The sequence below is a fragment of the Meridianimaribacter flavus genome (assembly GCF_004366715.1).
Classification (GTDB): domain Bacteria; phylum Bacteroidota; class Bacteroidia; order Flavobacteriales; family Flavobacteriaceae; genus Gaetbulibacter_B; species Gaetbulibacter_B jejuensis.
In genome coordinates, this window is the sequence record NZ_SOQZ01000001.1 from 57672 (window position 1) to 173014 (window position 115343).

Annotated in this window: 99 protein-coding genes and 2 tRNA genes (2 of these 101 cut by a window edge); 57 read left to right on the forward strand and 44 right to left on the reverse strand. The window is 32.9% G+C overall.

Annotated features, from left to right (window positions below; genetic code table 11):
- From A8975_RS00280 to A8975_RS00295, 4 genes are all read right to left on the reverse strand, one after another.
- Nucleotides 1–450: the 5' portion of an IPExxxVDY family protein gene (locus tag A8975_RS00280; protein ID WP_131506464.1), read on the reverse strand. 30 nt of this gene lie to the left of the window's left edge; only the first 450 of its 480 coding nucleotides appear in the window; the start codon lies at nt 448–450; its stop codon lies off the left edge, out of view.
- A gap of 115 nt (nt 451–565) precedes the next feature.
- Complete coding sequence (gene rnc / locus A8975_RS00285; RefSeq protein WP_129759884.1) at nt 566–1312, reverse strand: ribonuclease III; 747 nt, start codon at nt 1310–1312, stop codon at nt 566–568.
- Nucleotides 1313–1319: 7 nt separating this feature from the next.
- A complete protein-coding gene (fabF, locus tag A8975_RS00290; protein WP_129759883.1) occupies nt 1320–2570 on the reverse strand; it encodes a beta-ketoacyl-ACP synthase II in 1251 nt (416 codons plus the stop codon).
- Between the two features lie 13 nt (nt 2571–2583).
- The gene (locus tag A8975_RS00295; protein WP_008269813.1) at nt 2584–2817 is read right to left on the reverse strand and encodes an acyl carrier protein; all 234 of its coding nucleotides are present in this window, start codon (nt 2815–2817) and stop codon (nt 2584–2586) included.
- Between the two features lie 184 nt (nt 2818–3001).
- Between A8975_RS00295 and purN the strand changes: the two genes are divergently transcribed.
- The 5 genes from purN to A8975_RS00320 are packed head-to-tail and all read left to right on the forward strand — an operon-like array spanning nt 3002 to nt 7862.
- Complete coding sequence (gene purN, locus A8975_RS00300) at nt 3002–3568, forward strand: phosphoribosylglycinamide formyltransferase (protein WP_134198273.1); 567 nt, start codon at nt 3002–3004, stop codon at nt 3566–3568.
- A gap of 10 nt (nt 3569–3578) precedes the next feature.
- Nucleotides 3579–4274 (forward strand): cyclase family protein, encoded by a 696-nt coding sequence (locus A8975_RS00305; RefSeq protein WP_134198274.1) that lies wholly within the window; start codon nt 3579–3581, stop codon nt 4272–4274.
- 6 nt (nt 4275–4280) lie between these two features.
- On the forward strand, nt 4281–4922 hold the full coding sequence (locus tag A8975_RS00310) for a viroplasmin family protein (RefSeq protein WP_134198275.1): 642 nt from the start codon (nt 4281–4283) through the stop codon (nt 4920–4922).
- Nucleotides 4923–4978: 56 nt separating this feature from the next.
- Nucleotides 4979–5905 carry a PfkB family carbohydrate kinase gene (locus A8975_RS00315; RefSeq protein WP_134198276.1) on the forward strand — a complete coding sequence of 309 codons (927 nt, stop codon included), beginning with the start codon at nt 4979–4981 and terminating at the stop codon, nt 5903–5905.
- A 58-nt stretch (nt 5906–5963) separates the two neighbouring features.
- Nucleotides 5964–7862 (forward strand): amidophosphoribosyltransferase, encoded by a 1899-nt coding sequence (locus A8975_RS00320; RefSeq protein ID WP_131506459.1) that lies wholly within the window; start codon nt 5964–5966, stop codon nt 7860–7862.
- A gap of 707 nt (nt 7863–8569) precedes the next feature.
- Here the strand turns inward: A8975_RS00320 and A8975_RS00325 are convergent.
- Nucleotides 8570–9178, reverse strand: coding sequence for a superoxide dismutase (locus A8975_RS00325; RefSeq protein WP_131506458.1), 609 nt, complete (start codon nt 9176–9178; stop codon nt 8570–8572).
- Between the two features lie 132 nt (nt 9179–9310).
- Here A8975_RS00325 and A8975_RS00330 point away from each other — a divergent pair, with 132 nt between their 5' ends.
- From A8975_RS00330 to A8975_RS00345, 4 genes are all read left to right on the forward strand, one after another.
- Nucleotides 9311–12457 carry a UvrD-helicase domain-containing protein gene (locus tag A8975_RS00330; RefSeq protein WP_134198277.1) on the forward strand — a complete coding sequence of 1049 codons (3147 nt, stop codon included), beginning with the start codon at nt 9311–9313 and terminating at the stop codon, nt 12455–12457.
- Between the two features lie 24 nt (nt 12458–12481).
- On the forward strand, nt 12482–13675 hold the full coding sequence (gene kbl, locus A8975_RS00335) for a glycine C-acetyltransferase (RefSeq protein ID WP_131506456.1): 1194 nt from the start codon (nt 12482–12484) through the stop codon (nt 13673–13675).
- Between the two features lie 124 nt (nt 13676–13799).
- The gene (locus tag A8975_RS00340; RefSeq protein ID WP_134198278.1) at nt 13800–15161 is read left to right on the forward strand and encodes an OmpA family protein; all 1362 of its coding nucleotides are present in this window, start codon (nt 13800–13802) and stop codon (nt 15159–15161) included.
- Between the two features lie 72 nt (nt 15162–15233).
- Complete coding sequence (locus tag A8975_RS00345; RefSeq protein WP_134198279.1) at nt 15234–17975, forward strand: PD-(D/E)XK nuclease family protein; 2742 nt, start codon at nt 15234–15236, stop codon at nt 17973–17975.
- A gap of 7 nt (nt 17976–17982) precedes the next feature.
- Here A8975_RS00345 and A8975_RS00350 read toward each other — a convergent pair whose 3' ends face one another.
- Nucleotides 17983–20328 (reverse strand): hybrid sensor histidine kinase/response regulator, encoded by a 2346-nt coding sequence (locus A8975_RS00350; RefSeq protein WP_134198280.1) that lies wholly within the window; start codon nt 20326–20328, stop codon nt 17983–17985.
- 184 nt (nt 20329–20512) lie between these two features.
- Nucleotides 20513–21310 carry a universal stress protein gene (locus A8975_RS00355; RefSeq protein WP_134198281.1) on the reverse strand — a complete coding sequence of 266 codons (798 nt, stop codon included), beginning with the start codon at nt 21308–21310 and terminating at the stop codon, nt 20513–20515.
- 47 nt (nt 21311–21357) lie between these two features.
- Between A8975_RS00355 and A8975_RS00360 the strand changes: the two genes are divergently transcribed.
- Both A8975_RS00360 and A8975_RS00365 read left to right on the forward strand, forming a co-directional pair.
- A complete protein-coding gene (locus A8975_RS00360) occupies nt 21358–21858 on the forward strand; it encodes a GNAT family N-acetyltransferase (RefSeq protein WP_134198282.1) in 501 nt (166 codons plus the stop codon).
- Nucleotides 21855–23189, forward strand: a complete 1335-nt coding sequence (locus tag A8975_RS00365; protein WP_134198283.1) for an MATE family efflux transporter — start codon at nt 21855–21857, stop codon at nt 23187–23189. The genes A8975_RS00360 and A8975_RS00365 overlap by 4 nt, the downstream gene beginning before the upstream one ends.
- A gap of 112 nt (nt 23190–23301) precedes the next feature.
- Here the strand turns inward: A8975_RS00365 and A8975_RS00370 are convergent, their stop codons facing one another.
- Entirely contained in the window at nt 23302–23961 is a 660-nt protein-coding gene (locus A8975_RS00370) for a 2OG-Fe(II) oxygenase (protein WP_134198284.1), read from the reverse strand.
- An 85-nt stretch (nt 23962–24046) separates the two neighbouring features.
- Between A8975_RS00370 and A8975_RS00375 the strand changes: the two genes are divergently transcribed.
- The 3 genes from A8975_RS00375 to A8975_RS00385 are packed head-to-tail and all read left to right on the forward strand — an operon-like array spanning nt 24047 to nt 25701.
- Nucleotides 24047–24496 (forward strand): 6-pyruvoyl trahydropterin synthase family protein, encoded by a 450-nt coding sequence (locus A8975_RS00375; RefSeq protein WP_134198285.1) that lies wholly within the window; start codon nt 24047–24049, stop codon nt 24494–24496.
- Nucleotides 24497–24937 (forward strand): DinB family protein, encoded by a 441-nt coding sequence (locus A8975_RS00380; protein WP_134198286.1) that lies wholly within the window; start codon nt 24497–24499, stop codon nt 24935–24937. It begins immediately after the preceding gene.
- Nucleotides 24934–25701 carry a UDP-2,3-diacylglucosamine diphosphatase gene (locus tag A8975_RS00385; RefSeq protein WP_129759862.1) on the forward strand — a complete coding sequence of 256 codons (768 nt, stop codon included), beginning with the start codon at nt 24934–24936 and terminating at the stop codon, nt 25699–25701. Before A8975_RS00380 ends, A8975_RS00385 begins: the two co-directional genes overlap by 4 nt.
- 92 nt (nt 25702–25793) lie before the next feature.
- Here A8975_RS00385 and A8975_RS00390 read toward each other — a convergent pair whose 3' ends face one another.
- The 5 genes from A8975_RS00390 to A8975_RS00410 all read right to left on the reverse strand — a co-directional run bounded on the left by A8975_RS00390 (nt 25794) and on the right by A8975_RS00410 (nt 30954).
- Nucleotides 25794–27080 (reverse strand): MFS transporter, encoded by a 1287-nt coding sequence (locus A8975_RS00390; protein ID WP_134198287.1) that lies wholly within the window; start codon nt 27078–27080, stop codon nt 25794–25796.
- 110 nt (nt 27081–27190) lie between these two features.
- Complete coding sequence (locus tag A8975_RS00395) at nt 27191–27550, reverse strand: hypothetical protein (protein WP_134198288.1); 360 nt, start codon at nt 27548–27550, stop codon at nt 27191–27193.
- A gap of 58 nt (nt 27551–27608) precedes the next feature.
- Nucleotides 27609–28730: an OmpA family protein gene (locus A8975_RS00400; protein ID WP_134198289.1), complete on the reverse strand. Its 1122-nt coding sequence runs from the start codon at nt 28728–28730 to the stop codon at nt 27609–27611.
- Between the two features lie 110 nt (nt 28731–28840).
- Nucleotides 28841–30529, reverse strand: a complete 1689-nt coding sequence (gene recJ, locus A8975_RS00405) for a single-stranded-DNA-specific exonuclease RecJ (RefSeq protein WP_134198290.1) — start codon at nt 30527–30529, stop codon at nt 28841–28843.
- Between the two features lie 2 nt (nt 30530–30531).
- Nucleotides 30532–30954, reverse strand: a complete 423-nt coding sequence (locus A8975_RS00410; RefSeq protein WP_129759857.1) for an OsmC family protein — start codon at nt 30952–30954, stop codon at nt 30532–30534.
- A gap of 133 nt (nt 30955–31087) precedes the next feature.
- Here A8975_RS00410 and A8975_RS00415 point away from each other — a divergent pair, with 133 nt between their 5' ends.
- From A8975_RS00415 to A8975_RS00425, 3 genes are read left to right on the forward strand one after another with little or no spacing between them, the layout of a single operon-like run.
- Nucleotides 31088–31678 carry a carboxymuconolactone decarboxylase family protein gene (locus A8975_RS00415; protein ID WP_134198291.1) on the forward strand — a complete coding sequence of 197 codons (591 nt, stop codon included), beginning with the start codon at nt 31088–31090 and terminating at the stop codon, nt 31676–31678.
- A gap of 9 nt (nt 31679–31687) precedes the next feature.
- Nucleotides 31688–32200, forward strand: coding sequence for a hypothetical protein (locus A8975_RS00420; RefSeq protein ID WP_134198292.1), 513 nt, complete (start codon nt 31688–31690; stop codon nt 32198–32200).
- Between the two features lie 11 nt (nt 32201–32211).
- Nucleotides 32212–32979, forward strand: a complete 768-nt coding sequence (locus A8975_RS00425; protein ID WP_134198293.1) for a toxin-antitoxin system YwqK family antitoxin — start codon at nt 32212–32214, stop codon at nt 32977–32979.
- 432 nt (nt 32980–33411) lie between these two features.
- Here the strand turns inward: A8975_RS00425 and A8975_RS00430 are convergent, their stop codons facing one another.
- Together A8975_RS00430 and rsmI are read right to left on the reverse strand one after the other, a co-directional pair.
- Nucleotides 33412–33981, reverse strand: a complete 570-nt coding sequence (locus A8975_RS00430; protein ID WP_134198294.1) for a uracil-DNA glycosylase family protein — start codon at nt 33979–33981, stop codon at nt 33412–33414.
- Between the two features lie 41 nt (nt 33982–34022).
- Nucleotides 34023–34694, reverse strand: coding sequence for a 16S rRNA (cytidine(1402)-2'-O)-methyltransferase (gene rsmI, locus A8975_RS00435; protein ID WP_134198295.1), 672 nt, complete (start codon nt 34692–34694; stop codon nt 34023–34025).
- A 115-nt stretch (nt 34695–34809) separates the two neighbouring features.
- On the opposite strand from rsmI, the gene A8975_RS00440 reads away from it, so the two are divergent.
- Nucleotides 34810–38175, forward strand: a complete 3366-nt coding sequence (locus A8975_RS00440; protein ID WP_166667425.1) for a gliding motility-associated C-terminal domain-containing protein — start codon at nt 34810–34812, stop codon at nt 38173–38175.
- Here A8975_RS00440 and A8975_RS00445 read toward each other — a convergent pair.
- Nucleotides 38172–38906, reverse strand: coding sequence for a hypothetical protein (locus tag A8975_RS00445; protein WP_129759850.1), 735 nt, complete (start codon nt 38904–38906; stop codon nt 38172–38174). The two genes, A8975_RS00440 and A8975_RS00445, sit on opposite strands and share 4 nt — an antisense overlap.
- A 102-nt stretch (nt 38907–39008) precedes the next feature.
- Between A8975_RS00445 and A8975_RS00450 the strand changes: the two genes are divergently transcribed.
- From A8975_RS00450 to A8975_RS00490, 9 genes are all read left to right on the forward strand, one after another.
- Complete coding sequence (locus A8975_RS00450; RefSeq protein WP_129759849.1) at nt 39009–39656, forward strand: thymidine kinase; 648 nt, start codon at nt 39009–39011, stop codon at nt 39654–39656.
- A complete protein-coding gene (gene alr, locus A8975_RS00455; RefSeq protein WP_134198297.1) occupies nt 39649–40755 on the forward strand; it encodes an alanine racemase in 1107 nt (368 codons plus the stop codon). The genes A8975_RS00450 and alr overlap by 8 nt, the downstream gene beginning before the upstream one ends.
- A 63-nt stretch (nt 40756–40818) precedes the next feature.
- Entirely contained in the window at nt 40819–41220 is a 402-nt protein-coding gene (gene mscL / locus A8975_RS00460) for a large-conductance mechanosensitive channel protein MscL (RefSeq protein ID WP_129759847.1), read from the forward strand.
- Nucleotides 41221–41356: 136 nt separating this feature from the next.
- Nucleotides 41357–42346, forward strand: coding sequence for an aspartate-semialdehyde dehydrogenase (locus A8975_RS00465; RefSeq protein WP_131506437.1), 990 nt, complete (start codon nt 41357–41359; stop codon nt 42344–42346).
- 106 nt (nt 42347–42452) lie between these two features.
- Nucleotides 42453–43559, forward strand: coding sequence for a hypothetical protein (locus A8975_RS00470; protein ID WP_134198298.1), 1107 nt, complete (start codon nt 42453–42455; stop codon nt 43557–43559).
- A 24-nt stretch (nt 43560–43583) separates the two neighbouring features.
- Nucleotides 43584–45683 carry an FG-GAP-like repeat-containing protein gene (locus tag A8975_RS00475; protein WP_134198299.1) on the forward strand — a complete coding sequence of 700 codons (2100 nt, stop codon included), beginning with the start codon at nt 43584–43586 and terminating at the stop codon, nt 45681–45683.
- Nucleotides 45684–45768: 85 nt separating this feature from the next.
- Nucleotides 45769–47124: an Ig-like domain-containing protein gene (locus A8975_RS00480; protein ID WP_134198300.1), complete on the forward strand. Its 1356-nt coding sequence runs from the start codon at nt 45769–45771 to the stop codon at nt 47122–47124.
- Nucleotides 47125–47142: 18 nt separating this feature from the next.
- Nucleotides 47143–49545, forward strand: coding sequence for an FG-GAP-like repeat-containing protein (locus A8975_RS00485; protein WP_134198301.1), 2403 nt, complete (start codon nt 47143–47145; stop codon nt 49543–49545).
- Between the two features lie 70 nt (nt 49546–49615).
- Entirely contained in the window at nt 49616–50533 is a 918-nt protein-coding gene (locus tag A8975_RS00490; RefSeq protein ID WP_134198302.1) for an ABC transporter ATP-binding protein, read from the forward strand.
- Here A8975_RS00490 and A8975_RS00495 read toward each other — a convergent pair.
- The 8 genes from A8975_RS00495 to pdxA all read right to left on the reverse strand — a co-directional run bounded on the left by A8975_RS00495 (nt 50520) and on the right by pdxA (nt 57294).
- The gene (locus A8975_RS00495; protein ID WP_134198303.1) at nt 50520–50969 is read right to left on the reverse strand and encodes a GreA/GreB family elongation factor; all 450 of its coding nucleotides are present in this window, start codon (nt 50967–50969) and stop codon (nt 50520–50522) included. The genes A8975_RS00490 and A8975_RS00495 overlap by 14 nt on opposite strands.
- Nucleotides 50970–52082: an NAD(P)/FAD-dependent oxidoreductase gene (locus tag A8975_RS00500; protein WP_134198304.1), complete on the reverse strand. Its 1113-nt coding sequence runs from the start codon at nt 52080–52082 to the stop codon at nt 50970–50972.
- A 194-nt stretch (nt 52083–52276) separates the two neighbouring features.
- Nucleotides 52277–53629: an acetyl-CoA carboxylase biotin carboxylase subunit gene (accC, locus tag A8975_RS00505; RefSeq protein ID WP_131506429.1), complete on the reverse strand. Its 1353-nt coding sequence runs from the start codon at nt 53627–53629 to the stop codon at nt 52277–52279.
- Between the two features lie 91 nt (nt 53630–53720).
- Nucleotides 53721–54209 (reverse strand): acetyl-CoA carboxylase biotin carboxyl carrier protein, encoded by a 489-nt coding sequence (gene accB / locus A8975_RS00510; protein WP_131506428.1) that lies wholly within the window; start codon nt 54207–54209, stop codon nt 53721–53723.
- A gap of 37 nt (nt 54210–54246) precedes the next feature.
- Nucleotides 54247–55242: a beta-ketoacyl-ACP synthase III gene (locus A8975_RS00515; RefSeq protein ID WP_134198305.1), complete on the reverse strand. Its 996-nt coding sequence runs from the start codon at nt 55240–55242 to the stop codon at nt 54247–54249.
- A 181-nt stretch (nt 55243–55423) separates the two neighbouring features.
- On the reverse strand, nt 55424–55627 hold the full coding sequence (gene rpmF / locus A8975_RS00520) for a 50S ribosomal protein L32 (RefSeq protein ID WP_129759835.1): 204 nt from the start codon (nt 55625–55627) through the stop codon (nt 55424–55426).
- An 8-nt stretch (nt 55628–55635) separates the two neighbouring features.
- The gene (locus tag A8975_RS00525; RefSeq protein WP_129759834.1) at nt 55636–56175 is read right to left on the reverse strand and encodes a YceD family protein; all 540 of its coding nucleotides are present in this window, start codon (nt 56173–56175) and stop codon (nt 55636–55638) included.
- Between the two features lie 72 nt (nt 56176–56247).
- The gene (gene pdxA / locus A8975_RS00530; RefSeq protein WP_134198306.1) at nt 56248–57294 is read right to left on the reverse strand and encodes a 4-hydroxythreonine-4-phosphate dehydrogenase PdxA; all 1047 of its coding nucleotides are present in this window, start codon (nt 57292–57294) and stop codon (nt 56248–56250) included.
- A 59-nt stretch (nt 57295–57353) separates the two neighbouring features.
- On the opposite strand from pdxA, the gene A8975_RS00535 reads away from it, so the two are divergent.
- A complete protein-coding gene (locus tag A8975_RS00535) occupies nt 57354–57947 on the forward strand; it encodes a riboflavin synthase (protein WP_134198307.1) in 594 nt (197 codons plus the stop codon).
- On the opposite strand, the gene A8975_RS00540 is transcribed toward A8975_RS00535, so the two are convergent.
- Nucleotides 57948–58139 (reverse strand): PID-CTERM protein-sorting domain-containing protein, encoded by a 192-nt coding sequence (locus A8975_RS00540; protein WP_129759831.1) that lies wholly within the window; start codon nt 58137–58139, stop codon nt 57948–57950.
- Nucleotides 58140–58758: 619 nt separating this feature from the next.
- Here A8975_RS00540 and A8975_RS00545 point away from each other — a divergent pair.
- Entirely contained in the window at nt 58759–60585 is a 1827-nt protein-coding gene (locus A8975_RS00545) for a sodium:solute symporter family protein (RefSeq protein ID WP_134198308.1), read from the forward strand.
- Here A8975_RS00545 and A8975_RS00550 read toward each other — a convergent pair whose 3' ends face one another.
- The 6 genes from A8975_RS00550 to mce form a co-directional block, all read right to left on the reverse strand.
- Complete coding sequence (locus A8975_RS00550) at nt 60586–62556, reverse strand: hypothetical protein (RefSeq protein WP_134198309.1); 1971 nt, start codon at nt 62554–62556, stop codon at nt 60586–60588.
- Nucleotides 62557–62559: 3 nt separating this feature from the next.
- A complete protein-coding gene (locus A8975_RS00555) occupies nt 62560–63570 on the reverse strand; it encodes an AAA family ATPase (RefSeq protein WP_134198310.1) in 1011 nt (336 codons plus the stop codon).
- A 9-nt stretch (nt 63571–63579) separates the two neighbouring features.
- The gene (locus A8975_RS00560; protein WP_134198311.1) at nt 63580–66240 is read right to left on the reverse strand and encodes a transglutaminase-like domain-containing protein; all 2661 of its coding nucleotides are present in this window, start codon (nt 66238–66240) and stop codon (nt 63580–63582) included.
- Complete coding sequence (locus tag A8975_RS00565) at nt 66237–67475, reverse strand: DUF58 domain-containing protein (protein ID WP_134198312.1); 1239 nt, start codon at nt 67473–67475, stop codon at nt 66237–66239. The genes A8975_RS00560 and A8975_RS00565 overlap by 4 nt, the downstream gene beginning before the upstream one ends.
- A gap of 279 nt (nt 67476–67754) precedes the next feature.
- Nucleotides 67755–67828, reverse strand: a tRNA-Ile gene (locus A8975_RS00570).
- An 82-nt stretch (nt 67829–67910) separates the two neighbouring features.
- On the reverse strand, nt 67911–68315 hold the full coding sequence (gene mce, locus A8975_RS00575; RefSeq protein WP_134198313.1) for a methylmalonyl-CoA epimerase: 405 nt from the start codon (nt 68313–68315) through the stop codon (nt 67911–67913).
- An 82-nt stretch (nt 68316–68397) separates the two neighbouring features.
- On the opposite strand from mce, the gene rbfA reads away from it, so the two are divergent.
- Nucleotides 68398–68790, forward strand: coding sequence for a 30S ribosome-binding factor RbfA (gene rbfA, locus A8975_RS00580; RefSeq protein WP_129759824.1), 393 nt, complete (start codon nt 68398–68400; stop codon nt 68788–68790).
- Entirely contained in the window at nt 68791–69993 is a 1203-nt protein-coding gene (locus A8975_RS00585; protein WP_134198314.1) for an ABC transporter permease, read from the forward strand.
- A 13-nt stretch (nt 69994–70006) separates the two neighbouring features.
- Here the strand turns inward: A8975_RS00585 and dusB are convergent, their stop codons facing one another.
- Nucleotides 70007–70999, reverse strand: coding sequence for a tRNA dihydrouridine synthase DusB (dusB, locus tag A8975_RS00590; RefSeq protein ID WP_134198315.1), 993 nt, complete (start codon nt 70997–70999; stop codon nt 70007–70009).
- A gap of 1 nt (nt 71000) precedes the next feature.
- A complete protein-coding gene (locus A8975_RS00595; protein ID WP_134198316.1) occupies nt 71001–72227 on the reverse strand; it encodes a M28 family peptidase in 1227 nt (408 codons plus the stop codon).
- A 41-nt stretch (nt 72228–72268) separates the two neighbouring features.
- On the opposite strand from A8975_RS00595, the gene A8975_RS00600 reads away from it, so the two are divergent.
- The gene (locus tag A8975_RS00600; protein WP_134198317.1) at nt 72269–73384 is read left to right on the forward strand and encodes a TolB family protein; all 1116 of its coding nucleotides are present in this window, start codon (nt 72269–72271) and stop codon (nt 73382–73384) included.
- On the opposite strand, the gene A8975_RS00605 is transcribed toward A8975_RS00600, so the two are convergent.
- Nucleotides 73381–75798, reverse strand: a complete 2418-nt coding sequence (locus A8975_RS00605) for an outer membrane beta-barrel family protein (protein ID WP_243832925.1) — start codon at nt 75796–75798, stop codon at nt 73381–73383. The two genes, A8975_RS00600 and A8975_RS00605, sit on opposite strands and share 4 nt — an antisense overlap.
- Nucleotides 75799–75939: 141 nt before the next feature.
- Here A8975_RS00605 and lepA point away from each other — a divergent pair, with 141 nt between their 5' ends.
- Entirely contained in the window at nt 75940–77736 is a 1797-nt protein-coding gene (lepA, locus tag A8975_RS00610) for a translation elongation factor 4 (protein WP_134198319.1), read from the forward strand.
- On the opposite strand, the gene A8975_RS00615 is transcribed toward lepA, so the two are convergent.
- The gene (locus A8975_RS00615) at nt 77733–79553 is read right to left on the reverse strand and encodes a cation:proton antiporter (protein ID WP_131506414.1); all 1821 of its coding nucleotides are present in this window, start codon (nt 79551–79553) and stop codon (nt 77733–77735) included. The two genes, lepA and A8975_RS00615, sit on opposite strands and share 4 nt — an antisense overlap.
- A gap of 146 nt (nt 79554–79699) precedes the next feature.
- Here A8975_RS00615 and A8975_RS00620 point away from each other — a divergent pair, with 146 nt between their 5' ends.
- From A8975_RS00620 to A8975_RS00640, 5 genes are all read left to right on the forward strand, one after another.
- Nucleotides 79700–80557, forward strand: coding sequence for an MBL fold metallo-hydrolase (locus A8975_RS00620; protein ID WP_131506413.1), 858 nt, complete (start codon nt 79700–79702; stop codon nt 80555–80557).
- An 18-nt stretch (nt 80558–80575) separates the two neighbouring features.
- Entirely contained in the window at nt 80576–82180 is a 1605-nt protein-coding gene (locus A8975_RS00625) for a S8 family peptidase (RefSeq protein WP_134198320.1), read from the forward strand.
- A gap of 3 nt (nt 82181–82183) precedes the next feature.
- On the forward strand, nt 82184–82558 hold the full coding sequence (gene rnpA, locus A8975_RS00630) for a ribonuclease P protein component (RefSeq protein ID WP_134198321.1): 375 nt from the start codon (nt 82184–82186) through the stop codon (nt 82556–82558).
- A 7-nt stretch (nt 82559–82565) separates the two neighbouring features.
- Nucleotides 82566–84200 (forward strand): S41 family peptidase, encoded by a 1635-nt coding sequence (locus A8975_RS00635; protein WP_134198322.1) that lies wholly within the window; start codon nt 82566–82568, stop codon nt 84198–84200.
- A 68-nt stretch (nt 84201–84268) separates the two neighbouring features.
- Nucleotides 84269–85108, forward strand: a complete 840-nt coding sequence (locus A8975_RS00640; protein ID WP_131506409.1) for an OmpA family protein — start codon at nt 84269–84271, stop codon at nt 85106–85108.
- On the opposite strand, the gene A8975_RS00645 is transcribed toward A8975_RS00640, so the two are convergent.
- Genes A8975_RS00645 through rpiB form a run of 3 tightly spaced genes read right to left on the reverse strand, consistent with a single transcriptional unit; the run spans nt 85109 to nt 86926 of the window.
- The gene (locus A8975_RS00645; protein WP_134198323.1) at nt 85109–85555 is read right to left on the reverse strand and encodes a GNAT family N-acetyltransferase; all 447 of its coding nucleotides are present in this window, start codon (nt 85553–85555) and stop codon (nt 85109–85111) included.
- Nucleotides 85555–86466: a cation diffusion facilitator family transporter gene (locus tag A8975_RS00650; protein WP_134198324.1), complete on the reverse strand. Its 912-nt coding sequence runs from the start codon at nt 86464–86466 to the stop codon at nt 85555–85557. Before A8975_RS00650 ends, A8975_RS00645 begins: the two co-directional genes overlap by 1 nt.
- 25 nt (nt 86467–86491) lie before the next feature.
- Nucleotides 86492–86926: a ribose 5-phosphate isomerase B gene (gene rpiB / locus A8975_RS00655; RefSeq protein WP_134198325.1), complete on the reverse strand. Its 435-nt coding sequence runs from the start codon at nt 86924–86926 to the stop codon at nt 86492–86494.
- Nucleotides 86927–87811: 885 nt separating this feature from the next.
- On the opposite strand from rpiB, the gene rnr reads away from it, so the two are divergent.
- The 4 genes from rnr (at nt 87812) to A8975_RS00675 (ending at nt 91786) form a co-directional block, all read left to right on the forward strand.
- A complete protein-coding gene (gene rnr, locus A8975_RS00660) occupies nt 87812–90001 on the forward strand; it encodes a ribonuclease R (RefSeq protein ID WP_134198326.1) in 2190 nt (729 codons plus the stop codon).
- A gap of 1 nt (nt 90002) precedes the next feature.
- On the forward strand, nt 90003–90302 hold the full coding sequence (locus A8975_RS00665) for a heavy metal-binding domain-containing protein (protein WP_131506405.1): 300 nt from the start codon (nt 90003–90005) through the stop codon (nt 90300–90302).
- An 89-nt stretch (nt 90303–90391) separates the two neighbouring features.
- Entirely contained in the window at nt 90392–91066 is a 675-nt protein-coding gene (locus A8975_RS00670) for a head GIN domain-containing protein (RefSeq protein WP_134198327.1), read from the forward strand.
- A 45-nt stretch (nt 91067–91111) separates the two neighbouring features.
- On the forward strand, nt 91112–91786 hold the full coding sequence (locus A8975_RS00675) for a LysE family translocator (RefSeq protein WP_129759806.1): 675 nt from the start codon (nt 91112–91114) through the stop codon (nt 91784–91786).
- Nucleotides 91787–91821: 35 nt separating this feature from the next.
- On the opposite strand, the gene A8975_RS00680 is transcribed toward A8975_RS00675, so the two are convergent.
- Nucleotides 91822–91892: transfer RNA gene (locus tag A8975_RS00680), tRNA-Cys, on the reverse strand.
- Between the two features lie 91 nt (nt 91893–91983).
- Nucleotides 91984–92349: a dihydroneopterin aldolase gene (gene folB / locus A8975_RS00685; RefSeq protein WP_134198328.1), complete on the reverse strand. Its 366-nt coding sequence runs from the start codon at nt 92347–92349 to the stop codon at nt 91984–91986.
- 84 nt (nt 92350–92433) lie between these two features.
- Between folB and A8975_RS00690 the strand changes: the two genes are divergently transcribed.
- From A8975_RS00690 to A8975_RS00705, 4 genes are all read left to right on the forward strand, one after another.
- Entirely contained in the window at nt 92434–94431 is a 1998-nt protein-coding gene (locus tag A8975_RS00690; RefSeq protein ID WP_134198329.1) for a glutamine--tRNA ligase/YqeY domain fusion protein, read from the forward strand.
- 68 nt (nt 94432–94499) lie between these two features.
- Nucleotides 94500–94982, forward strand: a complete 483-nt coding sequence (locus A8975_RS00695) for a DUF1761 domain-containing protein (RefSeq protein ID WP_134198330.1) — start codon at nt 94500–94502, stop codon at nt 94980–94982.
- Between the two features lie 62 nt (nt 94983–95044).
- Nucleotides 95045–96199 (forward strand): GNAT family N-acetyltransferase, encoded by a 1155-nt coding sequence (locus A8975_RS00700; RefSeq protein ID WP_134198331.1) that lies wholly within the window; start codon nt 95045–95047, stop codon nt 96197–96199.
- 54 nt (nt 96200–96253) lie between these two features.
- Entirely contained in the window at nt 96254–96460 is a 207-nt protein-coding gene (locus tag A8975_RS00705) for a hypothetical protein (RefSeq protein WP_131506399.1), read from the forward strand.
- A 31-nt stretch (nt 96461–96491) separates the two neighbouring features.
- Here the strand turns inward: A8975_RS00705 and A8975_RS00710 are convergent, their stop codons facing one another.
- Nucleotides 96492–97421 carry an SPFH domain-containing protein gene (locus A8975_RS00710; protein WP_129759800.1) on the reverse strand — a complete coding sequence of 310 codons (930 nt, stop codon included), beginning with the start codon at nt 97419–97421 and terminating at the stop codon, nt 96492–96494.
- A 137-nt stretch (nt 97422–97558) separates the two neighbouring features.
- On the opposite strand from A8975_RS00710, the gene A8975_RS00715 reads away from it, so the two are divergent.
- On the forward strand, nt 97559–98242 hold the full coding sequence (locus tag A8975_RS00715) for a hypothetical protein (RefSeq protein WP_134198332.1): 684 nt from the start codon (nt 97559–97561) through the stop codon (nt 98240–98242).
- A 48-nt stretch (nt 98243–98290) separates the two neighbouring features.
- Here the strand turns inward: A8975_RS00715 and gltX are convergent, their stop codons facing one another.
- A complete protein-coding gene (gene gltX, locus A8975_RS00720) occupies nt 98291–99805 on the reverse strand; it encodes a glutamate--tRNA ligase (protein WP_134198333.1) in 1515 nt (504 codons plus the stop codon).
- A gap of 52 nt (nt 99806–99857) precedes the next feature.
- The gene (locus A8975_RS00725) at nt 99858–100901 is read right to left on the reverse strand and encodes an alkane 1-monooxygenase (protein WP_134198334.1); all 1044 of its coding nucleotides are present in this window, start codon (nt 100899–100901) and stop codon (nt 99858–99860) included.
- 119 nt (nt 100902–101020) lie between these two features.
- Between A8975_RS00725 and A8975_RS00730 the strand changes: the two genes are divergently transcribed.
- The 9 genes from A8975_RS00730 to A8975_RS00770 all read left to right on the forward strand — a co-directional run bounded on the left by A8975_RS00730 (nt 101021) and on the right by A8975_RS00770 (nt 113304).
- On the forward strand, nt 101021–104425 hold the full coding sequence (locus A8975_RS00730) for a DUF4175 family protein (RefSeq protein ID WP_134198335.1): 3405 nt from the start codon (nt 101021–101023) through the stop codon (nt 104423–104425).
- Nucleotides 104418–104837, forward strand: coding sequence for an rRNA maturation RNase YbeY (gene ybeY, locus A8975_RS00735; protein ID WP_134198336.1), 420 nt, complete (start codon nt 104418–104420; stop codon nt 104835–104837). Before A8975_RS00730 ends, ybeY begins: the two co-directional genes overlap by 8 nt.
- 63 nt (nt 104838–104900) lie before the next feature.
- Complete coding sequence (gene mnmG / locus A8975_RS00740) at nt 104901–106778, forward strand: tRNA uridine-5-carboxymethylaminomethyl(34) synthesis enzyme MnmG (protein ID WP_134198337.1); 1878 nt, start codon at nt 104901–104903, stop codon at nt 106776–106778.
- Between the two features lies 1 nt (nt 106779).
- A complete protein-coding gene (locus A8975_RS00745; protein WP_134198338.1) occupies nt 106780–107244 on the forward strand; it encodes a hypothetical protein in 465 nt (154 codons plus the stop codon).
- A gap of 71 nt (nt 107245–107315) precedes the next feature.
- Entirely contained in the window at nt 107316–108167 is an 852-nt protein-coding gene (locus A8975_RS00750) for a class I SAM-dependent methyltransferase (RefSeq protein ID WP_134198339.1), read from the forward strand.
- Between the two features lie 217 nt (nt 108168–108384).
- Nucleotides 108385–108900: an OmpH family outer membrane protein gene (locus A8975_RS00755; protein ID WP_134198340.1), complete on the forward strand. Its 516-nt coding sequence runs from the start codon at nt 108385–108387 to the stop codon at nt 108898–108900.
- A gap of 87 nt (nt 108901–108987) precedes the next feature.
- Complete coding sequence (locus tag A8975_RS00760) at nt 108988–109881, forward strand: LytTR family DNA-binding domain-containing protein (RefSeq protein ID WP_134198341.1); 894 nt, start codon at nt 108988–108990, stop codon at nt 109879–109881.
- 200 nt (nt 109882–110081) lie between these two features.
- A complete protein-coding gene (locus A8975_RS00765) occupies nt 110082–112457 on the forward strand; it encodes a TonB-dependent receptor (RefSeq protein ID WP_129759790.1) in 2376 nt (791 codons plus the stop codon).
- A gap of 4 nt (nt 112458–112461) precedes the next feature.
- Complete coding sequence (locus A8975_RS00770) at nt 112462–113304, forward strand: DUF4249 family protein (RefSeq protein WP_134198342.1); 843 nt, start codon at nt 112462–112464, stop codon at nt 113302–113304.
- A gap of 17 nt (nt 113305–113321) precedes the next feature.
- On the opposite strand, the gene A8975_RS00775 is transcribed toward A8975_RS00770, so the two are convergent.
- Nucleotides 113322–114476: an ATP-binding protein gene (locus A8975_RS00775; RefSeq protein WP_134198343.1), complete on the reverse strand. Its 1155-nt coding sequence runs from the start codon at nt 114474–114476 to the stop codon at nt 113322–113324.
- Between the two features lie 122 nt (nt 114477–114598).
- Here A8975_RS00775 and A8975_RS00780 point away from each other — a divergent pair, with 122 nt between their 5' ends.
- Nucleotides 114599–115343, forward strand: the 5' portion of a protein-coding gene (locus A8975_RS00780; RefSeq protein WP_134198344.1) for a phosphoglycerate kinase. The gene runs 443 nt beyond the window's last position; only the first 745 of its 1188 coding nucleotides appear in the window; it begins with the start codon at nt 114599–114601; the stop codon falls past the right edge of the window.

Genomic DNA, 115343 nt, shown 5'->3' on the forward strand with positions numbered 1-115343 from the left:
TTGTTCTACATCTACACTGTAAGCTGTAATAACTTGTGGTATAGACTGTATTTTATTGAGAATTATTTTCTCGTTTAAATATTGGGTGTCATTATCTATTTTAAACAGATAGTCAACGTTTTTCAATTCTGGTAATAGGTGATATGTTTTTAAGACTTTGCCTTGAGCTTCAAATAAAGATCCTGTACTTTGCAGGCTGTCTTCTTCTTTTTTACACACATTGGACATAAGGTTCCAAGTAGTGTATTGTTCTTTGTCTTCCCACTCATAAATAGAGTAAGATGCCGAAAAATACTTGTAGTCTAAATCTTGTGGTTTACGCTCTAAATTTATCTCTAAATTTTTATTAAGAAGATAAGCCAATCTATAATCTTCCAGTCTGCAATGAATAGCTAAAAGCGTGAAAGAAGCATCATAGAAATCGTCAACAAGTAATTTATGCAATGCCATAATTAATCAACTATACGCTGTAAATATAGTATAATATAATAATTAAAAAATGAAGTTAACATTAATCTTATCAAGACCTGTTAACGAAAACGTTTGAATTTTTACAAGCGTCTAATTATTCGTTAAAAAATTTGGTAATTTTATTTTGAAACGCAAAAAAAGCACGTTTTGAAGCCTTTTCTTCGGCTTTCTTTTTTGAAGTTGCTCTTGCCTTTGCCACCACTTTATCGTCTATAGATAATTTAACCGAAAAGTGTTTTAGGTTATCGTTTCCTGTATCTTCATACACATTGTAGTCAAAGGTCTTTTTTTCTTTTTGGCACCACTCAATAAGTAAGCTTTTGTAGCTAATAACCTTACCTTCTAGGGTTTCAATATCAACATGCGGATTAATTACTCTTTTAAAAATAAATTTTTCGCAGTATCTATAACCTCTGTCTAAAAATATGGCTCCAACTAAGGCTTCAAAAAGATTACCATGAATGTTATTACCAAAATTGGATTTTGAAATTTTGCTTTCTACAAAGTCAATTAAATTAAGCTCTTTACCCAATTCGTTAAGGTGTTCTCTACTTACAATTTTAGAACGCATTTTTGTAAGATAGCCTTCATCTCCATGAGGAACTTCGCTAAAAAGATAAGCTGCTATTACTGAGCTTAACATGGCATCGCCAACAAACTCTAGTCTTTCATAGTTAATTGCATTTCCTTTTTTGTCCTTTATATTCATAGAACGATGGGTAAATGCAGTAATGTAGTAGTTCTTGTTTTTGGGTTTAAACCCTAGAATATTTTTTAGTTGCAAAAAAAAATTCCCGTTATCGTTAGAACGGGAATTTAATATGTTACGAATGTAATTCATTCAGGAATTAATCTAATTTTTTAAATAATACACAAGCATTGTGACCTCCAAATCCAAATGTATTACTCATAGCAACTTTAACGTCTCTTTTTTGAGCTTTATTTAATGTTAAATTTAATTCAGGATCAATAGTTTCATCTACTACTTCGTGGTTTATTGTTGGAGGCACTACACCATGTTCTATTGCTAAAATAGCAGCAATAGACTCTATAGCTCCTGCAGCTCCAAGTAAATGTCCAGTCATGGACTTAGTAGAGTTAATATTGATGTGTTTTGCGTGGTCACCAAACACTTCCGAAATCGCTTTAAGTTCAGCAACATCTCCAAGAGGTGTTGATGTACCATGCGTGTTGATATGGTCAACTTCTTCAGGGTTTATACCAGCATTATCTAAACAATTTCTCATTACAGCCATTACACCTATACCTTCAGGGTGAGGAGCTGTCATATGATGCGCATCTGAAGACAATCCGCCTCCAATAACTTCAGCATATATTTTTGCACCTCTTGCTTTAGCATGCTCGTACTCTTCAAGAATTATTGCTCCTGCACCTTCTCCTAATACAAAACCATCTCTGGTTGCGTCAAAAGGTCTTGAAGCGGTTTCAGGACTTTCGTTTCTTGTTGATAATGCATGCATAGCATTAAAACCACCCATTCCAGCAATGGTTACTGCTGCTTCACTACCACCTGTTACTATAACATCACAGTGCCCTAAACGAATATAGTTTAAAGCATCAATCATAGCATTGGCAGAGGATGCACAGGCAGATACTGTTGTGTAATTAGGACCCATAAATCCATGTTTAATAGATATGTTTCCTGGAGCAATATCTGCAATCATTTTTGGGATGAAAAATGGATTAAATCTTGGTGTTCCATCTCCAGCCGCAAAGTTTAGTACTTCGTCCTGGAATGTTTCCAAACCTCCAATACCTGCTCCCCAAATAACTCCAACTTTCAATTTATCAACAGCCTCAAGATCTAGTTTCGCATCTGCAATAGCTTCATCAGAAGCTACCATTGCATATTGCGTAAATCTGTCCATCTTTCTAGCTTCTTTTCTGTCAAGAAAATCGGTAGCGTTAAAGTTTTTTAATTCGCAAGCGAATTTGGTTTTGAACTTTTCAGTATCAAAATATGTTATAGGTGCTGCACCACTTTTTCCTTGTAATAAGCCTTCCCAATATTGATCTTTGGTATTGCCTATAGGAGTAAGTGCACCTAACCCAGTAACTACAACTCGCCTTAATTCCATAAATTAACGTGAATTATTTTGCTTCTTCTATATATGAGATAGCTTGACCAACTGTTGCAATGTTCTCAGCTTGATCATCTGGAATTTGGATATCAAATTCCTTTTCGAATTCCATAATTAATTCTACAGTGTCTAATGAATCTGCTCCTAAATCGTTTGTGAAGCTTGCTTCAGTTACAACTTCGTTCTCATCAACACCTAATTTGTCTACGATAATCGCTTTTACTCTTGATGCAATGTCTGACATAATTTTTAAATTTTAAGTTTTAATTAGAGCGCAAAAATAAAAAAACTTTATTTAATACACATCTTTACTTTAAAAATGTGAATGTAATTTACTAAAATTACTTTTAAGTATTTCTATTTTGGCTTCTAATTGTTAATAATTATTCTTTTTTTTGTTTCGAATAATCCTAACATTATATCTGTAAATGAAACGTATTGTAATTTTTGCGTCCGGAAGTGGAACCAATGCTGAAAATTTAATTAAGTTTTTTCACAACAGAGATAATGCGTCTGTTATTCAGGTGTTGACCAACAATCCTCATGCCAAAGTACTAGAACGCGCAAAAAACCTGAACGTTAGCGCTTTATCATTCAACAGAGTTGCTTTCTCAAAAACCAATGATGTCCTAAACATCCTAAAAGCTGCTCAACCAGACTTAATAATACTAGCTGGTTTTTTATGGAAGTTTCCTGAGCATATTTTACAACATTTCCCTAATAAAGTCATTAATATTCATCCTGCTTTATTACCTAAATATGGAGGAAAAGGTATGTACGGTATGCACGTTCATGAAGCTGTTGTAGCAAATAACGAAACCGAAACTGGTATTACCATTCATTATGTTAACGAAAACTATGATGAAGGTGCTATTATTTTTCAGGCTAAATGTAGCGTAGAATCGTCTGATACTGCTGAAGCTGTAGCGGCAAAAATTCATGAGCTTGAAATGGAGTATTTTCCAAAAGTAGTTGAAGACTTATTAAAGTCATAATACTAAGGCAATGACTGAAATTATAGATTTAAGCCAAGACATTTATGAAGGTATGCCTGTTTATAAAGATTTGCCTCAAGTAAAAATGTCTGTTCATAACACCCACGAAGATTGGGATGGCGATTTTGATTCTAAAACCAAAACGCCTGCTGTACATAAACTAGAATTAGGCGAGCATACAGGCACTCATGTTGACGCTTTAAACCACATGGCAAAACAATATAAAGGTCAGTCTATCGACACAATGCCTTTATCAATGTTTTATACAGAAGGAATTTGCTTAGACCTTTCTCACAAATCTTTTAGAGAATTAATTGAAATAAGCGATTTGGAAACCGCTTGTAAAAAGCAAGATGTAAGCATTAAAAAAAATGATACTGTATTAATTTATACAGACCATTATAGAAAAGCATTTGGAACGGAAAACTGGAGCAAAGGACCAGGAATTAGTGCAGAAGCAGCCAGATGGTTGGGAAATCAAAAAATTGCTGCTTTTGGAGTGGAAACAATGTCTCCAGGTGTTTCAGGAATTTCAAACAAAGAAGTACATCATATTTGTGGTGAATTAGGATTTACGCACTATGAAAACATGGTTAATTTATATAAGTTAATAGGAAGAAAAAGATTTCGTTTTATTGCCTTACCTTTAAAGATTAAAGGAGGAACAGGTTCTCCTGTAAGAGCTGTTGCTGTTTTTGAAAATTAGTAGTTCATGTCCAAAAAAAAGAAAAAATACTACACAGTTTGGAAAGGCCATCACACAGGTGTTTTTGAATCTTGGGATGATTGCAAAGCTCAAATAAAAGATTTTCAAGGTGCTCAATACAAATCGTTTCCCACATTTGAAGCCGCTAAAAAGGCTTTAAAAAGTAATTATTTTGACTACGTAGGGAAAAACAAAACATTTAAAAGCGAACTTTCTGAAGCACAGTTAAAAAAAATAGGTCAGCCTAATTACAACTCAATCTCTGTTGATGCAGCTTCCAGCGGAAACCCTGGAAAAATGGAATATAGAGGTGTAGACACCAAAACAAAAAAGCAACTCTTTATTCAAGGTCCTTTTGAAGAAGGCACAAATAATATTGGTGAATTTTTAGCCATTGTTCATGGTTTAGCTCTGCTAAAAAAGAAAAACAGTAATTGCTTAATATATACCGATTCTAAAACTGCAATGAGTTGGGTAAAAAAGAAAACCTGTAATACCAAACTAGAGCGCAATGATAAAAACAAGGTACTCTTTGAACTTGTTGACAGAGCAGTAAACTGGTTAAAAAATAATACTTACACTACCGTAATTGTAAAATGGGAAACCAAAGCTTGGGGAGAAATTCCTGCAGATTTCGGCAGAAAATAATATTCGTTATTTAGAGCTTAAAACCCTATCTTTGCACAAAATTTTGAAATCTCTTTATGAGCAAATTAGTAATCGTAGGTACTGTAGCTTTTGATGCTATTGAAACACCTTTCGGAAAAACCGATAAGATATTGGGAGGAGCAGCAACTTTTATAGGTTTGTCTGCTTCACAGTTTAATGTAGATTCTGCAATTGTATCGGTTGTTGGAGGAGATTTTCCTCAAGAATATTTAGATTTATTATCTGAAAAAAATATTGATATTTCAGGAATAGAAATCATAAAAGACGGTAAAACGTTCTTTTGGAGTGGTCGCTACCATAACGACATGAACTCTAGAGATACCTTAGCAACTGAGCTTAATGTATTAGCTGATTTCAATCCTGTTGTACCACAAGATTATAAAGACGCTGAAATTGTAATGCTTGGTAACTTACACCCAATAGTACAATCTAGTGTTTTGGATCAAATGACTAAAAAGCCAAAACTGGCTATTTTAGACACTATGAATTTTTGGATGGACTCAGCGCTTGAAGATTTACACAATGTTATAAAGCGTGTTGATGTTATTACCATTAACGATGAAGAAGCTAGACAATTAACAGGAGAATATTCTCTTGTAGTAGCTGCAAGAAAAATTCATGAAATGGGACCAAAATATGTAGTTATTAAAAAAGGAGAGCATGGTGCATTGTTGTTTCATGACGATAGTGTGTTTTATGCTCCTGCTTTACCTCTTGAAGAGGTGTTTGACCCAACTGGAGCAGGTGATACTTTTGCTGGCGGATTTGCAGGTTATTTAGCAAAAACAGGAGATGTCTCTTTTGAAAACATGAAAAACGCTGTTATTTATGGCTCTACACTGGCCTCATTTTGTGTAGAAAAATTTGGTACAGAGCGCATGAAAAACCTCCCTAAAAAAGAAGTTCATCAACGCTTGCAGCAGTTTAAAGACTTAACACAATTTGATATTGAACTAACATAAACCAACGCGCTCAAAACTGAGCGCGTTTTATTTTTGTAACTCACAACAACACAACACAATGAGTGATGCTTTAAAACACGAATGCGGAATCGCACAAATAAGGCTTTTAAAACCATTAGAATTTTATAAAGAAAAATATGGGAGTGCTTTTTATGGCGTAAACAAAATGTATCTCATGATGGAGAAACAGCACAATCGTGGACAAGATGGTGCAGGTTTTGCCAGCATTAAATTAGATACAACTCCAGGAGAACGTTATATAAGTAGAGTGCGCTCTATTGCTCAACAACCCATTCAAGATATTTTTGGGCAAATTAACGATCGTATCAATAAAGAATTAAGTGAACATCCTGAATATGCTGATGATGTAGAAGCACAAAAAAAGAACATTCCTTACATAGGAGAGGTGCTTTTAGGTCATGTTCGTTATGGAACATTTGGTAAAAACAGTGTAGAGAGTGTTCATCCGTTTTTAAGACAAAATAACTGGATGCACAGAAATCTTATTGTTGCAGGAAACTTTAACATGACCAATGTTAATCAGTTATTTGATGGTCTTGTAAGATTAGGACAACACCCAAAAGAAAAAGCCGACACAATTACCATTATGGAAAAAATCGGTCATTTTTTGGATGATGCTGTTTCTAAAGTTTACAAAAAACTAAAGCAAGAAGGTTACAGTAAACATGAGTGTTCTCCATTAATAGCCGAGCGTCTTAATATTGCAAAGATCCTAAAAAAGTCATCCAAAAACTGGGATGGTGGTTATGCTATGGCTGGTTTACTTGGTCATGGAGATGCATTTGTTTTAAGAGATCCTGCTGGTATAAGACCTGCATATTATTATAAAGATGATGAAGTTGTAGTAGTAGCTTCTGAGCGTCCTGTAATTCAAACTGTTTTTAATGTTCCGTTTGAAGAAGTAAAAGAACTAGAACCAGGACACGCTATTATTACCAAAAAATCTGGAGAAGTTTCAATAAAACAAATCATAGAGCCACTTGAAAGAAAAGCGTGTTCGTTTGAACGTATTTATTTTTCTAGAGGAAGTGATGCCGAAATTTATCAAGAAAGAAAAGAGCTAGGTAAACTGTTAATGCCTAAAGTTCTCAAATCCATTAATAACGACACACAAAACACTGTATTTTCATACATTCCAAATACTGCTGAAACGTCGTTTTTTGGAATGATTGAAACTGTAGAAAAACACCTTAACGAAAAGAAAACCCAAGCTATTTTAGATGGCAACGGTATGCTTTCGGCTGAACGTGTTACTGAAATACTATCGGAAAGACCTAGAATAGAAAAGGTTGCTATTAAAGATGTAAAACTAAGAACATTTATTACTGAAGACAGTAGTAGAGACGATTTAGTTGCGCACGTTTATGATGTAACGTATGGTGTTATAAAACCAAATGATAATCTTGTAATCATTGATGATAGTATTGTAAGAGGTACAACCCTTAAAAAGAGTATTATTAAAATGATGGACAGATTAAACCCTAAAAAAATTGTTGTGGTTTCTTCTGCTCCTCAAATACGCTATCCCGACTGTTATGGTATTGACATGGCAAGACTAGAAGACTTAATTGCTTTTAGAGCTATGTTAGAATTATTAAAAGAAAATAACAAGTATCACTTAGTTGAAGAAGTTTATAATAAATGTAAAGCTCAGGTCGATCTTGAAGACAAAGATGTACACAATTTTGTAAAAGATTTATATGATGTATTTACTGACGAAGAAATTTCTGATAAGATTTCAGAATTAATCTCTGACGACACAGTAAGTGCTAAAGTGGAAACCATTTTTCAATCGGTAGAAAATTTACACAAAGCTTGTCCTAAAAATTTGGGCGATTGGTACTTTACAGGCAATTACCCAACTGCTGGAGGTAACAGAGTGGTTAACAGGGCTTTCATTAATTTTTACGAAGGAAATAAAGAGCGTGCTTATTAAGTAAAAAAACCGAGAAAAAATACACTTTATCCGAAAAAATGCGTTGTTTATCTAAAAAAAATGCATTTCATCTAATATTTGTACTTTGTTAACAAATTACGCATACTTTAGTAAGACCATAACATAAGTAGGTTAAGTTCATGGTAGATTTGGGGCAAAAAAAGGTGAACTCTTGTTCACCTTTTTTTATGCAATTCGTTTAAAATTTCCTTTCACATTTTCATTATATCTCATTTTAAGCTCAAAAAATTCCTTAAACTAATTTTTGTGTCGTTTATCTATTTTATTAACACTTTATTGTAAGTAGCTCTATATTAGTCATCACCATAACATAAGTAGGTTAAGTTTATGGTAGATTTGGGGCAAAAAAGGTGGACACTCGTTCACCTTTTTTATTTTTTCAAAGTAGGTCTTCTCTCAAAAACTTTTTCACCCAATAAAACTCAAAATCTTCAAAACCCTTAGATATATCAACACTTTTAACTAACAAAAAATCTTTTAAGCTAATTTATGTGTCGTTTATCTAATAAATTTAACAGTTTGAAACATGTCGCTATATATTTGCTGTCACCATAACATAAGTAGGTTAAGTTTATGGTAGATTTGGGGCAAAAAAGGTGGACACTCGTTCACCTTTTTTCATTTATAGAAATAAAAAAAACCAAGCCTATTCAGCTTGGTTCTTCATTAATTTATTTTTAGAAAAACTATTTTGCTTCTGCGTAACGTCTTTCTACTTCATTCCAGTTAATTACATTAAAAAATGCATTAATATAATCTGGTCTTCTATTTTGGTAATTTAAATAGTATGCGTGCTCCCAAACATCCAATCCTAAAATTGGTGTTCCTCCACAGCCTACTCCAGGCATTAATGGGTTATCTTGGTTTGGCGTAGAGCATACTTCAACTTTTCCGCCTTTATGTACACACAACCAAGCCCAACCTGAACCAAACTGAGTTGCTGCTGCTTTACTAAATGCATCTTTAAAAGCATCTACCGAACCAAATTCTGCTTCAATAGCATCTTTTAATTCTCCTGATAAATATCCTTTTCCTTCAGGATTCATAACATCCCAAAATAATGAGTGGTTGTAAAAACCTCCTCCATTATTTCTTACAGCCTTATTGTCCATATCTAAATTGTCTAAGATATTTTCAATTGTTTTTCCTTCTAAGTCTGTTCCTGCAATTGCATTATTTAGGTTGTTTGTATATCCTTGATGGTGCTTTGAATGGTGTATTTCCATTGTACGTGCATCAATATTTGGTTCTAAAGCATCGTAAGCATATTTTAATTTTGGTAATTCAAAAGCCATAATATTTGATTTTTATGTTGTTATTGTTTATTTCTTCAAATTTACACATAATACGCAAAAAAACAGATGATTTAAAATAATATATTGTTATCAATCTATTGATTGTTTTTATATTGTATCAAAAATTTCTACATGCTAAAAAACAGGGCTTTTACCATTTATAATGCATCTGCAGGTAGCGGAAAAACGTTTACACTGGTTAAAGAGTATTTGAAAATTTTACTGAACTCCAACAGCTTACTTGCTTTTAGAACTGTGTTAGCTCTAACCTTTACTAATAAGGCAGTAAATGAAATGAAAGAGCGTATTATAAATATGCTTAAAGCGTTTTCTGAGACTTCAATTATAGAACACCCTAATAGTATGTTCTCCCTTTTGGTTGAAGAGCTTGATATTTCGCCAAATGAGCTTCATGAAAAATCAAAAGTAATACTGCAAACTATTATTCATAACTATGCGTCTTTTGATATTTCAACTATTGACAAGTTTAACCATAGGCTTATTAGAACATTTGCACACGACTTAAAACTTCCTGTAAATTTTGAAGTTGAACTAGATACGCCTTATTTACTTGCCAAAGCTGTAGATAAGCTTATTGATAAAGCAGGAGAAGATGAGCAACTAACTAAAGTGCTGGTTGACTTTGCTATTGAAAAAGCCGATGACGATAGAAGCTGGGACATCTCTTATGATTTTAATACTATTGCTAAACTACTGGTTAATGAAAATGATATTGAATTTATTGAGCAACTTGAAAGCAAACAATTAAAGGATTTTTCAGATTTAAAGTCTGTACTTATTAAAACCCTCAAAGCCAAAGAGTCAAGCCTAGTAGAAACATCAAATAAAGTTTTAACGCTAATAAATGAAGTAGGTTTAGAACACAACGATTTTTCCAGAGGCTATTTACCTAAGTATTTTCAAAAACTTAGTAGTTCTGATGTAAATGTATCGTTTAATTTAGGTTGGCAAAACGACCTTCTTGAAGGCAACACCTTATACCCTAAACGTGTTTCAAATGAAGTTGCTGACACTATTAATGCTATACAGCCTCAACTTATTTTAGCTTTTAACGATACAAAACAAGCGGTTTCTGAATATAAATTTTTAAACAATTGCATAAAAAACATTACGCCTCTTTCGGTTTTAAACGCTATAAACAATACTTTAAATGAACTGAAAGAAGAAGACAACCTCTTACTGATTTCAGAATTTAATTCTATTATTCATAAAGAGATAAAACATCAACCAGCTCCTTTTATATATGAACGTTTGGGTGAAAAGTTTAAACATTATTTTATTGATGAGTTTCAAGACACTTCGGTTTTGCAATGGCAAAACCTGATTCCTTTAGCAGACAATGTGCTTTCAGGTGAGAATTTAAAAGGCGAAACAGGTTCCATAATGCTAGTTGGCGATGCTAAACAAGCCATTTACAGATGGAGAGGTGGAAAAGCAGAACAGTTTATTGATATGTATACCGAAAAGGTCAATCCGTTTCATATTGAGATTGCCACCAAGCATTTAGATTATAATTTTAGAAGTACTAAAACTGTTGTAGATTTTAATAATGATTTCTTTAAGCACATTAGTAGTTTTGCGCTATCAAGTCCTGAACATCAAGCTATTTATCAAGCGAGTTCACAAGACGTTTTTATTCAAGAAAACGGTTATGTAGAACTCTCATTTTTAAATACCAAAGATCAAGATAAGGATGAATTACATTGCGAAAAAACACTGTTCTCAATTTACAAGGCTTTGGACAATGGCTTTAAGCTAGGTGATATTTGTGTTATTACCCGAAAAAGTAAAGAAGGAATCGCAATTGCCGAATATTTAAGTCAAAATGGAATAAATGTAGTGTCTTCAGAATCGCTTATGCTCAAAAATGCTCCTGAGGTTAACTTTATAACGTCCATTTTACAACTAAGCATACAGCCTCAAAATAATGAAGTAAAATGTGATATTTTACTCTTCATTGCTGAACACAGCTTAAAACTTGAACAAAAACATGATTTTGTTAGTAGTTTGGTGCATTTACCATCAAGCAAACTATTTACTGCATTGAAAGAGTATGGTTTCAATTTTCACTTTGGGACATTTTCTAGCTTGCCAATTTATGAAGCCGTAGAACATATTATAAGAGCCTTTAAATTAAATACAACCTCAAATGCTTATATTCAGTTTTATTTAGATGAAATTCTCGATTTTTCACAAAAACACGGTTCTAGTATTTCTAGTTTTTTAGAGTTTTGGGAACGCAAAAAAGATAAGCTAAGTATTGTATCATCACAAAACGATAATGCAGTACAAATAATGACTATTCATAAATCTAAAGGATTAGAATTTCCTGTGGTGATTTTCCCTTATGCTAATCAGAATATTTATTTTGACATGTCTCCAAAAGTTTGGTTTCCTGTAAATACTGAAGCGTTTAATGGTTTCTCACACATGTACATCAACCTAAATAAAGACCTTGAGGAACTAGATAACACTGGTAACGAAATTTATACAAACTATCAATCTGAATTAGAGCTCGATGCCATTAACTTACTGTATGTTGTTATGACCAGAGCTGTTGAACAATTATATGTCATTTCAGAATATGACACAGACGCTAAAAACGAAGAGAAGCTAAAATACTATTCAGGGCTTTTTATCAATTTCTTAAAATCTAAAGCACTGTGGAATGACACTGAAACCGAATATACTTTTGGAAACCCAAAAAGAACATTGCAGTCGCATGAAGCAGAACCAACTGTTCAACAAGAGCTATTTATTTCTACTTCAAGAGCGCAACACAATTTAAATATCATTACCAATTCGGCTTATTTATGGGATACTGATCAAGAGAAATCTATTGAAAAAGGGAATTTGGTTCATAATATCATGGCTGAAATTAAAACCAAAGAAGATATTGATTTTGTGTTCAATCAGTACATCGAATCAGGAACTATCAATAGTCAACAATACGACGAACTAAAACCAATGGTTTTAAAAATTGTTGATCACCAACTCTTGAAACCTTACTTTGAAAGCGATAATTTGATTTACAATGAAAGAGATATCATTACTAAAGACGGTCAAATTTTACGACCAGACCGTTTAGTAATAAACACCAATAAAGCAATAATTATAGACTACAAAACTGGAGCTGAAAAAAGCTCTCATAAGCAACAATTAGAACTCTACACCTCAGTTTTACAAGACATGAATTACAACGTGACCAAAAAAATTCTTGTGTACATAAATGATGATATTCAGGTAAAAGAATTTTAACTTTGTAAAAAAACCAAAGACGATATGTACGGAAAGATACAACAACACTTACAAAACGAAATAAAAGACATAAAAGAAGCTGGTCTTTACAAAGAAGAACGTATAATTACTTCGCCTCAAGGTGCCGAAATTACTTTAACTACAGGAGAAAATGTTTTAAATTTTTGCGCTAATAATTACTTAGGTTTATCCTCACATCCTGAAGTTGTACAAGCAGCTAAAGACGCAATGGATACACATGGATTTGGAATGTCTTCTGTTCGTTTTATTTGCGGAACACAAGATATTCATAAAGAACTTGAAGAAAAAATAGCTGAGTTTTATGGTACTGAAGACACTATACTCTATGCCGCAGCTTTTGATGCTAATGGTGGTGTTTTTGAACCATTATTAGGAAAAGAAGATGCTATTATCTCTGACTCGCTTAACCACGCCTCAATAATTGATGGTGTTCGTTTATGTAAAGCAGCAAGATACCGTTATGAAAATAACAACATGGAAGATCTTGAAAAGCAATTAATTGCAGCTAATGAAAATGGAGCGCGTTTTAAAATTATTGTCACAGATGGAGTATTTTCAATGGATGGTTTAGTTGCGCCTTTAGATGAAATTTGCGACTTGGCTGATAAGTATGATGCGTTGGTTATGATTGATGAATGTCATGCTGCTGGTTTTATTGGTGAAACAGGTAGAGGAACACTTGAAGACAAAGGCGTTTTAGGACGAATAGATATTATAACCGGAACATTAGGTAAAGCTCTTGGAGGAGCAATGGGAGGTTATACAACTGGTAAAAAAGAAATTATTGAAATACTGCGTCAACGCTCAAGACCATATCTGTTTTCAAACTCATTGGCACCTGCAATTGTAGGAGCTTCTATTAAGGTTTTTGATATGCTTGCCAAAGACACCTCATTAAGAGATACTTTAGAAAGCAATACTGCTTATTTTAAAAAAGGGTTAAAAGACGCTGGTTTTGACATCATTGACGGAGACTCAGCTATTGTTCCTGTGATGCTATATGATGCTAAATTGTCTCAAAAAATGGCAAAAATGCTCTTAAACGAAGGAATATACGTGATTGGATTCTTTTTCCCTGTAGTTCCTAAAGAAAAAGCAAGAATTAGAGTACAACTCTCGGCAGCACACACAAAAGAGCACTTAGATAAGGCTATTGCTGCTTTTATTAAGGTTGGAAAATCTTTAGAAATAATTTAAATTTGTTCCAAACACCTCTATTTTAGGGCAAATAATCAATATTTTTATATATTTGTCTTTGTTAATAAAATTTAACAACTTACTTTTGCTTACAATTAACACTTAAAATTAAAATTATTAGAATATGAAAAATCTTAGCAGATTATTTTTCGCTATGTTGCTTTTATTAAGCTTCAATGCTAATGCACAAGATGAAAACAATCCTTGGGCTGTTGGAATTGGTGTAAATGCAGTTGACTTTTATCCTACTGGAGAAGATGCTCCGTTAGGTGAATACTTTGACGAGTTTTTCAACCTTAGTGATCACTACAACTTTTTGCCATCATTATCTACAGTATCTGTTTCTAGATATTTAAGTGATGGGTTTACATTAACTGCTGCTGGTTCTATCAATGAAATTGATAGCTTTGGTGATTCTACAGTTGACGATTTATCTTACTACGCTTTAGATGGTACAGTAAAATATAGCTTTGCAAAATTAATCAACTCTAAATTAATTGACCCTTACTTAGGATTAGGTGGTGGTTACACTTGGATCAACGAAATCGGAGCTGGTACATTAAATGGTACTGCAGGTTTTAACCTTTGGTTTAGTGAAAACGTTGGTTTAACTGTACAAACATCTTACAAACATGCATTTGAAGATTATTTAGCTACTCACTTCCAACATTCAGTTGGTCTTGCTATCAAATTTGGTGGAAAAGATACTGATGGAGATGGTATATATGACAAAGATGATGCTTGTCCAGACGTTCCTGGTTTAGAAGCATTCAACGGTTGTCCAGATTCTGACAACGATGGTATTGAAGATTCTAAAGACGATTGTCCTAACGAAGCTGGTTTAGCTGAGTTTAACGGTTGCCCTGATACTGATGGTGACGGTGTTGCTGATAAAGATGATAACTGTCCTACAGTTGCTGGTTTAAAAGCTTTAGCTGGATGTCCAGATGCTGATGGTGACGGTGTTGCTGATAAAGATGACAAATGTCCTAACGAAGCTGGTCCTGCTGCTAACAACGGTTGCCCATGGCCAGATACTGATGGTGACGGTGTATTAGACAAAGACGATAAATGTCCTAACGAAGCTGGTACTGTTGCTAACAATGGTTGCCCAGAAGTTCTTCCTACTGCTGAAGTAATGGAAACTTTAAACAACTACGCTAGAACTATCTTATTTGATACTGGAAAATCTTCTTTCAAAAAAGAAACTGATCCTGTATTACAAGCTATGACTGCTATCTTTAAAGAATATCCACAAGCTAACTTCTCTATTGAAGGACACACTGATAGCGTTGGATCTAAATCATCTAACCAATTATTATCTGAAAGAAGAGCTAACGCTGTAAGAGATTACTTAATCGCTAACGGTATCAACGCTGACAGATTAACTGCTGCTGGTTTTGGTGAAGCTAACCCAATAGATTCTAACTCTACTGCTTCTGGAAGAAAAAACAACAGACGTGTAGAAGTAAAACTTAAAAAATAATTAAGTTTTAAAACACTATAAAATAAGTTTAAAAAACGCTCCGAAATTCGGAGCGTTTTTTATTTTTATGATATGACAAGTTTTATAGAAGAGGTTATTATTGACATACATGAAAAAAGCCTCAACGTTTCAGAATTAACCTTTGTACTTCCTAGTAAAAGAGCTGGTGTTTTCTTAAAACACGAATTATCTAAAGTATTTAAAAGCACTTTTTTTGCACCTGAAATTCTTTCTACTGAAACATTTGTAGAAACACTATCTAACTTACAATACATCAATAATACCGAGTTGATTTTTGAGTTTTATGATGTATATCTTAAGGTAACTCCAAAAGAAAATGTGGAGCCCTTTGACCAATTTTATAAATGGGCTCAAATACTGCTTCAGGATTTTAATGAAATAGACCGTTATCTTGTAGCGCCTCAAAATATTTTTGATTACTTAACTGCTATTAAAGAAATAGAGCATCATCATTGGTCAGTTGATGAAAATCAAACCGATTATATTAAAAACTATCTAGCCTTTTGGAAACGTTTAAAACAATATTATGAGTTATTAAACGACCAACTCATTTCAAAGCGAAAAGGATACCAAGGCTTGGTGTATAGAGAAGCAGTAAATAACCTTGAGCAGTTTACAGCTGCAAACCAAGAAAAGACATTTGTGTTTGTTGGTTTTAACGCACTTAACAAAGCCGAAGAAACCATAATACAAGAACTTTTACAACAAGATATAGCTATTATCTATTGGGATTTAGACCAACGATTTTTTAAAGATTCAATTCATGATGCTGGTATGTTTATAAGACAACATAAAGCGAATTGGCCTTATTTTAGAAAAAATCCTATCAATTGGTTATCGAACAATTATTCCAAACCAAAGACTATAGATATTATTGGTACTCCAAAAAATATTGGTCAAGTAAAATATATAGGTGAGTTGCTACAGCGTTTAAAACACAAGAAGAGCTCATTAAAAAACACAGCTGTTGTTTTAGGCAATGAAAGCCTATTAATGCCTTTATTAAATTCAATGCCTGAAGATATTGGTCCCATTAATATTACTATGGGTTTGCCTTTAAATGCAATTCCATTGGCGTCTTTGTTTGAAAAACTATTTGCAATTCAAAAATCAACTTCAAAAACTCTGTATTACAAAGATGTAATAACAATACTGTCCCATCAATTTATAAAACCGCTTCTTGTTTATAATGATATTGACCATGCAGATACAATAATTGACCATATTCAAAACAATAATATTGCTAATATTACTGCTGAAGGAATTACTGAATTAGCTCCATCTAAAACAGAGTTATTAGAACTCCTTTTCAATAATTGGAACAATAATCCAAGAAGTGGCTTATCAAATTGTAGCAAACTTATCATGTCTATTAAAGCGTTTTTAGACAAGGATAAATCAAAACAATTACTCTCATTAGAGTACTTATATAGGTTTAATGAAATATTCAATACATTAAGACTAATGTTGACAAAACATGAGCATATTGAATCTATAAATACTTTACATGGTTTATATAGAGAACTTATTAAAAACGAAACATTAGATTTTAAGGGAGAACCTCTGCAAGGTCTTCAAATTATGGGAATGCTAGAATCTCGAGTTCTCGATTTTGAGACAGTTATTATTGCTTCGATTAATGAAGGTGTGCTACCTGCTGGAAAAAGTAATAATTCTTTTATTCCTTTTGATGTTAAAATAGAAAACAACCTGCCAACCTATAAGGAAAAAGATGCAGTTTACACATATCATTTTTATAGGCTATTACAACGAGCTAACACTGTTTTTTTGGTTTACAATACCGAACCAGATGTGTTACAAGGCAATGAAAAAAGTAGATTTATCACTCAATTAGAAATTGATGACACACACAATATTAACCATTACATAGTGTCGCCTAAAGTACCTGCTATTCAACAAAGTCTCACTCAAATTAAAAAGACTGATGCAGTACTATCTCGCATAAAAGAAATTGCAGAAAAAGGGTTCTCGCCTTCTTCATTAACAAATTACATTAGAAACCCAATTGACTTTTATAAGCAAAAAATTCTCGGAATTAAAGAGTTTGATGATGTTGAAGAAACTGTTGCAGCTAATACGTTAGGAACTACAATCCACAACACTTTAGAGGACTTTTATACGCCTTACATTGGCAAAGAGCTTACTTCTAAAGACGTTGAAGCAATGAAGCCTAAAATACATGATACTGTTTTAAAGCACTTTAAAAATGAATATAAAAAAGGGGATACCACAAAAGGTAAAAACCTTATCATTTTTGAAATAGCAAAGCGGTATGTTTCTAATTTTTTAGATTTAGAAATAGATGCGCTTCAGCAAGGAAATACTATAAAAATTATTTCGGTTGAAGAAGATAATAAAGTGAAAATTGATATTCCTGAACTAGACTTTCCTGTTTATTTAACAGGAAAAGTGGACCGAATTGATGAGTTTAATGGTACTACTCGTATTATTGATTATAAATCTGGAAAAGTAGAGGCTTCTAAAGTTAAAATTTCTCAATGGGAAGATCTAACTACCGACTATGATAAATACAGTAAACCATTTCAAATACTGGCTTATGCTTATATGTTAAACTCTAAAAAGCCGTTTACAGCACCTGTTGAAGCAGGAATAATTTCGTTTAAAAACTTAGGCAGTGGGTTTTTAAAATTCACTGAAAACAAAAACACATTAATTTCTCAAGAAACCTTAGAGAACTATACGGTAGAGTTAAAAAATCTTATTTTAGAAATTTGTAATCCAAATATCGATTTTATAGAAAAAGAAGTTTAAAGCCCACTTATGCTATTTGTAGTTTAGGTTTACAGCAGTAATTTATTTTTTCCATTAATAAGTCTTTATTTACTGGTTTGGTCATATAGTCATTCATACCAATATCAAGCACTCGTTGTCTGGTTTCTTGCATTGCATCAGCAGTTACTGCTATAATAGGAATTTCGCCAATAACTTGTCCTAATGTTCCACTTCTAATGATTTTTGTAGCCTCATAACCATCCATTACTGGCATTTGTAAATCCATTAAAACAACATCGTAAACATCTTTTTTTAGAATTTCTAAAGCCTCCTGACCATTTTGCGCCACAGCAAAATTAATATGCTCTGAACTTCCTAAAAGCTTGCGCATAATCATTTGGTTCATCACATTGTCTTCAACCACCAAGACTTTTAAAGGGTCTTTTTGGTTAACATTTAAAAATGATTCTTCTTTAGGTTTACTAATAACTTCTAAAGGAAGCTCAACAAAAACCTTAGTCCCTTTTCCTTCACTACTTTCTATACTAATTGTACCGTTAAAAAGTTCAACTAAGTACTTTGCGATGGTCATTCCTAAGCCAATTCCTCCAAATTGCCTTTTGTTATCATGCTTCATTTGGTTAAAACTATCAAACATATTCTCTTTCATATCATCAGACATTCCAACACCTGTATCAGAAACCACAAAAGAAAAACGCGACAAATCATTTGGCTGTTGAGTACAGCTAAGTTTTAAATGAACGCCTCCTTTTATTGTAAATTTAATGGCGTTGTTAAGGATGTTGTTTATTATTTGAACAAAACGCTCTTTATCTCCTTTTACTCTCGTAGGAATGTTGTAATCCATTTCAAAAGCATAAGTCAACCCTTTCTTTTCGGCTTCTAACTTCCAATTTGAGCTTATCTGATTAAGTACTACAGAAGGGTTAAACTCTTCACTTCTTAACTTGAGTTCCTTCTTTTCAATCTTTTCAAAATCTAGAATATCATTTACGTTACTCAACAAACTAAGTGACGCATTTTTAATGATTTCAAAATTCTTTCTGCTTGTATTGCTTTTATTAGTTTCTAATTGATTCTCAGCAATACCCATAATAGCATTTATGGGTGTTCGTAATTCATGACTCATGTTAGACATAAAATACGTTTTTAGTTTACTAATCTCTTCCGATTTCTTTAAAGCTAAAACCTGAGATTTCTCCTTTTCCATACGTAACCTTTTGATGAGATTAGTCATGGAAAGCGATAAGAAAATCACCTCAAAACCTGAACCAAATTTGGCACTATTGAGTGTGTAAAAATTGTTTGGTAATAGGCTTAAATTATTCATTACAAAGCCTAACAAACCTATTACTAAAAAGAAAATTCCAATAGAAAAATAAGGATCTATTTTTATCTTTTTGTAACGTATTATAAATAATGTAGCAAGTATAAAAACTAAACTTATAAGCCCATTTAAGTTTGCTATTGGGTAGGTAAGTTCAAGTGTTTTTTCACTAAGGAACACCATAACAAATAGTGCAGCAATAAAAATATAAATGCCTTTAAAAACACTGTATATTTTTGGTGTTCGCTGTTTTACCTTTAAAAAGTACTCACAATATTTAAGTAAAAAGAAGTTTGATGCCAATGCAGCTATCATTACTGCTCTACTGTTTATAAAACCTCCTTTTGGAAATACGTATTGAAAAATTAAACCATCTAATGCACCTTGCATTAAAGCAATTGAAAACACATAAAGCCCATAATACAAAAATGTTTTTTCTTTTAAACTGGTGTAAAAGAAAAGATAAATTACGCCTGCAAGAAATAACAACCCATAAAACAACCCTAAAAATAATTGTTGTTTATAGTTCATTACCCAAAAATCAAACTCACTATAAATGTCTAATGGTATGTTTATGGTTTCGCCATCACTTGCTAAGTGCAAATAAAATTGCTGGGTTGTATTAGCTGGTAATGTTATTTTGAAAATGGTTTCTCTATGTTCAACCTGCCTTTCATTAAAAGGAATTTGGTCTCCACTACTAAACTTTTCAATGCCATTTTTTGATATTTGATATAAATCAGCAATATCAGTTATTGGTCTTGCTGTTTGCAGATAGTAAGTTTTTGATTCGCTATCTGGATTAAAAAGTTTAAATCTGGTCCAGAAACTCTGTGAAGTAAAACCAATACTATGATTGTCAGAAGTAAGTGGAGTAAATTCTAAATTGCTGTTTAAAACCTCTTCAATTAATAATTCAGGTTTGTCAGTTGCAGTAAACTCAGCAAAATTGTAAAGTTTGTTTGAAGACTCTTCTAAGTTATATGCATTTTCTTGCGCATACAATCCTATACTGAGCAGGCAGAATAGTAGTATAAATTTCATTTGGGGTGCTATTAATCAGTCGAAACTTACAAAAAAGCCTTATCGAGTATCAAAAAACTCGATTATAAGTCACAAAAGTACCATTAACAGTATAAAGTTGTCAATATCTTAGACAAACTGTGGCGTAAAAGTAATTGACCTTTTACTATCAATTCAAAATTCTAACAATAAGCTAATGCTAAAATTATTTTAATCCGCTAAGTACTAAAACAGGTAGCTTAGAGCTATGAAAATCTCTTTTAAGTATTGTGTTTTTCTCCCAAAGTTTAGTGAAGAACCCTCTTTTACGTCTTACCACACAAAGTAAGTCAGGGTCATTGTCTTTGTAATGCTCCAATACGCCTTGAAATGTAGTAGCATTTTCACTTTTTGTGGTGTTGGTTATTAATGTTGAAAGTTCTTCATCTACGTCAAAGTCACCTTCATTATAAAAAGGTGTTTTCACCAATAAAAGATTTACAATTGACTTGAAATGGTCTTTAATAGACTTTAGTGGTATTAGTGCATTATGATTTTTAATAACAGCAGATTTTAATGCCATTAATATATATATAATGGGTTTAAACTTATACCCTTCAGGTACTATTAATGCTGGTATATTGGTTTGTTTAATAATCTTTCCAGACGTTTTACCCAAATACACTTCTTCTTTAACCGAATTTGTTCTTGGTTCAATCATTATTAAATCAATATCTAATGATTTACAAACCAATTCAAGTGTATCAACAAGTTTTCCTTTAAAGGTTTTAATCACTACCTCAACACCCTTTTTATCTACTTTATCTACATGAGATTTTAAAAACTCCAAACTCTCACGCTCCAAAATATCATCTACTTTTATCATAGTTCCTGCCTTGGTATACACGTTATAAACTTGTACTACATACAACTTTGCACCAAACGCTTTAGCAAAATCAACTGCATACTGTAAATGACTTACTGCATTTTTTGACGAACCAACAGGAACTAAAATATTCTTCATATTCTATAAATTAAAAGTAAATTTACTCGCAAAAATAAACATTATTAATGATTCGCAAAGCTACGCTTAACGATATTGGTTCTATACTACAGCTCACTAACGCTTGTGCTAAACACATGATAGCTAACAACATTCATCAATGGAATGAACATTATCCAAGTGAAAATGCCTTTTTAAACGATGTAGCACAATCAGAACTTTATGTAATGGAAATTGGCAACACTATTATAGGATGTGTAGTAATTTCTACTTTAATGGATGAAGAATATATACCTATTGAATGGCTCACTAAAAATGAAAAAAACATTTACATTCATAGGTTAGCTGTTCACCCTAACCATCAAGGAAAAGGATACGCACAACAGTTTATGGACTTTGCTGAAACATTTGCAAAAACAAACGATTACGAATCAGTTAGACTTGATACATTTTCTCAAAATAAAAGAAATCAAAAATTTTACGAACAAAGAGGCTACAAACGTTTAGGTGACATTTATTTTCCTAAACAAAGTGAATATCCTTTTTACTGTTACGAATTGGTATTTTGAATATAGACATAAGCTCAAAACATATTAACCGATTAGCAATACCTGCTTTAATTTCTGGTATTTCAGAACCTATATTATCGCTTACTGATGCTGCAATTATTGGTAATATTCCAATAAATACAGCAGAGTCAATCGCTGCTGTTGGTATTGTTGGCACGTTTTTATCTATGCTTATCTGGATTTTTGGACAAACGCGAAGTGCTATTTCGTCAATTATTTCGCAATACCTTGGTGCAAATAAAATAAATGAAGTTAAAAATTTGCCTGCACAAGCTATTTTAATCATAACATCATTAAGCTTGTTGATTATCGTAGGCACTTATCCGTTTACAAATTCTATTTTCAAACTCTATAATGCCTCTGGTTTAATTCTAGAATACTGTAGTGAATATTACAAAATTAGAGTATTTGGGTTTCCGTTTACCTTATTTACCATTGCAGTTTTTGGAACATTTAGAGGTCTACAAAACACGTTTCATCCTATGATAATTGCTGTTGTTGGTGCTTTAACAAATATTGTTTTAGATATTGTTTTAGTGTATGGTGTTGAAGGGTTTATTGCGCCAATGCATATTAAAGGTGCTGCATATGCAAGTGTTGTTGCTCAATTGTTAATGGCTTTGCTTTCAGCTTACTTTATACTTAAAAAAACCGATGTTCCGCTTATGGTTAAGCTGCCTTTTAACAAAGAGATTAAAAACTTCTCTTTAATGGTGCTTAATTTATTTGTACGCACCTTAGCGCTAAACATCACATTATATTTTGCGACTAGGTTTGCTACAGCCTATGGCAAAAATTATATTGCTGCTTATACTATTGCCATTAACCTCTGGTTTTTTGGTGCATTTGTTATTGATGGTTATGCGAGTGCTGGTAACATTTTATCAGGAAAACTCTTTGGCGCAAAGCAGTATAGTGATTTAATTAAATTAAGCAATACCTTAATTAAATATGGAATTGGTTTAGGTATTGTTTTAGCGATTTTAGGAGGTATTCTTTATTATCCAATTGGACGATTATTCACTCAAGAAACTGCTGTTTTAGATGAATTTTACTCAGTATTTTGGATTGTATTAGCAATGCAACCTCTTTGTGCTTTAGCCTTTATTTTTGATGGTGTTTTTAAAGGCTTAGGAAAAATGAAAATATTGCGTAATTTACTTTTAGCTTCTACGTTTTTGGTATTTGTGCCAACGCTTTTTTTACTAGATAACTACAACCTTAAGTTACACGCTGTATTTATTGCGTTAACCATTTGGATTATAGCTAGAGGCATTCCTTTAATTATAAAATTTAGAAAACTATTTTTACCACTTACACAAAAGCAGTAACTTTAGGGTTTTAATAGTTCAAAAAAACAATTATGGGTAATAGACTGTTTCTTATACTGGCAATAGTATTAATAATTATTTATTTCTACAACCGAAGAAAAAGACGTTAGTTTTATCTGGTTTTTAACCATCCTGTAATACTCAACCTTTCCGTTTCTACAGGTTTTACTTCGTGTTCTATAATTTGACTTTCAAAAATGACTACACGTCCAGGAAAAGGATAAATACTTTTTGGGACTTCATTTCCGTTTTCATCAAGATACAATACAAGTTCACCTCCATTTTCAGGCTGCCAATCTTCGTCATTTAAGTAACAAACAAACGACAGTTTTCTTCTGTCATCATTTTGAAATGTATCTAAATGACGCTTATAAAACGTTCCTTTTGGATATAATGCATAATGAAACTCCTTGTGCAATATTCCTAAAAAACAGGTTTTATTTAAGTAGTTTACTAAGCTGTTTATTTTGTTGAAAAACAATTGCTCTGCTGCGTTAGCTTTGGTTTCATCTATCCATAAAATCACATCGCCACGAATGGACTTTACAATCACTTCATTAACGCGATTACCAATAGCTGCTTTTTTAAACCGATCTTCTTCATGTTTTTCTAACAACGATTGCCTTAAAGCATGCACTTCTTCTTTAGAAAAAAAGTCTTCAACAATACTGTATTGTTGTGAAATAATATCGTTGATAACCTTTTCGTACTGAGGGTTTTCAACAAAATCGATATTCTCAAAAATTTGAGATTCAACCAAAGTATCTTTCATAATTTTTAAACAAAAGCGCGCAAAAGTAATCTAAAAATCAATTGCTTTTACAAATTCAATATCTTTGTAATGAAAATATTTTTTGATGAGTAATATTAGAATTACAAAACAGTTTTCGTTTGAAACAGGACATGCACTTTACGGTTATGATGGAAAGTGCAAAAACGTACATGGACATAGCTATAAACTATCGGTTACAGTTATTGGTCAACCTATAGCAGACAACACCAATGTTAAATTTGGAATGGTTATAGACTTTAGCGATTTAAAAAAAATTGTAAAAGAAGAAATAGTTGATGTTTTTGATCATGCTACAGTGTTCAACAAAAACACGCCTCATGTGGAGTTAGCAAAAGAACTTGAAGATAGAGGGCATAATGTGTTATTGGTAAATTACCAACCAACCAGTGAGATGATGGTCATTGATTTTGCTAAAAAAATCAAAACCAGATTACCAAAAAACACAAAACTGCATTCCTTAAAGCTTCAGGAAACCGAAACCAGTTTTGCCGAATGGTATGCTAGCGACAATTAAATGAAACCGTTTTTTAAAAGTATATTTGATTATCATCACTACTTTAACCAAAAGTTGATAGAACTGTTTTTGGAACATTCTGCTTCAATATCAAAAAGAACAATTCCGTTGTTTTCGCATTGCTTAAACGCACATCAAATATGGAATGCACGTATATTGAAAACAGACTCGTTTGGAGTACACCAATTACTTGCACTTGAAAATTGTAAAGACATAGACAAAACCAACTATGTTGATACATTAAAAATTATTGATACTTTTGATTTTGAAGAAACAATAAAGTACTCGAATTCAAAAGGCGATAATTTTGAAAACACAGTACAAGATATTTTGTTTCATATTGCTAATCATTTTACGCACCATAAAGGACAACTTATTTCCGATTTAAGACAACAAGAAATTGAGCCACCAGTAACTGATTACATTTTTTATAAACGATGAACATCCCAAAAGGAAAAAAAATATACTTCGCTTCTGATAATCATTTAGGAGCACCAAATAAAAAGGCATCGCTCCCTCGTGAAAAAAAGTTTGTAGCTTGGTTAGACGAGATTAAAAAAGATGCTGCTGCAATTTTCTTAATGGGAGATTTATTCGATTTTTGGTTTGAATACAAAACAGTAGTGCCAAAAGGATTTACTCGTACACTTGGTAAATTGGCAGAAATCTCTGATTCTGGTATTCCTATTTACTATTTTGTTGGTAATCATGATTTATGGATGAATGGCTATTTCGAAGAAGAACTTAACATTCCTGTATACCATAAACCTAAAGAATTTACATTTAATGACACGAGCTTTTTCATTGGTCATGGTGACGGATTAGGTCCTGGAGATAAGGGTTATAAACGTATGAAAAAGGTGTTTACCAATCGCTTTTGTAAATGGTTATTTCGTTGGTTACATCCTGATTTAGGCGTGAAGTTAGCACAATACCTGTCGGTTGAAAACAAATTGATTTCAGGTGAAGAAGATGCTAAATTTTTAGGTGAAGATAATGAATGGTTAATACAATACTGTAAACGCAAACAGTCTGAAAAACATCGTGATTTTTATATTTTTGGTCACAGACATTTACCGCTTGAAATTGCGTTGGAAAACAATTCAAAATACATTAATCTTGGTGATTGGATCAACTACTATACCTATGGTGTTTTTGATGGCACAACAATGGAACTAAAAACGTATTCACATCAGTTTAAGTAATTTTCATAAAGAAAATTGTGTCGAAAACAAGTGAAATTTACAATCTAGTTTCTCGATACAGAATTCTTATCAGAATTCCACTCGAAAAGACACTAGTCTTCTTTTTCGTGTTCTTCTAAATCTTTTGTCAAGTCCAATTTTCTAAATGAAGGCGAAACCAATCCTGTTGTAATTACAGTAATTAATGTCATTGTTCCTCCAAAAACTACAGCAGTTACTGTCCCCATTAATTTTGCAGTCAAACCACTTTCAAAAGCACCCAATTCGTTTGAAGAACCAACAAACATTGAGTTTACCGAAGACACACGACCTCTCATATGGTCTGGTGTTTTAAGTTGCAAAATGGTTTGCCTAATTACCATAGAGACACCATCAAACACTCCACTAAAAAATAAAGCTGCTACTGAAAGCCAAAATACGGTTGACAAGCCAAAAGCAATAATACTCAATCCAAAACCAAACACAGCTACTAGCAGTTTAATACCAGCTTTCTTTACAATAGGAATATATGCAGTCACCAACATAGTTAAAAACGAACCAATGTTAGGTGCAGCTACCAAAATTCCAAAACCTTCAGGTCCTACTTTTAAAATATCAGTGGCGAAAACTGCTGCCAAGGCAATAGCACCACCAAACAATACCGAAATCATATCTAGGGTTAAGGCTCCCAAAATAGCTTTTGTTTTAAACACAAACGATACTCCTTCTTTAAGACTTTTAACTACTGGTTCTCCAATGTTTGGGTTAAGAATGGGTTTGCGTTTAATTTGATATAACATTATCAGTGAAAACATTACTAAACCAAACACAATACAAAGCGACCAATGCACACCCATTTGTTCATTCTCTCCAAGCCAACCAATTGAAAATCCTGCGAAAGTGACACCTAAAACTCTTGCCATTTGCCATGTAGAACTGTTCCAAGTAGCTGCATTAGGATATATTTTTTTAGGAACAATTAAAGCCACTAACGAAAAAATAGTTGGGCCAAAAAACGAACGTAGTAGTCCTCCAAAAAATACTAAAGCATAAATACAATAGAGTATTTGTTTTGTGGACCATGTTTCAAAAACACTTGGAGACGTAATCCAGAATAATCCAAAACTAATAATTGAAAACAGAGCAATACAAAGTGCCAAAAGATTCCGCTTTTCTTTTTGATCTACAATATGTCCTGCAAAAAGTGCCATTCCTAGTGCAGGAATAATCTCCATAAGTCCAATTAAACCAATATATAATGGGTCTTTGGTGAGTGCATAGACTTGCCATTCAATAATTATAAATTGCATTGACCATGCAAAAACCAAAGCAAAACGAACTAGTATAAATAAATTGAACTCTTTATATCGAAGTGCTGCGTAAGGGTCTTTTTTTGCCATATTCATTTCCTATGGAAACAGGAATTTAAAGAGATTTTTCAAGATGATAACCTCTCAAAAACTGTTGGTTTAGATTTTGACACAAAAGTAAAACATCCAAGTTTCTTATTTTAATTTTTGCAAAGCGTCTCTAAATAATACTCTAAATCTAACTGAAATAATGTGCCTTTTATTAAATCTTCAACTTGAGATAATTCCTTTTCATTAACCGCAATATCTATTTTATTACTTGGTGTTTTAAGCAGAATGTTTCTACTATCAATGTTTGATTGACAACAACTACAAGGTTGCGTGTTTTTTGCGGCACAAACACAATTATAAAACTGTTTTATCTCGCTATGTGTAAGATAAAAGCCCATATCTCTAAATATAAGTTGCACTTTACCTTTTACCTTTTCGGTTTGAGGGTTAATCCATTTAAAAGAAATTCCGAAATTATTATGGTATATTTTGTAGATATCTTGTTCCATGAGAAGTGGTTTTATACTACAAAGATATAATTATTTAGAATAAATCTAAATAAAGAATTTATTTTTTGATAAGTTTAAACTCTACTCGTCGGTTTATTGCTCTATTTGCTTCAGTATCATTACTTACTTTTGGTTTAGAGCTTCCAAACCCAAACCATTTTACTTTATGGCTTTCTAGCCCTTTTTCTACTAAAAAATTGGAAACAGCTTCTGCTCGTAGCTTTGATAATTCATCGTTTCTAGTTTCTGTACCAACAGCATCTGTATGTCCATAAACTTCTATATGGAGATCAGGATGTTCTTTTAAATAGTCATACAAAGCATTAAGTTCAGCTTTAGAAGTTTCTAAAAGAGTGGCTTTATCAAAATCAAATAACACATTTTTAAAGACATAGGTTGTATTACTTTTAAATGGCTCTTTAGTAGTGTTGTTAGTGTGTGAAGTCATTTTTTCTTCAGTTGATTTCTCAGTTGCTTCAACTGAAACCTCATCAATATAGTAGTAAGAAAACTTATTGTCTTTTCGGCTAACCGTTAATATTTCCTTTAGTTCTGTTTTACCATCCTTATTAAAATTTCCTATGGATAAAAAGTTTTCAAATCCTGAGGCAACAAATTCAAAAGACAGTTCTTCCCATGTACTTCTTTCTTCTAAAAAACCTTCATTTTTCAAAGTGTGTAACATAAACCTTTGGGTGGTTGCTCTTTTAGGAACTATTACTTTTTCACAACTGTTTTTATCAAAACAGCTTTTTATTTTTTCTTCTGTAAATAACACTTGAAGTTCTTTAATGGCATGCGTAGCCATATCAGCAAGACTTACATAAAATTTTACTTTGTACGTTTTTCCTGCAATTAAAGGCTCTTTTAATTCTCCTTGAATATACTCTCTGTAATTACTATAAGGTGAAAATGTATAAATGCCACAATATGTATTTCCTTCTTTAGGACTTTGCTGACCGTTGTAGTTTTTCGTTCCCAAGTTAGAACTACAAGTAAGAAAAGAATCTGTACTTCCATTGTTGGGCTTCGACCAATTTAAAGTTTGACTATCAAAGTCACCCAAAAACACAAAGCACTTGTCTCTCTTTCTAAGTTCAAAACTTGGGTTTTTAACCAGGTTTTGTGAACAAAGAATTGTTTGAAACAAAAGGGAAAAAGTGAGTAGTTTATACTTCATTTTAGAAAAACGGAAACTGAAAGAAATTATTTTAATTTAACCTTGTCTTCCCATACTACGACACGAAATTCATTGTATAGATTCTGAATCAAGTTGAGAATGACAAAGCTTTATTTTATGTCTCTCAACTTTAACTGTAAACTCACATGTCCTTGCCAATGGTTTTCGTCTATGGAATACACTGCTTTAAACCGTTTTTTATTCGTGATTAAATCGTATTTGTCTCCTAAGCCAAAACCTATACCTACAAGTTTTTCTTGTCCTGTTTGAGTTGCTGTAATACGTAAGTGTTTATCATCTTCACCCACACATTTTCCATAGCCAGTATCTTTAAGGTTCTCACTCATAAAAATAGGTGTCATATTACTAGGTCCAAAAGGTGCAAACTGACGAATGATACGCCACAATTTATCATTAACCTGAGGTAAGCTAATTTGCATATCTACTTTTATTTCAGGAACCAACAAGGTTTTATCTATTGTCTTAGAAACTTCGTCTTCAAAGGCTTGTTTAAAGGCTTCATAGTTTTCTTCTTTTAAGGTAAGTCCTGCTGCATATTTATGACCTCCAAACTGCTCGATATGTGCGCTACAAGCCTCTAGTGCATTATACACATCAAATCCAGAAACCGAACGTGCTGAAGCTGCAAGCTTATCACCACTTTTAGTAAACACTAGTGTTGGTCTGTAATAGGTTTCGGTTAAACGAGACGCAACAATACCTATTACACCTTTGTGCCACTCTTTATGATATACAACTGTTGTGAAACGCTCCTCTTCATTATGCGCTTTTATTTGTTGAAGTGCTTCTTCTGTTATTTGTTGGTCTGCTTCTCTCCTATCAGTATTAAACGCTTCAATTTCTTCAGCGTATTGTTTGGCTTGGTTAAAATTGGTTTCTGTTAAAAGCGCTACAGCATAATCACCATGTTGCATTCGTCCTGCAGCATTAATACGAGGTGCCACAATAAATACAACATCAGTAATAGTAAGTTCTTCTTTTTTTACTTGATCAATAATAGCTTGTATTCCTGGTCTAGGATTTTTATTAATCACTTGCAGCCCATAATACGCCAAAGTCCTATTTTCTCCTGTAATAGGAACAATGTCCGCGCCAATTGCTGTTGCGACCAAGTCGAGATATTCAGTTAAATCCTCTGCAGATTTTCCTTCTTTTGAAGCCAATGCTTGTATGAGTTTAAAGCCTACACCACAACCACAAAGCTCCTTGTAAGGATACTCACAGTCATCTCGTTTTGGGTCTAAAACAGCAATAGCATTTGGTAACTCATCTCCTGGCCTGTGATGGTCGCAGATAATAAAATCAATGCCTTTTTCTTTAGCGTAAGCTACTTTATCAATAGCTTTTACACCACAATCTAAAGCGATAATAAGTGAAAACTCATTGTCATACGCAAAATCGATACCTTTAATAGACACTCCATAACCTTCGTCGTAACGGTCTGGGATGTATGTAGCCACCTGATTGGTTTTTGTTTTAAGATAAGAACTCATTAAAGCCACCGAAGACGTTCCATCTACATCATAATCGCCATACACCAAAATGTTTTCGCTGTTAGCCAACGCTTGCTCAATACGATTAACCGCTTTATCCATATCTTTCATTAAAAATGGATTGTGCAAATCTTTTAAGCTTGGGCGAAAAAAGGTTTTAGCTGCTTCATAAGTCTCAATGCCTCGTTGCAATAATAGTGTAGCAACAATCTCATCAACCTGAAGTGCTTCTTGTAGTTGTTTTAATTTTTCAGTATTCGGTTTTGGCTTTAAAGTCCAGCGCATACTTATGAATTGTGATAATGAATTGAGGTTTTTACATTAGCAAATTTGCGAAACATTTCCATCACACCACAGTATTTTTCAACCGACAGGTCTACCGCTTTCTTTATTTTGTCTTCGTTTAAATCATCACCATAAAAATGATATTCAACTGAAACAGTATGGTAATATTTTGGGTGTTCTTCGGTCAATTCTCCATAAGTGTCAATTCTGAAATCAGAAATTTTCACTTTCATTTTATCTAAAATAGATACCACGTCTAAACCTGAACATCCTGCTAGTGACGATAACATCATTGCCTTTGGTCGCAATCCTGAATTATGTCCTCCATGTTCTTCCGAAGTGTCCATAAATAGGGTTTTTCCGCTTGGGTTATCAGATTCAAACTGCGAATTTCCTTTCCAATGTGTAGAGACTTTATTTGTCATGTTTGAAGATTTTTTTGTTTATTGTAATGAATAAATTTTTAATTACTTAAGACGTAAAAGACCTCTTAAAATTTCATTAAATTACAAAAAAGAGGTGTCTTATTACTTCAAAAATACCACTAAAAAATAGATTATGCCATTAGTCATTCCGTTATCTCCAGACCACGATGCTGAAACTCAAAAACTAGCCGATTTTTACAACGAAACCTTAGGGTTTTGCCCTAATTCGGTATTAACTATGCAACGTCGTCCTGACATTTCAAAAGCATTTATCAACCTCAACAAAGCAGTTATGGCTAATGAAGGTAGAGTTACTTCGGCCTTAAAACGTATGATTGCTTGGGTGAGTAGTAACGCTACAGGTTGTCGTTATTGTCAAGCGCATGCTATAAGAGCAGCGGAACGCTATGGAGCAGAACAGGAACAACTAGATAATATTTGGGAGTACAGAACGCATCCTGCGTTTTCTGAAGCTGAACGTGCAGCTCTCGATTTTAGTTTGGCTGCTAGTCAAGTACCAAATGCTGTTGACGACTCCATAAAAACACGATTGTATGAGCATTGGAACGAAGGTGAAATTGTGGAGATGTTAGGTGTCATTTCGTTGTTTGGTTACCTAAACCGTTGGAATGATAGCATGGGAACAAGTATTGAAAATGGAGCTGTTGAAAGTGGAGAACAGTATTTAGGAAAACACGGTTGGAATAAAGGAAAACATATATAAAAATTGACAATGACAGATTTAAACTGCCCAAACTGCAAAGAGACTGTTTCACAAATAGAATTTGAGTGCTCTAACTGTGGATATCCTTTATCAGGAACTGAAAAAGAAAAAGCCATCTTCATTGGAAAACAAATCACCAATAAAACGAAAATTGGAGACGCTAAAGATTCTCAAAACAGAGTCCAAAAAATACTATACATTATTGCTGCATTCCAATTTTTAAATGCGTTTTTAGTTTATAGAAAACTTTACAGTATTGAAGATGTTATTTTCTATTGTGTTTTAGGTATTATTTTGATAATCTTTGGCTATTTATGCCCTAAAAAACCCATACTGTTTATTTCACTGTCTCTTGCATTGATCTTAGGTTATTATCTCTTATTGTATCTAAACGACCCAATGTATTTGTATAGCGGAATTCTTTGGAAAATAGTCATTGTTGCCTCATTATTATATGGTTTAGCACTCTCATTTGATGAGCAAAAGCTGAAGAAAAAGTATAATTATCTAAAAGATAAATAAGCCTCACAAAAATGAAAAAAACACTATGCCTTCTTCTTTTATCATTAATCTTTATTGCTTGTAAAAACCAAACTGAAAAAACTGATAAGTCTTTTACTTTTATAGAGCAAGGACAGTATGTGGTTGATTCTTATAATGGTCATTCTATTTACAGAGATAAAAAGAATAAAAAAATAATGGATGGTTACTATGTTGTGGGTAATGAACTAACCAAATGGGAAGAGTTTAGTGTAAAAGAAGGCTTGCTAGATGGTGATTATTTACTTTTTCATAATAATGGTGAAATCTTCTCTCATGCCATTTATTCTAAAGGTAAAAAGCATGGAGCTGAAAAAACGTATTACCCTTCTGGGACGTTAAAAAAAACCGTTATGTATGCCAATGATGTGATAACCGGAACTGTTGAAACGTATTTTGAAAGCGGTCAAGTTGCCACTAAAGCAACTTATAAAGATGGAAAATCTGTAGAGTCTTCAGCTTATGATATTTTAGGAAATATTGTATCGCAAACCTTTATAAAAGACGGTAGAACTATTACCCAAACCATACGAGGTGGTAAAGTATATAGTGAGCAGATTAACTCCAATTACGACAGCTTTGAAGCCACCAAATTTTATAATGAAGACGGAAGTCTTGCTAAATTTTTACGATTTTTTGAAGATGGTGATACAGCTTACCTTATTGAACTTGATGAAAATGGCAACGAGATAAAACGTTTAAACGCAAAAGAAAATCCACAAGAACTATTAGAATACCAAAAGTATTTTATTGGGTTATAAAACAACTATATCTTCTCTTAATTTCTTTTTAAAATCAAATACAACTTTGTTTGCCATTTTATTGATTCTTCACATTTACATTTAACCCTAAGTTAAATTAAAAGAAGAGGATTTTTGCTGTCCTTTTTTAATATTCATACTTGATGTAGTTTTACTTTAAACAAAAGCTAACATTTAAGTTTTTGCTCATAACTATTAAATAAATTGATTTACTTAGTATTGATGAAAGCAATTAATATTAACATATTATCAAAATTCAAAGGAAAATACATTTATAAATGCCTCAAGTTGATTGTGTTTTGGGTAGTCCTCCCTATCATCATATCCTTGATAATTGCGTTTATATTTTTCCATGGTAAGTTAATTTCAACCCTTGAGTTGTTATAAATACTTGAATTTTTTTGTGGCTCAGGTGGTTTTCTATCTAAGCAATTACATCAACCCTTTCACTTTTCTCCTTAATTCAGGCAACACCTCAACTTCAAACCAAGGGTTTTTGCTTAGCCAAAATCGGTTTCTTGGACTTGGATGAGGTAACGGAAAATAGTATGGCAAATACGTTTTAAAGTCTTTTACTGTTTTGGTAAGTGTTTGCTTCGCCTTCTCTTTTAAATAATACTTCTGCGCATACATACCTATTAAAATCACAAGTTCTACTTTGGGCATTTGCTGTAACAACAACTCATGCCATTGTGGAGCACATTCTTGTCGAGGTGGTAAATCACCACTCTTCCCTTTTCCTGGATAACAAAAACCCATAGGTATAATGGCAAAATGTTCAGGGTTGTAAAACTCTTGGTCAGTAACATTAAGCCATGTTCTAAGTTGCCTTCCACTAGCATCATCCCAAGGAATTCCAGACGCATGTACTTTGGTTCCTGGTGCTTGACCAATAATTACAATTTTAGAGTTTTTATGTGCTGAAACAACTGGGTTTGGACCAAGTGGCAAATGGTCTTTACAGATAGTACATTGCTTTATGTTGTTTAGTAGTTCTTGCATTGAACTGTTTTTAATTCTGAATCCAATTTCAGAATTTCAAATTACTTCTTCCCAGCAACCACAATTACAATTTCGCCTTTTGGTGGCTTGTTTGTGTAGTATTCTAAAACCTCTTTTGCAGTACCTCTAACCGTTTCTTCATAGAGTTTTGTTAACTCTCTAGAAACAGATACTTGGCGATCTTCACCAAAGTACTCACAAAAATTAGTAAGCGTTTTTATAAGTTTATGAGGGCTTTCATAAAAAATCATGGTTCTGGTTTCTTCTGCTAAAAAAGTCAATCGTGTTTGTCTCCCTTTTTTTACAGGCAAAAAGCCTTCAAACACAAATTTATCGTTAGGCAAACCACTATTTACTAAAGCAGGTACAAAAGCAGTTGCTCCTGGTAAACACTCTACTTCAATAGCGTTTTCAACACAAGCTCTCGTTAATAAAAATCCAGGATCTGAAATTGCTGGTGTTCCTGCATCGCTTATAAGCGCTATTGTTGTTCCGCTTTTTAGTTTATTTACTAAACTTTCAACCATTTTATGCTCATTATGCATGTGGTGCGATTGCATAGGAGTAGTGATTTCAAAATGCTTTAGTAATTTCCCTGAAGTACGTGTGTCTTCAGCTAAAATCAAATCGGCTTGTTCTAATACTTCAACAGCCCTAAAAGTCATGTCTTTTAGGTTTCCTATTGGTGTGGGTACAATATAAAGTTTGCTCATAAATGCTAAGTAACAGTCAAATTTACAATCTTTTAAACTATCTTCACACAACCATTTTTATTATTTGACATCTATTTGTAAAAACCAACCTATGTTCAAAAGCGTTTTAAGCCTCGTGATTTTTTGTCTCTGTTTTTTTAAATTATCTGCTCAAACGACAGATTTAGCAGTAGTTGTAGAGGCTCAAAACCTGAGTGGTACCGATGTTTCTCAGGTTCAAATCTACCAAGAATTTCAGTACATAGTTACAATTATAAATTCTGGAAATGCGGTAAGTAATGCTACTTTTTCTTTAAACCTTAATGATGACGTTGTTGTTAACTCTTATGTTTCGCAAAACAATTTAGGAGGTGCAAGTGATGCCGAAAATTTCAACCTTGAACTCAATAACGTCCTCACAGGAAGTGTTGCTAGTTTACCCAATAACTCTAGCGTTGAAATACGAATTAATGTTAATGCGCCTACAGATATTGGAGGAATTGCTTTTGATGCATTAGTCTCTCCTCCATCAGGCACTACCGACACCAATACATCAAACAACCAGTCTATAATTTCTATTGATGTTATTGACATCCCTATTGATTTTTCGGTAGTATATTCTCAAATAAGTCCTGCTGAAGGAACAGGAATTAGCGCCTGGAACGATACTGTAACTTATGAATTTACAATCACCAATAATAGTAGTGTTTCTTACCCTTTATATGGAATAACTGGGTTTATGACATTGCAATCTCCTTTTGAATATGGTCAACCAGTTGTACAATTACAATCTATAGAATGTGTTGGCTCAACCAACGGAACAGAGTGTCCAGATCTCTCTACTGTAAATGGTCCATTAACTGTTGTAAATACAACGTCAGCTATTTTTAGTTATGGCACACCTCATGTGTTTACTTCAGGCGGTTCAATAACTTTTCAGGTTGTTTATCAATTTCTACAACCTAGTTGTGCTTTTGATCCACAGCAAATAATTGTAGATAGTTATATTAATATTGAGCTAAACCACGTTAATGAATCTTCGGATAGTTCTAATTTAGTTCAAACTAGTTTATTGACTGCGGAATTATGTAATGTGACTGATATTTGTATTGATACTATTCAAACAAATCCTGATGTTTCTACCATTGTTGATTGGGGAGAAGAAGTCACCTTTGAAACTACAGTTTGTAATAATGGACCTCTTGACGCTCCTATTGTTTTCTTTCTACAAAACCTATCTACTACAGTAACTTGGGATATAATAAGCATAACCTGTTTAGGCACAACAGGAGATGTAACATGTGATGATTTTACTATTACTGATATGGATACGTTGTGGGCTAGTGATACGTTTACTATGCCTGTTGGAGCAACCATTACTATTGAAACAACAGTAATTTTCCTAGAACCAGAGTGCTCAACAAGTACACAAAATACACTTGCTCATGTAAGAAGCGGAACCAACATTATGCAAAGTCAGCTTTTTGATTCAAATATTGAAAATAGCGCTCAAAGCGATTTTGTTACATTACCTCCTACTGCATCTTGTCCTGCATCTGATATACAAGTTATAAAAACACAAATTGCACCAGAATTACCTGAAGGTGGAGACGTTAACAATACTACAGATTGGGGACCAATCACTTATGAAATAACCGTTACAAATGCTGGTGATGTAGACACTTTTATCGAGCTTTCAGATTATATGACTTTAGCTGGAAGCATACCTGTTTCTGCTAGTTTACTTTCTGTTGAATGTGTTTCAACAACTGGTACTGCTGAATGTTTAACTATTACAAACGCAAACATAGATGTGGTTTTTGATGGTGAACCAGAAGATGGTGAGTTTGATGAATTTTGGGGAATTACCGTTGAAGACAATTGGGAATTACCTGCGCAAAGTTCTGTAACATTTCAAGCAACTGTAAATTGGCAACCTGGTTGTTCAAGCGCTGCTATTCCTGTTATAAATAATGTTACAGCAAATCATATTGGCGATGATATTATTGATGCAAGTCCTTCAAATAACAGTTCTCAAGTAACTTCATATTTAGCACCTTGTGTAGATTTAATTGTACAAACATTTCCTGAGTTTACTCAAGTTACAGTTAACCAGCCTTTTGATTGGATAATTGACATAAGTAATAGCACAACAAGCTCTAACGCTACAAACATATTTTTTGAAGATATATTAGACGCTAACTTTACAGTTGTTGGAACTCCAACATGTAGCGTTACTGCTGGTACTGCTACTTGCATGAGTGGCTTTTCGGTAACCGGAAATACTATTTCGGGTGTGATTCCTAATATGGAATCTGGTTCAACTGTTAGAATACGAATTCCTGTTACTGCACCAAGTTTTGGTGGAGCTTTTAACAATACAGCCGAAGCAACTCCAGATATTGCTGAAAATAATGAGTTAACTCCTGAAACAAATATTTCAATAAGCAACGTTCAAGTTATTGCTCCTACTTTAACTAAAGCGTTTGATCCTGATACTATTTTTGAAGGTCAAGAAAGTACTTTAACTTTTACAGTTTACAATATTGCTTCAAACCCTTCGCAAACCAACATTTCATTTACCGATAATTTACCCGCTGGTGTAGTACTTTCTGGAGAAGCCTATTGGGTTGAAGACAATGGTTGTACATCAACATTTACAGGAACAAGTGGAGACACCTTTGTAGGCGTAACTAACCTAACCTTTCCTGAAGGTGTTGCAAGCTGTACTTTTGCAGTTTCGGTGACATCTAGTAGCATTGGCACTCACATTAATGACAGTTCTAACTTTAGCGACCAAAACAATATTGACACTTCGCAAACCTATGCTGAGTTAACGGTTTTACAAGACACTACTGATGTAGATATTGAAATTTTAAAATCTGTTTCGCCAGAAGAAGTTTCTATTGGTGAAGAGGTGATTTTTACAATTACCGCAAGTAACCTAGGTCAAACTACAGCTACACTTATTGAGGTTATTGACAATTTACCTAGTGGTTATGAGTACATATCTTCAACTGTTTCTGAAGGCGTTTTTGATGCATCAAGCTTTACTTGGTCAATTGCTTCACTTACTTCAGGTCAATTAGAAACATTAACGATTACTGCTCGTGTTTTATCCTCTGAAAACCTATTAAACATTGCTTTATTGGGCACAGTAAATGAAACTGATAGGGACGACACAAACAATAGCGATAATGCCGAAGTTGCTGTAAACAATTGCTTAGAAATACCTCAAGGAATTTCTCCTAACAATGATTCTTCAAATGACTTTTTAGTAATTCCTTGTATTGAAGATTATCCAGAAAACCGAATTAAGATTTTTAATCGTTTAGGTGTTCAAATTTATCAAAGTGATAACTACAGAAATAATTGGGATGGGAAGCCTAATATGGGATTCCCAGAAACTTCTAGCTTATTACCTGTTGGCACATATTATTATATACTAGAAATACCAGAACTACAAAAACCTATTATGGGTTGGTTGTACTTAAATTATTAATCAAACTTACTTTCAATAATTTCCATGAAGCGTTCTTCGTAATCCTCTTTTCCTTCCCATTGGTTGTAATCAGGTTTTACGATATTTTGAATTAAATGACTCGCTTCTTGAAAAGAGCTTGATGTATTTATTTGAGAAAGCACTCTGTCGTAATCTTCATTTTTACCATCAAACAAATGCTTGATAAATGCAATTTTATCATTTAAACCAATAGTAATTCCTCCTCGCTTAAGCTTATCGTTAAGCGACTTCTTTATGTCTTGTTTAGCTTCGGCAACAGGTTCAAAAATTGGCATCTCTTTAAAATCAGCTGTTAACTCTTCTAAATCGTTTTTATGATAATTAGTTTTAGGAATCGCTTTTTCAAACACTTCGTCAATTTGTTGGGTTTCTTCAGGCATTTGGGCAACAATATCCTTAATCTTTTCCATTACTGGCTCCATAATGCCATCGTCTTCAACATCATCAAGGTTTATGTAAATTTTGTCTTCAACCTCAATATTGTCACTTACTTTATTATTGAAAGCAACATCCAACATTCCAAAAAACGACGAGTCTCCACCTATAGTTGGCATATCATCTTCAAAGTTTTCTTGGGCAAACTTTAAAACGGTAAGTTTTTCATACAGAGCAGATACTTCAGCATGCATTTTATCAACATCTTCTCTTCCTTTTAGTTTAAGAATTCGATGCGCAATGCTAATTAATTCTGATTCCAATTTCTTCTTCATAACTTTTAAAATTTAATCCAAATTATACTTTTGATTTTTAATAAATTTACGCCACCTTTATGCAAACGGGAATTTTCCCTGTTTTAGTGTTAAAATTACAAAATGTTTCTCGAAAATACAGTAAATCATAAAGAACAATTTGGATGGATTGAAGTTATTTGCGGTTCAATGTTCTCGGGTAAAACCGAAGAATTGATTCGCAGATTAAAACGAGCTCAATTTGCAAGACAAAAAGTAGAAATTTTTAAACCTGCAATTGACATACGTTATGACGATGAAAAAGTTGTGTCGCACGACTCTAACGAAATTCGCTCAACTCCTGTTCCTGCTGCTGCCAACATTCCTATTTTGGCTGATGGTTGTGATGTTGTAGGTATTGATGAGGCTCAATTTTTTGATGATGAAATTGTAAGGGTTTGCAACGACCTAGCAAACAAAGGTATTCGAGTTATTGTAGCAGGTTTAGATATGGATTTTAAAGGTAATCCTTTTGGTCCAATGCCTTATTTAATGGCAACTGCAGAATATGTTACAAAAGTACACGCTATATGCACAAAAACAGGAAATCTGGCTCAGTACAGCTATAGAAAATCTAAAAATGATAATCTTGTATTATTAGGTGAAGTTGAAGAATACGAACCTTTAAGTAGAGCTGCTTTTTATAAAACCATGTTGCGTGATAAGGTAAGAAACATGAAGGTTAATGATCCTGAGGATCTTTCTAATAAACCACAAGACGACAATGCCTAAAGTTCAAGAAACTACGCTTGAGATTAACTTAAAATCTTTAGAGCACAATTATAATTACCTTACTTCCAAAACCTCAGAAAACACTAAGTTTCTTGCTGTTGTTAAGGCTTTTGGATACGGAAGTGATCCTGGTAGAATTGCATTAAAACTTCAAGATTTAAATGCTGATTATTTTGCGGTAGCTTATGTACAAGAAGGTATAACATTACGAGATGCTGGTGTCACCAAGCCTATTTTGGTGCTTCATCCTCAACCTACAAATTTTAAAACAATTATTGAACGCTGTTTAGAACCAAGTATATATAGCTTTAAAGTTTTAAAAGCATTTATTGCTGAAGCTGAAAAAGAAAAGCAGCAGCAATATCCTATTCATATTAAATTTAATACAGGTTTAAATAGATTAGGTTTTAATGAGAATGACAGCAAAGAGATTATTGACACCTTAAACAAAACTAATGCTGTTAAAGTGAAATCTATTTTTTCGCATATGGCAGCTAGTGAAGATTTAAACGAAAAAGAATTTACGCTATCTCAAATACAAAGTTTTAAAAACATCATATCCGTTTTTGAAAACAATCTAGGTTATTCTGTTTTAAAACACATGTGCAATACTTCTGGTATTTTAAATTACCCTGAAGCACATTTTGATATGGTTAGAAGTGGTATTGGCTTGTATGGTTTTGGTAATTCAGCTGAACAAAACAAAAACTTAAAACCCATTGCAAGTTTAAAATCTGTAATCTCACAAATTCATCATATTAATAAAGGAGAAAGCCTTGGTTACAATAGAGGTTTTGTTGCTAAAAACCCAGTTAAAACCGCAACAATACCTGTTGGGCATGCTGATGGTATTGGAAGACAATATGGTAAAGGTAAAGGGTTTGTTACCATAAACAATCAACGTGCATACATACTTGGTAATGTGTGTATGGACATGATTATGGTAGATGTTACAACTATTGACTGCGAAGAAGGAGATGAGGTTATTGTATTTGATAATACATATACTGCTGAAACGCTAGCTTCCTCGGCAAGTACCATTTCCTACGAAATTTTAACTGCTATATCCCAACGCATCAAAAGAACTTTTATTGATTAACTCAATGTGTTGTAATAATTTTTTAGTTATTTTAGTAACATACTAACTATAAAACAATTTATTATGCTTAAAGAATTTAAAGAATTCGCAATGAAGGGTAACTTGGTAGATATTGCTGTTGCCTTTGTAATGGGTGCTGCTTTTAACAAAGTAGTAAGTTCGTTTACAGGCGGAATTGTTTCTCCCTTAATTGGATTAATTTTCAAATCAGACTTTAAAGACCAAAAATGGATTATTACCGAAGGCACCTTAAATGATGCTGGTGAAACCGTTGGTGAAGTTGCTGTACTATGGGGAGATTTCTTAACCAACGTTATCGACTTTGTAATTGTTGCTTTTGTAATGTTTATGGTTATAAAAGGAGTTAACAAAATGAAGAAGAAAGAAGAACCTGCTCCAGCAGCTCCTGCAGGACCATCAGATAATGAGTTATTAGCAGAAATTAGAGACTTATTAAAAAAGTAGTTTCTTGTTAATAATTTAACAATTGAAAATTTATTGTTAAAAAGCCTTTGTTGATGAAAAAACGAAGGCTTTTTTCGTTCAATACAAAGGAATTAATACTTAGCTTTGTTAACTTAACTTATAAAAGCATTAAAAAATGAAAGTAGCTGTAGTTGGTGCAACTGGTATGGTAGGAGAAGTAATGTTAAATGTTCTTAGCGAGCGCAACTTCCCTTTAACCGAACTTATTCCTGTAGCTTCAGAACGTTCTGTAGGAAAATCGGTTTTGTTTAATGGTAAAAACTATACTGTTGTTGGACTAAAAGATGCTGTTGCAATGCGTCCTGATATTGCTTTATTTTCTGCTGGTGGAGGAACCTCATTAGAATGGGCTCCAAAATTTGCTGAAGTAGGAACAACTGTTATTGATAATTCTTCGGCATGGAGAATGGATCTAGACAAAAAACTGGTGGTTCCTGAAATTAATGCTAACACACTTACAAAAACCGATAAGATTATAGCTAACCCTAACTGCTCTACAATTCAAATGGTTTTAGCGTTGGCTCCTCTTCATAAAAAATATAAAATAAAACGTATTGTAGTTTCTACTTACCAATCCGTTTCTGGAACAGGAGTGAAAGCTGTAAAACAACTAGAAAATGAAATGGCAGGAGTAGAAGGAGAAATGGCTTATCCATATCAAATCCACCGAAATGCCATTCCACATTGCGATGTATTTGAAGAAAACGGTTATACAAAAGAAGAGATGAAACTCGTAAGAGAAACTCAAAAAATTCTTGATGATAGAACTATTGCTGTCACTGCTACTGCTGTAAGAATACCTACAGCTGGAGGTCACAGTGAAGCAGTTAATGTGGAGTTTGAAAATGATTTTGACCTAAAAGAAGTTCGAAATATTTTAGAAAACACTGATGGTGTTGTGGTTCAAGATGATTTACAAAACAACTCTTACCCAATGGCAATAAATGCACACGGTAAAGACGATGTTTTTGTTGGAAGAATAAGACGAGATGGCTCACAACCCAATTCCTTAAACCTTTGGATTGTAAGCGATAACCTTCGTAAGGGAGCAGCTACAAATACAGTTCAAATAGCTGAGTACTTGATTAAAGAAAATTTAATATAAAAAATAGCATTTTAACTCAAATAAACAGTAAAAACGTGTAGTACAACTAATTAATTCTATTTGCTTTATGCGAATAGTTATCTTAGGTGTCCAAATTTTACTGTAAATGCTAAAAAATTACTTACAGCGTATCGGTCTGATTATGTTGGTTTTGGTACAATTCTCATGTGCCAAAGACGACCATTACATTTCTTTACCTCAAGACGAAGATCCTATTGAAACGTCTCCAGTGATTTTTGACATTGAGTCTGTTCCTTATCAAACACTTTCTGAATATAATTTCTTTGAAGGAGACTTATCAAACCTAAACCCTGTTTATGGTGTTTTACCTTATGATTTAATTTCTCCACTATTTTCAGATTATGCTCACAAAAAACGATTTGTTTGGATGCCTGAAGATGTAAGTGCTAGCTATGTTAATGACCATTCTGTTCTTAACTTTCCTGTAGGAACAATTCTCATCAAAAACTTCTATTTTGATACTGTTTCTCCTGGTTCTCAAACCAAAATTCTAGAAACAAGATTAATGATTTTAAAGGAAGATGGTTGGGTGTTTGCAAATTATAAATGGAACGAAGAACAAACTGAAGCCAACTTTGATTTAAACGGAAGTTTTGAAGCTTTCAGTTTTACTGAAAACAATATTGAAAGAAATGTAAATTATCGTATTCCTGCAGAAGCAGAATGTTTAACCTGTCATAAATCATCTAGTGACACTTCAATTCCAATAGGCCCTAAACCACAAAACTTAAACAAAAGTTTTTTATATGAAGATGGTACAAAAAACCAACTTCAAAAATGGATTGAAATGGGTTATTTAACAGGAAGTGTTCCTCAAAACATCTACTCTGTTGTTGACTGGAGTGATGAAAGCGAGCCTCTAGAGCTTCGTGTTAGATCTTATCTAGACATTAATTGTGCGCATTGCCATTCAGACGATAGACACTGCGATTATAGACCTGTAAGATTTGCTTTTAATGAATCAGAAGATATTACCAACCTAGGCGTTTGTGTTGAACCTCATACAGTTATTGATCCTGCGTTAACTTATATTGTAAGCCCAGGAAACATACAACGCTCTGTAATACCAACAAGATTAAATACAACAGAGGAATCCTTGAGAATGCCTCTATTAGGAAGAACACTAATACACAAAGAAGGTGTTGACTTAATAGAAGAATGGATAAACTCGCTAAATACTATATGTGAATAATAATACTACTTATATAACTTAATTATGAAACCTATAATAATATCAATCTTTGCCTTTTTTGTTACTGTTTCAGTAAACGCTCAAAGTTATAACTCATGTACTGATGCGTTTAATGCCTCAACAATTACTGCCGGAACTTACTCTGTAGGAACAATAGATGGCGATGAGCCAAGTGATTTTTGTATAACAGGTAGTAGCTCAAGTGTTACTGCTGCTGAGTGGGTTAAATATGTGCCAACTGCTGATTATTCAATTACGGTGAGCTCTGACCTTCCTGTTAATGGAAATAAAGATACTCGCTTACACATTTACACAGGAACCTGTGGAAGCTTAACTTGTGTTGGTGGTGATGATGATTCAGGTACATTTACAGGAACAAATACTGGTTCGTATTTATCTGTGTTAACAGTAGAGGTAACTGCAAATCAAACGTACTACATTGTTTGGGACAACAAGTATACAGATAGTAATGACTTTGACTTTGAATTAACCGAAAATCCTCCAACTCCTCCTGTTCCTGTTACATTTACAACTCAGGCTTCTGGAATGTCTGGTTCTTACAAAAGAGGTATGGTAGATATGAATGGAGATTTTCTAGACGATTTAGTTGCCGTTAATACCGATTCAACTTACGTTTCAGGATATGATATTGAAGGTGACCCTATTTACACAACTGTTGAAAAACCTTATATCTTTATTCGTTATCAATTAGCAGGAGGAGCATTTCAAAAAACCAAAATAGTTACTTCTTATCCTGATTATAAACCGTCTTGGAGTTTAGCTGCAGGAGATTGGGACGCTAATGGGTACAATGATCTTTTATATGGTGGGAACTCTGGTGTAACATTCATGAAAGCTAACTCAACAGGAACTGCATATACCGAAATCTCTGGTCCTGAATATGTTTTTTCACAACGTTCAAACTTTGTTGATATTAATAATGATGGTCATTTAGATGCATTTGTTTGTCATGACACGGCTCCTAGTGTATCCTATATTAATGATGGTTCTAATAATCTCATCTATGAAAACACTAATGGATTAGGAGATTATGCTTCGGGTGGAAACTATGGTTCTATTTGGGTCGATTATGATAACGACAGAGATATAGATATGTTTATGGCTAAATGTGGCGGTAGTACCGAAAGAAGAACAAACCAATTATATAGAAACAATGGAAATGGAACTTACACTGAAGTAGGAACTGTAGCTGGTTTAGACGATATAATGCAAACTTGGTCTTCGGCTTGGGGTGATTTTGATAACGATGGAGATATGGATATTTACATTGGCTCAAGTACTGCAAACGACCATAAAATAATGCGCAACAATAATGATGGTACTTTTACTGATGTTACTGCAGGATCAGGTATAAGTAGCGCTAATCAAGGAATAGAGTGTGTTGCAGGTGATTTTGATAATGATGGGTATTTAGATGTGCTTTCAAATGGATCTATTTTGTTTGGTGATGGCACATTAAAGTTTAATGTATATAGTGGTCCTCCTAGTGGCTCAATTGGTGATATAAACAATGATGGTTTCTTAGATGTCTTTACTAATAGCGTTTATGTAAATGATGGTAACAGTAATAACTGGATAAAAATTATTACCATTGGAGATCAAGCTGGTGGTTATAGTAATATTAATGGTATTGGAGCTAGAGTAGAAATTAATTCTGCTTTAGGAACTCAAATTAGAGATGTTCAAAGCGGAACTGGTTTTAGGCACATGAGTACATTAAATACACATTTTGGTATTGGTACAGATAGCTCTATAAACTATATAAGAATTTATTGGCCATCAGGAATTATCGATCAAGTTAACAACCCTTCAATTAACGGAAGTATTACAATTGTAGAAGGAGCTAATACATTAGGGCTAGAAGATTCAATGGTTAATGATTTAATTCTTTATCCAAACCCAACTAAAGATATTTTAAACTTAGGAAGAATAGACAATTTAGCAGATGCTTTTTACACCATTTTTGATATTACTGGCAAACGTGTAGTAAATGCTAAACTTAGCCAAAACTCTATTGATGTTTCACATTTAAATTCAGGAAACTATATTTTAAGAGTAGTATATGGCGCATCAATTAAAACCCAAAAATTTATCAAATACTAAACTATTTAACAATAAACACATCATATCTTAAAAGCTTTTAGCTTTAAGTAGATATATTTCTTATATTAGGCTTCTTTTCTTACTTATGTTGAAAAAAGCTCTGTTATTAGGAATATTACTTGTTTGCTTTTCTTGTGGTTCAGACGATAATTATGTTTCAAGAGAAATTGAAACAAGTCTTGATACTGCTTCAACTCAAGAGTCTGTTTCTGTTCAAATAGCTATTTTTGAAAACGATGGTTATATTCCCGAACAAGGTTTTTTAACAATAACTACTGCTTCTAATGGTTTTGTGGAAATTTTAAACAATAACACGCAAACTATTTTAGATGACCTTGTGGTTTACACTCCAAGTCCAAACTTTACTGGTCAAGACACCTTTACTTACACCGTTTGTGAAAATGAAAACTCTTCAATCTGTGTTACTGAAACTGTATCTATTACTGTGACTTCAACCTCAACCGTGAGCTTCAATCTTAACGAAATACCTTATCAAAACTTATCGGAGTATGGGTTTTTTACTGGGACTTTAAAAAACTTAAATCCTAGCTCAGGTGTTGTTCCTTACGATCTTAGTTCTCCTCTTTTTAGTGATTATGCTCATAAAAAACGTTTTTTATGGATGCCTAATAATGTTTCAGCTCAATATGTTAATGATCACAGTCCTTTCGATTTTCCTGTTGGTACAGTACTGATTAAAAATTTTTATTACGAAAATGTTCAACCAACAAATACAACCGTACTTATTGAAACCCGATTAATGTACATGACTGATGAAGGTTGGGATTTTGCAAAGTATGTTTGGAATGATGAACAAACCGAAGCGACTTTTACAGATGATGGCAGCTTTAAAAGTATCGAGTGGATAGAAAACTCACAACTTAAAACGGTTAATTACCGAATACCCTCCAAAAATGAATGTTTTACTTGCCATAACAAATTTGGAACTCCACTTCCTATTGGTCCTAAACCGCAAAATATAAATAAAGAATACAATTACTCCGAAGGTTTAAAAAATCAATTAAACAAGTGGATTGAGGTTGGTTACCTAGAAAACACCATACCTTCCAACATCGTATCAACTGTTAACTGGGAAGATGAGTCGCTTCCTTTAGAAATTAGAGCTAGGTCATACATTGATATAAACTGTGCGCATTGTCACTCAGACGAGAGTTATTGTGAGTACAGGTCAATGCGTTTTGCTTTTAACGAAAACGACAACCAAGAAAACATGGGTGTTTGTGTTGATGCTGATACGCAAGTCGAAGGGCTAACAACAATAGTAACACCAAACAACTTTAACGAATCCATACTACACTTTAGAATTAATTCTGTGCAAGATCAATATAGAATGCCTTTACTGGGTAGAACTTTAAAACATGTTGAAGGCGTTAGATTAATAGAAGAATGGATAAACTCCTTAAATACAGATTGCCAATAAATTAAAACTAATCATGATATGAAAAAAATTACTCTAGTTTTATTTTTAATTTCGAGCTGCTTAAGTGCTCAAGTTTTAAATCAACCAGCCAATTGGCCAAATACCAACTGGACACTATCAGGAACCTATGATAGTAATCCATTAATTTTTGTAGAAAACCCAACAGTAGACTCATCAACATTTTCATTTGATGAAGACGAAGCTGGGGATAACTCAATAAACAATATTGCTGCTGTTTCTCCAGTAATTAATCTAACCAATGCTTATAATGCAGGTGAAACATGGATACTAGTAGATGCAAATTATGTTATAAGTATTTATCAAGATGAATCTTTAAGTTTAGAGTATTGGGATGATGACGCTTCAAGTTGGATTAGTTGGGGAACTCCTATTACTTCTAATTCATCTGGTGCGCCAAACAGCAATTTTTGTGGTGGCCCACCTGAAGCCTTAAATGCAGGTCATTTAAACATTTCAGCTTTTACTGCCAACCAACTAGCAAACTTTCAATATCGAATTCATTATAATGATAATGGTTCTTGGGGTTGGGGATTTTGTCTTACCTCACCAACCATTTATTCTCAAATGCCTCCTGCTTGTCCTAATATAACTAACCTTAGTGTGAGCAACGTTTCTTATGATTCTGCTGATATTTTCTGGCAAGCTGGTGATGTAGAATCATCTTGGGAAATAGTCATTCAATTGGTGGGAACAGGAGTGCCAACGGGATCAGGAGAAAGCACAACTTTTAATAATCCTTATGAGGCTAATAGCTTATTAGACAATACAACTTATGAAGTTTATGTTAGAGGAAATTGTGGAGGTGGAGATTATAGCAATTGGATAGGTCCTGTTAACTTTACTACACCTGTATTATCTAGAGTTAACTTTACTCAAGACCCAATAGATGTTGCCTCTGGTTACGATTTAACTGTTGTAGACATGAACAATGACTTCTTAGACGATATCGTTTCTGTATCAAATACTAATGTAAATATTCATTACCAATTAAGTACTGGAGGTTTTAATGAAGCTAATTTACCGACACCTGAAGCAGACTTTATGCCTGGGTGGAGTATGGCAGCAGCAGACTTTGATGCTAATGGATATACAGACCTAGTTTATGGAAACACATTTGGAGTTACTTTTATGAAGGCAAATGATACAGGTACTGCTTTTACTGAAATCTCTGGTCCTGAAGACGTGTTTTCTCAACGCACAAACTTTGTTGACATCAATAATGATGGGCATCTCGACGCTTTTGTTTGTCATGATGTTGCTCCTAACGTTTTCTATATTAACGATGGAAATGGCAACCTAACATTTAACCAAGGTGGATTAGGCGATTATTCATCTGGTGGTAATTATGGCTCTATCTGGATTGATTATGATAACGATAGAGATATTGATATGTTTATTGCTAAATGCGGAGGAGAAGTTGCAAGAAGAACCAATCAAATGTTAACCAATAATGGAGATGGTACTTTTACTGAAAACGCTACTGCCTTAGGACTTGACGACCCAATGCAGACATGGTCTTCAACTTGGGGAGATTATGATAACGATGGAGACATGGATGTGTTTGTTGGTGCAAGTTCAGGAAGTCACAAGTTAATGAGAAATAATGGTAATGGTACTTTTACCGATGTAACTTCTGGAGCAGGTGTAAGTACTGCTCCTACTGGTCATGAAAACGTAAGTTATGATTTTGACAATGATGGTTTTTTAGACATTGCTTGTAATGGTACAATTATGTATGGAAAAGGAGACCTCACATTTGAAGATATAGATAATGCGCAATTGAGTTACGCCAACGGATCGTTTGGAGACTTAAACAATGATGGCTTCATCGATGCTTACTACAACGAAACAATATACTGGAACAATACAACACCTAACAACTGGATAACAATTAATACTGTAGGTACAGTTAGCAATATTCATGGTATTGGAGCCAGAGTTGAAATTCATACAGATTCAGGTACTCAAATAAGAGACGTAAGAAGTGGTGAAGGTTTTAAATACATGAGTACACTTAATACTCACTTTGGTTTAGGCTCTCAAACAAGTATTAATAATATTACTATTTATTGGCCTTCTGGCATTATAGATATTGTTGAAAACCCAACAATAAATACTAGTGTAGTTGTTGTTGAAGGAGAAACTCTTGGGTTGGACGATACGCTAACAGATAACTTAATTATCTACCCTAACCCTACAAAAGACTTTTTGAATATTTCTCTTCCTGCTGATAACCTTGAAAGTGCTATTTACACTATTTTCGATTTTACAGGTAAACGTGTTAGCAATGCTAAATTAGATGCTTCAATCATAGATGTATCCTACTTAAGTGCAGGAAATTATGTTTTAAGAATCATTTCTGGAAATTCAATTAAAACTCAAAAATTTATAAAACAGTAATATACTTTTTATATAAAATTTCTAAAATCGCTCAAGTGACTGAGCGATTTTTTTATGGTACTTTTGCAGCATGCTAAGCGTAAAGAACATTTCATTTAAATACAGTAAAGATTTTATACTTAAAGATATTGACTTCACAGTTAAAAAAGGAGAGCACATCTCAATTATTGGTGAAAGCGGTTCAGGTAAATCAACACTGCTGAAGCTTATTTACGGAGAATTGGATTGCACCAAAGGACAGCTGTTTTGGAATACTACCGAAATTTTAGGCCCTAAGTATAATCTTGTTGTTGGCTATCCCTTTATGAAATATGTATCGCAAGAATTCGATTTAATGCCTTTTACTTCTGTTGAAGAAAATATAGGCGCATTCCTATCTAATTTTTTCCCTGAAGAGAAAAAAGAGCGTGTTAATGAACTTCTTGAAGTAGTTGAATTAAATGACTTTGCCAAAACTAAAGTAAAACTGCTTAGTGGAGGTCAAAAACAACGTGTAGCTTTAGCTAGAGCTATTGCAAAACAACCTGAAATATTGTTGCTAGATGAACCTTTTAGCCATATTGATAATTTTAAAAAACAAAGTCTAAGACGAAATCTTTTTAACTATTTAAAAGCAAAAAACATTGCTTGCGTTGTTGCCACACATGATAAAGAAGACGTCTTAGGATATGCTGATCGAATTTTAGTCTTAAACGATTCAAAAATTGTTGCAAACAACACACCTGAAGCTCTTTTTAAAAATCCTAAAGAACCTTTAATTGCTTCTTTTTTTGGAGAGTTTAATACTATTGGTGGTCAAATTATCTACGCACATCAATTAAAAGTGGTTGAAAACTCTAAGCTGAATGTTACCGTAAAACAGTCTTACTTTAAGGGAACACATGTTTTAATTGAAGCTATATACAATGGAAGTTCGGTATTTTTTAACCACCATACTATACTAGAAAAAGGAGCAAACGTGTGTTTAGAAGTTGTCACTCAACCTTAGTGATTTTAAAGGTTTTATCTCTAAAAACAACCTCATCACCTATCCTTTTCCCTGTTAGTTTTTGACCTATTGGTGTTTGTGGAGAAATTGCAAAAAACGCTATTCCGTTAATACGTATTTGACCAGCACTTATTGCTATAAAATAATTTAAATCGCTAGTGTAAACAACACTTCCTAAGGTAATTTTTAAAGTTGTACTTAAAGGATTTACTTTAAAAAGAACCTCTTTTAAAGCTTCAGCATCTCTAAGTTGTTCACCTGCTTTTTCTCGCTCTAACTGAATCATAGCGCGACCTGTTTCGTGCTTATCTCCTGCACTACTTTTGGTTTCAGAAAGTAATGATTGTTGAATTTCTTCTATGTTACGCTTGATAGCTTCAATTCTGTTTTCAACAAAATTTAAACACTGACTGTATAGTTCTTGCTTGATATTCACTTAAATTAACTCTGATAATTCTTTACCTATACTACTACCTATTGCAACTCCCATACCTCCTAAACGCACACCACAAAATACATTATTGGACACTTGTTTAACAATAGCTTTCTTTTGATTACCAACTCCCATAATACCACTCCATCTATGTTCAATTTCAAAAGGTGTATGAGGTAAAATGGTGGTTTTTAATAACAGCTCTAGTTGGTCTTGAATTAGTTTGGTTTGATTAAATACTGTTGTTTCTTCGCCTTTAAAATCAAGATGTCTACCGCCTCCAAAAAGGATTCTATTATCAATATTTCTGAAATAATAATAGCCTTTATCTAAATGAAACGTTCCTTTTATGGGTAAGTTTTCAATGGGTTTTGTAATTAAAACCTGGGCTCTTGCTGGTTTTACATCTTCATCTAATAATTGAGACGCAAAACCATTTGTGGCTATTATTAGCTTTTTGGTTTTAAACTCAAATGCATTGGTTTTTAGATGAACCGAAGCAGTTGCTTCCTCAAATGCTTCTAGTGTAAGGTTGTTAAGTATTTTAATGCCTTTATGCAACACTTTTTCTAGTAAAGCTTCCATCATTAAACCAGTGTCTATTTGACCTTCAAAGGGATTAAAAACGTACTTGTCTTTGATGTTTTTAAACTTAAAGTCGTTACCTCTTAAACCAAATACATCAGCCTTAAAAATAGGGTTTAACAAGCTGTTTACTGATTCTCGCTTGGACAAACAATCTTCATATAATTCATGGTCTGTTTCAGAGAAAAGCTCATAACCACCCAATTGCTGATAATCTATCGCTTTATCAGATAAGTTTTCTCGCAATAACCGTAATCCTTCAATACGTTTTTTTACAAGGTTTACAACCTCTTCTTCTGTATGTGTGTTTAAATCATCTAGAATTTCGCTTAAGCTACCAAAACAAGAAAATCCTGCATTTTTAGTACTTGCGCCTTGAGGTAAAATCCCTTTTTCTAAAATTAAAATTTTAGCTTTTGGGTATTTATTTTTTAAGTGTAGTGCACAGTTTAAACCAACAATACCACTACCAACAATAGTAAAATCGATAGTGCTTAACCATGTTTTTATTTCCCAGTAACTAAAATTCAAAAAGACGAAAGGTTTATTACTGTAAATGTACTTATTTTTTAGTAGTATTTTTGACTTGTGTTAAGGATAGAAACGGCATCCTTTTTTTTGAGGGACGAAGAAAAAAGATATAGTGAATAGCCTGACTTTTGCACATGAAATAGCAAAAGGAACACCATAAAAAAACTCCGAATTTTCATTCGGAGTTCTATTATTTATTCTTCAACTTGTTTTTCCATTACAAAATCTTCCATAAACTTAGTGGTATAGTTTCCTGCTAAATAATCAGGATGTTCCATAAGTTGTCTGTGGAAAGGTATTGTAGTTTTAATACCTTCAATAACAAACTCGTCTAGAGCGCGTTTCATTTTATTAATGGCTTCTTCTCTTGTTTGAGCAGTAGTAATCAACTTAGCGATCATAGAATCGTAGTTTGGCGGAATACTATATCCTGCATAAACATGAGTATCTAAACGTACACCATGACCTCCTGGAGCGTGTAATGTAGTTATTCTACCTGGAGATGGTCTAAAGTCGTTAAATGGGTCTTCGGCATTAATTCTACATTCAATTGAGTGTAGATTTGGCGTGTAGTTTTTACCAGAAATTGGCACACCTGCTGCTACTAAAATTTGTTCGCGTATTAAATCGAAATCAATAACTTGTTCAGTAATTGGGTGCTCAACTTGAATACGAGTGTTCATTTCCATGAAATAGAAGTTTCTGTGTTTATCTACAAGAAACTCTACTGTTCCTGCGCCTTCGTATTTTATGAATTCTGCTGCTTTTACTGCTGCTTCACCCATTTTTTTACGAAGTGCATCAGTCATAAAAGGCGATGGTACTTCTTCGGTTAATTTTTGATGACGACGTTGTACCGAGCAATCTCTTTCAGATAAATGACATGCTTTTCCACGAGAGTCACCAACAACTTGAATTTCGATATGTCTTGGCTCTTCAATAAGCTTTTCCATATACATATCGTCATTTCCAAAGGCTGCTTTACTTTCTTGTCTAGCCGATTCCCATGCTGCTTTAAGGTTTTCTGGTTTCCAAACAGCACGCATTCCTTTTCCTCCACCACCAGCAGTTGCTTTAAGCATTACTGGGTAACCTACTTCTTTTGCAAGTTTTTCACATTCTTCAAAATCGGCAATAATACCTTCACTACCTGGTACACATGGTACTCCTGCAGCTTTCATTGTAGCTTTAGCTGTTGCTTTATCTCCCATTTTAGAGATCATTTCAGCTGAGGCTCCAATAAATTTTATATTATGCTCTTCACAGATTTTAGAAAACTTAGCATTCTCAGATAAGAATCCGTATCCAGGATGAATTGCGTCAGCGTTAGTAATTTCGGCTGCGGCAATTATATTAGACATTTTTAGGTAAGACTCTGTACTTGGTGCAGGACCAATACAAACGGCTTCGTCAGCAAATTTTACATGTAAACTATCAGCATCTGCTGTAGAGTAAACAGCTACCGTTTTAATGCCCATTTCTTTACAGGTTCTAATAACACGAAGTGCTATTTCTCCTCTATTGGCTATCAGTATTTTTTTAAACATAACTAGATGAGTTTAAAAGTTTATGGTTTATGTGTTTAGAGTTCTAGCTAAAATAGTTTTGAACTTTTAACTGTAAACTTTAAACTTCGAATTATGATGGATCTACTAAAAATAATGGTTGATCGAACTCAACTGGTGATGCATCGTCCACTAGTACTTTTACGATTTTTCCTGAAATTTCAGATTCAATTTCATTGAATAATTTCATCGCTTCAATAACACACAATACGTCACCTTCTTTAATAGTGCTTCCTACCTCAACAAAAACAGGTTTGTCTGGTGAAGGCTTGCGGTAAAATGTTCCAATTATTGGAGACTTTATAGTTACATATTTTGAATCTTCATTTGAAGCTGCTGGTGCAACAGGAGTTGATGCTACAACTTCAGCTGCAGCAACTGCTGCTGGTTGAGCAACTGGTGTTTGAGCCATTGGAATTTGTTGTACAATGGTTGTTGCTTCTCCTTTATCGTCACTTCCTGTTTTAATGGTGATTTTTATATCGTCCATTTCTAATTTAACCTCGCTTGCTCCAGACTTGGCAACAAATTTGATTAAGTTTTGAATTTCCTTTATATCCATAATAAATTAGATTAGTTAATTAAATTGGTTTTATTAGTTAGGAATTATATGCCCATTTTAAATATATTGATCCCCAAGTGAATCCACCTCCAAAAGCAGCAAAAATTAAATTGTCTCCTTTTTTTAGTTTGTCTTCGAAATCACTTAATAGTAATGGTAATGTTGCAGATGTTGTATTACCATATCTATGAATGTTTTTAAGTACTTTAGAATCTTCTAAATTCATTCTACTTGCTGTAGCGTCTATGATTCGCATATTAGCTTGATGTGGCACTAACCAAGACACATCATCATGTGTTAGGTTGTTTCTTTGCATTATTTTTTCGCAAACATCAGCCATATTAGATACAGCAAACTTAAATACTGTTCTACCATCTTGGTGTACAAAATGTTGTTTGTTTTTTACAGTCTCTTCATTTGGAGGCAATATTGAACCTCCTGCTTCTATTTTAAGAAACTCTCTTCCTGAGCCATCACTTCTTAAGTATTCATCTTGAAAACCTAAGCCTTCAGTATTAGGCTCTAAAAGCACAGCTCCAGCTCCATCACCAAAAATAATGCATGTTGCTCTATCAGTATAGTCTATAATTGAAGACATTTTATCTGCTCCTATAAGTAGCACTTTTTTATATCTTCCTGATTCTATATAGCTAGATGCTGTTGACAAACCGTAAAGAAAACTTGAGCATGCAGCCTGCAAATCGTATGCAAAGGCATTGGTAGCTCCTATTTTAGTGGCTGTATAAACTGCTGTAGATGCTACAGGCATATCTGGTGTAGCTGTAGCAACAATTACCAAATCGATTTCTTTAGGATCGATTTGCTTTTTTTCTATTAAGTTTTCTGCTGCTTTAACTGCAAGGTAAGAAGTGCCTTCGCCTTCTTTTTTAAGTATTCTGCGTTCTTTTATACCTGTTCTGGTTGTTATCCATTCATCATTTGTATCTACCATAGTCTCTAAGACTTTATTTGATAGTACAAACTCAGGCACAAAAGCTCCTACAGCTGTTATTGCTGCTGTGATTTTACTCATTGCTTATTAATTAGTTATCTCAAAAAAGGTGGTAAAAGTGTCAAAAACAAGTAACTTTTGTATAAAATCACCACTTTTTTGGTCAAATATTATGCAAATTAAGTTGTTTTTAAGACTTTCAAAAATTAATCATAAAAAAAACGCTCTGTTTAGAGCGTTTTATTGTATGCGCGCATAATAGTTATGCTAAATTTTCTTCTTTTTCAGAATTATCTATAAGTACTTGACCTCTGTAATACAATTTACCTTCGTGCCAGTGAGCTCTATGGTAAAGATGAGCTTCTCCTGTTGTAGGGCATGTTGCAATATGAGGCACTGATGCCTTATAATGTGTTCTCCTTTTATCTCTTCTAGTTTTAGAAATCTTTCTCTTAGGATGTGCCATTTTCTATATTATTTATCCGTTAATAGTTTTTTTAATGTATTCCAACGAGGATCAATTTCCTCTGATTGGGTTTTATTTTCTTCAGCTTTAGGGCTTAATTCTTCTAACTTTTTAAGCATTTCTGACTCTAGTGTACCATCTTCAACTCCTGGGTGAACCCTTTTTGCTGGAACTGATAATACTATTAGTTCATAGATGTATTGTGAAACATTGATTTCGTATTCGCCATGAGGAATAATAAGCACATCTAAATGCTCGTCATTATACTCTTCGCCAAACTTTACAACTAAATCAAAAGTACCTTTTACCTTTTGGTTATAAGGCTCATTTGACACATCACAATTAACGTTAACGTCTCCTTTTATTTTAAAATGTAATTCTAAAAAGGTTGTTTTTTTTTCAAAAAGCAATTCTGCTTTTACGTTAACATCATTAAACTCATCATACTCAAAATGCTCAAAGAACTTTTTATCAATTTGATAATCAAAATGATGTTTCCCTAGTTTTAATCCTACAAAAGGGATTGTATACTCTTTTAACAACTTCATATCCACATTCATTTTGAGCCTGCAAATATATAAATTTTTTATTAAGTAGCCGATGTTATAAACAATTTTTGTTTATATCTTTTTTGGCGCTTTTTTTAATGGGTTTTTTGAAAGCTCGTTATATTCAGTTCTATTCTTAAATATTTTTAATGCTGTAAAGATGGCTTCTTTAAAAGAACTTTCGTCTGCAATACCTTTTCCTGCTATTTCATAAGCTGTTCCATGATCTGGCGATGTCCTTATTTTAGTTAAGCCAGCAGTAAAGTTTACACCATTTCCAAAAGCAATAGTTTTAAACGGAATTAATCCTTGATCGTGATAGGAAGCTACCACAGCATCAAACCCTTTATAGTTGCCTGAACCAAAAAAGCTATCGGCTGAATATGGTCCAAAAACCAATTTTCCTGATGCTTTAATTTTTTGTAGTGTTGGTCCAAGCACTTTATCATCTTCATTTCCAATAACGCCATTGTCTCCTGCGTGAGGGTTTATTGCTAAAACTGCAATTTTTGGTCTATTAATTCTGAAGTCTTTTTTAAGTGAGGTATAAACCGTATGTATTTTGTCTTCGATAAGTTGTGGCGTAATATGATTTGGCACATCTTTTACAGGAACATGATCTGTAAGCAAGCCTACTTTTAACGAATCGGTTACCATAAACATGAGGCTTTTACCGCCTATAACTTTAGCAAGATAATCTGTGTGTCCTGGAAATTTGAACTTATCAGATTGTATATTATGTTTATTAATAGGTGCTGTAACCAAAACGTTTATTTTATCACTTTTAAGTGCAGATGCAGCAGCCTCTAAAGACCTTATAGCAAATTGTCCAATTTTTGGGTCTTCCTTACCAAACTCAATATTGACATTATCTTTCCATGTATTAAAGACATTTACTTTACCTTCAACTATTTGGTCTAAATTATTTATACCATGAAAGTTTATACTACTATTGAAATGTTTTTTAAAAAAGGACATCACTTTTACTGAAGCAAAAACAACTGGCGTACAAAAATCAAGCATTCGAGAGTCTTCAAATGCTTTTAATGTGATTTCTGGTCCAATACCGTTTAAGTCTCCTATAGAAATTCCTACTGTAATTTTTTCTTCTTTTTTCATTAAAATACTTTCTTAGTGTGTATTTTTACAGTTACAAATTTAACCATTTATTCGACATTATGTTTACAGGAATTATTGAAGAAATAGGTACCGTTACCAAGTTAAGCCATGAAGATGAAAACCTAGTTCTTACAGTAAAAAGTAATATTTCATCTGAACTTAAAATAGACCAAAGTGTATCTCATAACGGAATATGCTTAACCGTAACAAGCATTGGCAATAATGAACATACTGTTGTTGCTATAAGAGAAACATTAGCAAAAACTAATCTTGGTGGTTTAAAATTAAACGAAGGTGTTAACCTTGAAAGAGCAATGAAACTTGGTGATAGACTAGATGGTCATATTGTTCAGGGTCATGTTGACCAAACAGCAGTTTGTACTTTTAAAGAATCGCAAAACGGAAGCTGGTTATTTTCTTTTAAGTATGACGATTCACTTAACAACATTACAATAGAAAAAGGTTCTATTACTGTTAATGGCGTTAGTTTAACGGTTGTAAACTCTAAAAAAAATGAATTTAGTGTTGCAATTATTCCTTACACTTATGAACATACAACTTTCAAACAAATAGAGGTTGGTGATACAGTAAACTTAGAGTTTGATGTTTTAGGCAAATATATAACTAGGCTTCACGAGTTAAAGCAAGAGTAATTACTTTATTTTCTTTTTTATTCCATAAAATAAACCTATAGCTACCAGAAAAGCAATACCACCATCAATAGGAAGTCCTGGAGGAGGTGGAGGGATTGGAGGAGGAGGTGTTCCATCTACTTGAGCGTTGCATACAAAACTTATTAATACAAATAAGATTGAGGCTAAAATTTTCCTGTTTTGTATTCCCATTTTTTACTTTTAATGTATAAAAAGTAAGTTATTAACCCTTATTTTAAAAGTAATGATTTATAAAACTATAGTGTCAACAAAATTTTTAATCGCTTCTAAATAAAAGTATTCAAACTTGAACACATATACTGTTATTATTAACAGCATATTTTAATTTAAGTTGTAAATGTATAAAAAAAAGCGAGTTAACAAAATAAAATCCCAACAAACATTCTTTAAAATGCAAAAATCATCGACGAAATGCATCGCCAAAAGATATATTTTTCACTTACTTTAATAGCACTCAAATATAATATAATTAACTTATTTTAAAACAAAATCTAAGTTTAAAACTTCATTAACTTATTGTTATTTGGAGCTTTATCAATAATTTTTAATATATACGTATTTTTTTTAAAAGCAGTTTTATTATTTGCAATCTTAACAGAAAACAATATTTTTTGTAAGAAAAAGACTTCAATTTTCCACAAACTACATTTTTCACATGACAACATGTGTTTTTAAACTTAATTTATAGACATTTTTAAATATCATTTTATTAGAAACTACTACTAAAAATTCTCATTCTTGATATTTTAATCTAAATTTCACGATAATTAAATTTAATACAAATCAGTACATGATAAATTTAAGCACAATAGATTACGTTTTTATTTTTGGGTTTTTCGCAATTACCTTGGGTATTGGCTTTATGGTATCAAAAAAATCAGGTCAAAATCCAGCTGAATATTTTCTTTCAGGACGTACAATGCCTTGGTGGTTACTTGGTGTTTCAATGGTAGCGACTACATTTTCAACAGATACTCCCAACCTTGTTACTGATATTGTTAGAACTAATGGCGTGTCTGGAAACTGGGTTTGGTGGGCATTTTTAATTACTGGCTTATTAACTGTTTTTGTGTATGCTAAATTATGGCGAAAATCAGGAGTATCAACAGATATTGAGTTTTACGAATTTAGATATGGTGGCAAACCTGCAAGGTTTTTACGCTCTTTTAGAGCTATTTATCTTGGTGTTATTTTTAACATTCTTGCCATGGCAGCGGTTACATTGGCTGCTATAAAAATAGGGCAAGTTATGCTTGGGCTTACTGCATTACAAACTGTAGGTATTGCTGGTGCTGTAACAGTTATTTTTAGTGCTGTTGGTGGATTTAAAGGCGTGGTTTACACCGATTTCATCTTGTTTTTTGTAGCAATGTGTGGCGGAATTGGTGCCGCGTACTACTGTGTAAACTTGCCTGAAATAGGTGGTTTAAGCGCACTTATTGAGAACGAAACTGTAGCCTCTAAACTAAATATTTTACCTGATTTCAATAATAAAGAAGCGCTTATTACGCTTTTAATTATTCCAATAGCTGTACAATGGTGGAGCGCTTGGTATCCTGGAGCTGAACCTGGTGGTGGTGGTTATATTGCGCAACGAATGTTGGCTGCCAAAAACGAAAACCATGCTATTGGTGCAACGTTTTTCTTTAACATACTTCATTATGCATTACGTCCTTGGCCTTGGATAATTGTAGCGCTTTGCTCAATAGTTATTTATCCTGATTTAATAAGCCTTAAAGATGCCTTTCCTAATATTACTGATGATAAATTAGGTCATGATATTGCATATTCTGCAATGTTAACCAAATTACCTAGTGGACTTTTAGGCGTTGTACTTACCTCGTTAATTGCAGCTTATATGTCAACTATTTCTACGCATCTTAATTGGGGTTCATCTTATATCGTTAATGATTTTTATGTGCAACGTGTTAACAAAAATGCTTCTCAAAAAGAATTGGTAAATGTTGGAAGAATATCAACAGTTATTCTAATGGCTGTTTCTGCTATACTTGCTTTGTTGCTTAACAATGCGCTTCAGTTATTCAATATTATACTAATGTTTGGTGCTGGTACAGGATTAATCTTTATACTGCGTTGGTTTTGGTGGCGCATTAATGCCTGGAGTGAAATTTCGGCAATGTTTGTTTCTGGGATTATTTCTTTGCTGCTGAATTCAAAATCAATTGCACTTTCTGCTTGGTTATTTGGCAATGAAAATACTATTGGCTTAATGCCTAGTTGGATGACTTATCCTTTTATTGTTATAGTAACAACAGGAGTTTGGTTGCTGGTTACTTTTTTAACTAAGCCTGAAAAAGAAGACACTCTGTTTTCATTTTACAAAAAAATACAACCTGGTGGTCCAGGTTGGAAACACACTGTCAAAAAAGCACAAGACCATGGTGTTGACCTCAACCTTAACAAACAAGAATGGAATGTGCCTTCAGGAGTTTTAGCAACAATTGTTGGATGTGTTACAATATATAGCGTATTGTTTGCAACAGGTTATTGGATTTATGGACAATACACAAAAGCTACTATTTTAACTTTTGTTGCGATTGCATCTGCTTTTGCCTTAAAACATCTTTGGAAGAAGATAAAGGCTGTGGTTTTTTAACTATTCTAGGTTGATACCAAAAGCTTTAAAAGCTAATAACTGTCCTGGAGTTTCAATAGATTTTAACTCTAAACTACCTTCAAACTTTGTGTCGTTATCAATTAAGACTTCATAATCAACTGTAGGTTCGTTGTCTTTTTCTGTAATATTAATTTTTAAAGTAGGCCAACTTAAATCATTTTCAACCCATTCAATATTGCTGTCTTTAAGCTCCTCAACTATAGCCTCCTGTTCTGGTGTTAAACTTATATTAACTATGTTTAGGTTGAACTTCATTTCAATCTCCGAATAAGGCACTAATTGAGGAAAATTCATGTAAAACGCTAACAAATGCTCATTCGCGAAGGCTGTATTATCCTTTTCAAGATAGGCTTTACTTAATGCTTCATGTACTCTAGCTATCAGTAATTTTTCATTAGTAGCATTAAGGTGCTCGTCTTTTAAAACGCCTTCAAGTTTTTCAATCGCTAAGTCATATTCTCCATCTTCTAAATGAAATTGTCCTATAAAATAATTGAAGTATTTGTGCACGTTTTCACGCTCGTCTTCTTGTAATTTTTTCTCAAATATATTGATGAAGTACTCAGGATTAAAATACTTTATGAGCTCCCAAATCTCATCAAAAAACAAATTGTTTTCCGAAGCAAATAAATTGTAATACCCTATAAATCGTTCAGGATCTGCAGATAATTCACTGGTTAACAACAAGTGCGCATTTTCTTGTTTAAAGTGATGTTTTGAAATCTCGTACAGCGTTTTAGGTTTATACCAATAACCTTTGTCTCTAAACTTTAGCTCTTTTATAGACTTTTTATGGTACAAATATTTAAATAAAAGCGTGTTGCGATTATACGACACTTCTCCCCAAGTACTGTTAACGTGTATTTCTTTAAAGTTTGCTGCTTTATCACGAAATTCTTTAGACTTTTTTAAATCTCCTGAATAATAATAAGCTCTACTTAATGCAATATTATTCCACCCAAAACCAGGAGATGGACCAAGATATTTAATAGACCTATCAATAATTATTTTTGCTGCTGATAAATCGTTTTTAAAAATCTTAACCGCAGATTGCATATAGTCAAACTCTTTTACGCTTTTCTCTTCGTAGTTATCATTTTTACGTGCTTTTTCATAGCTTTCTTCGGCTTCGTCATACTTTGCTTGTATAAACTGAAGATTACCATAGTTGTTATACGACAACCTATCGTATCTTTCTAATTGTTTGCTAAAATATTCAGCAGAATCTGTTTTAAGTTGGTGGGAGTAAATAATGTTTTTATAGTGATAGTAACTTAGCAACGCTCCATTCCCATAATCTGGCCAATAAGTATTTATAAACCATTGGTTGTTTTTGTCACTGTCTTTAATAGAATCGGCATATTTAGAGGCTAGTTGAAGATTTTCTTCAATTGTAGATTTTAAAAACGGATACTTTTCTGGACTGTACATCCTGTTACGCAAGTAAATCCATGAAATATTACTATACGGATTAATACCGAAATTGAATACAAAGTCGCGTTTTTGAAGTCGTTTAACCGCCTTAATCGCTTCTCCAGGTTTATCTATATATTCATAACTTTTTGACAGGTAATAGATGAGAATTGCATATTTTCTTTGGTATTGATAACGATCAATATATGTTCTAATATCGGTAGTTCGTCTTAGTTCTCTATAAAAATCTTTTTCAAGCAGCTCAACAGCTTTTACAAGCGACTTTATTGCCGACTCATATCCTCTTTTATCCGAAGCTCTGTCGTACCTGTAATTTGCTTCAAAAAAATGACCAACATAGTACGTACTATCTAACTGAATCATTTTTTGTGAAAGCTCATAGGCTTTACGACCACTATAACTTCCTCTAAACTCTCGTTCCAATCGGTCAATTTCAATGCGTTGCGCAAAGAGCGTCATTAACCCCAAAAAGAAGCAAATAAAAGTTAAGCGTATTTTAGTGCTTGTACTATTCACAAATTACTTTTTTAAATTAAGTCTTGACAAACGCGAAATTTCAGTTTTTACTATACTGTCAATAGCACTACCTTCAGCACTAAGGTTTTTAAATAATAATCTATGCTGAAGTACTGGTTTTACCAAAGCTGCCAAATCATCTTCAATTACATAGTTTCGTTTATGAATTACAGCATAAGCTCTCAAACATTTTAAAAGAATAATTCCAGATCTAACTGATGCGCCTAAAATAATTCCTGAATGTTCTCTCGTTCCTCTAACAATGTTATTTATGCTCTTAATAATTTCGTCGTCAACATGAACTTCTTCTGCTTTACTGCGAAGTGCTAAAATATCTTTCATATTCAACACTGCTTCAACAGTATCTTGCGATCGCTGTATTTCTAATTGTTTTTTATAGATTTCTAACTCTATGTCTTCACTTACATACCCAAAACTAATCTTCATAAAAAAACGGTCCAATTGCGCATTTGGTAAAGGATAGGTTCCTTCCATTTCAATTGGGTTTTGTGTAGCTATTACAAAAAACAGGTCTTCGAGCTTATAAGTTTGATCTCCAATAGAAATTTGATTTTCTGCCATACACTCTAATAAAGCCGACTGTACTTTTGGTGATGCTCGGTTAATTTCGTCTGCTAATAAAATATTACAGAATAAAGGTCCTTTTTTGAAAATGAAGTCTTTGTTACTTTCATCGTATAAATGCGACCCTATCAAGTCCATTGGTAACAAATCTGGAGTAAACTGAATACGTTTAAAATCGGAGTGTGCTTGCTCACCAGACAACGAATGTGCTAAGGTTTTTGCCATAACCGTTTTACCAGAACCTGGATTATCTTCTAACAAAATATGCCCTTTAGCAATAAGACAAGTGATAATTTGAATAATCTGCTCTCTATGTCCTTTTACAACCTTTCCAATGTTTTCAATTAATACATCTATATTTTTTCTAGAAGTATCTTCAGCAATGGTTTGTGTGTGGTTTGGGCTTGTATGTTCTAGGTCTTGACTCATAATAATACACTATTTTTTTAGATTAAGATTCAGCATATAGTGAATCCATTTGTTTGGTTTAATAAAATTGAAAAAGCGCTGCGACTTACTATATTTTGAAAACACTTTTTGATTAAAATCAGAATGAAATTCTTTAATTAAATCAACCTCAGCATTAGTAAGCTGGTCTTCGCTATATTTTAGTTTTTGATAGGTTTTAACAAAAGCTTCAAAGTGAGTTCCAAACTTAGGGTCAACGACATCTCGTGCATAAACCATAGGTGTTTGGTGGTCTCTTGGAATACCCATTTGATTAAGTATAAAGTGGGCGTTTTTATAATTGGCTTCAGATAGTTTTGTAATAGAACTGTGGTTTTTAGCTTTTTTAGACAACCACAAGTAATAACATATTGGCAGCAACATTAACACCAATAGTATTAACAGAATTGCAGCAAGCACATAAATTGACCAATCTGTTATGGTTTTCATTGCACTATTTTCCTCTTCTTTGGTAGCGTCGTCTAGTTTCTCTTCTTCAATTTTAGGAACATGAACTTCCATAATTGTAATTGGGTCTGGAAAAAGTTTCATGTAATTTTCAATAGTCTCGCTATTGTATTTTTTCCGAATTCGTCCTAATTTATAATCAAAAGACACCATTACAGCTGTGTCACCAAGTTTTACATTTTTTAAAGCAATTGGTTGTTCGCCAGCAAAAACTTTGGCTTGGTTAACATCAAACGACATGTCTAAAAGATTGGTACTGTCTAAAGCAATACCATTATCGTTGATAATCATTTTATCAACGCGAACTTGCATTGTTTTGCTTAGGGTATCTACTTCGGTAATTACACCTTTACCAACATAAGTTTCTTTTGTTGGAGGCGTTGGAGGTGTACCATCAGGTTGTGGTGATTGTTCAGCATCAGTATTACTTACTGTCATGTCAAAATCTAGCCAACCGTATTCTGGTATATAAACTTGCGTCCATGCATGACCTTGATCTCCATAAAACCAATACCAACCTGGAGTTTTGTGACTTCTATCAACCGTCATAAATCCAACAGCTACACGTGTTGGTATTCCTAAAGATCGTAACATAAACAATGATGACGTTGCAAAATAAGTACAGTAACCTCTATGTGTGTTGAACATAAATTCATCTAACATACTTGCGTTAGGAATGTTTGGGTCTGTTGGTTTTCCTGGTGTTAAAGTGTAGACGTATAAAGGATCTCCCTTTTCATCTTTTGATAAGAAATAGTTACGAATGCTTAATATTTTATCAATAGTTGTATTGTCTCCTTTAGTAAGACTATCTGCCAAATGACCTATTTTATTATAGAGCTCGCCTTCTGGAACTTCGGTATAATAGTCCATAAACCGTTCGTTTTCGCCTTCATAACTTTTAGCGCGTCTTAATGTGCGATAACGGTTTTCTTGATAATTAATAATCGATTCGTCTTGGGTATTGTAAACAAAATAAGCACTATTGAGTTCTGATACTTCAGAAAACACATTGTAAGCAAACTTATAGTCTTTTTTAAACTCTTCTTCAATTGAAATTGGTTGACATGCATAAGCTGTACTTGGAGCCACAAAAACCTCAGGGCTAAGACCAGCAATATAAATGGTGCTTTTCACCTCTTTGGTAGCACGTTCCATTTTATCATAAACCAATACAGAGTCGTTTACTTGAGTGAAATATTGAGGAATTTTTGTTGGGTTTGGTAAAAATAAATCGCGAACAATACTGTCTGGATCAACTTCAAATTGCTCTAAAGTTGGATTGTACTGATTTAAATGATACAGCGTAATGTACTGCGGATTTGGTGTTGTAGGGTTGATAAAGTTATCAATATTGGCACAAAACAACAGTTCTTCAGAAACGTTTAATCGATCTCTAAGTCCTAAATAATCATCTAAATTAAACTTAGCACCAGAACTACTATCATCATCTTTGGAGTCTTTGTCTTTGTCCTCATTTTCACCATCAGAATCTTCTTCATCGCTTTCATCACTTTGACCTTGTGTAATCTCGTTTTGAATATGGTCAATCTTTGAGTCTAATAACTGTATTGTTGACCAAAACAAAAACAACGCTATTAACGAAAACAACAAAATTCTTCCAACTACCAAAACGTAATTGGTTTTTTCTTGCTTTTGAATAGTTTTAAGCAATTCTTTTACAAACAGTACGTAAAACAAGTAGAGTACCGTTGGTGCAACAAGCCATATCATTTCGTTTACGTTAGACATTTCCATATCTGAAATGAGAATGACTGACAGTGTTGTTAATAGTATTGAAAACACTATTAAATAATACCTCCAACGAGATATTGCAAAGCCCGAAAACCACCCAAACACAAAAATGCTGGTGTTTATTTTAAAACGATTTGCCACATAATAAGCATCAAACTCATTAAAGGACGATGCACTAATAGAGTTGTAAAGAATATTAATAATGAGCAGTAGTAAACCAAAAATAATTAGAAATCGAATTTTGGTTTTATGTAATAAATATGCTGTAATAATTCCCGCTGAAAACACACCAATTAATACATGCTTGTTGACAAAAAGCAATGAGTAGTACTCTGACAGAAAATCGAGCAACGGATACATTATAAGTATCGTAGGAAGGATTAAAAACAGTAACCCAAGTGTAAGTTCTTTGTAGTCTATTTTTTTCATATAATCTGTCCTGTAAAATTAGAGTTAGACACTAATTTTTCTATACCTTCTTCGTTCTTTTTTAGTTTTTTTCGTGTTGCCGAAAATATCCAAGCTAGCTTGTTAAGCTCGCTTTTTTGATCTTGTCTTAAAAATAGGTTTTTGAAATTAAACACGTTTTGATGGTCTAAATGTCGCGATGCTTTTACAATAATAATGTTTGAAGTTCCTTTTTCAATTAAGGTAGTAAGCTCTTCTAAGCTTATTAAGGTCGACACACATATTATAGATTCTCCAGAGGCTTTTAGTTCGTTTACCGAAAAGTTGTTTTGCCAACTTGCCGAACTTAACTGAAAACCAACACGATCATTCTCGTTTACCGATATAAATTCGTTTACAGCTTGGTCAATATTGAATTCTACTTTTTTATCTTTTTTCTTAATGTTTAAACAAATGTTGTACACAATATCTTTGTAATAATTGAGCATACTAACCGCGTATGCCGAAGTAAGATCTTTAGACAAAACGTTATAAAAACTTGTGTAAAATTTGATGTGCGACGCGTAAGGGTTTATAACCTCAGGCGTTCTAATGACAAGCTCTCTGTTTTTAGCAAAAATTTTCCAGACAATTCGGCGAACATCATCTCCAACTTCAAAATCTTTATAGTTGAGATAATCACCTTGTATTTTACGAGACGTCTTTATTTTTTCTTTTTCTTCCTTAGTTTTTGAAGGGTTAATATCATCAACGGAAAGTTCAATTTCAGAAGAATGAAGGTAAAATGCGTTTTTTGATTTTTTATACGTTGTAAAACGGAAAAACTGCAAATAGTCAATAAAACTAATAACAAACCCTTTAACGTGATATTGCTTTCTGTCTGGTAACCAAATTAAAGTTGAACCTTCTTTTGGCAATAGTTTTTCAAACCCTTGAGAAAACTTATTGATGACTACAGTGTCAGAGAGTTTTCCGTTTTCAAATTCTATCTTTATTTTGATGTAACCCAACAACGGAAGTATGGCTTTCGGTAAAGAAATTAAAACAGGTACTTGTCCTGCAACTCCTTTTATGTTACCATCTAATCCTATATCAATTTTAGGATTAATGGTTTTCTTATTGATGACAAAATACAGGTAGCAAACCAACGTGTATAAAAAACCTATACCAATTAAAATCAATATAAACGTTCCAATTACCCACGCAAACAACTTAAGATATAAAGCAATATTGGTGTCCTCGATGAAGAACTCCATTTTAACAAAATAGATTGCTGTTATTAGTACTAAAGCAAAAATTATTGCATTTCTTTTAAAAGGTAGGTAACTAATAATTCTATTAAAGCTAAAATTCAAAGTGAAATTTGTTTGAAATGGACATTTGGTTTACAAAGGCTCAATCTACAAAAAATAGGTAAGTATCTAGCAACTAAAAATATATTTTAATTTAAGTGTTGTTTAGCATAAACCTCTCATGTATTATGGCAATTGTTAAAACAAAAAAACCGCTTCAATAATTTGAAACGGTTTGTTTTGTGGTCCCACCTGGGCTCGAACCAGGGACTTTCTGATTATGAGTCAGATACTCTAACCAACTGAGTTATAGGACCCATTAGCTTAACGCTAATTATTAATCTCTTCTAAAAAAGAGTGTGCAATATTACTACTTATTTTAATACTCTACAAGAATTTTTAATCCTTTATGTCTTGGCACAACTCAATTAAAACACCATTTGTAGATTTAGGATGCAAAAACGCAACCCATTTATTGTCGGCTCCTCGTTTAGGTTCTTCGTTTAAAACTATAAAGCCTTCTGTCTTTAAGCGTTCAATTTCTGACTTTATATCGTCTACCGCAAAAGCTATATGATGAATTCCCTCTCCTTTTTTCTCTATAAATTTTGCAATAGGACTATCGCTGTTGGTCGCTTCAAGCAACTCTATTTTATTAGGTCCTGATTTAAAAAATGAGGTTCTAACGCCTTCGCTTAAAACGTCTTCTATTTTATAATGTGCTTCTCCAAACAAGCTTGAAAACAGTTTGTTGGACTCTTCAAGGTTTTTTACTGCAATACCAATATGCTCTATTTTGTTCATTTTTAAGGTGTTTTGTGCCTAAGGCATAAATTTTGTGTATTCAAAAATAAAATAATCCTTAAATATCAACTATTTTTGCATCATGGAAAGCAACAGACAAAAAAAGATAAGTGGCGTTTTACAAGAAGATTTAGTAGATGTACTTCAAGGTGCAGCAACTAAAGGTGGGCTTAGAGGTGTTATCATTTCAGTAACCAAAGTTTCGGTTACTGTAGATTTATCTATTGCAAAAGTTTACTTAAGCATTTTTCCTAATGATAAAGGCGAGGAACTTTTAAAGGGCATTCGCTCAAACACACCATTAATTAGGCACGAACTAGCACAACGTACCAAAAATCAATTACGAAGAATGCCTAGTTTAGAATTTTTTATTGATGACTCTTTGGAATATATTGACCAAATTGAAAAGTCTCTTAAAGGAAAAGAAAACCCTATTAGCAACCCTGATCTTCTTAATAAAAGAAAAAAGTCATAATTGAATGTTTCTTTATATATAGCTAAACGTTATCTGTTTTCTAAAAGCAGTAACAACGCTATAAATATTATGACTGTTATTGCGGCTTCAGGTATTGTTATAGCCTCAGCTGCATTGTTTATTGTACTTTCTGGTTTTGCAGGTTTAAAAAACTTTAGCCTTGAATTTTCTTCGTTTGTCGATCCTGATTTAAAATTGACTCCTGTTGAAGGAAAATCGTTTGTATTTTCTGAAAAAGATTCCTTAGCTCTTGCTGATATTTCAGATATTAAATACTACTCAAAGACCATTGAAGAACGCGTTATTCTTGAATTTGACGGAAAACGAAAACTCGCAAATATAAAAGGTGTTGATGCTAATTACACGCGTGTAACATCTATTGATACTATGGTTGTAAGTGGTTCTTGGTTAACCGATAGTAACCAAATTGTTTCTGGTTGGGGAATTTCAAATACATTGTCTTTTGGTGTTTTGGATTATGGTAAAAGTCTTACTATTTATGTTCCTAAACCAGGTAAAGGACAAATAAGCTCAGTAAGAGGTGCATTTAACTCTATAAATGCTGTAAACACAGGCGTGTTTCACATAAACGAAGATTTAGACAATGAGTATGTGTATTCCAATTTAAGCACTGCTAAATACCTTATGAATTATAACGACAATCAAATTAGTAGTATTGAGCTTAAACTTACTGAAAATGCTAATGAAGCTACTGTTAGAGATGCCTTAACTGCTGCTTTTGGAAATCGTTTTCAAATTAAAAACCGAAATGAGCTTAACGATTCTCTCAACAAAATGCTCAATACCGAAAATATGGCTGTGTATCTTATTTTTACTTTAGTAATCATTATAGCCTTATTTAATGTTATTGGTGCATTAATCATGATGATTTTAGACAAAAAAGAATCGTTAAATACTTTATTTAACCTTGGGGTTGATGTATCACAAATTAAAAATGTGTTCTTTCTTCAAGGTAGCTTAATGACTGTTTTAGGAGGTATTCTTGGTTTAGTCATTGGCTTTTTAATTGTACTGTTTCAATATCTTTTTGAGCTTGTCATGTTAACTCCGTCCCTACCCTATCCTGTAGCTATAAAACCTATCAATTTTGTAATAGTGCTGGTTACCATAACCGTTTTAGGAATATTGGCCTCAAAACTTGCGTCTAGCAGAATAAATAAAGCGCTGGTAAATAATTTTTAAGAGGTTAAAAAAGTTACACAAACTGATAGTTAGCAAACTTATCTAATACTTCATCAAACGTATCAAATACATCTTTAGGGTCATCGCTAGTTACCATTTTGGTTCTATATTCCTTAAAGTTTGGAATGCCTTTAAAATAGTTGGTGTAATGACGTCTGGTTTCAAAAACACCTAACTTCTCCCCTTTCCAGTCGATTGACATTTGCAAATGACGTCTTGCAGCATCTACGCGCTCTTCTAAGCTAATTGGTGCTAAATGTTCTCCTGTTTTAAAAAAGTGTTTTACTTGCTTAAAAAACCACGGGTTTCCAATAGTAGCTCTACCAATCATACAACCATCCAATCCGTAATCGTCTCTCATTTCCATAGCACGTTCAGGAGAGTTTACATCTCCATTTCCAAATACAGGAATGTGCATTCTTGGATTGTTTTTTACCTGAGCGATCGGTTTCCAATCTGCATTTCCTTTATACATTTGTGCTCTTGTACGTCCATGAATAGAAATGGCTTTACAACCAACATCCTGAAGACGCTCTGCAACTTCAACAATTTTTATAGAGTCGTGATCCCAACCCAATCTGGTTTTTACTGTAACTGGTAAATTCGTGCGTTTAACCATTTCGGCAGTTAAGCTTTCCATAAGGCAAACATCTTTTAAAATACCTGCTCCAGCGCCTTTACTTACTACTTTTTTTACAGGGCAACCAAAGTTGATGTCAATAATGTCTGGGTTAGATTTTTCAACAATATCAATAGTTTGAAGCATGCTATCTAAATTGGCGCCAAATATTTGAATACCAACAGGACGTTCTTTTTCATAAATATCGAGTTTCATGACGCTCTTAGCTGCATTACGAATTAACCCTTCGCTAGATACAAACTCTGTATATACCACATCTGCGCCTTGTTCTTTGCATAACGCTCTAAACGGAGGATCGCTTACATCTTCCATTGGTGCTAACAACAATGGAAAATCTGGAAGTTCTATATCACCTATTTTTACCATACTAAAACTCTATTTCTGCTTCTACTTTATCCTCTCCTCTTTTTACAGTCACTTTGGTTTTATCGCCTGAGTTAAAACTTGACAAAGCTCGCATATAACTCATCATATCTGTTACCAAACTATCTCCTAATTGTATAACAATATCACCTTTTTGAAGTCCTGCTTTTTGCGCTGGTTTATCTTCGCTAATACCATCTATTCGCATACCTTCTCCATCAAACAAATAATCAGGAATTACACCTAAGCCAACCTTAAATCGTGGTGTTTCTTCACTTTCATTTTTAGTTTTTCTGAAGGCTAACTTTCCGTTATCATCAAGGTCTGAAATAATATCAAAAATATAACTTGAAATGGTTTCCATACCTTCAAAATTCAACTTTTCAGTATCGTCACCTGGTTTATGATAGTCTTCATGCTGACCTGTAAAAAAATGCAGCACAGGAATATCGCTATTATAAAACGAGGTGTGGTCGCTTGGACCAACACCAGATTCATTTTCAATGATTTTAAATTTAGAATTGTTTGCTTTTACAACTTGCTTTAAAATAGGAGACGTACCAACACCATAAACCGCAAGCGTACTATCTTGCTTTAGTCTACCAACCATATCCATGTTTAGCATGTAATTGGCTTTTTGTAAATCTATTGTCGGGTTTTTTGTAAAGTAGTTAGATCCTAACAATCCCATTTCTTCGCCAGAAAACGCCATAAACAAATAGTTATTTCCTGTATTTACGCTTTTAAGCTTTCTAGCCAAATCAAGCAATACTGCTACACCACTTGCGTTGTCGTCTGCTCCATTATGAATCTCATTAGTTTCTCCTCTGTATAACGATCCTTCTGCACCATACCCTAAATGGTCATAATGTGCTCCAATAATGATAGTATTTTCTGCTTTATTATCTAAAAACCCAATAACGTTAGTTCCTGTTATAGAGCTGTCTCCATCCTTAACAATGTAATTAACTTCTTGGTGAGGATCTGTTTTTGGTTTAAAAGAAAACGCTTGGTAAAACCCTTCGGTTCCTTTAGCTGTAAGTCCTAAATCTTCAAACCTTTGAGCAATATATTCAGCTGCAGCTTTTTCACCATCGGTTCCTGTCTGTCTTCCTTCAAGCGCATCATCTGCCAAAAAAGTAACATCATCCTTAATTTTACTGCTTATTGTTTCGGTTTGTTTGCAACCTAATAGCGATACAAAAAAAACTAGTAGCGATATTCTCTTCATGATAATAATCTTATTTTTGAGCAAATTTAGTCAATAATAGTATGAAATACACATTACTTTCAATTTTAGCTTTAGCCCTTTTAGGTTGTAAAAACGAAAACAAAACCACTACTAACGACACACAAGATACAACTGTTGCTGTTGAAAAGGAGCAAAAAGAGTCTTTAATATATCCTGAAGAAACACACTTTAAATCCCTTCGTCAAGTAACTTTTGGAGGTGATAATGCTGAAGCCTATTGGAGTTTTGACGACAAGCAATTGGTATTTCAATCTAATAATAAAGGTTGGAATGTAGGTTGCGATCAAATGTTTTTAATGAATGCTACAGACACGTTTTCTGATAGTATTGTGCCTAAAATGGTAAGTACTGGAAAAGGCAGAACTACATGCTCTTATTTTCTTCCTGATAACAAACATATTATTTATGCTTCAACACATTTGGGTGGTGAAGAATGTCCAGAAACACCTTTGCGTAAAAACGGAAAGTACATTTGGCCAATTTATGATAGTTACGACATTTTTGTAGCTGATTTAGATGGAAATATTGTAAAGCAATTGACTAACGAAATTGGTTATGATGCTGAACCAACAGTGTCTCCTAAAGGCGATAAAATTGTATTTACATCTACTAGAAGTGGTGATTTAGAATTATACACCATGAATATTGACGGAACTGATGTTAAACAAATTACCAACGAATTGGGTTATGATGGAGGTGCTTTCTTCTCTCCTGATGGTACTAAATTGATCTTCCGTTCATCAAGACCAAAAACCGAAGAAGAAATTAAAGAATACAAAGCGCTTTTAGCAGAAGGTTTAGTAGAACCTACTGAAATGGAACTGTACATTTGTAATGCTGATGGAAGTGATTTACGTCAACTAACTAGTTTAGGAAATGCCAACTGGAGTCCGTTTTTTCATCCTAGTGGAGAAAAAGTATTGTTCTCTTCAAACTTTGAAGCTGAACGCGGATTTCCTTTTAATTTATACATGATTGATCTTGACGGTAAAAACCTTAAACGCGTTACTCATGGCGAAACATTTGATGCGTTTCCTGTGTTTTCAAATGATGGAAAATATTTAGCGTTTTCTTCAAATCGTAATAATGGAGGTGGTCGTGATACCAACTTATTTATTGCAGAATGGCAAGACTAATTACTTTCTGACTGCAACCTGTTACGCTCTTGCAGGTTACTGGTTCTTGAGTTAGAGCTTAGGTTAGTGTTTCCAAACATGTATCTAAACCCTATTTTAATATAACGGTTATCAACATCAGTAAAAAGTTTACTGTTTTGGTTTAAGTAACGTGATCTATCAGTAAAATCTTGTCGGTTGAACAAATCTTCAGCTGAAAGTGAAATGACTCCTTTTTTATTGAAAACAGATTTCGAAATTGACAAATTTGAAGCTAAGCGTCCATCAACCTCTCTAAGTCCTTGAAGATTTTTTCCAACCCAATACATGGTTAAGTTAAGGTTGAGCGTTTTGTCTTTTAAAAAGGTAAAATCATTTTGTAAAACACTATACGTGGACCATATATCTCGTTTTAAAACCTCAGTATCAAACGTTTCGGTATCTTCAATATTGTAAACTGAAAACACTCCGTATAAAAACCATCTTTCAGTAATATAAGAGCTAAGAATAAAATCAAAACCATACTCAACAGTGTTATCAAAGTTAACAGGAACATACGATACTAAATTGGTTTCGTTATCCTGTATTGGTAACTCATAAATGTTGTTTTTTGATTTCTTATAATAGGCTTGAATAGTATAGCTGTCGTTTAAAGTAAATCCAGCATCTACATAGTTGTCGATAACTGGTCTAAGAGAAGGGTTTCCTAAATAAACTGTATTGTCATTAATGAAGAATTGAAACGGATTTAAACTTTCGTAATCTGGTCTTTGAATGCTTCGTTTGTAATTAGTATAAAAACTAAGGTTGTCAGACATTATATAGTTTATACTTGTCGTTGGAAACCACTCTAAATAGTCTTGTTTGTTAGTTTCGTTGTTACTTATAGAAACTCCTGTAACATTGGTTTGTTCTGCTCTTAACCCAAGAGCTAAACTAAGCTTTTCCCAATCTTGAGAATAATTCATGTAAGCTGCTAGAATAGTCTCTTCATAATCAAATGCATCAGTATTTTCAGGGTTTAAAACTTCACTACCTCCTACAATATCGTATTGTGTAATATCGCTATTGGTGTTTATAAACGAAGCCTTTGCTCCTGCTTCAAAAAGAGAAGAATCGCTAATTGGTAATGTATAGTCTGCCTTTGAAGTAAAAATTTCAGTTTCTTGGTTGTTGTTTGTGTTATAACTTGTTGATTCAATAAAAGAATCGTCAGCATTGTAATAATTACTCAACACATCTTGTAACCTATTGTAATCATAGTTGGTATAATGTGCATTTAAAAACAACTTTTCTCCAGGATTTTTAAATAGATGAGTATAGTCTACATCCAATCCAATATTATGCTTTTCATCTAATGACAAACTATTGGAATCGTAGTAAAACATTAAGTTATCACTATTATCAAAAGCATTGGTAAGGTTACTTATCTTGTACTTAAAATCAGGTAACCAAAGTACTGTAGAAGATAAACTCAACGTGTTCTTTTCATTGATATTATAATCAAAATTGAAGTTGAAATTATGGGTTTTTGACCATGTGTTTCGGTTAAGTTGAGATTTCCAAGTCTCTACAATGTCTAAGTTATCATCTAAAAAATTAACATCTTCCCTATTGTTTCTATTAATTTTATTCTGCGTATAACTGTAGTTTGCAGAGAAGTTTATTTTTTCAGATTTAAAAAAGTGGCTTGTTCCTGCATTATATCTAGGAAAAACACCTTGAGTATAATTAGCAAACACATTACCTCTATACCCTGTAATAAGGTTTTTACTCATTACAATATTTATAACAGCTCCACTTTCAGCATCATATTTTGCCGAAGGATTTGTAATAACTTCTACAGCTTTTATGCTATTAGCCGATGCACCTTCCAGTAATTGACTTAGTTCTGCAGCAGTTAAATGTACCTTTCTGTCGTTTATATAAACCGTTGGTTCTGTGTTTTTAACCAATAAGTTGTTGTCTAATACCAAAACTCCTGGTGTACTTTTTAAAACCTGAAGCATATTACCTTCAGTTAATGCAGAGTTTTCAATATTAAAAACGACTCTATCTGCTTCTTTTTTTACTGTTGGCTTTTTATAGGTAAGTGTAATTTCGTCTAAAGATTCTTGTTTTTCTTCTAAAATAACATCTTCAAGAACAAGATCTCCATCTACTACAATAGTTATAATATTGTCTTTGTAACCAATAAAGCTCGTTTTAATGAGATAAGTATCACTCTCTATATCAAAAAAACTAAAAGCTCCCTTATCATTAGAGGAAACACCTTTAACAATAGTTGAATCACTAGTCATTAATATTACATTAGCGTAGGACACAGGGTTGTTGTCAATATCTAGTACACGACCAGAAATAGTAAACTCTTGACTTAGGCTAAGTAATGGGATAAAAAACAGTAATAATTTTATAATTCGTTGAATAAAATTCAAATTTTTATAATTTAACATTGCAATATACTATTTGTTTTAGAATTTTTTTTACTGAAAAACCGTAATCGTGTATAAAATAAAAATCTATAAACCTTAATAAATCGATTATATTTGCAGAATCTTAGGATGAAGAATTGCACTATGAAGAACATTAGAAATTTTTGTATAATAGCACATATCGACCATGGTAAGAGTACTCTTGCCGATAGGCTGTTAGATTTTACTGGTTCGGTTACCGACAGAGAAAAACAAGATCAGCTCTTGGACAACATGGATTTAGAGCGTGAACGAGGTATCACTATTAAATCGCATGCTATCCAAATGGAGTATATGCACAATGGCGAACAATATATTTTAAATCTTATTGATACTCCTGGTCACGTAGATTTTTCTTACGAAGTATCGCGTTCCATTGCTGCCTGTGAAGGAGCACTTTTAATTGTTGATGCTGCTCAAAGTATACAAGCGCAAACTATTTCTAATTTATATTTAGCTCTTGAAAATGATTTAGAAATCATTCCTGTGTTGAATAAAGTAGATTTACCTAGTGCAAATCCTGAAGAAGTTACTGATGATATTGTAGATTTATTAGGTTGCGACCCTTCTGAAGTTATTCATGCTAGTGGAAAAACTGGGTTTGGTGTTGAAAATATTTTATCTGCAATTATTGAGCGTGTTCCTGCTCCTAGTGGTAATCCAGATGAACCATTACAAGCCTTAATTTTTGACTCTGTTTACAACCCTTTTAGAGGTGTTGAAACTTATTTTAGAGTTATTAATGGTAAAATTAGAAAAGGGCAAAACATTAAGTTTATTGCAACTGGCAAAACGTATTTTGCTGATGAAGTAGGAACTTTAAAACTTAAACAACAGCCAAAGCAAGTTATTAACACAGGTGACGTTGGGTATTTAATTACTGGTATTAAAGAGGCTAAAGAAGTAAAAGTTGGAGATACTATTACTGATGCTAAAGAGCCAACTAAAAACGCTATTGAAGGGTTTGAAAACGTAAAACCAATGGTATTTGCTGGTATTTACCCTGTAGATACTGAAGATTATGAAGATTTAAGAGCTTCTATGGAAAAGCTTCAGCTTAATGATGCTTCTTTAGTATTTGCTCCTGAAAGTTCTGCGGCTCTTGGTTTTGGATTCCGTTGTGGATTTTTAGGAATGTTGCATCTTGAAATTATTCAAGAGCGTTTAGAGCGTGAGTTTGATATGACAGTTATCACAACCGTTCCTAACGTAAGCTACCATGCATTTACTAACAAAAACCCTGATGAAATCATCATTGTTAACAACCCAACCGATTTACCTGAACCTTCTACACTTAACCGAGTAGAAGAACCGTACATAAAAGCAACTATTATTACTAAAGCCGATTTTGTTGGTCCTGTAATGAGCTTGTGTATAGAAAAACGTGGTGTCATCACCAATCAAACATATTTAACACCTGAGCGTGTTGAATTGTCTTTTGATATGCCTTTAGCTGAAATTGTTTTTGATTTTTATGATCGTTTAAAAACGGTTTCAAAAGGTTATGCATCGTTTGATTATTCTCCTATTGGAATGCGCGCTTCAAAACTAGTAAGAGTTGATATTTTATTAAACGCACAACAAGTTGATGCGCTTTCAGCATTAATTCATGCCGATAATGCCTACACCATAGGTAAAAAAATGTGTGAAAAGTTAAAAGAACTTATCCCGAGACAACAGTTTGATATTCCTATTCAAGCTGCAATTGGAGCTAAAATTATTTCTAGAGAAACCGTAAAAGCACTTCGTAAAGATGTAACTGCAAAATGTTATGGTGGAGATATTTCGCGTAAACGTAAACTTTTAGAAAAACAGAAAAAAGGTAAAAAACGTATGCGTCAAGTAGGTAATGTTGAAATACCTCAGCAAGCGTTTATGGCTGTATTAAAGCTTAACGATTAAAGTCCTTCGGGTTTTCCTAAGTATACTAACTGAAAGCCTTTTTCTATTTCAAAATTCTTATCTAAAGAGCAAAGTATATGTAGCTCTCCTGATAGATCTTTTATAAATAGAGGTATTGCTTTTTGTTCAGCATTTAAGCGCTCAATGGTCTTTAAATACATTTCTTTAGACTCTATATTTATTTCATTAACTACAGGATAGTCTCTGGCAACTTCACTAAAGTTTAAGTAATCGTCCTTCTTAGAGAAAATAATATCTGTCGGAATAGACTCTGGATGCTTTATTTCTTCAGCAGAAATTAAACGATACGCTCCAGATTCTCCCAAATGCTTTTGAAATTTATTGATAGAGTGTCTGTTTACCTCATCACTTCCTGTAAGTGCAAGTAAATATCCTATATCGCTTAGCTCAACATCGTTAGATAAGTCTTCAGAATACACATTAGCTTCCATTGCGTCAATATCTTTTGCTCTGGCTTTATCGATATTCTCTTTGTTACTATCAATTAACACTACATGTCGTCCATTATCAATCAAGTATTTTGCAATAATTCTAGAAGCTTCAGACGCTCCAATAATTAAAATTCCGTTGCTTGATTTTAAGTAAACGCCTATCCATTTTGAAAAAGATCGTGCTGTTGTAGCATTAAGTAATACGGTTACTAAAACTGTTGTAAACACTAAAGGAGTAATATATTCAGCTCCTGGTTCTCCTTTTAAAACTAGCTTTGTACCAAATAAAGAAGCAATACCTGCAGCTACAATACCTCTTGGTCCAACCCAACTAATAAATAGTTTTTCGTTGACTTTTAACCTAGAATTTGTGGTGCTTAAGAACACACCTAATGGACGAAGAATAAAAATGATTATTGCCATTAATATGGCAGTGTTCCAATTGAAAACAATTTCTAAATCTTCAATATTTACATTGGCAGATAGCAAAATAAAGAGTATAGAAATAAGTAAAACACTTAACGACTCTTTAAAATATAATAATTCTTTAAGGTTAGGAAGTTTGCTGTTACCTAACACCATTCCCATAACCACAACAGCTAAAAGACCAGATTCGTGTGCAAAAACATCAGACTCTACAAACACTAAAAGCACAACTGATAATGCTGCAACATTCAATAAATAATGAGGAATTAAATGTTTTTTAATAGCAAAATACAATGCTAATGCTGCTGTTGTACCAAAAGAAAATCCAACAATTACAATTTTCCCAAACTCAATAAATGCCTGTAATGTGTAACCACTATCATCACCAATACTTATAAACTCAAAAACCAAAACCGCTACTAAAGCACCTATTGGATCAATTAAAATACCTTCCCATTTTAAAACTGCAGAAACGTCTTTTTTAAGCGGAATATTTCTTAAAATAGGTGCAATTACAGTTGGTCCTGTAACTATTATTAATGCTGAAAATAGAAATGATATTTTCCAGCTTAAGCCAAAAATAAAGTGAGTTGCAATTCCTCCACCAATAAATGTAACAGCTGCTGCAACACTTATCAATTTTAAAATTACTGGTCCTACTTTAGATATTTCATTGCGCTTAAGGGTTAAACCACCTTCAAAAAGTATGACACCAATTGCTAAAGACACAAAGCTGTAGAGGCTTTCACCAGGAAAGAGTCCTTTGGTTCCGTTCCAAACAGGTTCAATCCATTTTGAGCCATCTTGAGATAGTAATGTAGAAATTGGCCCAACAAATAATCCTATTAATATTAAGGGTAAAATTGCAGGTATTTTAAATCGCCATGCAACCCATTGTGCTAATATTCCTAAAATTACAATTCCTGAAAGTTCAATCATGTATTTTATTTTTTGTTAAAATACTAATAAAAACCATAACCATCCATTACTCAACGGTAAAATAATTGGTTTTTAAAAGTATTATAGTGCGCTTCAATCACTTAAATTCCTTAGTATTTTTTTAATTTGCATAAAAATAAAATGTTATGAAATTATATCCTATTGAATCTGGAAATTTTAAGCTTGATGGTGGTGCTATGTTTGGTGTTGTACCAAAATCGTTATGGCATCGTACTAATCCTGCCGATGCTAATAATATGATAGATATTGCTGCACGTTGTTTGCTTATTGAAGATGGAAATCGGTTGATTTTAATCGATACAGGAATGGGAGACAAGCAAAGCGACAAATTCTTTGGATATTATTACTTATGGGGAAATGATACTATTGATAAATCTCTAAAAAAATACGGCTTTCATAGAGATGATATTACTGATGTATTTATGACGCATTTGCATTTTGACCACTGTGGAGGCAGTGTACAATGGAATAAAGATAGAACAGGATATGAACCAGCTTTTAAAAATGCACGTTTTTGGAGCAATAAAGACCATTGGTTGTGGGCAACTCAACCTAATAATCGTGAAAAAGCTTCGTTTTTGAAAGAAAATATTCTTCCTATGGAAGAGAGTGGTCAGCTAAACTTTGTATCACTGCCTGAAACCGAAATTTTAAAAAATTCTGAATTAGGTTTTGATATCTTTTTTGCAAATGGACATACTGATAAACAAATGATTCCTATAATTACTTATAAGGATATGAAAATATGTTTTATGGCCGATTTACTTCCAACTGCAGGTCATTTGCCTTTACCTTATGTTATGGGATACGATACACGACCTCTATTGACCTTAGATGAAAAAGAAGCCTTTTTAAATCTTGCTGCAAATGACAATTTTTACCTATTTTTAGAACACGACGCTCACAATGAGATTATAACTGTACAGCATACCGAAAAAGGTGTAAGGCTAAAAGATGTTTATAGTTGTAGTGATTTGTTCTAAAAAACGTAATTGTAAAACATGAAAACAATTAAAGCTGTATTTTTTTGCTTACTACTTGTGTTGCTACATAATTGTGGGTCGTCTCCTATTATCTCAACACCAGAAGAGAATATTGACAACATTCCTTTAAAAATCTCTAATTTATCTGAAAGTGAGCTAAAAAAATGGAGTCATTTAGATTTAATAAAAGACACAATTCCAGGTATAAGCCTTGAAAAAGCCTACAACGAAATTATTAAAACCAATAAAGGTGTTACAACCATAGTTGCTGTTATAGATTCTGGAGTAGATATAAACCATGAAGACCTTTCAAGTTCTATTTGGGTAAATACTAAAGAAATTCCAAACAATGGAAAAGATGATGATAATAATGGCTTTATAGATGATGTTAACGGTTGGAATTTTATAGGAGATACTTATGACGAGCAATTTGAGTTTGTAAGATTAATTGTAAGTGGAGATTCTTCCAACCCAAGATATGCCGATGCGCTTTTTGAATATCAAAAACAGTATCAAAAATACTCTGAAGCAAAAACCAATACTGAGAATCTTATTCAACAAGTAACTACTGCAGATAATAGAATTTCAAGTTATCTAAAGAAAAAAAACTATACCAAAGAAGACGTATTTGCTATTAGAACTGAAGACCAAAATGTATTGGAAGCGGTTTCAATAATGAGATCTGTTTACACTTACAATTTTGAAACTGTTGATGCCATTAAAGCAGCTTTAAATAAAGATTTGAAATTAATAAACGAGCGATTAACAGTTCATTTAAATAAAAACCTAAAAGGCAGAAAAACTAAAGACAATCCTAACGATATAAACGATATAGGTTATGGAGATAATAATGTAAAACCTCATGATGCTGAAGAAACCCATGGCACTCATGTTTCAGGTATAATAGCAGCTAAAAGAGACAACAACAAAGGCATAAAAGGTGTTGCAAACAATGTAAAAATTATGCCTATTCGTAACACACCTAATGGAGATGAATACGATAAAGATATTGCTCTAGCCATACGATATGCTGTTGATAATGGAGCAAAAATTATCAATATGAGCTTTGGTAAATACTTTTCACCTCATAAAGAGTGGGTTAAAGATGCCATTTTATATGCAGCAAGCAATGATGTACTCATTGTTCACGCAGCAGGTAACGATGCATTAAATTTAGATTCTTCTCTTAATTTTCCTACTGATGTTGATAATGGAAAAGAAATTGCGGATAACTTTATAAATGTTGGTGCAACGTATTATCGTTATGGTTCCGACCTAGTTGCAGATTATTCTAACTACGGAAAACAAAATGTTGATATTTTTGCTCCTGGTTCTAGTATTTACTCCACAGTTCCAAATAATTCTTATGAGTCTGAAGGAGGAACTTCAATGGCTGCTCCATTGGTTACAGGAGTTGCAGCATTAATTCGTTCACAATACCCTAATTTAACAGCATCACAAGTAAAAAAAGCTATTTTAAATTCTGGTTTAGAAATTAATACCAAAGTAATTGTTGGTGGAAATATTGGAGATATAAAGTCTTTTGATACCTTGTCAAAATCTGGTAAACTATTAAATGCCTACAACGCATTATTAGAAGCTTCTAAACTAAACAACAACTAATTAATGTTCACCTACAACAAAAAAGAAAAATTAAAGAGTAAAAAGCTTATTGAACAACTTTTTGCAGAAGGACAATCGGTTTCTGCTTATCCACTTAAGCTTATATACTTGCCTGTTGATTTTGATGATTCCATTTTACTTAAAGCTGGTGTAACTGTTAGCAAAAGAAAATTTAAAAATGCTGTTGATAGAAATCGTATCAAACGATTAATGAGAGAAGCCTATAGATTAAACAAGGCTGTAATTTTTAACAACATTACAACACAATATGCGTTAATGATTTTATACATTGGTAACGATGGTATAACTTTTGAGGTATTGGACACTAAAATGAAGGTTTTACTGAACAAATTCTTAAACGCATCCTCAAATAACTAAACTTAAGATGAAAACATTACTACGAAAAAGAATATTCATTCCTGTTTTGGCACTTTCAATTTTTGTAACAACAAGTGCTTTTAAAAGTGAGTTTTTTGAAATAGCAAAGCAAATTGAAATCTTCACGACGCTATTTAAGGAACTTAACATGAATTATGTTGATGAAACCAATCCTGGAGATTTAATGGATACTGCCATTAAAAGCATGTTAGAAGATCTTGATCCTTATACCAATTTTATGAACGAGCAAGATGTTGAAGCTGCTCGTATAAACAATACTGGCGATTATACAGGCATTGGAGCAAGCGTTTTAACACTTAAAGACAAGTTGGTAATTGTAGAACCTTACAAGGATTATCCTGCAGATAAAGCAGGCTTAAAAGCTGGTGATGAGATTATAAAAGTTGAAAATGTTGTTGTTGCCGATTTTAAAGATGATGCTGGCAATTTATTACAAGGTGCTTCTGGTACAACAGTAAATGTAACTTTTGTAAGACAAGGAAAAACACAAACAGCAGCTATAAAACGCGAAGCAGTAGAAATTCATGCTGTTCCTCATTTTTCAATGATTAATGATAAAACAGGTTATGTTGTTTTAAGAAAGTTTAATGATAAAGCCTCTAGCGAAACCATTAACGCTATAAGAAGTCTTAAAAACCAAGGTGCCGAAAAATTAATATTGGATTTAAGAGGAAATCCTGGTGGTTTACTGAGTGAAGCTGTAAATATTGTTAACATTTTTGTACCTCAAAACCAGTTGGTAGTTACTACAAAATCTAAAGTTAAAAAATACAACAAAACCTATTACACACAACGCGAAGCTATTGATACCGAAATTCCATTAGTGGTTTTAATAGATGGTAGAAGTGCTTCAGCAAGCGAAATTGTATCAGGTGCTTTACAAGATTTAGATAGAGCAGTTGTTGTTGGTGCAAGAAGTTTTGGAAAAGGTCTTGTACAGCGACCAAAACCGCTTATTTATGGAACTCAAATGAAAATAACCATTTCTAGATATTACACACCATCTGGAAGATGTATACAAGCTTTAGATTACTGGAATAGAGATGAAAATGGTAAAGCAACCAGAGTTAAAAAAGAAAACTATAGTGCATTTAAAACTAAAAAAGGAAGAACTGTTTACGATGGTGGCGGAATTCAACCTGACTTGGAATTAGTAGAATCGGTTTATAGTCCAATTACAAACGCTATTTTAAATGATAACTTAATATTTAATTATGCTACTGAATATTACTACAAGAATAGTGTTACTGATTTAAAATCGTTTAAACTTTCAGATAGTGATTTCAATAATTTTAAAGCCTTTTTAGATAAGAATAATTTCAACTTTGAGACCAAAACCGAAAAAGCTTTTGAAGAGGCTATGGAAGTAGCTAATGACGAGCAAATTTATGCTGCTATAAACAATGAATATACAAGCTTAATTAATACTATAAATACCTATAAAAATAGAGCTGTAGATAATAATAAAGACCAGTTACTATCGCTTTTATCTGATGAAATTGTAAAACGTTATTTTTATAGAGAAGGACTGTATGAATATTATTTAGCTAACAACCTTGAAATTCAAAAAGCAAAGGAAATTCTTAAAAATCCTTCAACATATTCAAGTTATTTAAATTAATTATTTGACTGTATTTTATGTTAAAAAATAAAAATAATTTATCTTTAATTCCCCTTTTTTAAAGAAAAATGAAAAAACTAATAGTCTTACTCTTTTTAATATCTCAATTTGTTTGTGCTCAAAAAGAACTTACTCACGAAGTGTATTTTGAAACAGATAAATATGATGTTCCTGAAACTGAGCATAGTAGACTATTAATGTTTTTATCAAAAATTGAAGGGTTAGATATTGAAAAAATATCCATTTATGGCTTTTGTGATGATAGAGGTAGTGATGATTACAACTTGGTTTTATCACAGCAAAGGGCAAATTCTATCAAAGAAATATTTTCAAATAACGAGTTTGACGAGTCTGTCATTACAAATGTTGATGGAAAAGGAGAAGTATTATTAAAACTTGTTAAAGAAGAAGACATTAATAAAATACGTGGTTTAAATCGTAAAGTTCAAATTATTGTGCATCCTTATGATCCACCTAGAGTTGTTGTTGAAGAACCTAAAAAACAAGATGTAAAAGATGCTTTAAAAGGCGAACTTAAAGCTGGTGATAAATTTACTTTAGACAATATTTTATTTAAAACAGGTTATAGTTATTTGCTTCCAGAATCAGTAAAAACATTAGAAGACATTGCTAAAGTACTTGTTGAACGCGATGACATTTACTTTACAATACAAGGTCATGTGTGTTGTACGCAAAATAGTAGAGATGCTATTGACCGAAGAACAAAAAAACGAAATCTTTCTGTAGCTAGAGCTAAATATATTTATGACTATTTAGCTAAAAAAGGTGTGGATAAACGCCGAATGAAATATGTTGGTATGCGTCGTAAATTTCCGCTTGGTGGCGAACCAAAATATGATAGACGTGTGGAAATTTTGGTAACCTACGTTGGTGGTCAAGATAACTAGTTACGCTTTGTAAACCATAGCTATATGCGGAATGCCATCTTCAAGATAGTCTTCTCCTATTGCTTTAAACCCTAAATTATTATAAAACTTATTTAAGTAACATTGAGCTGATATTTTTATGTCGGTTTCGTTATAATGTTCTTTTATAGCTTGTATAGAAGCCTCCATAATATCATAACCATATTTATGCTGGCGTTCTTTTTTAGCAACTACAACTCTACCAATACTGGCTTTTTCAAAGTAATCTCCTGGTTTAAAAATACGTGTGTAAGCTACTACAACATTGTTTTTATAACCTAAAACATGAAGTGCTTTTTGGTCTTTTCCATCAATATCTTGGTATACACAATCTTGTTCTACAACAAAAACTTCGCTTCGTAATTGTAGTATATCATATAATTCTTGAGTAGTTAATTCTTGAAATGTTTTGGTTGTAATATCTAGCATTAGTCTTGTACGATAACTTCTTTAGGATCTTCTTTATTAAACTCTGGTTGTATAGTTACATGGTTTATATTAAACTCGTCATGTAATAGGTTTTCTATTTCTAACAATAAGTCATTAAACTCTGATGTTGAAATATCTTCTTTTAAATCTAAATGCGCTTCTAAATGCAGTTCGTCATCACTTAAATTCCATATATGCACATGGTGTAGTTTATTCACTTTTGGAAGCTTATTAACAACACGAACCACAGCTTTAATATCTATATGTTCTGGTGTAAAAAGCATCAGCATTTTAGTAGATGTTTTTAATAAATGATAGCCAACAAAAATTAAATACACAGCTATTAAAAAGGTAAGTAAACTATCTACCCAAAACAGCTGAAAATACTTCATTAATAAACCACCTATCAATACTGCAACACTTGCTAACATATCTGTTAATAAGTGTAAGTAAGCCGATTTTATATTAATATTATTATCAGAATCTTTTTTAAGCAGTAACACACTATAACCATTACCAGCTATTGCAATAAGAGACAACCAAATAACAAGGTTTGATTCTATATTTTGTGGATCTTGAAAACGCTCTACAGCTTCTTTTATAAGTATTACTGCAACAATTATTAAAGTTGCAGCATTTACAAAAGCTGCTAGAATTTCGGCACGTTTATAACCAAAAGTTCTATTTATTGATGCTTTTTGCTTTGATAATTTTGAAGCTATATAACTTACAATTAAAGAGAGTACATCACTAAAATTATGCAGCGCATCACTTAACAACGATAAACTACCAGAAACCAAACCACCTATTACTTGAGCAACTGTAATTACAGTATTAAGTAATATGGTAATTAAAAGCTTTCGGCCTTTTAAATCTTTATGATCGTGGTTATGTGCATGCGAATGACCCATAGTTTACCAACTTAAAAATTGGTAATTAACAAGATAAAGGAATCTTATCTACACGGTTTTGATGACGACCACCTTCAAAAGCTGTATTTAAAAATACATCTACCATTTTTATAGCTTGCGGTATTGATGTAAAACGCGCAGGAATACAGATAATATTAGCATTATTATGTAATCGTGTGAGTTCAGTAATTTCGCTTGTCCAGCAAACGCCAGCTCTAACATTTTGATATTTATTAGCTGTCATAGCTACACCATTTGCGCTACCACAAATAAGAATTCCAAAATCTACCTCTTTATTATTAACATCTTTAGCTACAGGATGTACAAAATCTGGATAATCTACACTATCTTCAGTATCTGTACCATAATTTGTAATAGAATACCCTTTAGATTCTAAATGGTTTACAATAGCTTTTTTGTAATCTGGACCTGCGTGGTCGTTACCAATTGATAATTTCATGTTTTTGTTGTGTTGTTGTTGTTGTAAAAGACATAAGATTATAATGTTGAAATAAACTTCAAAACATTACTATCTTAATTATTGAGTAAAGGTACAAAATGTCCTTATAAACACTTATGTTATGTAGGTAATAGTTAACAATTAATTAGCATTGTTAATAGTTTATCAAATAGTAGCTCATAACTTGTTAATAACTGTTTACTTCTTTCTGAAAGAAATATTTTTAAATCTCAATTTTATTTACAAACAAAAATTGAAACCAATAAACCAAAAAATAACTTCGCTTTTTTTAGCTGACTTTTAAGCCATCTTTTTTACGTTTATAAACATAGAAATTTGAAAATATTATCAATATTTGGTTATTAACATGAGTTATTAACAGCTGTTAATAGCTTTTAAAATAGTTCTAAAAATGAATGTATTAGATGCGTTTCTAATGTTAACTAAATATCAATAGAATGTAAACTACGTGTTTTCAAAATAAAATTTAAAAAAGTTATTCCAGCTATTAACAAACAATAATAATCATTAATATTTTTTTAAATTTTTAAAAAGAAAAGATATTATATATATAAATGTGAATAACTGCTTTCTGTTCATTTTATCAAATAGTAGTCTTCTTTTTATTATTTCATTGTGTTATAAAACTATTAATTAATCTAGGCTGATAATTCATTTAATATTTAAATCGTAGCTTTGTATCAAATAACTTGGTGCAAGCACTTAAGGCATGAATTAAGAAAAGAGTTTTAATGTCGAAGCGAGCCTAGGAAGATTTAAATCTCGATTATCGAGTAAACTTATAACCAGTACTTCACTTTTTATTAGGTTATAAAATAACAGATTCCTATCTTTAATTAGGAAATGAAAATGATTACATAATACATGGCAAGAAAGAAAAAAAGGAAACCTTCACATAACAAGATTTCCAACCTTACTAATACAATCTTAAGTATTTTAAAAAAAGAGAAAAATAAAACGTTTAACTACAAACAAATAGCTGCTAAACTTGGTGTAAATGATGCCAGTAGCAGAAATCAAATTATAAAAAAACTTCAGCAACTTAAAGCGAAACAAGAAATAGAAGAAGTAGATCGTGGTAAATTTAAAGCCATTGTTACTGCAGAATATCATACAGGTATTCTAGACTTAAACGCTAAAGGTTCAGGTTACGTTATTTGTGACGATTTTGATGAAGACGTTTACATTGCTTCAAACAATATAAATAAAGCGTTAGATGGAGACGAAGTAGAATTCTATGTTTATAAACGTCGTAAACGTGGAAAGTTTGAAGGTGAAATTACCGAAATTATAAAACGTGCAAAAAGTGAATATGTTGGTGTAATTCAGTTACATAGCAACTATGCTTTTGTAGTACCAGATAGCAATAAAATGTACAAAGATATTTTTGTACCAATTAATAAAACCTTTAAAGCTGAAGATGGAGACAAAGTACTAGTATCTCTTGAAGATTGGCCTGAAAAAGCCGATTCTCCTTACGGAAAAGTAATTAAAGTTCTAGGAAAACCAGGAGATCATAATACTGAAATTCATGCCATTTTAGCTGAATATGGTTTGCCTTACGAATTCCCGTATGAGGTAGAAAATTATGCCAATAATATAGATACTTCAATCACGAAAGAAGAAATTGCTAAACGTCGTGATATGCGAGATGTACTGACGTTTACTATTGATCCTAAAGATGCTAAAGATTTTGATGATGCGCTATCATTTCAAGTATTAGATGATGGTTTATACGAAGTTGGTATTCATATTGCCGATGTATCACATTACGTAAAACCAGACACAGTTTTAGATGACGAAGCTTACGAGCGTGCAACTTCAGTATATTTGGTAGATCGTGTGGTACCAATGCTACCTGAAATTCTATCTAACAATGCATGTTCACTACGACCACATGAAGAAAAATATACCTTTTCAGCTGTTTTTAAAATTAATGACAAAGCTGAAGTTAAAGATCAATGGTTTGGTAGAACAGTAACTTATAGTGATGCACGTTTTGCATACGAAGAAGCGCAAGCTATTATAGAATCTAAAACAAACGAAATTCCTGCCGAAGTATCTCTAACAGGAAAAGCTTATAAAACCGATCAAAAAATAGCCGATGCTACATTAAAACTTGATGAATTGGCTAAAAAAATGCGTTCTAAACGTATGCGTTCTGGTGCCATTTCTTTTGATAAAGTAGAAGTGAAGTTCAACCTAGATGAAACCAATAATCCGGTTGGCGTGTTCTTTAAAACTTCAAAAGATGCTAACAAGTTAATTGAAGAATTTATGCTGTTAGCAAATAAAAAAGTAGCCGAATTTATAGGAAAACAAAAACCAGAAAAAACCTTTATATATCGTGTGCACGACGAACCAGACGATAGTAAATTGGCAGCTTTACAAAATATTGTTGGACGTTTTGGATATAAACTCAATTTTAAAGACCGAAAAAGTACAACAGCTTCATTAAACAATTTATTAAAAGACGTTGCTGGTAAAAAAGAGCAAAACCTGGTTGATACGCTTGCGATACGCAGTATGAGTAAAGCAGAGTATACCACACACAACATAGGTCATTACGGATTAGCATTTGACTATTACAGCCATTTTACGTCGCCTATACGTCGTTATCCTGATGTTATGGCACATCGTTTACTACAACATTATTTAGATGGCGGAAAAAGCGCTAATGAAGCTATTTATGAAGATAAATGTAAACATTCCAGTAATATGGAATATTTAGCAACAAAAGCTGAACGTGATAGTATCAAATACATGCAAATTAAATTTATGCAAGATCATAAAGATGAAGAATTTGTAGGTGTTATTTCAGGAGTGACAGATTGGGGAATTTATGTAGAAATTATTGATAACAAATGCGAAGGTATGGTTCGTATTCGTGATATAAAAGATGATTATTACGAGTTTGACGAAAGCCAATACGCTATTATAGGTCGCGAAACCAAAAACATGTATCAATTAGGTGATGAAGTGATTGTAAAAGTAAAAGAAACCGATTTAGTTAAAAAACATTTAGATTTTACATTAATAGGAAAACACGAGTAATATGATTTTAACAACCACAAATACCATTGAAGGACATCAAATTATAGATTATTTAGGTTTAGTCACTGGCGTAGGCGTAAACAGTAAAAAAGTATCATTCTCCTTCAGTATGGATAAATTTTATAACTCGTTAGAGCAAAGTATTAACGAGGTTAAAGAAGATGCTTTTCAAAAATTACAGCAAAATGCAATCAATTTAAAAGCAAATGCAGTAGTTGGAATACATTTAGACATAGAAACATTTCCTAACACAACAGCCATAATAGTTTCAGTAACAGGTACCGCAGTTTCTGTGGCTTAATTCAATTTTTGGTACAATTACTGTAACAATAACGTTTTTATAACATCTTTACTATAATAGTACACGTAAATATAATAAAACACATATACATGAAAACGTTTATAACCATTGCATTTTTAGCATTAACTTCAATTATAACAGCACAAAATCCTAAAGAAAAAGGAGTAGGAGATTTTACCGAAGTAAAAGTTTTTGATAGGATAGAAGTGAATTTAGTTAAATCAGATGTTAACAAAGTTGAAATCACAGGTGATGATATTGATGATGTAGAAGTTATCAATAAAGATGGAAAACTTAAAATAAGAATGAAGTTTAATAAAATCTTTAATGGTGACAGAACATTTGTTGCTGTACATTACACTAAGTTAGATATTATTGATGGTAACGAAGGTGCTTTTATTTCTTCAAATGAGCTTATAAAACAAGATTATATAGAACTGAAATCTCAAGAAGGTGCAAGACTTAAAATAGGATTGGATGTTAAAAAAGTTGACATCAAAGCAGTTTCTGGTGGAGTAGTTGAAACCAGAGGAAAAGCTGATTCTCAAGATATAGTACTTAACACAGGAGGTGTTTATGAAGGTAAAGCTTTCGAGACCCAAAATACTACTGTAAGTATTAAAGCAGCTGGTGAAGCAGATGTTAATGCATCTAAATTAGTTGATGCTAAAGTTAGAGCAGGAGGAGATGTAAATATTTATGGAAGTCCAGCTACAGTAAACAAAGACACAATGTTAGGTGGAAGAATTAAACGTATGAACTAATTAATACGTCTTTTTTATTAGCTTTGTAGGAAACTTATTTCCTATATGTTTGATGATATTTTAGCTGCAATTCCCTTCGGAATAATCCTAGCATTCACTATTGGTCCAGTATTTTTCGTACTGCTAGAAACTAGTGCTACCAAAGGATTTAAAAGCGCTTTAGTATTTGATTTTGGAGTTATTTTCGCTGATATTGTTTTTATCCTAGTCGCTTTTTATAGCACTAATAAGCTTATCGATAAGATAAAAGACGATCCTAATTTCTTAATTTTTGGTGGTGCTCTTTTAGTGGTTTATGGTGTTATTTCTTTTATAAAAACATCAAAATCCTTCCGTACAATTGTTAGAGAATATCATAAAGTTGAAATGCCTAAAAATGCATATGGTAAATTATTCATTAAAGGATTTTTACTCAATTTTATCAATATAGGAGTACTTTTAGGATGGTTAGGATTTATCGTTATAGGAAGTTCTATTACCGAATCTGAAAATGGAGTTACAGTTTTTATAGCTACAATGCTTACCGTTTATTTTCTTGTAGATTTAGTGAAAATAGCTATCGCAAAAAGATTACGTAACAAATTAACACCAAGACTCATTTACAAAACTAAAAAAATCATTGCTTTAGTGATTTTAGGTTTTGGTGTATTATTGTTAGTTCAAGGTATATTTCCTAAAGGTAAAGAACGCATTCAAGAAGAAATTGAACATAGGCTATAAAAAAAAACCTCCAAGCAATACTTGAAGGTTTTTTGAGGCGTCAAGCGGATTCGAACCGCTGTAGAAGGTTTTGCAGACCTCTGCCTAGCCACTCGGCCATGACGCCAATTATTTCTGCGAAAGCAGGAATCTCAATTTTCTTAAATAGAAAACAAGAGTTGGCAAATGTAAAAAAAATAAAGTTTTTACACTATTTACTACTTATTTTTTCGTCTTTCTGTCATTTTTATCGTTACCATTTCTACGTCACCACCTATTGGAGGGTTTAATTTACTTACATAAACCGTAACCTTTTTAACTTTTTTATCTTCTTTTAAAATACGCTTAATGATGCGTTTAGCAACAGTTTCAAGAAGGTGAGATGGTTGTCCCATTTCCTCTCTTACAATTCTGTTTAAAAACACATAATCTACAGTATCACTTAAAGCATCAGTTTTAGCAGATTCTTTTAAATTAGCTTCAACTTCTAAATCTACTCTATAATCACTACCAATTTTTGTTTCTTCTGTAAGACATCCATGGTGTGCATAAATCCTAATGTTTTCAACTTTTATAATTCCCAAAATACTATTTTTTTACAAAGATATATTATTCACTTATTTTATAGTTATTTCCTTTAAATTTGTAGCCCTATTTAGATATATATTATGAGTGACAAATCACTAAATTTTATTGAGCATATTATAGAAGAAGATTTAGCAAACGGATTAGAAGCTTCTAAATTACGTTTTCGTTTTCCACCAGAACCAAATGGTTATTTACACATTGGGCATACTAAAGCCATAGGTATTAGTTTTGGTTTGGGTGAAAAGTATAACGCACCTGTAAATCTTCGTTTTGATGATACCAATCCAGCTAAAGAAGAGCAAGAATATGTAGATGCTATTAAGAAAGATGTAGCGTGGTTAGGGTATCAATGGGAAAATGAATTATACTCATCAGATTATTTTCAGCAATTATATGATTGGGCTGTTTTATTAATAAAACAAGGTAAAGCTTATGTCGATTCGCAATCTAGCGAAGCTATGGCAGAACAAAAAGGAACACCAACACAACCAGGAGTTGATGGTCCTTATCGCAATCGTTCGGTTGAAGAAAACCTAGAATTATTTGAACGTATGAAAGCTGGTGAATTCAACGAAGGTGATCATATTTTACGTGCAAAAATAGACATGCAACATCCTAATATGTTAATGCGCGATCCAATTATGTATCGTATTCTTAAAAAAGCACATCATAGAACAGGAAACGATTGGTGTATTTACCCAATGTACGATTGGACACATGGTGAAAGTGATTATATCGAGCAAATTTCGCATAGTTTATGTTCGCTTGAATTTAAGCCGCATAGAGAGCTTTACGACTGGTTTAAGGAGCAAGTGTATGAGTATTCAAAAAACACTTATCCAATGCTTCCTAAACAACGTGAGTTTGCACGTTTAAATTTAAGTTATACCATTATGAGTAAGCGTAAGCTGCTTAAATTGGTTGAGGATGGTATTGTAAACGGTTGGGATGATCCTAGAATGCCTACTATTTCTGGGTTAAGACGTCGTGGTTATACACCAGAATCCATCCGAAATTTCATTGAGCGTGTTGGTGTTGCTAAACGCGAAAATGTTATTGATGTGTCTTTATTAGAATTTTGTGTTCGTGATCACTTAAACAAAACTGCACCACGTGTTATGGCAGTTTTAGATCCATTAAAAGTGGTTATCACTAATTATCCAGACGATAAAGTAGAATGGTTAGAGGCTGAAAATAATCCTGAAGACGAACAAGCAGGCTCTAGAGAAGTTCCTTTTTCAAAAGAAATATATATTGAAAAAGCCGATTTTAAAGAAGAAGCAGGAAGTAAGTTTTTCAGGTTAAAACTTGGTGGTGAAGTTCGTTTAAAAAACGCTTACATCATTCAAGCAAATGAGGTTGTAAAAGATGCTAACGGACATATTACCGAAGTACATTGTACTTACGATACTGATACGTCTAAAAAAGTAAAAGGAACACTACATTGGGTATCCATTAAGCATGCTGTTGAAGCCGAAGTTAGAGAATATGATCGTTTGTTTATGGATGAAGCTCCAGATAGTCACCAAGACAAAGACTTTATGGAATTTTTAAATCCTAATTCGTTAAACATTACCAAAGCATTTGTTGAGCCAAGTTTAAAAGAAGCCAAAGTAGGAGATAGGTTCCAATTTCAACGTTTAGGATATTTTAATGTTGATAACGACTCTACATCTAATGCTTTAGTATTTAATAAAACAGTTGGATTGCGAGATACTTGGGAAAAACAAAAACCACAAGAAAAGCCGCAACAACAAAACAAACCTAAACCGCAACAACAGCGTAAAGCAATTAATGTTATTCAGCAATTAGGAAAAAAGTACACGAATTATCCAGAAGATAAGCAAGCTAAAGTAAAGGCAGAAATTCTTGAACTTGCCAATGAGGTTAGTTATGATGAGTTAGAACCTTTATTTGGAACTGCTGTAAAAAAGGTTGGAACACGCATTGCCGCTATGCTTACTTTAAAAGTGTTATTAGCAAATGGTTTAGAAAAAAACGATGCTATTAATGAGTTTATAGAAAAAGCTTTAGAAGATAAAAATGCATTGTTGGTAGAAGAAGCTAAAGCGCTTTAATAGACAATAAAACAGAAATTGTATTTCAATAATTACTATCTTTAGTACACTAACTAAAACATGACATTATGGAAATCAATTTTTTAGCACTTTTAGCAGCTGCAGTTTCTGCATTGATAATTGGAGCAATTTGGTACAATCCAAAAGTATTTGGTACAGCTTGGATGAAAGCTGCAGACATGACCGAAGAAAAAATGCAAGGCGCCAATATGGCTAAAATTTTTATCCTTGCATTTATTTTTGCGTTCTTATTGGCTTTTGCATTACAGTTTATCACGATTCACCAAACAGGTGCTTTAGGTATGGTTGGTGGCGATCCTAGTCTTGCGAAACCATCTTTTGAAGCATTTATGGCAGATTATGGTACTGCTTTTAGAACCTTTAAACATGGTGCTTTACATGGCACAATTGCAGGATTCTTTATCGCATTACCAATTCTTGGAACCAATGCACTTTTTGAAAGAAAAGGCGCAAAATACATTTTTATTAATGCTGGCTATTGGATTGTTACTATGGCAATCATGGGAGGCATTGTTTGCGGATGGCAATAAATTTTGTAATGAATTATAACATAAAAAGACTGACATAAGCGTTCAGTCTTTTTCTTTTTACATTGATACACTTTAAAATATACAATTCTCAAAATGATTTACCAGATTCGTGGCAAGCACTAACCACGCATGATGTATTTCTCCAAAAACCCTATTTAACTGCTGTTGAAAACGCCTCACCAGATAATATGTCATGGTATTTTGTAGGTGTTTTTAATGCTAATAATTTAGTGGGTACTGCTATCATTCAGCGTGTGCAATTGTATGTTGAAGATATTTTTAGAAACCATAAAGACTCTTGTTTTCAAGAACGCGTAAAACATTATGTTTCTAAAGTGCTTAAAGGAAATGTTTTGGTTGTTGGAAACCTTATGCATACAGGACAACACGGTTTATATTTTAATACTGAAGCCATATCAGAACGTGATTTTCTTTCTTGTGTTTTCGAGGCTGTGTATCAGTTGAAAAAAGATATAAAATCATCAAAAGGAAAAACCATAAGAACCTTAATTTTTAAAGACTATTTTGAAGATGATTCTATTCATTCGTATTCAGAATTGTTTAAAACAAATACATTCAGAAAAGTCTCGGTTCAACCCAATATGATTATGCCAACGCATAAGAATTGGAATACCTTTAATGATTATCAAACCAGTTTAAATAAAAAATACCGAAGACGTTTAAAAACAGCTCGTAAAAAGGCGAGTGCTATTCAAAAGAAAGAATTAAACCTTGATGCTATTGAAGCTCATTCTGAATTGTTATTTAGCCTTTATAAGAACGTTTCTGATAACGCAAGAATAAATACCTTTATACTTCCTAAAAATCATTTCTATACGCTTAAAAAAGAACTTAAAGACCAATTTAAAGTCTTTGCGTATTATCTTGATGGTACTATGGTGGGTTTTTATACATTAATTCTTAATGATAAGGTGCTTGAAACCTATTTTCTTGGGTATGATAGTGCACATCAATACAACCATCAATTGTATTTGAATATGCTGTACGACATGGCAGAATTTACTATAAACAACAAATTTGAACATACTGTTTATGCCAGAACAGCTATGGAAATAAAGAGTTCGGTAGGTGCAAAGCCTAAAAACATGTTCATATACTTAAGGCATACAAACGTGTTGTTAAATACTGCTTTAAATTTGATTTTTAGCCTAATGAATCCAACAAGAGATTGGGAAGAACGTCATCCTTTTAACTAATTCTTAATACAGTTTGGGTTATATTTTTTGTATTTTAAGATAAACTCAAATAGTATGGAAACTGCAAAGGATTTAATAACAGAAATATCAGTATTAACGAGAGAAATTGAAACCAATTATCCTGAAATTTATGAGCATTTGGATGAAAATCCAATGACGATTCCTAATATGGAGCATCCAAAAGTCAATAACAAAGCACTTGAGGATTATTTAGAAAGTTTAAAACAATTAATTAATAAACATAAAAAAGCCTCAAAATAACTTTGAGGCTTTTAATTTTTAATATAAATAATTAGTCTTCTTTCTTTTTATTTCTAGCTTCTTTCATAGCTTCACCAATTTGGTTACTTGCAGCAAAACTAGCCACCATATCATTAAGCATATTACTTCCTGCTTGAGGAGCGTTTGGTAATAAAATTAAGTTACTATTAGTTTCTTCTCCTAACGATTGTAATGTGTCGTAATGTTGTGTTACAACTATTAATGCAGAGGCTTCTTGTGAGTTAATACCAACGCGATTTAGAACTTCAACAGATTCTTCTAAACCACGAGCAATCTCACGTCTTTGATCAGCAATACCTTGACCTTGTAAACGCTTACTTTCAGCTTCTGCTTTTGCTTTTTCAACAATTAAAATACGTGCTGCATCACCTTCGTATTGAGCAGCTATTTTTTCACGCTCAGAAGCATTAATTCTGTTCATTGCAGCTTTTACTTGAGAGTCAGGATCAATATCAGTCACTAAGGTTTTAATAATGTCAAAACCATACTCTAACATTGCATCATTTAATTCGGCTTTTACAGCAATGGCGATATCGTCTTTTTTCACGAATACATCATCTAGTTTCATTTTAGGCACTTCGGCACGAACCACATCAAATACATAACTGGTAATTTGATCATGTGGATAATCTAACTTATAAAACGCATCGTAAACCTTATCTTTTATTACCATATACTGAACCGAAACTTTTAAACGCACAAATACATCATCTAACGTTTTGGTTTCAATAATCACATCGAGCTGTTGAATTTTTAAGCTCAAACGACCAGCTACTCGATCGATTAAAGGGATTTTCATTTGAAGTCCAGAATGACGAATGCTTTGAAATTTACCGAAGCGTTCAATAATGGCAGCTGACTGTTGCTTAACAATAAAGAAGGAAGAGATTAAAACGATTAATCCGAAAAAAATAATAGGAAATAAGATAAATTCGCCCATAACAAGTTTTTTAATGGTTAGGAAATATTTGTTTACTAATTTAAGTTATATTTTAATGAAGCACCATATTTTTTACGAATTACCAAAGTTTAAATCAAAAAATGATTAGGTTTGTTTATCCCTCAAAAAATAAAATCATGAAAAAACAACTTTTCTTATTAGTAGCATTTAGTATAGCTTTTGTTACAACAGCATTAGCGCAACACCAAAGATATTCTATAAAAAATGGTATTGGAATATATGGTGGACTTACCCAATTTGATATTATTACAGACAATTTTCAAACAGTAAAAGGCGAAGGCTGGATAGGAGGTTTAAGTGCAACAGTCGATTTACCTCATAAGTGGTACACGGTTAGTTATAACATTCAATTATCTGAAAATAATGTTGGTATTTTTGCTAGACCATCAAATGTAATTGCTAATGAAGAAGAAATAGATTATAAATTATTTACTGCTCAAGTGGCTTTTTTGTTTCATGCAAAGGTTTTACAGGATTACATTACTGTTGATGTAGGACCAATGATTCAATACAATAGCGAATTGGAATTAAAAGATGACAACCACGAAAATTACATTATTGGAAGCTATAACAATCTTTTAGCTAAAGATATCACAGGAATTTCACAGTTTAATGTCAATGGAGCAGTAGGAGCTACAGCAGGTTTTAAAGGATTTAAGTTAAGAGCGCAATACATTTATGGGTTTACAAACATGCTCAATAAACTTAATAACAATAATGATTTAGACACAACAGGAGGAAACAACAAGTTTAAAGGAAACCAATCTATGCTTGCCTTTACAGCTATTATTGTCTTTTAAACGATAAAGAATAAAATAAAAAAGCGAGTTGCTACAACTCGCTTTTTTTTACTTTAAATTATTAGTAAGGTTTTGTATGCGTTGTACAGTTTCGTTTTTACCTATCATGTAAATAATATCAAACACATCAGGTCCTTGTAAAGCACCAACAAGAGCTAGTCGTAAAGGCATCATTACTTTTCCAAAACCAATATTGTTTGAAGTTATCCAACCTTTTATAACGGTTTGAAGGTTTTCAACTGTAAAATCATCAACAGATTCTATAACAAGAATAAGCTCTTTCATTAAGTCTAATGAATCTTCTTTCCATGCTTTTTTAGCTGATTTTTCATCATATTCAGTAGGAGTTACAAAGAAAAAATGACTCAAATCCCAAAAATCACTCACAAAAGTGGCACGTTCTTTAATTAATCCTATTGCTAGTTCAATATACTGTGTGTCAATTTCAGATAATTCAGTTTTAGAATTTTTAAACGCAACAGCTAAATCATAGTTGTCTTGTTCTTGCATATAATGGTGGTTAAACCATTTGGTTTTATCAGGATCAAAACGCGCACCAGCTTTATTAACTTTAGCTAAATCAAACGCTTGAGTTAAGTTTTCTAAAGAGAAAATTTCTTGTTCTGTTCCTGGATTCCAACCTAAAAAGGCTAAAAAGTTTACCACAGCTTCAGGAAAATAACCATCTTCTTTATAACCTCTAGATACATCTCCAGTATTAGGGTCTTTCCATTCTAAAGGAAACACTGGAAAGCCTAATTTATCTCCATCACGCTTGCTTAATTTTCCTTTTCCGGTTGGTTTTAAAATTAAAGGTAAATGAGCAAATTCTGGAGCTTCCCATCCAAAAGCATCATAAAGTTGAATATGTAAAGCAAGAGAAGGTAACCACTCTTCACCACGAATAACATGAGTGATTTCCATTAAATGGTCATCTACAATATTTGCCAAGTGATAAGTTGGCATACCATCAGCTTTAAATAATACCTTATCATCTAAAATATTAGTGTCTATCTTAATATCACCACGAATAATATCTTTTAGATGAAGTGTCTCATCTTGAGGCGATTTAAAACGAATCACATAATCGTCTCCAGCTTCTAATTTTGCGTTTACTTCATCTTCAGAAAGTGATAAAGAGTTACTCAATTTTAGCCTGTTATGCCAATTATAGATAAATGTTTTGCCTTTAGCCTCGTGGTCTTTTCTATGAAAATCTAATTCTTCAGCAGTATCAAACGCATAATAAGCTTTTCCCTCAGCAATTAATCTGTCAGCATATTCTTTATATAAATGTTTGCGTTCGCTTTGTCTGTAAGGACCAAATTTTTCATTCTTTCCTGGACCTTCATCAAAAGGAATTCCGCACCATTCAAGAGATTTTACAATATAGTCTTCAGCACCTTCAACATAACGGTTTTGGTCAGTATCTTCAATACGTAAAACAAAAGTACCATTGTGTTTTTTGGCAAATAAGTAGTTAAAAAGTGCAGTTCTTACACCTCCAATATGTAAAGGTCCTGTTGGGCTTGGTGCAAATCGCACACGAACGTTTTTTGACATTGTTTTTAGTTTATGGCTGCAAAGATAAAACGATATTTAGGAATAGAAATAGTTAAGCTAAAATCATTTCACGTGGAACACGTTTATTCATAATTTTAAACCACAATGGCGGAAACATAGCTAAAACCATTGAAGTTGGATAACCATAAGGCATTTGCGGACTCTCATCATGGCAATCTAAAACTTGATATTTTTTAGAAGATTTAAAATGATGATCGCTATGTCTTGTGAGTTCATAAAGCACAATTCTTCCAATGACATGGTTGGAGTTCCAGGAATGAATTTCTTTAACGCGCTCGTATCTGCCAGATTTAGTTTTTAATCGTAGCAATCCATAGTGTTCAATATAGTTAACCGTTTCAAGAAGTATAAAACCTATAATTGCTGCCGAAAACGAAAATATTAAACCTAAAGTTCCAAACAACGCAAACATTGTAAATAAATAGCCTATTTGAAGCAAAATGTACCAAAACATGTCATTTTTTGCCGAAAAGAACCCTTTTTTGCCGTTTTTTAGCAATTTTAGTTGAATGTTCCATGCATTGCCATATTGTCTAAATACTGAAGTAATCCAAAACGAATACACGCTTTGATTGTATCTTGCTGTTGCAGGATCTTCAGGAGTTGCTGCATGCAAATGATGTCCAAAATTGTGTTCAATATAAAAATGCATATATAAAGAAGGTAACAACAAGGCTTTTCCAATAAAACGCTCGTTGGTTGATTGTCTGTGACCAAGTTCATGAGCCACATTTATACCATTAACTCCCAAAACAATACCAACAGAGAGTATTAAACCCACAAATTCATAAGTTTCAATTGTTGAGGTTGTTGCTTCATAAATTCCAAAAAAGAGTAGGCTATATACCAAAGGAAGATTAAGATACAGTAACCAATCAAAAAGTTTGCGTTTTAGTTTACTATCAACTTCTTGTGAAGATAAATTATGCATATCAACAGGAAACACTAGCTCTAGCAAAGGAATAATGACAAAGGCAAAAACAGGAGTTAAGTAAGAAAAATATCCTTTTAAGTAGATGCCAATACACGCAACAATAGGAATTGAAAAAGCAGCTAAGTATTTTAAATCTTTCATAACAAAAGCAAAATGTTAGTCTTAAATTTAATACATCTTCTCGAAATTAACAGAATCTTACCAAAATTTAAGCATTTACAGACCAAAATAAATTTTATATTAGTAAGTTATTTAACCGTATGGCAAGTCATTTTAAAGAAATACAAGCTAAGCTAGAGCAATTTATTAGGCGATTTTATACTAATGAGTTGCTAAAAGGCATTATTTTATTTTTTGCCATTGGCTTGTTGTATCTTTTATTTACCCTTTTTGTTGAATATGTACTTTGGCTGAACCCTATAGCACGAACCGTTTTATTTTGGTTGTTTGTTGCGGTAGAGATTGGACTTTTTGCAAAGTTTATTGCTATTCCTTTAGCGAAACTGTTTAAACTTCAAAAAGGCATTAATTATGAAGACGCTTCAAAAATTATAGGAAACCATTTTCCTGAAGTAAACGATAAATTGCTTAACGTGCTTCAGCTAAAACAGCATGCTGCAAACTCTGAATTACTATTGGCTAGTATTGAACAAAAATCTGCCGAACTGAGCCCAATTCCGTTTAAATTGGCAGTTAATTTCAAAAAAAACGCCAAATATCTAAAATATGCAGCCATACCAATTGCTATTTTGTTGCTCTCTTACGCAACAGGAAAACTAAATTGGTTTAGCGATAGTTATGAACGTGTGGTGAATTACAATGTGGCTTATGAGCCACCTGCACCTTTTCAGTTTTTTGTTGTTAATGAAGATTTAAATGCTATTGAAAACAAAGATTTTAAACTTCTGGTTTCTACTACAGGAAAAGTAATCCCTGAAAACGCTCAAATAAAATACAACAACGAAACTTATTTTCTACAGCAAACAGCTCCAGGACAATTTGAGTATGTGTTTACGCAACCAAAAGATAAAATAGAATTTAATTTATCGGCAAATAATGTTAACTCTAAAACATATAGTTTAAATGTGGTAAACATCCCTAAGCTGGTGAATTTTGAAATGGTTTTAGATTATCCTTCGCATACCAAAAAAGCTGATGAAACCCTTAAAAGTACAGGTTCTACAACAGTTCCAGAAGGGACTAACGTTACTTGGAAAGTCAATACTAAGTCCACAAATACTGTAGCACTCTACGCGCAAGATACTATACAGTTTAAGCCTTTAGATAATGGAAATTTTGAAGCTAACAAACGCTTGTACAACAATTTAGAGTACAGTATTAGCACAAGTAATGATGCGTTAAAAGATTACGAAAATTTAGGGTTTTCAATTAATGTGATTAAAGACGATTATCCTGAGTTAACCTTAAAGGTTGAAAAAGATTCAATTGATAACCAATCCTTGTATTTTTTCGGACAGGTTAGTGACGATTATGGATTGAGCAAATTGCAGTTGGTGTATTATCCTTCAAACGATGATAGTGATAAAAAGACAGAAAACATTCCTGTAAGTTCATCTAATTTTGACGAGTTTGTAAGCGCGTTCCCAAATCAATTACAACTTACCGAAGGTGTAGATTATGAGCTATATTTTCAGGTGTTTGATAACGATGCAATCCATAATTACAAAAGCACTAAAAGTTCGGTGTTTAGTTATAGAAAGTTGACAAAAGATGAAGAAGAGCAAAAGCAATTAGAAGAGCAAAACGAAACCATAAAAGACTTAAACAATTCTTTTGAAAAATTGAAAGATCAGGATAAGAAACTCGAAGAAATTTCAAAAAATCAAAAGGAAAAAGAAGAACTCAATTTCAACGATAAAAAGAAACTTGAAAACTTTTTAAAACGTCAAAAAGAGCAGGAGCAATTGATGCAAAACTTCAACAAAAAACTTCAAGACAACCTTGAGGAATTTCAAAATGAAGAACAAGATCAATTTAAAGAAGACCTTCAAAAACGTTTAGACGAAAACGAGCAGCAACTTAAGGAAGATGAAAAATTACTTGAAGAGTTAGAAAAACTTCAAGACAAAATTCAAAAGGAAGAGCTTACAGAAAAACTAGAAGAACTCGCTAAGCAAAACAAAAATAAACAGCGTAGCTTAGAACAACTTTTGGAGTTGACCAAGCGCTATTATGTGGCTAAAAAAACCGAGAAACTTCAAAAAGAATTAGAAAATCTTGCTGAAGAACAGGATAAATTATCTAAGCAAGATGAAGAAAACACAAAAGAAGCTCAAGATGAATTAAATAAAGCTTTTGAAGAGTTTCAAGAAGAGTTGGAAGAATTGAAAAAGGAAAACGAAGACCTTAAAAAACCATTTGCTATTCCTGATGATAAAGCTACTGAAGAAAGCATTAAAAAAGACCAACAAGACGCTTCTGAACAATTAGAGCAGCAAGAACAAAACGAACAACAAGGCGATAAACAAGACTCGCAAGAAAACCAAAATAACGCACAACAAAGCCAAAAGAAAGCTTCAGAAAAAATGAAGCAAATGAGTGCAAAAATGATGCAGTCTATGATGTCTGGTAGTGGAGAACAGCTTTCAGAAGATGCGGCAATGCTTCGTCAAATTTTAGACAACTTAGTGCTGTTTTCATTCGATCAAGAAAACTTAATGAATCAGTTTAGAAGCATCGACATTAACCATAATCAATATGGTAAACACTTGCGCAAACAAAACACTTTAAGAGAACATTTTGAACATATTGACGACAGTTTATTTGCGCTTTCACTGCGTCAACCAATGCTTTCCGAACAAGTAAACAAGCAAATTACCGATGTGTTTTTTAACATCGATAAGTCTTTGTCTCAGCTTTCGGAAAATCAAATTTATCAAGGTGTTTCTACGCAACAATACACCATAACAGCAACAAATGAGCTGTCTAGTTTTTTAAGCGATGTTTTAGACAATATGGAAGCCCAAATGAATTCCTCTTCTGGTCAAGGATCAGGACAAGGTTCCGGTCAATCTGGAAGTGGCGGACAAGAAATGCAATTGCCAGATATTATTAAGAGTCAAGAGGAACTTAATAAAGAAATGGAAGAAGGTATGAAAAAAGGAGAGAAAGGAAAATCTAAAGAAGGCGATGAGGGTAAAGAAGGAAGTGAAGGGAAGGAAGGTGACCAAGGCAAACAAAACGGAAGTCAACAAGGAAGTCAAGAAGGCGATGGCGAAGGGAATAGTGAGGAATTAAATGGAGAACTGTTTAGAATTTATCAACAACAGCAACAACTAAGGCAAGCGTTACAAGATAAGCTAGCTAAAGACGGTTTACAAGGTCAGGGAAAAGACTTGTTGGAGAAAATGGAAGAGATTGAATTGGACTTATTAAACAAAGGATTCACCAATCAAACCTTGCAAAAAATGATGGATTTGCAGCATCAATTATTAAAGCTTGAAGATGCTACATTTACTCAAGGGCAGGATAATAAACGAAAATCTGAAACTAACGACAAACAGTTTAACAATACTACTACAGACCAAATTCCTAAGGCTAAAGAATATTTTAATACTACTGAAATTTTAAACCGACAAGCATTACCTTTGCATCAAGTTTATAAAAAGAAAGTTCAAGAGTACTTTAAAAAATCAGATGATTAGTTTTAACTATGAAACCCAGTTTCAATTATCCAATGAAACCATTTTTGAACAATGGATAAAAGAAACGATACAAAACGAAGGTTGCAGCTTAGGAGATATCAATTACATATTTTGTGACGATGACTATTTGCATAAAATTAATGTAGAATTTTTGGATCACGATACGCTAACTGATATTATTAGCTTCGATTATTCAGTAGGAAAAGAGCTACATGGAGATATTTATATTTCCGTAGAAAGAGTAGAAGATAACGCAAAGGATTTTAAAGTAGATTTTGATGTAGAATTGTCTAGAGTGATAATTCACGGTATACTTCATTATTGTGGTTATAAAGATAAGACTGATGAAGATGCCAAGGTAATGCGAGCAAAGGAAGAACAGTACATGAAGGTATTGGTTGATTTACAATAATTTCGCTGTATATTTGCATCCCAAAATTTTGAACAGAATCTAAATTGTTTCACGTGGAACACTATGAGTTTATTTAAAGATACATATGATGTTATAGTTGTAGGAGCAGGTCATGCAGGTAGTGAAGCTGCTGCTGCTGCTGCCAATATGGGTGTAAAAACTTTATTGGTTACTATGAACCTACAAAACATTGCCCAAATGTCTTGTAATCCAGCAATGGGAGGAATTGCTAAAGGACAAATTGTAAGAGAGATTGATGCGCTTGGAGGTTATAGTGGTGTTGTTAGTGACCGTACAGCTATTCAGTTTAAAATGCTTAACAAATCAAAAGGACCTGCAATGTGGAGTCCACGTGTTCAAAGTGACCGAATGCGTTTTGCTGAAGAGTGGAGAAACCTGTTAGAGCAAACTCCTAATTTAGATTTTTATCAAGAGATGGTGTCTGGTTTGTTAATGGAAGGAGATAAAGTTGTTGGTGTAAAAACGTCTTTAGGTTTAGAAATTAAAGCTAAAAGCGTTGTGCTAACCAATGGGACTTTTTTAAACGGACTTATCCATATTGGAGATAAAAATTTTGGAGGAGGAAGAGCAGGTGAACGTGCTGCAACAGGAATTACTGAACAGCTAGTTGATTTAGGTTTTGATTCTGGTAGAATGAAAACAGGAACACCTCCTCGTGTTGACGGTCGTTCTTTAGATTATTCAAAAATGATAGAGCAACCTGGAGATGATAATCCTGATAAATTTTCGTATTTAGATATTACAAAACCATTAACACAACAACGTTCTTGTCACATGACATATACAAGTCCTGAAGTTCATGATTTGTTACGAGAAGGGTTTGATAGGTCGCCAATGTTTAATGGTAGAATCAAAAGTTTAGGACCACGCTATTGTCCTTCAATTGAAGATAAAATAAATCGTTTTGCAGATAAAGATCGTCATCAATTATTTGTTGAGCCAGAAGGTTGGAATACTGTTGAGGTGTATGTAAATGGGTTTTCTACTTCTCTTCCAGAAGATGTTCAATTTAAAGCATTGAGTTCCGTTGCAGGTTTTGAAAAAGTCAAATTCTTTAGACCAGGTTATGCTATAGAATACGATTATTTTCCACCAACGCAATTAAAGCACACGCTAGAAACTAAGCTCGTAAGTGGTTTATATTTTGCTGGACAAATTAACGGAACCACAGGTTACGAAGAAGCAGCTTCGCAAGGGTTAATGGCAGGAATAAATGCGGCTTTAAAAGTTCAAGAAAAGGATGCTTTTACATTAAGTAGAAGTGAAGCCTATATAGGTGTTTTGGTTGACGATTTAATTACCAAAGGTACTGAAGAGCCTTATAGAATGTTTACATCAAGAGCTGAATATAGAACGCTACTTAGACAAGATAATGCCGATTTTAGATTAACTCCAAAATCATTTGAGATTGGTTTAGCAACTCAAGAACGCATGAAGCAGATGGAAAACAAGAAGGAGCAATCTGAAGCTTTTGTGTCGTTTTTTAGAGAAACTAGTGTAAAGCCTGAAGAAGCAAATCCTGTACTTGAAGCTAAAGATTCTTCGTTGATGAAACAGTCAGATAAGATGTTTAAAATCTTTTCAAGACCAAATATTACTATTGAAGACATGCGTCAATTTGAAGCTGTTGAAGCATACATCCAAGAACATAATTTGAATAATGAAGTGATTGAACAAGCCGAAATTCAAATTAAATATTCAGGATATATAGAGAAGGAAAAGAACAATGCTGATAAATTAAATAGGCTAGAAGGGATTAAAATCCCAGCTAATTTTGACTATTCTAAACTTAAATCTATGAGTATGGAAGCAAGAGAAAAGTTGAATAAAATTCAGCCTGTAACCATATCTCAAGCCTCAAGAATTAGCGGAGTTTCTCCTAGTGATATTTCGGTGCTTTTAGTTTATATGGGTAGATAGAATGAGAGAAATTGTATTAAAACAACATATTTCTATTGTATCAAAAGTTATATTCTTAATTCCTTTCTTGTTTGTATCTGTTGTTTTATCAATCTTCGACTCTATGTTTTCTTTTGCTATTATCATAGGAGTTTTGCTTTTTGTATTTAATTATGACTACTTGATAAAAGCGAATTTTGACAGCTATATTAGGTTTGGGTTTTTCAATTTAAGGCTTGTCAAACTTAAGAGAAAAATCATTCAACCAGAATATATTTCATTGTTTAAGCAGCGATATAAAACTCTAATGGGTTTTGGTTTTTACACGCCTTTTGGTGAAGATAAGTTTGAAATGTATTCAATTAAATTTTTCAATAAAGAAGGAAATCAAACCGTTTTTAAATCTTTTAATAAAGCTGAAGTTTTAACTTTAGGTAAAGATTTATCTAACATGCTAAATGTTGAATTGTATAATACTTTAATTTAAGTTCCACGTGGAACACTTTTATTAATTTCTTTATTTTATCATTCTGAACTTGATTCAGAATCTATTTTAAAATGAATAAAAAACCAACATATTTAACTGTAAAAGACCATTCGGTTTCTGGTGAAGATTTTCAATTAGTGTATAATGAAGAATTGGATATGTTGGAAACAACTCCTCAACCTAGTGCAAATACACTTTCTGAATATTACAAAAGTGAAGACTATATTTCGCATACCGATTCTAAAAGAAATTGGTTTGAAAAAGCATATCATTTTGTAAGAGGAATGGCTTTGAAACGAAAATTAAAGTTGATCAATTCGTTTCCAGTTTCAGGAAAAACTATTTTAGATGTTGGTTGTGGTACAGGAGATTTTTTGCTAACCGCAAAAAACAATGCTTGGAATGTTTATGGTATTGAACCAAACGAAAAGGCAAGAGCCATTGCAAATTCAAAAACAATAAATCAAGTTTTTGATACTAATACTTTGCAGGAATTTGAATCAGGAACTTTTGATGTTATTACGCTTTGGCATGTACTTGAACATTTACCAAATTTAGAAACCGAAATACAAAACTTAAACAGACTTTTAAAACCCGAAGGAAGACTTGTAATAGCAGTTCCAAACTTTAAAAGTTATGATGCAAAACATTACAGTGCATTTTGGGCAGCTTATGATGTGCCTAGACATCTTTGGCATTTTTCACAAACATCAATCTCAAAATTATTTTCAAAACACAATTTAGAAATTGAAAAAACCTTGCCAATGACATTTGATGCATTTTATGTAAGCTTACTTTCTGAGCAATATAAATCAGGATCCAAAAATCCATTAACAGCTTTTTGGGTAGGATTACAATCTAATTTAAAAGCAAAACGCACTGGAGAGTATTCTTCGCTTATTTATGTGCTTAAAAAGAGCTAAAACGCATTTTAAGGCGTTTTAAGCGTTTTTGTTATTTGTGTCCTTGTCATTTATTGGCCTTTTTTTAAATCGTTATTACACGCTTTTATATAAAGCCGTTTTTTATAACTAAAATGAATTAATCGTTAATGAAGTATTATTTTTATTAATATGTTCGTTTTTTAAGATTTCAGTTCTCAACTTTATTACATTTGCAAAAAATTAAAAACTTTAAAAAATGAAATACCTAGTTTTAATACTTGTAACAGCGTTAAGTTTTTCTTCTTGTCAAGAACAGCAAAAATTAGCTTTTATTGATAACGGAAAAGTGATTAATGAGTATCAAGAAAAAATTGACTTAGAGAAAAAGTACGAGCAAAAAGATTTAGCTTTTCAAAAAAGAAGAGATAGTATGATTAGCAATTATCAATTAGAGTTAAAAGAAGCTCAATTAAAAGCTAAAAATATGTCTCAGGCTAATCTTCAAAAATTATCTCAAGAAATTCAGCAAAAAGAGCAGTTGTTGACTCAAAGAATTCAAATGGAGCAACAACAAATGCAAAAAGCATTTCAAACTGATATTGATTCATTAATCGTTAAAGTAAAAAACTTTGTAAACGATTATGGTAAAAAGAACCAATATTCTTACATTTTTGGAACTAGCGATACTGCAGCAAGTGTACTTTATGGTTCAGAAGACCTTTCTCAAACAATTATTGATGCGTTAAACGCAGATTATAAAAAAGAAGAGTAAGCGACTAAAATAATTTTAACATAACAAACGTTATTGTAAAGCTAGATGGATTCCGTCTAGCTTTTTTAGTTTAACTAATCATACACAATGCAAATACGAGAGTATTTAAAAGAACCTTTTGATTATTTTGATGACAAGAAATCGAAATGGCTTTACATAATAAGTGCTATTGTATTTTCTCATTTATTCCTTATTATTTTTCAGCCTTACGGTATTTCAGAAGAAATGTCAAACCCTGTTAACAGTACGCTTAATAAGTTTTTGTTTTTCTTTTCCATTGCATTAAGTACGTTTTTAGCATTAACACTTTCACAATTCTTTTTTAGGCAACTATTTGGTTTTCAAAATATTAAAATTAAAAAATATATATTTTGGCTGTTGATTGAGGCTTTAATTTTGCTGTTTATAAACTTTGGAATGTCTTTTATTATTCCTGATTTAGGTAACGATTTTGAACAAGAACTAAACATTTGGTTTCAGGTAAAAATGTATCCTAAGCTGTTATTGATTTTAATTTTTCCTTTTTTTGGAACAGTCATTTACATAGCCATAAAACGACTTCAAACCGAAGTAAAGGAACTAGATCAGCAACTACTTACATTTAAATACAAATACGATAAAACAAAGCAAAAAGACACGTTAAACTTATTAGACGAGAACAATCAATTAGACATTGCTTTATCTATAAATGAGATTGTATACATAGAATCTAGCAATCAATATGTTGTAGTTAATTTTATAAAAAACAATACTATTAAAAAACACATTGTAAGAAATAGACTAAAACACATATTGTCTCAAACCGAAAACTTACCAATTAAACAATGTCATAGGTCGTTTGCTGTAAATTTAATTCACGTGAAACATTTAACCAGAAAAAACGGAAAAGCATTTTTAGTGCTTAACACCAATTTTGAGGGGTTAAAAATCCCAGTTTCCAACTCTTTTTTAGAAGCTATAAAGAAGGATTTGGACAATTAAACACTTTTTATTGCTACAATTGATTCTAAAACCAGGACAATTCACTCCAAAACTGTAACAATTCACTCCAAAAGATCGTCTAGAATATGGATTTCATCAATATTTGAAATTATTTTGCGTTAACAAATCCATAAAGTAAAAATCGATTTTATTCTATTTCAAACCTTAATTTTATCAATCAAAAAACAGAACAAAAACTAATGAAACAATTATGTTTAGTCCTTTTCCTATTTACTAGCTTATGGTGTCAAGCACAGGAACAATACAGTATTAGCGGTACCATTAAAGACCTTACTAATGGTGAAACACTTTTAGGAGCAACCGTTTATTTAAAAGACACCAATTATGGAGCTACAACCAACGAGTATGGTTTTTTCTCTTTAACAGCTCCAAAAGGGAGTTACACTTTGGTTATTTCTTACGTTGGTTATTTGTCCGTAACTAAAGAAATAACCTTAAATGCCGATCAAAAACTAGATTTCGAGTTACAAGAATCGGCAACTGCATTAGATGAAGTAATCATTGTAGCAGAAGAATCTGAAGTAGTAAGCATTAGAAAACCACAAATGAGCGTTTCTAAACTTAATGCGCAAACCATAAAACAAATGCCAGCGGTTTTAGGAGAAGTTGATGTTGTAAAATCTATTCAATTGCTTCCTGGTGTAACCAATAATGGAGAAGGTTCAGCTGGATTTCATGTTCGTGGTGGAGCAGCAGACCAAAACCTAGTGCTTTTAGACGAAGCTATAATTTATAACACGTCACATTTCTTTGGGTTTTTCTCAGTATTCAATTCAGATGCTATAAAGAACATTAAACTCTACAAAGGAGACATTCCTGCAAAATATGGTGGTCGTGTGTCCTCTGTACTTGATGTGAGACAAAAAGATGGAAATAGCAAACAATTTGGACTTACAGGAGGTATTGGTTTAATCTCTAGTAGGCTAACAGCCGAATCGCCTTTATTTAAAGATAAAGGCTCGTTTTTAATTGCTGGTAGAGCATCTTATGCACACCTATTTATGCCACTTATTGAAAATGTAAAGGACGATAAAATTTCGTTTTACGACCTTAATCTTAAAACCAATTATGAGATTAATAAAAACAACAAGTTGTATTTGTCTGGTTATTTTGGTCGCGACGTATTTAATCTATCAAAAATTATAGAAAACAACTATGGTAACGCAACTGGTAACTTACGTTGGAATCATGTGTTTAACGATAGGCTGTTTTCAAACCTATCTTTTATTTATAGCAAATATGATTACAACATTGTGCTAGATTTTATTGAACTAGATTGGGATGCAGACATTACCAATTTTAATGTGAAATATGATTTAGGTTACTACGTAAATAATGATATTACGCTCGATTTTGGTATTAGTGGATTAACCTACAATGTTAATCCTGGAGAAGTAAGACCATCTTCAGAAACATCACCAATTAATCCTCTAAAATTAGACGAAAAACGTGCTTTTGAAGGTGCTGCTTACATAAGTGCGGAACATCAAATTTCTGATAAACTTGCCTTTAACTATGGGTTACGCTACAGTGCGTTTTCTAGACTTGGTGGACAAAGCATGACCAATTATGTTAACAATCAACCTGTGGTTTACAATAGCGATTTAGGAATTTACGAACGTGGTGAAGCAGAAAGCGAAACAGCGTACAGTAAAAGCGAAAGCATTAAAACCTTTGGTAATTTTGAACCTAGATTAGGTGTATCTTACCAACTTAACGATGCGTCTTCCATTAAGGCGAGTTACACCAAGTCAACGCAATACTTGCATTTGCTATCCAACACGTCGTCAGTTACACCATTAGATGTTTGGACACCAAGTGGAAAATACATAAAACCTCAAATTTCCAATCAATTTGCTATGGGTTATTACAAGAACTTTAAAGACAACACTTATGCTTTGGAGTTGGAAACCTATTACAAGCATGTTGATAATAGAATTGATTATATAGACGGTTCCGATTTAATAGGGAACAACAATATTGAAACTGAAATATTAAATGGTGAAGCTAGAGCTTACGGTTTGGAAGTATTGCTTAGGAAAAACAAAGGCGATTTCACTGGTTGGTTAGCCTATACACTTTCAAAGTCTGAGCAACGTGCTGTTGGTGGAAATGCTGGTGGACCAGGAATTAACAATGGAGATTGGTACAACACACCTTATGATCGTACTCATGATATTTCTTTAACAGGAGTTTATAAGCTGAATGACAAGTGGAGCTTCAGTTCAAATTTTGTGTTTCAAACAGGACGTCCTGTAACTTATCCTAATGGGCAGTACAACTACGAAGGGTTATCAGTTGCAACCTATTCAAACAGAAACGAAGACCGTTTACCTGCTTATCACAGATTAGACGTTTCTGCAATTTATAAACCAAACAGAAATCCTGATAAACGTTGGAAATCAGAATGGGTTTTTGGTATTTACAATCTGTACAGCCGAAAAAATGCAGCCTCAATTAGTTTTAGTCAAAATAGGGAAACAGGCTTAAACGAAGCGTCTAGAATTTCCATTTTTGGCATCATTCCTTCAGTAACTTATAACTTTAAATTTTAATTCCATGAAACGATATATATTAATAGTATTTACCCTAGGTTTTTTATTGACGTCTTGCGAAGACACCATAGATGTAGATGTTCCAACAGCACAAGCCAGATTAGTGGTAGAAGCCTCATTAGATTGGGAAAAAGGCACGACAGGAAATGTGCAGTCCATTTCATTGAGTATGTCAACACCGTTTTTTGATACAAACCAAGACACTAGTGTTACAGGAGCAATTGTAACTGTTACCAATGAAGACTCTGGAGAGGTTTTTCCTTTTGATGACAACAATGACGGAACCTATTCAACAAGTACTTTTGTTCCTATTTTAAATAATACGTATCACCTAGAAATTGTTTATGATGGTGAAACGTATGAAGCAACTGAAACCTTGATGTCGGTTTCAGATATTAATGAAGTTAATCAAAGCATTGAAGGCGGATTTGACGACGAGTTACTAGAACTCAATTTATACTTTACAGATCCTGCTAATATTGAAAACTTCTACCTAATAAAGTATGATGTTGAAGGTGATTTGTTTCCGTATTTAGAAGATGTGTCAGATGAGTTTACTGATGGTAACGAAATTCATGATTTCCTTGAAAAAGACGATGATGAAGACAGTGAAGAAACGCCTTTTGAAGCAGGAGATGTCGTTAATATTAGCCTTTACGGAATTTCTGAACAATATTACAACTTTATACGTTTGTTAATTGAGCAACATGGTAGTCAAGGCGACCCATTTAGCTCTACAGCAGCTTTAATAAGAGGAAATTGTATTAACCCAACCAACCCAGATAATTATGCGTTTGGTTACTTTAGGGTTACCGAAGTAGATACTGCTACTTACACTTTTGAATAAAAAATAAAAGCCAGCTATTAGCTGGCTTTTTTATGTAATAAACGTGTGAGTTTTATTGATAAGTCGGTTAAAATAATTTTGGCATTTCCGTTACGTTCTATATGATATATAGCATCTTGCAGCTCGTTGGAAATATCCATAATATTATTACCATGAACAAAAGGCGCAAACTTTTCTAGCTTAAAACTTTCTGATTTTGGTTCTACAAAAACAAGCTCTTGTGCATTATAATTTAACAATAAAGCTTGCCTAAAATAGTCCATACAAAAATGTAAAAACTGCTTTTGGGTTTCACGACCAGTTTTGGCAATAGTTTCACTCCAAGAAATCAAATCGTGTATTGCGGCTTTGTTTCCTTTGGCTTTAAATGCCGAACGAATCCAATATACAAACCATTCTTCAAACTGAATGTCTTCAGAATCGTGATACACTAAATCACAAGCTTTGTTGTAATTACCATTAGCTTGATGTGCAATTTTAGTAGCATCTGCTTCGGCAATATCAAACTGTTGTAGCAGTGCGTTTTTAATATCCAATTCAGCTAATGGCGGAAAATGCAGCACTTGACAACGTGATAAAATGGTATTTATAATTTGCTCTTCGTCTTCAGCAATAAGAATAAAAATGGTTTTTTCTGGTGGTTCCTCAATAAGCTTAAGCAACTTATTAGCAGCCGAAGTATTCATTTTTTCAGCCATCCAGATAATCATTACCTTGTAACCACCTTCATAAGATTTTAAGGCTAAAGATTTTACAATATCTTGTGCTTCATCAACACCTATTTGACCTTGCTTGTTTTCAATTCCTAGTTTTTTGTACCAATCAAATAAATTGCCATAAGGCTGCTCTTTTAACAATTCTCGCCATTCTTCTAAAAAATGAGACGAAACAGGGTGTTTTTTCACCTTGTCATTAGTAGCAGCAGGAAAAGCAAAATGCAAATCAGGATGCGAATAGTTTTTAAATTTTAAGTTACAAGCATCATTTCCGCCTGTATTTTCACCATTTAAGTTTTTGCACAAAAGGTATTGCGCATAGGCAATTGCCATTGGTAAAGCACCACAACCCTCTGGACCAACAAACAATTGCGCATGCGAGATACGACCATTGTCGGCACTTGTGGTTAAATGGTTTTTTATATGTTCTTGCCCTATAACTTCTGTAAACAACATATCAGCAAATATATGTTTTTTAATACTTCTTTTAAGATGAAATCGTTTTCGTTGAAAAACCGATTTTTTGGAGTAATTTAATTAACTACATTTGTGCTATTAGGATATAAAATAAACAAATAATGAAAACAATAAACGACTTCAATTTTGAAAATAAAACAGCTTTAATTCGTGTAGATTTTAATGTGCCTTTAAATGACGCTTTTGAGGTAACAGATACCACTAGAATTGTGTCAGCTAAACCTACAATTATTAAAATTTTAGAAGATGGAGGAAGCTGTGTGTTAATGTCGCATTTAGGAAGACCAAAAGGTGTTCAAGAAGCGTTTTCATTAAAACATATAGTTGACAAAGTTTCAGAAACCATAGGTGTTGCTGTAAAATTTGTGCCTGATTGTGTTGGAGCAGAGGCAGAGGAAGTTGTAAAAAACCTTCAACCAGGAGAAGTAGTATTGTTAGAGAATTTACGTTTTTATGCTGAGGAAACAGCTGGCGACAAGGCGTTTGCTGAGCAATTATCCAAACTAGGAGACATTTATGTAAACGATGCTTTTGGTACTGCGCATAGAGCGCATGCTTCAACAACTATTGTGGCTGAGTTTTTCCCTGAAAACAAATGCTTTGGTAGTTTATTAGCTAAAGAAATTGAAAGTATTGATAAAGTAATGACGTCTGGTGAAAAACCCGTTTTAGCAGTACTTGGAGGCGCAAAAGTATCTTCTAAAATTACCATTATAGAAAATATTTTAGATAAAGTTGACCACTTAATAATTGGTGGTGGTATGACATTTACCTTTGTTAAAGCTCAAGGCGGAAGCGTAGGAGATTCTATTTGTGAAGATGATAAAATGGAGTTAGCCTTAGATA

Excerpts from the sequence above, each read along its gene's own strand:
- rnc (WP_129759884.1), bottom strand. The coding sequence starts at position 1,312 with ATGAATTACATTCGTAACATATTAAATTCCCGTTCTAACGATAACGGG.
- fabF (WP_129759883.1), bottom strand. The coding sequence starts at position 2,570 with ATGGAATTAAGGCGAGTTGTAGTTACTGGGTTAGGTGCACTTACTCCT.
- A8975_RS00295 (WP_008269813.1), bottom strand. The coding sequence starts at position 2,817 with ATGTCAGACATTGCATCAAGAGTAAAAGCGATTATCGTAGACAAATTA.
- purN (WP_134198273.1), top strand. The coding sequence starts at position 3,002 with ATGAAACGTATTGTAATTTTTGCGTCCGGAAGTGGAACCAATGCTGAA.
- A8975_RS00305 (WP_134198274.1), top strand. The coding sequence starts at position 3,579 with ATGACTGAAATTATAGATTTAAGCCAAGACATTTATGAAGGTATGCCT.
- A8975_RS00310 (WP_134198275.1), top strand. The coding sequence starts at position 4,281 with ATGTCCAAAAAAAAGAAAAAATACTACACAGTTTGGAAAGGCCATCAC.
- A8975_RS00315 (WP_134198276.1), top strand. The coding sequence starts at position 4,979 with ATGAGCAAATTAGTAATCGTAGGTACTGTAGCTTTTGATGCTATTGAA.
- A8975_RS00320 (WP_131506459.1), top strand. The coding sequence starts at position 5,964 with ATGAGTGATGCTTTAAAACACGAATGCGGAATCGCACAAATAAGGCTT.
- A8975_RS00325 (WP_131506458.1), bottom strand. The coding sequence starts at position 9,178 with ATGGCTTTTGAATTACCAAAATTAAAATATGCTTACGATGCTTTAGAA.
- A8975_RS00330 (WP_134198277.1), top strand. The coding sequence starts at position 9,311 with ATGCTAAAAAACAGGGCTTTTACCATTTATAATGCATCTGCAGGTAGC.
- kbl (WP_131506456.1), top strand. The coding sequence starts at position 12,482 with ATGTACGGAAAGATACAACAACACTTACAAAACGAAATAAAAGACATA.
- A8975_RS00340 (WP_134198278.1), top strand. The coding sequence starts at position 13,800 with ATGAAAAATCTTAGCAGATTATTTTTCGCTATGTTGCTTTTATTAAGC.
- A8975_RS00345 (WP_134198279.1), top strand. The coding sequence starts at position 15,234 with ATGACAAGTTTTATAGAAGAGGTTATTATTGACATACATGAAAAAAGC.
- A8975_RS00350 (WP_134198280.1), bottom strand. The coding sequence starts at position 20,328 with ATGAAATTTATACTACTATTCTGCCTGCTCAGTATAGGATTGTATGCG.
- A8975_RS00355 (WP_134198281.1), bottom strand. The coding sequence starts at position 21,310 with ATGAAGAATATTTTAGTTCCTGTTGGTTCGTCAAAAAATGCAGTAAGT.
- A8975_RS00360 (WP_134198282.1), top strand. The coding sequence starts at position 21,358 with ATGATTCGCAAAGCTACGCTTAACGATATTGGTTCTATACTACAGCTC.
- A8975_RS00370 (WP_134198284.1), bottom strand. The coding sequence starts at position 23,961 with ATGAAAGATACTTTGGTTGAATCTCAAATTTTTGAGAATATCGATTTT.
- A8975_RS00375 (WP_134198285.1), top strand. The coding sequence starts at position 24,047 with ATGAGTAATATTAGAATTACAAAACAGTTTTCGTTTGAAACAGGACAT.
- A8975_RS00380 (WP_134198286.1), top strand. The coding sequence starts at position 24,497 with ATGAAACCGTTTTTTAAAAGTATATTTGATTATCATCACTACTTTAAC.
- A8975_RS00385 (WP_129759862.1), top strand. The coding sequence starts at position 24,934 with ATGAACATCCCAAAAGGAAAAAAAATATACTTCGCTTCTGATAATCAT.
- A8975_RS00390 (WP_134198287.1), bottom strand. The coding sequence starts at position 27,080 with ATGGCAAAAAAAGACCCTTACGCAGCACTTCGATATAAAGAGTTCAAT.
- A8975_RS00395 (WP_134198288.1), bottom strand. The coding sequence starts at position 27,550 with ATGGAACAAGATATCTACAAAATATACCATAATAATTTCGGAATTTCT.
- A8975_RS00400 (WP_134198289.1), bottom strand. The coding sequence starts at position 28,730 with ATGAAGTATAAACTACTCACTTTTTCCCTTTTGTTTCAAACAATTCTT.
- recJ (WP_134198290.1), bottom strand. The coding sequence starts at position 30,529 with ATGCGCTGGACTTTAAAGCCAAAACCGAATACTGAAAAATTAAAACAA.
- A8975_RS00410 (WP_129759857.1), bottom strand. The coding sequence starts at position 30,954 with ATGACAAATAAAGTCTCTACACATTGGAAAGGAAATTCGCAGTTTGAA.
- A8975_RS00415 (WP_134198291.1), top strand. The coding sequence starts at position 31,088 with ATGCCATTAGTCATTCCGTTATCTCCAGACCACGATGCTGAAACTCAA.
- A8975_RS00420 (WP_134198292.1), top strand. The coding sequence starts at position 31,688 with ATGACAGATTTAAACTGCCCAAACTGCAAAGAGACTGTTTCACAAATA.
- A8975_RS00425 (WP_134198293.1), top strand. The coding sequence starts at position 32,212 with ATGAAAAAAACACTATGCCTTCTTCTTTTATCATTAATCTTTATTGCT.
- A8975_RS00430 (WP_134198294.1), bottom strand. The coding sequence starts at position 33,981 with ATGCAAGAACTACTAAACAACATAAAGCAATGTACTATCTGTAAAGAC.
- rsmI (WP_134198295.1), bottom strand. The coding sequence starts at position 34,694 with ATGAGCAAACTTTATATTGTACCCACACCAATAGGAAACCTAAAAGAC.
- A8975_RS00445 (WP_129759850.1), bottom strand. The coding sequence starts at position 38,906 with ATGAAGAAGAAATTGGAATCAGAATTAATTAGCATTGCGCATCGAATT.
- A8975_RS00450 (WP_129759849.1), top strand. The coding sequence starts at position 39,009 with ATGTTTCTCGAAAATACAGTAAATCATAAAGAACAATTTGGATGGATT.
- alr (WP_134198297.1), top strand. The coding sequence starts at position 39,649 with ATGCCTAAAGTTCAAGAAACTACGCTTGAGATTAACTTAAAATCTTTA.
- mscL (WP_129759847.1), top strand. The coding sequence starts at position 40,819 with ATGCTTAAAGAATTTAAAGAATTCGCAATGAAGGGTAACTTGGTAGAT.
- A8975_RS00465 (WP_131506437.1), top strand. The coding sequence starts at position 41,357 with ATGAAAGTAGCTGTAGTTGGTGCAACTGGTATGGTAGGAGAAGTAATG.
- A8975_RS00470 (WP_134198298.1), top strand. The coding sequence starts at position 42,453 with ATGCTAAAAAATTACTTACAGCGTATCGGTCTGATTATGTTGGTTTTG.
- A8975_RS00475 (WP_134198299.1), top strand. The coding sequence starts at position 43,584 with ATGAAACCTATAATAATATCAATCTTTGCCTTTTTTGTTACTGTTTCA.
- A8975_RS00480 (WP_134198300.1), top strand. The coding sequence starts at position 45,769 with ATGTTGAAAAAAGCTCTGTTATTAGGAATATTACTTGTTTGCTTTTCT.
- A8975_RS00485 (WP_134198301.1), top strand. The coding sequence starts at position 47,143 with ATGAAAAAAATTACTCTAGTTTTATTTTTAATTTCGAGCTGCTTAAGT.
- A8975_RS00490 (WP_134198302.1), top strand. The coding sequence starts at position 49,616 with ATGCTAAGCGTAAAGAACATTTCATTTAAATACAGTAAAGATTTTATA.
- accC (WP_131506429.1), bottom strand. The coding sequence starts at position 53,629 with ATGTTTAAAAAAATACTGATAGCCAATAGAGGAGAAATAGCACTTCGT.
- accB (WP_131506428.1), bottom strand. The coding sequence starts at position 54,209 with ATGGATATAAAGGAAATTCAAAACTTAATCAAATTTGTTGCCAAGTCT.
- A8975_RS00515 (WP_134198305.1), bottom strand. The coding sequence starts at position 55,242 with ATGAGTAAAATCACAGCAGCAATAACAGCTGTAGGAGCTTTTGTGCCT.
- rpmF (WP_129759835.1), bottom strand. The coding sequence starts at position 55,627 with ATGGCACATCCTAAGAGAAAGATTTCTAAAACTAGAAGAGATAAAAGG.
- A8975_RS00525 (WP_129759834.1), bottom strand. The coding sequence starts at position 56,175 with ATGAAGTTGTTAAAAGAGTATACAATCCCTTTTGTAGGATTAAAACTA.
- pdxA (WP_134198306.1), bottom strand. The coding sequence starts at position 57,294 with ATGAAAAAAGAAGAAAAAATTACAGTAGGAATTTCTATAGGAGACTTA.
- A8975_RS00535 (WP_134198307.1), top strand. The coding sequence starts at position 57,354 with ATGTTTACAGGAATTATTGAAGAAATAGGTACCGTTACCAAGTTAAGC.
- A8975_RS00540 (WP_129759831.1), bottom strand. The coding sequence starts at position 58,139 with ATGGGAATACAAAACAGGAAAATTTTAGCCTCAATCTTATTTGTATTA.
- A8975_RS00545 (WP_134198308.1), top strand. The coding sequence starts at position 58,759 with ATGATAAATTTAAGCACAATAGATTACGTTTTTATTTTTGGGTTTTTC.
- A8975_RS00555 (WP_134198310.1), bottom strand. The coding sequence starts at position 63,570 with ATGAGTCAAGACCTAGAACATACAAGCCCAAACCACACACAAACCATT.
- A8975_RS00560 (WP_134198311.1), bottom strand. The coding sequence starts at position 66,240 with ATGAAAAAAATAGACTACAAAGAACTTACACTTGGGTTACTGTTTTTA.
- A8975_RS00565 (WP_134198312.1), bottom strand. The coding sequence starts at position 67,475 with ATGGAGTTCTTCATCGAGGACACCAATATTGCTTTATATCTTAAGTTG.
- mce (WP_134198313.1), bottom strand. The coding sequence starts at position 68,315 with ATGAACAAAATAGAGCATATTGGTATTGCAGTAAAAAACCTTGAAGAG.
- rbfA (WP_129759824.1), top strand. The coding sequence starts at position 68,398 with ATGGAAAGCAACAGACAAAAAAAGATAAGTGGCGTTTTACAAGAAGAT.
- dusB (WP_134198315.1), bottom strand. The coding sequence starts at position 70,999 with ATGGTAAAAATAGGTGATATAGAACTTCCAGATTTTCCATTGTTGTTA.
- A8975_RS00595 (WP_134198316.1), bottom strand. The coding sequence starts at position 72,227 with ATGAAGAGAATATCGCTACTAGTTTTTTTTGTATCGCTATTAGGTTGC.
- A8975_RS00600 (WP_134198317.1), top strand. The coding sequence starts at position 72,269 with ATGAAATACACATTACTTTCAATTTTAGCTTTAGCCCTTTTAGGTTGT.
- lepA (WP_134198319.1), top strand. The coding sequence starts at position 75,940 with ATGAAGAACATTAGAAATTTTTGTATAATAGCACATATCGACCATGGT.
- A8975_RS00615 (WP_131506414.1), bottom strand. The coding sequence starts at position 79,553 with ATGATTGAACTTTCAGGAATTGTAATTTTAGGAATATTAGCACAATGG.
- A8975_RS00620 (WP_131506413.1), top strand. The coding sequence starts at position 79,700 with ATGAAATTATATCCTATTGAATCTGGAAATTTTAAGCTTGATGGTGGT.
- A8975_RS00625 (WP_134198320.1), top strand. The coding sequence starts at position 80,576 with ATGAAAACAATTAAAGCTGTATTTTTTTGCTTACTACTTGTGTTGCTA.
- rnpA (WP_134198321.1), top strand. The coding sequence starts at position 82,184 with ATGTTCACCTACAACAAAAAAGAAAAATTAAAGAGTAAAAAGCTTATT.
- A8975_RS00635 (WP_134198322.1), top strand. The coding sequence starts at position 82,566 with ATGAAAACATTACTACGAAAAAGAATATTCATTCCTGTTTTGGCACTT.
- A8975_RS00640 (WP_131506409.1), top strand. The coding sequence starts at position 84,269 with ATGAAAAAACTAATAGTCTTACTCTTTTTAATATCTCAATTTGTTTGT.
- A8975_RS00645 (WP_134198323.1), bottom strand. The coding sequence starts at position 85,555 with ATGCTAGATATTACAACCAAAACATTTCAAGAATTAACTACTCAAGAA.
- A8975_RS00650 (WP_134198324.1), bottom strand. The coding sequence starts at position 86,466 with ATGGGTCATTCGCATGCACATAACCACGATCATAAAGATTTAAAAGGC.
- rpiB (WP_134198325.1), bottom strand. The coding sequence starts at position 86,926 with ATGAAATTATCAATTGGTAACGACCACGCAGGTCCAGATTACAAAAAA.
- rnr (WP_134198326.1), top strand. The coding sequence starts at position 87,812 with ATGGCAAGAAAGAAAAAAAGGAAACCTTCACATAACAAGATTTCCAAC.
- A8975_RS00665 (WP_131506405.1), top strand. The coding sequence starts at position 90,003 with ATGATTTTAACAACCACAAATACCATTGAAGGACATCAAATTATAGAT.
- A8975_RS00670 (WP_134198327.1), top strand. The coding sequence starts at position 90,392 with ATGAAAACGTTTATAACCATTGCATTTTTAGCATTAACTTCAATTATA.
- A8975_RS00675 (WP_129759806.1), top strand. The coding sequence starts at position 91,112 with ATGTTTGATGATATTTTAGCTGCAATTCCCTTCGGAATAATCCTAGCA.
- A8975_RS00690 (WP_134198329.1), top strand. The coding sequence starts at position 92,434 with ATGAGTGACAAATCACTAAATTTTATTGAGCATATTATAGAAGAAGAT.
- A8975_RS00695 (WP_134198330.1), top strand. The coding sequence starts at position 94,500 with ATGGAAATCAATTTTTTAGCACTTTTAGCAGCTGCAGTTTCTGCATTG.
- A8975_RS00705 (WP_131506399.1), top strand. The coding sequence starts at position 96,254 with ATGGAAACTGCAAAGGATTTAATAACAGAAATATCAGTATTAACGAGA.
- A8975_RS00710 (WP_129759800.1), bottom strand. The coding sequence starts at position 97,421 with ATGGGCGAATTTATCTTATTTCCTATTATTTTTTTCGGATTAATCGTT.
- A8975_RS00715 (WP_134198332.1), top strand. The coding sequence starts at position 97,559 with ATGAAAAAACAACTTTTCTTATTAGTAGCATTTAGTATAGCTTTTGTT.
- gltX (WP_134198333.1), bottom strand. The coding sequence starts at position 99,805 with ATGTCAAAAAACGTTCGTGTGCGATTTGCACCAAGCCCAACAGGACCT.
- A8975_RS00725 (WP_134198334.1), bottom strand. The coding sequence starts at position 100,901 with ATGAAAGATTTAAAATACTTAGCTGCTTTTTCAATTCCTATTGTTGCG.
- A8975_RS00730 (WP_134198335.1), top strand. The coding sequence starts at position 101,021 with ATGGCAAGTCATTTTAAAGAAATACAAGCTAAGCTAGAGCAATTTATT.
- ybeY (WP_134198336.1), top strand. The coding sequence starts at position 104,418 with ATGATTAGTTTTAACTATGAAACCCAGTTTCAATTATCCAATGAAACC.
- mnmG (WP_134198337.1), top strand. The coding sequence starts at position 104,901 with ATGAGTTTATTTAAAGATACATATGATGTTATAGTTGTAGGAGCAGGT.
- A8975_RS00745 (WP_134198338.1), top strand. The coding sequence starts at position 106,780 with ATGAGAGAAATTGTATTAAAACAACATATTTCTATTGTATCAAAAGTT.
- A8975_RS00750 (WP_134198339.1), top strand. The coding sequence starts at position 107,316 with ATGAATAAAAAACCAACATATTTAACTGTAAAAGACCATTCGGTTTCT.
- A8975_RS00755 (WP_134198340.1), top strand. The coding sequence starts at position 108,385 with ATGAAATACCTAGTTTTAATACTTGTAACAGCGTTAAGTTTTTCTTCT.
- A8975_RS00760 (WP_134198341.1), top strand. The coding sequence starts at position 108,988 with ATGCAAATACGAGAGTATTTAAAAGAACCTTTTGATTATTTTGATGAC.
- A8975_RS00765 (WP_129759790.1), top strand. The coding sequence starts at position 110,082 with ATGAAACAATTATGTTTAGTCCTTTTCCTATTTACTAGCTTATGGTGT.
- A8975_RS00770 (WP_134198342.1), top strand. The coding sequence starts at position 112,462 with ATGAAACGATATATATTAATAGTATTTACCCTAGGTTTTTTATTGACG.
- A8975_RS00775 (WP_134198343.1), bottom strand. The coding sequence starts at position 114,476 with ATGTTGTTTACAGAAGTTATAGGGCAAGAACATATAAAAAACCATTTA.